The sequence below is a fragment of the Micromonospora sp. NPDC005305 genome (assembly GCF_040607315.1).
In the GTDB taxonomy this organism is placed as follows: Bacteria; Actinomycetota; Actinomycetes; order Mycobacteriales; family Micromonosporaceae; genus Micromonospora.
In genome coordinates this window covers 1-89,614 of sequence record NZ_JBEXGL010000023.1, presented here as the reverse complement: position 1 = coordinate 89,614, position 89,614 = coordinate 1, and the positions used below count along the sequence as shown (strand labels likewise).

The 89,614-nt window shown below is 73.1% G+C and carries 80 protein-coding genes and 2 pseudogenes; 39 read left to right on the top strand and 43 right to left on the bottom strand.

Going from position 1 to position 89,614, the window contains the following annotated elements; genetic code table 11:
* Window positions 1–48 precede the first annotated feature (48 nt).
* From ABZS80_RS28040 to ABZS80_RS28030, 3 genes are read right to left on the bottom strand one after another with little or no spacing between them, the layout of a single operon-like run.
* A complete protein-coding gene (locus ABZS80_RS28040) occupies window positions 49–606 on the bottom strand; it encodes a DUF1360 domain-containing protein (protein ID WP_355060454.1) in 558 nt (185 codons plus the stop codon).
* 13 nt (window positions 607–619) lie between these two features.
* On the bottom strand, window positions 620–943 hold the full coding sequence (locus ABZS80_RS28035) for an SRPBCC family protein (RefSeq protein ID WP_355060452.1): 324 nt from the start codon (window positions 941–943) through the stop codon (window positions 620–622).
* A complete protein-coding gene (locus ABZS80_RS28030) occupies window positions 943–1,242 on the bottom strand; it encodes a DUF6158 family protein (RefSeq protein ID WP_355060450.1) in 300 nt (99 codons plus the stop codon). Before ABZS80_RS28030 ends, ABZS80_RS28035 begins: the two co-directional genes overlap by 1 nt.
* Window positions 1,243–1,364: 122 nt before the next feature.
* On the opposite strand from ABZS80_RS28030, the gene ABZS80_RS28025 reads away from it, so the two are divergent.
* Together ABZS80_RS28025 and ABZS80_RS28020 are read left to right on the top strand one after the other, a co-directional pair.
* Window positions 1,365–1,787 carry a hypothetical protein gene (locus ABZS80_RS28025; RefSeq protein WP_355060448.1) on the top strand — a complete coding sequence of 141 codons (423 nt, stop codon included), beginning with the start codon at window positions 1,365–1,367 and terminating at the stop codon, window positions 1,785–1,787.
* A 25-nt stretch (window positions 1,788–1,812) separates the two neighbouring features.
* A complete protein-coding gene (locus ABZS80_RS28020; RefSeq protein WP_151461078.1) occupies window positions 1,813–2,142 on the top strand; it encodes a DUF3817 domain-containing protein in 330 nt (109 codons plus the stop codon).
* 9 nt (window positions 2,143–2,151) lie between these two features.
* Here the strand turns inward: ABZS80_RS28020 and ABZS80_RS28015 are convergent, their stop codons facing one another.
* Window positions 2,152–2,667: a DUF6232 family protein gene (locus tag ABZS80_RS28015; protein ID WP_355060446.1), complete on the bottom strand. Its 516-nt coding sequence runs from the start codon at window positions 2,665–2,667 to the stop codon at window positions 2,152–2,154.
* Window positions 2,668–3,160: 493 nt separating this feature from the next.
* Between ABZS80_RS28015 and ABZS80_RS28010 the strand changes: the two genes are divergently transcribed.
* The gene (locus ABZS80_RS28010) at window positions 3,161–4,129 is read left to right on the top strand and encodes an NlpC/P60 family protein (RefSeq protein ID WP_355060444.1); all 969 of its coding nucleotides are present in this window, start codon (window positions 3,161–3,163) and stop codon (window positions 4,127–4,129) included.
* Between the two features lie 69 nt (window positions 4,130–4,198).
* Here ABZS80_RS28010 and ABZS80_RS28005 read toward each other — a convergent pair whose 3' ends face one another.
* From ABZS80_RS28005 to ABZS80_RS27995, 3 genes are all read right to left on the bottom strand, one after another.
* Window positions 4,199–5,188, bottom strand: a complete 990-nt coding sequence (locus tag ABZS80_RS28005; RefSeq protein ID WP_355060464.1) for a sigma-70 family RNA polymerase sigma factor — start codon at window positions 5,186–5,188, stop codon at window positions 4,199–4,201.
* Between the two features lie 459 nt (window positions 5,189–5,647).
* Window positions 5,648–6,595 carry an N-acetylmuramic acid 6-phosphate etherase gene (gene murQ, locus ABZS80_RS28000; protein WP_355060442.1) on the bottom strand — a complete coding sequence of 316 codons (948 nt, stop codon included), beginning with the start codon at window positions 6,593–6,595 and terminating at the stop codon, window positions 5,648–5,650.
* A complete protein-coding gene (locus ABZS80_RS27995) occupies window positions 6,592–7,506 on the bottom strand; it encodes a MurR/RpiR family transcriptional regulator (RefSeq protein WP_355060440.1) in 915 nt (304 codons plus the stop codon). Before ABZS80_RS27995 ends, murQ begins: the two co-directional genes overlap by 4 nt.
* Before the next feature lie 300 nt (window positions 7,507–7,806).
* Between ABZS80_RS27995 and ABZS80_RS27990 the strand changes: the two genes are divergently transcribed.
* Window positions 7,807–8,493 carry an SDR family NAD(P)-dependent oxidoreductase gene (locus ABZS80_RS27990; RefSeq protein WP_355060438.1) on the top strand — a complete coding sequence of 229 codons (687 nt, stop codon included), beginning with the start codon at window positions 7,807–7,809 and terminating at the stop codon, window positions 8,491–8,493.
* Here ABZS80_RS27990 and ABZS80_RS27985 read toward each other — a convergent pair.
* Window positions 8,478–9,209 carry a dTMP kinase gene (locus ABZS80_RS27985; RefSeq protein ID WP_355060436.1) on the bottom strand — a complete coding sequence of 244 codons (732 nt, stop codon included), beginning with the start codon at window positions 9,207–9,209 and terminating at the stop codon, window positions 8,478–8,480. The genes ABZS80_RS27990 and ABZS80_RS27985 overlap by 16 nt on opposite strands.
* Window positions 9,210–9,361: 152 nt before the next feature.
* On the opposite strand from ABZS80_RS27985, the gene ABZS80_RS27980 reads away from it, so the two are divergent.
* From ABZS80_RS27980 to ABZS80_RS27960, 5 genes and pseudogenes are all read left to right on the top strand, one after another.
* On the top strand, window positions 9,362–9,943 hold the full coding sequence (locus ABZS80_RS27980; RefSeq protein ID WP_355060434.1) for a nucleotidyltransferase: 582 nt from the start codon (window positions 9,362–9,364) through the stop codon (window positions 9,941–9,943).
* 56 nt (window positions 9,944–9,999) lie between these two features.
* Window positions 10,000–10,209 (top strand): hypothetical protein, encoded by a 210-nt coding sequence (locus ABZS80_RS27975; RefSeq protein ID WP_225853614.1) that lies wholly within the window; start codon window positions 10,000–10,002, stop codon window positions 10,207–10,209.
* A gap of 10 nt (window positions 10,210–10,219) precedes the next feature.
* Window positions 10,220–10,997 (top strand): annotated as a pseudogene (locus tag ABZS80_RS27970) (metallophosphoesterase).
* The gene (locus ABZS80_RS27965; protein ID WP_189197857.1) at window positions 10,988–11,134 is read left to right on the top strand and encodes a GPGG-motif small membrane protein; all 147 of its coding nucleotides are present in this window, start codon (window positions 10,988–10,990) and stop codon (window positions 11,132–11,134) included. Before ABZS80_RS27970 ends, ABZS80_RS27965 begins: the two are co-directional and overlap by 10 nt.
* Window positions 11,135–11,280: 146 nt before the next feature.
* Window positions 11,281–11,775 (top strand): TspO/MBR family protein, encoded by a 495-nt coding sequence (locus ABZS80_RS27960; protein WP_355060431.1) that lies wholly within the window; start codon window positions 11,281–11,283, stop codon window positions 11,773–11,775.
* A gap of 36 nt (window positions 11,776–11,811) precedes the next feature.
* On the opposite strand, the gene ABZS80_RS27955 is transcribed toward ABZS80_RS27960, so the two are convergent.
* The gene (locus ABZS80_RS27955) at window positions 11,812–12,585 is read right to left on the bottom strand and encodes a peptidoglycan DD-metalloendopeptidase family protein (protein WP_355060429.1); all 774 of its coding nucleotides are present in this window, start codon (window positions 12,583–12,585) and stop codon (window positions 11,812–11,814) included.
* Between the two features lie 263 nt (window positions 12,586–12,848).
* On the opposite strand from ABZS80_RS27955, the gene ABZS80_RS27950 reads away from it, so the two are divergent.
* The 5 genes from ABZS80_RS27950 (at window position 12,849) to ABZS80_RS27930 (ending at window position 19,080) form a co-directional block, all read left to right on the top strand.
* Entirely contained in the window at window positions 12,849–14,189 is a 1,341-nt protein-coding gene (locus ABZS80_RS27950; protein ID WP_355060427.1) for an ABC transporter substrate-binding protein, read from the top strand.
* A 71-nt stretch (window positions 14,190–14,260) separates the two neighbouring features.
* A complete protein-coding gene (locus ABZS80_RS27945; protein WP_355060425.1) occupies window positions 14,261–15,307 on the top strand; it encodes a sugar ABC transporter permease in 1,047 nt (348 codons plus the stop codon).
* Window position 15,308: 1 nt separating this feature from the next.
* Window positions 15,309–16,268: a carbohydrate ABC transporter permease gene (locus ABZS80_RS27940; RefSeq protein WP_355060423.1), complete on the top strand. Its 960-nt coding sequence runs from the start codon at window positions 15,309–15,311 to the stop codon at window positions 16,266–16,268.
* A gap of 61 nt (window positions 16,269–16,329) precedes the next feature.
* Window positions 16,330–17,400 carry a LacI family DNA-binding transcriptional regulator gene (locus ABZS80_RS27935; protein ID WP_355060421.1) on the top strand — a complete coding sequence of 357 codons (1,071 nt, stop codon included), beginning with the start codon at window positions 16,330–16,332 and terminating at the stop codon, window positions 17,398–17,400.
* Between the two features lie 36 nt (window positions 17,401–17,436).
* Window positions 17,437–19,080, top strand: coding sequence for a glycoside hydrolase family 13 protein (locus ABZS80_RS27930; RefSeq protein ID WP_355060462.1), 1,644 nt, complete (start codon window positions 17,437–17,439; stop codon window positions 19,078–19,080).
* Window positions 19,081–19,117: 37 nt separating this feature from the next.
* On the opposite strand, the gene ABZS80_RS27925 is transcribed toward ABZS80_RS27930, so the two are convergent.
* From ABZS80_RS27925 to xylA, 3 genes are all read right to left on the bottom strand, one after another.
* Window positions 19,118–20,533: an MFS transporter gene (locus ABZS80_RS27925; RefSeq protein WP_355060419.1), complete on the bottom strand. Its 1,416-nt coding sequence runs from the start codon at window positions 20,531–20,533 to the stop codon at window positions 19,118–19,120.
* 97 nt (window positions 20,534–20,630) lie between these two features.
* Window positions 20,631–22,109, bottom strand: a complete 1,479-nt coding sequence (gene xylB / locus ABZS80_RS27920; RefSeq protein ID WP_355060417.1) for a xylulokinase — start codon at window positions 22,107–22,109, stop codon at window positions 20,631–20,633.
* Between the two features lie 11 nt (window positions 22,110–22,120).
* A complete protein-coding gene (xylA, locus tag ABZS80_RS27915; RefSeq protein WP_355060415.1) occupies window positions 22,121–23,308 on the bottom strand; it encodes a xylose isomerase in 1,188 nt (395 codons plus the stop codon).
* 52 nt (window positions 23,309–23,360) lie between these two features.
* Here xylA and ABZS80_RS27910 point away from each other — a divergent pair, with 52 nt between their 5' ends.
* Window positions 23,361–24,620, top strand: a complete 1,260-nt coding sequence (locus tag ABZS80_RS27910; RefSeq protein WP_355060413.1) for an ROK family protein — start codon at window positions 23,361–23,363, stop codon at window positions 24,618–24,620.
* A 143-nt stretch (window positions 24,621–24,763) separates the two neighbouring features.
* Window positions 24,764–25,489, top strand: coding sequence for a PP2C family protein-serine/threonine phosphatase (locus ABZS80_RS27905; protein WP_355060412.1), 726 nt, complete (start codon window positions 24,764–24,766; stop codon window positions 25,487–25,489).
* On the opposite strand, the gene ABZS80_RS27900 is transcribed toward ABZS80_RS27905, so the two are convergent.
* The gene (locus ABZS80_RS27900; protein ID WP_355060410.1) at window positions 25,454–25,975 is read right to left on the bottom strand and encodes a MarR family transcriptional regulator; all 522 of its coding nucleotides are present in this window, start codon (window positions 25,973–25,975) and stop codon (window positions 25,454–25,456) included. The two genes, ABZS80_RS27905 and ABZS80_RS27900, sit on opposite strands and share 36 nt — an antisense overlap.
* Window positions 25,976–26,070: 95 nt before the next feature.
* Between ABZS80_RS27900 and ABZS80_RS27895 the strand changes: the two genes are divergently transcribed.
* Window positions 26,071–27,201 (top strand): PP2C family protein-serine/threonine phosphatase, encoded by a 1,131-nt coding sequence (locus tag ABZS80_RS27895; RefSeq protein ID WP_355060408.1) that lies wholly within the window; start codon window positions 26,071–26,073, stop codon window positions 27,199–27,201.
* Between the two features lie 22 nt (window positions 27,202–27,223).
* On the opposite strand, the gene ABZS80_RS27890 is transcribed toward ABZS80_RS27895, so the two are convergent.
* The 7 genes from ABZS80_RS27890 to ABZS80_RS27860 form a co-directional block, all read right to left on the bottom strand.
* Window positions 27,224–28,708: a sugar transferase gene (locus ABZS80_RS27890; protein ID WP_355060406.1), complete on the bottom strand. Its 1,485-nt coding sequence runs from the start codon at window positions 28,706–28,708 to the stop codon at window positions 27,224–27,226.
* 214 nt (window positions 28,709–28,922) lie between these two features.
* Complete coding sequence (locus ABZS80_RS27885; RefSeq protein WP_355060404.1) at window positions 28,923–30,677, bottom strand: substrate-binding domain-containing protein; 1,755 nt, start codon at window positions 30,675–30,677, stop codon at window positions 28,923–28,925.
* Between the two features lie 177 nt (window positions 30,678–30,854).
* On the bottom strand, window positions 30,855–31,889 hold the full coding sequence (locus tag ABZS80_RS27880) for a lactonase family protein (RefSeq protein ID WP_355060402.1): 1,035 nt from the start codon (window positions 31,887–31,889) through the stop codon (window positions 30,855–30,857).
* Window positions 31,890–32,005: 116 nt separating this feature from the next.
* Window positions 32,006–32,608, bottom strand: coding sequence for an ATP/GTP-binding protein (locus ABZS80_RS27875; protein ID WP_107078959.1), 603 nt, complete (start codon window positions 32,606–32,608; stop codon window positions 32,006–32,008).
* Window positions 32,589–32,975, bottom strand: a complete 387-nt coding sequence (locus ABZS80_RS27870; protein WP_151461051.1) for a DUF742 domain-containing protein — start codon at window positions 32,973–32,975, stop codon at window positions 32,589–32,591. Before ABZS80_RS27870 ends, ABZS80_RS27875 begins: the two co-directional genes overlap by 20 nt.
* Window positions 32,965–33,381, bottom strand: coding sequence for a roadblock/LC7 domain-containing protein (locus tag ABZS80_RS27865; protein WP_151461050.1), 417 nt, complete (start codon window positions 33,379–33,381; stop codon window positions 32,965–32,967). Before ABZS80_RS27865 ends, ABZS80_RS27870 begins: the two co-directional genes overlap by 11 nt.
* Window positions 33,381–35,804 carry a nitrate- and nitrite sensing domain-containing protein gene (locus ABZS80_RS27860; protein WP_355060399.1) on the bottom strand — a complete coding sequence of 808 codons (2,424 nt, stop codon included), beginning with the start codon at window positions 35,802–35,804 and terminating at the stop codon, window positions 33,381–33,383. Before ABZS80_RS27860 ends, ABZS80_RS27865 begins: the two co-directional genes overlap by 1 nt.
* Before the next feature lie 459 nt (window positions 35,805–36,263).
* Between ABZS80_RS27860 and ABZS80_RS27855 the strand changes: the two genes are divergently transcribed.
* The 5 genes from ABZS80_RS27855 to ABZS80_RS27835 all read left to right on the top strand — a co-directional run bounded on the left by ABZS80_RS27855 (window position 36,264) and on the right by ABZS80_RS27835 (window position 40,432).
* The gene (locus ABZS80_RS27855) at window positions 36,264–36,857 is read left to right on the top strand and encodes a hypothetical protein (protein WP_151461048.1); all 594 of its coding nucleotides are present in this window, start codon (window positions 36,264–36,266) and stop codon (window positions 36,855–36,857) included.
* Between the two features lie 13 nt (window positions 36,858–36,870).
* Window positions 36,871–37,827, top strand: coding sequence for a hypothetical protein (locus ABZS80_RS27850; protein ID WP_355060397.1), 957 nt, complete (start codon window positions 36,871–36,873; stop codon window positions 37,825–37,827).
* A gap of 131 nt (window positions 37,828–37,958) precedes the next feature.
* Window positions 37,959–39,614: a sodium:solute symporter family protein gene (locus ABZS80_RS27845; RefSeq protein WP_355060395.1), complete on the top strand. Its 1,656-nt coding sequence runs from the start codon at window positions 37,959–37,961 to the stop codon at window positions 39,612–39,614.
* A gap of 16 nt (window positions 39,615–39,630) precedes the next feature.
* Entirely contained in the window at window positions 39,631–39,951 is a 321-nt protein-coding gene (locus ABZS80_RS27840) for a hypothetical protein (protein ID WP_355060393.1), read from the top strand.
* A 97-nt stretch (window positions 39,952–40,048) separates the two neighbouring features.
* Window positions 40,049–40,432 (top strand): hypothetical protein, encoded by a 384-nt coding sequence (locus ABZS80_RS27835; protein ID WP_355060391.1) that lies wholly within the window; start codon window positions 40,049–40,051, stop codon window positions 40,430–40,432.
* 100 nt (window positions 40,433–40,532) lie between these two features.
* On the opposite strand, the gene ABZS80_RS27830 is transcribed toward ABZS80_RS27835, so the two are convergent.
* Complete coding sequence (locus tag ABZS80_RS27830) at window positions 40,533–42,314, bottom strand: glycoside hydrolase family 6 protein (RefSeq protein WP_355060390.1); 1,782 nt, start codon at window positions 42,312–42,314, stop codon at window positions 40,533–40,535.
* Window positions 42,315–42,917: 603 nt separating this feature from the next.
* Here ABZS80_RS27830 and ABZS80_RS27825 point away from each other — a divergent pair.
* Both ABZS80_RS27825 and ABZS80_RS27820 read left to right on the top strand, forming a co-directional pair.
* Window positions 42,918–44,000, top strand: a complete 1,083-nt coding sequence (locus tag ABZS80_RS27825) for a hypothetical protein (protein WP_355060388.1) — start codon at window positions 42,918–42,920, stop codon at window positions 43,998–44,000.
* On the top strand, window positions 43,987–44,760 hold the full coding sequence (locus ABZS80_RS27820) for a class F sortase (RefSeq protein WP_355060386.1): 774 nt from the start codon (window positions 43,987–43,989) through the stop codon (window positions 44,758–44,760). Before ABZS80_RS27825 ends, ABZS80_RS27820 begins: the two co-directional genes overlap by 14 nt.
* 118 nt (window positions 44,761–44,878) lie before the next feature.
* Here ABZS80_RS27820 and ABZS80_RS27815 read toward each other — a convergent pair whose 3' ends face one another.
* Window positions 44,879–49,942: an NAD-glutamate dehydrogenase gene (locus tag ABZS80_RS27815; protein WP_355060384.1), complete on the bottom strand. Its 5,064-nt coding sequence runs from the start codon at window positions 49,940–49,942 to the stop codon at window positions 44,879–44,881.
* A 287-nt stretch (window positions 49,943–50,229) separates the two neighbouring features.
* Here ABZS80_RS27815 and ABZS80_RS27810 point away from each other — a divergent pair, with 287 nt between their 5' ends.
* On the top strand, window positions 50,230–52,197 hold the full coding sequence (locus ABZS80_RS27810; protein ID WP_355060382.1) for a penicillin-binding transpeptidase domain-containing protein: 1,968 nt from the start codon (window positions 50,230–50,232) through the stop codon (window positions 52,195–52,197).
* Between the two features lie 383 nt (window positions 52,198–52,580).
* Here the strand turns inward: ABZS80_RS27810 and ABZS80_RS27805 are convergent.
* The 8 genes and pseudogenes from ABZS80_RS27805 to ABZS80_RS27770 form a co-directional block, all read right to left on the bottom strand.
* Window positions 52,581–53,516 (bottom strand): annotated as a pseudogene (locus ABZS80_RS27805) (arginase family protein); the annotation flags it as partial.
* 66 nt (window positions 53,517–53,582) lie between these two features.
* Entirely contained in the window at window positions 53,583–54,503 is a 921-nt protein-coding gene (locus tag ABZS80_RS27800) for a tetratricopeptide repeat protein (protein WP_355060380.1), read from the bottom strand.
* A gap of 138 nt (window positions 54,504–54,641) precedes the next feature.
* Window positions 54,642–56,330: a methylmalonyl-CoA mutase family protein gene (locus ABZS80_RS27795; protein ID WP_355060378.1), complete on the bottom strand. Its 1,689-nt coding sequence runs from the start codon at window positions 56,328–56,330 to the stop codon at window positions 54,642–54,644.
* A gap of 95 nt (window positions 56,331–56,425) precedes the next feature.
* The gene (locus ABZS80_RS27790) at window positions 56,426–56,839 is read right to left on the bottom strand and encodes an Asp23/Gls24 family envelope stress response protein (protein ID WP_355060376.1); all 414 of its coding nucleotides are present in this window, start codon (window positions 56,837–56,839) and stop codon (window positions 56,426–56,428) included.
* 85 nt (window positions 56,840–56,924) lie between these two features.
* Complete coding sequence (gene meaB, locus ABZS80_RS27785) at window positions 56,925–57,929, bottom strand: methylmalonyl Co-A mutase-associated GTPase MeaB (RefSeq protein WP_355060374.1); 1,005 nt, start codon at window positions 57,927–57,929, stop codon at window positions 56,925–56,927.
* 2 nt (window positions 57,930–57,931) lie between these two features.
* Entirely contained in the window at window positions 57,932–59,125 is a 1,194-nt protein-coding gene (locus tag ABZS80_RS27780; protein WP_355060372.1) for an acetyl-CoA C-acetyltransferase, read from the bottom strand.
* A 143-nt stretch (window positions 59,126–59,268) separates the two neighbouring features.
* Entirely contained in the window at window positions 59,269–59,595 is a 327-nt protein-coding gene (locus ABZS80_RS27775; protein ID WP_355060370.1) for a hypothetical protein, read from the bottom strand.
* A 102-nt stretch (window positions 59,596–59,697) separates the two neighbouring features.
* On the bottom strand, window positions 59,698–60,030 hold the full coding sequence (locus ABZS80_RS27770; RefSeq protein WP_355060368.1) for a hypothetical protein: 333 nt from the start codon (window positions 60,028–60,030) through the stop codon (window positions 59,698–59,700).
* A gap of 315 nt (window positions 60,031–60,345) precedes the next feature.
* On the opposite strand from ABZS80_RS27770, the gene mce reads away from it, so the two are divergent.
* The 5 genes from mce (at window position 60,346) to ABZS80_RS27745 (ending at window position 67,545) form a co-directional block, all read left to right on the top strand.
* Window positions 60,346–60,822, top strand: coding sequence for a methylmalonyl-CoA epimerase (mce, locus tag ABZS80_RS27765; RefSeq protein WP_355060366.1), 477 nt, complete (start codon window positions 60,346–60,348; stop codon window positions 60,820–60,822).
* A gap of 290 nt (window positions 60,823–61,112) precedes the next feature.
* The gene (gene ccrA, locus ABZS80_RS27760) at window positions 61,113–62,468 is read left to right on the top strand and encodes a crotonyl-CoA carboxylase/reductase (RefSeq protein WP_355060460.1); all 1,356 of its coding nucleotides are present in this window, start codon (window positions 61,113–61,115) and stop codon (window positions 62,466–62,468) included.
* A gap of 243 nt (window positions 62,469–62,711) precedes the next feature.
* Window positions 62,712–63,968: a DivIVA domain-containing protein gene (locus ABZS80_RS27755; RefSeq protein ID WP_151460934.1), complete on the top strand. Its 1,257-nt coding sequence runs from the start codon at window positions 62,712–62,714 to the stop codon at window positions 63,966–63,968.
* A 172-nt stretch (window positions 63,969–64,140) separates the two neighbouring features.
* Entirely contained in the window at window positions 64,141–66,156 is a 2,016-nt protein-coding gene (locus ABZS80_RS27750) for a hypothetical protein (protein WP_355060364.1), read from the top strand.
* Window positions 66,157–66,459: 303 nt separating this feature from the next.
* Complete coding sequence (locus tag ABZS80_RS27745; RefSeq protein WP_355060458.1) at window positions 66,460–67,545, top strand: AI-2E family transporter; 1,086 nt, start codon at window positions 66,460–66,462, stop codon at window positions 67,543–67,545.
* A 3-nt stretch (window positions 67,546–67,548) separates the two neighbouring features.
* On the opposite strand, the gene ABZS80_RS27740 is transcribed toward ABZS80_RS27745, so the two are convergent.
* From ABZS80_RS27740 to ABZS80_RS27710, 7 genes are all read right to left on the bottom strand, one after another.
* Entirely contained in the window at window positions 67,549–68,358 is an 810-nt protein-coding gene (locus tag ABZS80_RS27740) for an alpha/beta hydrolase (RefSeq protein WP_355060362.1), read from the bottom strand.
* 66 nt (window positions 68,359–68,424) lie between these two features.
* Complete coding sequence (locus ABZS80_RS27735) at window positions 68,425–68,757, bottom strand: hypothetical protein (protein WP_151460937.1); 333 nt, start codon at window positions 68,755–68,757, stop codon at window positions 68,425–68,427.
* Between the two features lie 62 nt (window positions 68,758–68,819).
* The gene (locus ABZS80_RS27730) at window positions 68,820–69,869 is read right to left on the bottom strand and encodes a hypothetical protein (RefSeq protein WP_355060359.1); all 1,050 of its coding nucleotides are present in this window, start codon (window positions 69,867–69,869) and stop codon (window positions 68,820–68,822) included.
* Window positions 69,866–70,360, bottom strand: coding sequence for a SigE family RNA polymerase sigma factor (locus ABZS80_RS27725; protein ID WP_355060357.1), 495 nt, complete (start codon window positions 70,358–70,360; stop codon window positions 69,866–69,868). The genes ABZS80_RS27730 and ABZS80_RS27725 overlap by 4 nt, the downstream gene beginning before the upstream one ends.
* A 41-nt stretch (window positions 70,361–70,401) precedes the next feature.
* Window positions 70,402–72,192 (bottom strand): 3-hydroxybutyryl-CoA dehydrogenase, encoded by a 1,791-nt coding sequence (locus ABZS80_RS27720; protein WP_355060355.1) that lies wholly within the window; start codon window positions 72,190–72,192, stop codon window positions 70,402–70,404.
* Between the two features lie 123 nt (window positions 72,193–72,315).
* Entirely contained in the window at window positions 72,316–73,380 is a 1,065-nt protein-coding gene (locus tag ABZS80_RS27715) for an alpha/beta hydrolase (protein ID WP_355060353.1), read from the bottom strand.
* Window positions 73,381–73,466: 86 nt separating this feature from the next.
* Window positions 73,467–73,925 (bottom strand): FHA domain-containing protein, encoded by a 459-nt coding sequence (locus ABZS80_RS27710; protein WP_355060351.1) that lies wholly within the window; start codon window positions 73,923–73,925, stop codon window positions 73,467–73,469.
* 253 nt (window positions 73,926–74,178) lie between these two features.
* On the opposite strand from ABZS80_RS27710, the gene ABZS80_RS27705 reads away from it, so the two are divergent.
* On the top strand, window positions 74,179–75,681 hold the full coding sequence (locus ABZS80_RS27705; protein ID WP_355060350.1) for an aldehyde dehydrogenase family protein: 1,503 nt from the start codon (window positions 74,179–74,181) through the stop codon (window positions 75,679–75,681).
* 19 nt (window positions 75,682–75,700) lie between these two features.
* Here the strand turns inward: ABZS80_RS27705 and nucS are convergent, their stop codons facing one another.
* A complete protein-coding gene (gene nucS / locus ABZS80_RS27700; RefSeq protein ID WP_262284724.1) occupies window positions 75,701–76,360 on the bottom strand; it encodes an endonuclease NucS in 660 nt (219 codons plus the stop codon).
* 71 nt (window positions 76,361–76,431) lie between these two features.
* Here nucS and ABZS80_RS27695 point away from each other — a divergent pair, with 71 nt between their 5' ends.
* On the top strand, window positions 76,432–77,049 hold the full coding sequence (locus ABZS80_RS27695) for a DUF4126 domain-containing protein (protein WP_151460945.1): 618 nt from the start codon (window positions 76,432–76,434) through the stop codon (window positions 77,047–77,049).
* A gap of 120 nt (window positions 77,050–77,169) precedes the next feature.
* Here the strand turns inward: ABZS80_RS27695 and ABZS80_RS27690 are convergent, their stop codons facing one another.
* A complete protein-coding gene (locus tag ABZS80_RS27690; RefSeq protein WP_355060456.1) occupies window positions 77,170–77,715 on the bottom strand; it encodes a hypothetical protein in 546 nt (181 codons plus the stop codon).
* Between the two features lie 921 nt (window positions 77,716–78,636).
* Between ABZS80_RS27690 and ABZS80_RS27685 the strand changes: the two genes are divergently transcribed.
* Window positions 78,637–78,933, top strand: coding sequence for a DUF1540 domain-containing protein (locus tag ABZS80_RS27685; protein WP_151465152.1), 297 nt, complete (start codon window positions 78,637–78,639; stop codon window positions 78,931–78,933).
* Window positions 78,934–79,113: 180 nt separating this feature from the next.
* Here ABZS80_RS27685 and ABZS80_RS27680 read toward each other — a convergent pair whose 3' ends face one another.
* Entirely contained in the window at window positions 79,114–81,120 is a 2,007-nt protein-coding gene (locus ABZS80_RS27680; protein ID WP_355060347.1) for a protein meaA, read from the bottom strand.
* 151 nt (window positions 81,121–81,271) lie between these two features.
* On the opposite strand from ABZS80_RS27680, the gene ABZS80_RS27675 reads away from it, so the two are divergent.
* Window positions 81,272–82,117: an ABC transporter ATP-binding protein gene (locus tag ABZS80_RS27675; protein WP_355060345.1), complete on the top strand. Its 846-nt coding sequence runs from the start codon at window positions 81,272–81,274 to the stop codon at window positions 82,115–82,117.
* The gene (locus ABZS80_RS27670) at window positions 82,117–82,962 is read left to right on the top strand and encodes an ABC transporter permease (protein ID WP_355060343.1); all 846 of its coding nucleotides are present in this window, start codon (window positions 82,117–82,119) and stop codon (window positions 82,960–82,962) included. The genes ABZS80_RS27675 and ABZS80_RS27670 overlap by 1 nt, the downstream gene beginning before the upstream one ends.
* On the opposite strand, the gene ABZS80_RS27665 is transcribed toward ABZS80_RS27670, so the two are convergent.
* Entirely contained in the window at window positions 82,963–83,916 is a 954-nt protein-coding gene (locus tag ABZS80_RS27665; protein WP_355060341.1) for a helix-turn-helix domain-containing protein, read from the bottom strand. It lies immediately after the preceding gene.
* 58 nt (window positions 83,917–83,974) lie between these two features.
* On the opposite strand from ABZS80_RS27665, the gene ABZS80_RS27660 reads away from it, so the two are divergent.
* Both ABZS80_RS27660 and ABZS80_RS27655 read left to right on the top strand, forming a co-directional pair.
* Window positions 83,975–85,213, top strand: coding sequence for an MFS transporter (locus ABZS80_RS27660; RefSeq protein ID WP_355060339.1), 1,239 nt, complete (start codon window positions 83,975–83,977; stop codon window positions 85,211–85,213).
* Window positions 85,214–85,259: 46 nt separating this feature from the next.
* Window positions 85,260–86,072: an alpha/beta hydrolase-fold protein gene (locus ABZS80_RS27655; RefSeq protein ID WP_355060337.1), complete on the top strand. Its 813-nt coding sequence runs from the start codon at window positions 85,260–85,262 to the stop codon at window positions 86,070–86,072.
* 40 nt (window positions 86,073–86,112) lie between these two features.
* Here ABZS80_RS27655 and ABZS80_RS27650 read toward each other — a convergent pair whose 3' ends face one another.
* Window positions 86,113–86,961, bottom strand: coding sequence for a 3-hydroxyacyl-CoA dehydrogenase family protein (locus ABZS80_RS27650; protein WP_355060335.1), 849 nt, complete (start codon window positions 86,959–86,961; stop codon window positions 86,113–86,115).
* Between the two features lie 77 nt (window positions 86,962–87,038).
* Window positions 87,039–88,478: a UDP-N-acetylglucosamine 1-carboxyvinyltransferase gene (gene murA / locus ABZS80_RS27645; RefSeq protein WP_355060333.1), complete on the bottom strand. Its 1,440-nt coding sequence runs from the start codon at window positions 88,476–88,478 to the stop codon at window positions 87,039–87,041.
* Here murA and ABZS80_RS27640 point away from each other — a divergent pair.
* Window positions 88,477–89,049 carry a cob(I)yrinic acid a,c-diamide adenosyltransferase gene (locus tag ABZS80_RS27640; protein WP_151465161.1) on the top strand — a complete coding sequence of 191 codons (573 nt, stop codon included), beginning with the start codon at window positions 88,477–88,479 and terminating at the stop codon, window positions 89,047–89,049. The two genes, murA and ABZS80_RS27640, sit on opposite strands and share 2 nt — an antisense overlap.
* Window positions 89,025–89,444 (top strand): VOC family protein, encoded by a 420-nt coding sequence (locus tag ABZS80_RS27635; RefSeq protein WP_355060331.1) that lies wholly within the window; start codon window positions 89,025–89,027, stop codon window positions 89,442–89,444. Before ABZS80_RS27640 ends, ABZS80_RS27635 begins: the two co-directional genes overlap by 25 nt.
* Window positions 89,445–89,614 lie beyond the last annotated feature (170 nt).

The following is an 89,614-nucleotide window of genomic DNA, read 5'->3' as shown; positions in this document are numbered from 1 at the left end:
CCGCCGCGGGGCCCCCCCCCCCGCGCCGGCCCCTTCTCCGTCGTCCGGTCACTCCTCCCGGTGCCCGCCCTCGGCCGCCTGCTGGGCCATCGCGTATCCCATCTGGAGGAAGTCGGAGGCGGCCACCGCGGTCAGCGCGGTGGCGACGAGCCGGGTCAGCCGGGGCGCCAGCACCAGCCCACCGGTGAGCCCCGTGGCGACCCAGACCGCCAGGCAGAACGGGCAGCTCAGCAGCTCGCCGAGGGCGTGCCGGGTCGGGCTGCCCTGGTCGCGCACCTGTTCCATCACCTCGCCGCTGCCGATCGGGTGGTCGTACCGGGTGAACGGCGCGCGCAGCGGGCTGGTGATCGCGTCCTTGGAGAGCAGCCGGCTCAGCTTGTGGGTCGCGATCGAGAGGAGCACCACGTCCGCGGGCGCGGGCCGCTCCGGCACCGGGCGGCCGGTCGCCCGGACCAGGCCGACCAGCGACGCGGTGACGGCGCCGTAGGTGCCCATGGCCGCCAGGTAGCCGCCCAGCGGCCGGTACTCGTGCGGCGCGTACGCCTGGCGCAGCCGCGCCACCTTCTGCTTCAGGCCACTCCCGGTCACCCGGCCTCCTCTTCTCATCGTGGCGGCCGGATCAGCCGGCGTTCAGGTTGTCGGACACCTCGCGGGCGAGGTTGGACAGGATCTCGTCGGCCATGCCGTGGTCGGTGCCGGTCAGGTCGAGCCGGACCCGGGCGCCCCCGGCGTCGGCCGGCTCCACGTCGATGTCCGCCGACCAGCCGGCGGACTCGGAGGTCCAGCGGGCCCGCATGTCCTCGGCGTCGACCACCTCCACCTGGTGCGTGCCGGAGCGACGCAGCTCCTCCGGCAGCCAGGCCGACGACCGGTCCGGGTCGGTGGCGGTGTTGAACACCACCTCGGGCGGCGCGGACATGCCGCGCTCGGCGTGGTTGCTCATCAGGCGTCCCGGAGCCGGCTCGGGTCGACCTCCCGGCCCGGGTTCCGGGCCAGGTACTCGGTCTCCAGCTCGGCGGTGCGGCGCAGGTGGTTGGCGAGCGCCGAGTCGGTGGCGTGCCGGAGGGTGTCCAGGCGGGTCCGGTGCAGGCTCTGCATCTCCCGGATCAGGTCCTCGTCGGCGAGTTCGGCGGGGTCCACCCCGAGCAGCTCACCGTCGACCTCGTGGGTGCGGGCGTGGTCGCCGTCCCACTCGGTCACCCGCTGCTCCGGGCTGGCTTCACGGCGTACTGATTCGGTCATCGTCGCCCCCTCGTCTCGTTCGGGCTGGCGTCTAGACGGATGCCCAGCCGGGGTGTCACCAAACCCGACCCACCTACGACACCGCGTCGGAGACGGCCGGTGGGCCCGGTACCCTCGATGGCATGAAGCGGCTCTGGACACCGGCGTGGATCGCCCGCCACGTGGCCATGGTCGTGCTGGTGGTGGGCTTTCTCGGGCTGGGCTGGTGGCAGGTCACCCGGGCCGCCGGTGGCAACACGCTGAGCTTCGGTTACGCGATCGAGTGGCCGGTCTTCGCCGCCTTCGTGGTGTTCGTCTGGTGGCGTGAGCTGCGGCACACGCTGCGGGCGGAGCGCGAGGAGCGGAGCAGCACCCCGGCGCCGTCGGCGGCCGCCGACGCGGAGCCGGCCGCCGCCACCCCGGCGGTACGCCGGCCGGTGCGGGTCAGCCGGGTGCCGGTCGCACCCACCGGCGGGGCCGACGACGGCGAACTGGCCGCGTACAACCGCTACCTTGCATGGTTGAACGCCAACCCGGGCGCGAGGCCCGGCGACTATCCCGGCTGAGGCCGGTGCGAAAGGACGGACGACGGTGGGCGGAGCCCTTACCCGGTACCGCGTGATCGCCTGGATCGTGGGCGTGGCGCTGGTGGTGCTGGTCCTGATCGGCATGCCGCTGAAGTACGGCTTCGACAACCCGACCGTGGTGGCCGTGGTCGGCACCGCGCACGGCTGGCTCTACATGGTCTACCTGGCGCTCACGTTCGACCTGTCGCGCCGGGCCGACTGGCCGCTCAAGCGGATGCTGCTCGTGATGCTCGCGGGCACCGTGCCGTTCGTCTCGTTCTACGCCGAGCGCCGGGTGAGCCACTGGATGGCCGCCGAGCGGGCGACCCGGACCCCGGAGCCGGTGGCCGGCTGACCCGGCCGGTCAGCGGTCCGGCCGCCACGCCTCGGCCGCCGGCGGGGCCCAGCCGCCGTGGCGTGCTCCCTCCCGGGCCCGTTGCAGGGCCCGGGTGACCTGCCCGAACTGCCGCTCGTTGTCGCTGCTGAACAGCAGCACCTCGGTGCCGCGGAGCCGGCCCCACAGCTCGTACGACGGGGGGCGCCAGCGGTCCGCGATCAGCACGAGCAGCAGCGGCAGCAGCCCGACCGCGCCCAGCGTGAGGTACGCCGCCGCGGTGAGCCGTTGCAGCCCGCCGGTGAAGCCGAGCAGCACACCGACCCCGCCGATCAGGGCCGCGGAGACGGCGACCGCCCGGAGTGCGAGGCGGTCGTGCGGCCCGCGGGTCGTCCAGAGCTGGGTGATCTCGGCGACCGGCCAGCTGTTGCGGCCCACGGTGAAGCGCTCGCCGGTCACCACGATGCCCGGCCGGGCGTAGAGCAGGGTGGATGAGGCCGCGCCCGGCGACCGGGGCGGGCGGGTGGTGGAGCCATCGGTCTGCACGGCGGCCTCCCGGGGTTCGCGGTTGGGGCCTCCGCGCCGTCGGCGTTGCCGCGCGGCGGGATTCCCGAACTCCGCGCTTCATTGTGTTGCGGCCGCGCCACCGGACCGGGCGTTTTCCCTGGCCACGCGCCTGCCGCCGGACCCGGCGAGCGCCGGGAAACAGGAGCGATTTCCACCTTTGTCGTCATTTTGCGGCGCAGTGCCTGGCGACATCCGCCCAGAACGACGAATCGGGCCACTGGTGCGATCCGCCCACCCGACTCCGGCACCACAACGGCCCGCCCGCGAAACGGTCACCAAGGGTCACCAGCATCGGCGGCACTTCCTGACACTTTGCCAACTTTCGCCCCTGCTTCAACTCCCCGTCACTCCGGTCACGGGTTAGGTTGGGCAGGCCGGTCCGGTCGACCGCCATCCACCCGGATGGCCCCGGGCCGGTGTCGCCGGGGCGGAACGCCGCAACGGCGAGGAGTCGGAGAGGAGCCTTCCGCTCTTGTCGTCCTTACGGATCCTGCTGCGCTCGTTGGCGGTGGCGGGCCTCTCGGCCACGCTGCTCGCCCCGGCGACGGTGGCTCGCGCCGAGCCCACCCCCGCCGAGCTGACGAAGCAGATCGAGAAGTCCTCGACTGAGCTGGAGCGAATCGTCGAGTCGTACAACAAGCTCAACGAGGAGATCAAGGCCAACAAGGCCACCGCGGCCAGGTTGCAGGCCAGGATCGGCCCGTTGCAGGAGCAGGCCGAGCGGAGTCGCGCCGACGTCGGCGCCATCGCCGCCACGGCCTACAAGACCGGAGGCATGCGCACCATGCAGGCCCTGCTGGACCCGGGCGGCGCCGCGACGCTGCCGGACCGGCTGGGCACCCTGGATCAGTTGACCCGCCAGCGGCAGCAGACCATCACCGGCTTCACCGAGAGCCAGCGCCAGCTGATCGACCAGAAGACCCGGCTCGACGCCACGCTGGCCCGGGAGGCGGCGCAGGCCAAGCAGCTGGTCGCGGGCAAGAAGAAGATCGAGGGGGACCTGGCCGGCCTCTACGAGCTGCGCCGCAAGGCGTACGGCCGGGCCACCGAGGCGCCCGCGCGGTCCAGCTCCGCCGGCAGCGCCCCGGCCATCTCCGGTTCCGCCGGCGTGGCCGTGCGCTACGCCTACGGGGCGATCGGCAAGCCGTACGGCTACGGCGACGAGGGCCCCGGCAGCTACGACTGCTCGGGGCTGACCCTGGCGTCCTGGCGGGCGGCCGGCAAGTCCCTGCCGCACAACGCGGCGATGCAGTGGAACGCCACCTCGCGGATCAGCCGCGGCTCGCTGCAACCCGGCGACCTGGTGTTCTACTCCGGGCTCGGGCACGTGGCCCTGTACGTGGGCGGCGGCCAGATCATCGACGCGCCCAGCGCGGGGCGCAACGTCAACAAGCGCGACATGGACATCATGTCCATCGCCGGCTACGGCCGGGTGCGCTGACGCCGAACGGCGAACGGCCGGCGTCCCCCTATCGGACGCCGGCCGTTCGTCGATTCCATTACTACCAGCTCAGGCCGCCTGCAGCCCCTCCGCGCGGGCCAGCTCACGGAGCCGGCCGAGGGCCTGGATCTCCAGCTGGCGGATCCGCTCCCGGGAGAGCGAGAACCGCGAGGCGACCTCGGTCAGCGAGTGCTCGCGCCCGTCCTCCAGGCCGTAGCGGGCCCGCATGATGCCGGCCGAACGGTCGTCGAGGTGGTTGAGCAGACCCTCGATCCGCTGCCGCTCCAGGCCGGTGAGGACGATCTCCTCCGGCGACGGGGCGTCGCTGTCGGCGACCAGGTCGCCGAGGTTGGTGTCGCCGTCGTCGCCCACCGGGGTGTCCAGCGAGACGGTGTCCTGCGACCAGCGGCGCAGCTCGTTGACCCGCTCGACGGTGACGCCGAGCGACGCCGCGATCTGCTCCGGCTCCGGGTCGCCGCCCAGCTCACGGGTGAGCTGCCGGGCCACGTTGCGCATCCGGTTGACGTCCTCGACCAGGTGCACGGGCAGCCGTACGGTGCGCTCCTGCTGGGCGATCGCCCGGCTGATGGCCTGGCGGATCCACCAGGTCGCGTAGGTGGAGAACTTGTAGCCCCGCTCGTAGTCGAACTTCTCGACCGCCCGGACCAGGCCGGTGTTGCCCTCCTGGATCAGGTCCAGCATGGGCATGCCCGACCGCACGTAGCGGCGGGCGATCGAGACGACCAGTCGCAGGTTGGCGCGGATGAACAGGTCCTTCGCGCGCTCACCCTCGACGACCAGCCGCTCCAGGTCCTCCCGGTCGACGCCGGCGGGAACGCGGTCCTCACCGAGCAGGTGCTCGGCGTAGAGGCCGGCCTCGATCGCCTTGGAAAGATCGACCTCCTTGGCGGCGTCCAGCAGCGGCGTCCGGGAGATCTCGTGCAGGTAGACGCCGACCAGGTCCCGCTCCTCGGCGACCTCGTCGGTACGCATGCCGATGTTCTTGTCCACGATTGCCACGGTCCCCTCGCTCGCGCCGGTTGCCCGGTTCCTTGCCATCCCCACGTTCATCAGCCCTCCCCGTAACCTCCGCTGTGCCCGTAGGTGCTGACACCTACACAACAGATGAGACGCGTCGGGGATTCCATGTCGTGAGTCGAAACTGTCACGAATGCCTGAGTAGTAGCTGTGAGCCCGGTCCATGTTTGCTGTCAGGACCCCTGCTCGGGTGCCTCGCGTACGCCCCGGTCGGAGGCGTCGGAGCAGCGGAATCGTCGTCCGCTCAGGAAATCGCACCATTGCGAATTCCATGAACACAGCGACCCGCGTCACCGCGTGATTGCGATCCTGGTCACTGCGAGATACGCGCTCGCGGGCCGGTCGGTTCAGCCACCGGTGAGGATTACCCCACGGCTGGTTGAACAATCCGCAGCGGGAGATGCGTCCCCTCCCGCCACGTGACGCGCGTCGCACCCGTGGTGCGGAGGCGGCCGGGAGGGGACCCGGCCGGCGGAGGCGTCAGGAGGCGAGCAGGGCGAGCGCGCCACGCACCTGGTCGGCGGAGCGGGCCAGGGCGGCCCGGGCCGCGGAGACCTCGGCGCCGGAGACCAGCGAGACGAGGGCGGTCTTGAGGTCGCCGTCCGCCTCGTTGAGGGCGACGCGGCAGATCTCCTCGGCGCAGCCGGTGGCCTCCATGAGGATCGAGATCATCCGGCCACGCAGCTTCGCGTTGGTGGCCACCATGTCGATCATCAGGTTGGAGTAGACCCGGCCGAGGCGCACCATCACCGCCGTGGAGAAGGTGTTCAGCACCAGCTTCTGCGCGGTGCCCGCCTTCATCCGGGTCGACCCGGTGACCACCTCCGGTCCGGTGTCCACCCCGATGAAGACGTCGACCGACCCGGCGGCGTCGGCCTCCGGATTGGCGCAGAGCAGCACCGTCGCGGCCCCCTGCGCCCGGGATGCGGCGAGCGCCCCGAGGACGTACGGGGTGCGTCCGCTGGCGGCCAGCCCGACCACCAGGTCGCCGGGGCGTACGCACTCGGCGGCGTCGGCGGCGCCGCCGCGCTCGTCGTCCTCGGCGTCCTCGACGGCCCGCCACATGGCCTCGGGACCGCCGGCCAGGTGGGCGCAGAACCAGTGCCGCGGCGAGTTGAAGGTGGGTGCCAGCTCGGCGGCGTCGAGCACGCCGAGGCGGCCGGAGGTGCCGGCGCCGAAGTAGTGCACCCGGTTGCCGCCGCGCAGCGCGGCGGCGGCCAGGTCGACGGTCTCGGCGATCTCGTCGAGGACGGCGGCCACCGCGGCGGGCACCCGCCGGTCCGCCTCGTTGATGACGGTGAGCACGTCGCGGGTCGACATGAGGTCGAGGTCGAGGCTGTGCGGGTTGCGCCGCTCGGTGGGGGCGCCCACCCGGACCACGGGCCGCACGGCGGCCACCTCGTCCCGCTCCACCCGGCCCGCCGTCATGCCCGCCTCCGGCCGGCGCCCACCCGGCGGGACTGGACGGCTTCTGCGGTTGCCTCGAGGGCCTTCCTGGCCTTGGCGCGGTTCCGCGCGGCCACGCCGACGAAGAGGCAGTCGACGACGGTCAGCTGCGCCAGCCGGCTGGCCATCGCGCCGGAGCGGTAGGTGGTCTCGCGGGCCGCGGTGGTCAGCACGTGGTCGGCGACCTCGGTGATCGGCGAGCGGGGGAAGTTGGTCAGCGCGACCGTGGTGGCGCCCCGGGCGCGGGCCTGTTCGAGCACCTCGATGACGTCCGACGTGGTGCCGGTGTGCGAGATGCCGACCGCGACGTCGCCCCGGCCGAGCAGGGCGGCCGAGGTGAGCGCGGTGTGCACGTCCGGGAAGTAGAAGGCGGTGCGGCCGATGCGGTGCAGCTTCTGCTGGAAGTCCGAGGCGACGAAGCCGCTGGCGCCGGCGCCGTAGACGTCGATCCGGCCGGCCGCGACGATCGCCTCGACCACCTGCTCGCAGACGGCGGGGTCGAGCTGCTCGGCGGTTTCCTCGACGGCCCGCGCGTCGTTGAACGCGATGGTGGCGATGATCTGGGCCAGGTCGGCGCCGGGCGGGATGTCGCCGCCGACCACGCGGGCGTCCGGTGGCTCGATCCGGCGGGCGGCCTCGGCGGCGAGCCGGATGCGCAGCTGGGGGTAGCCGTCCATGCCGACCGACCGGCAGAACCGGATGACGGTGGCCTCCGATGTCTCGGCGGCGGTGGCGAGGTCCGTGATGGTGCGCCGGGCGGCGGCGGCCGGATCGGAGACGACCAGCCGGGCCACCCGCTGCTCGGCCGGGGACAGCGAGGGCAGCAGGCCGCTGATGTGGACGATCAGTCCACCGGGCTCGTGACTCGCAGAAATCTTCGGACTCTTCGCCACGGATGAAACTTACTTTCATGAGGCGTGACCGTCAACCATGACGGCGCGTATCCGGAAAAGTACCCCGTTCCGCGCCCGCTTCCCGTGCCAAGGGTCCCATTCCCGCAGCCCGGCCACCTCCCCCGCTCCGGTCGACTCCGCCGATCCGGCCGACCGTCGGCTCGGCCGTCGCGCTCGCCGGGTCGGCCGGACGGCCTCGCCGAGGTCACCGGTCGGACGGGCGCGCAGGTCAGCCGCATCGACCGGGCCGAATGCCCGCCCCGGTCACCGCCCCGCCGGCCGGGCGGCTAGCGTGGGCGCATGGCGGAGCGCACGGTGCTGGTGACCGGCGGCACGGGCGGGCTGGGCGGCGCGGTCACCGCCGCCTTCCTCACTGCCGGCTGGCGGGTGGTCGTCCCCGAACGGGAGGGCAGCGGGAACACCCCGGCGACCGGGCCCGTCCATGTCACGGCCGACCTGCTGGACCCCGACGGGGTCGCGCGGGCGGTGGCCGTCGCCGCCGCCGAGCCGACCGCGCCGCTGCGGGCCGTGGTCAACCTGGTCGGCGGGTACGCCAGCGGCGGACTCGTGCACGAGACGCCGATCGAGGAGTTCGACCGGATGCTGCGGGTCAACCTGCGACCCACGTACCTGGTCACCCAGGCCGCGCTGCCGCACCTGGTGGCGGCCGGCGGCGGCGCGGTGGTCTGCGTGTCGGCCCGGGCCGCGGTGGCGCCCTTCCCCGGCGCGGCCGGCTACGCCACCGCCAAGGCGGCCGTGCAGGCCTTCGCCAACGCCGTTGCCGTGGAGTACCGGCAGCGCGGGGTGCGCTGCAACACCGTGCTGCCCAGCGTCATCGACACCCCGGCCAACCGGGCCGCCCAGCCGGACGCCGACCACGGCCGCTGGGTCCCGCCGGCCCAGATCGCCGCGGTGATCCGCTTCCTGGCCTCCGACGAGTCGGCGCCGACAAGCGGGGCGAGCATCCCGGTCTACGGGCGGGCCTGAGCCGGCACCGGTTCGCCCCGCCCCGCCCCGCCCGACGGCGGGTCGGTGCCGTCCGGGCCCGGGCCGGCCGGGGGCGGCGGGTCCGCCGGGAGCCACTCGGTCAGGTGCGCGCGGATCCGGCGGGACACCTCCTCCGGGGTGCCGCTGCCGTCCACCACCACGAAGCTGCCGTACTCCGGCAGGGTCCGGTACGCCGTGGCCGCGGCGCTGAGCCACCGCATGCTCTCGTGGTCGGTGCCGCGCCGCTCGATCCGCCGGTACGCCTCGGCCGGGTCCAGGGTGAGCAGGAAGGTGACCCGGGGCGGCGGGAAGACCCGGTAGCCGGCCCGGGCCAGCCGCTCCCAGCGTTGCCCGCCGTGCGCCCGGATGCTGGCGTACTGGCAGGCGGACCAGCGGTCCATCACCGCCGTGCGGCCGGTCACCAGGCAGGTCAGCAGGGCGAGCGCGATGGCCAGCCAGCGGAGCACGGACTCCAGGGCGAGCAGCCCGTTGCGCCCGACGAGCCGCTGCGCGTCGGGCCGGCCGACCCGCTGGGCGAGCCGGCCGAGCCAGCGGCGGCCGCCGGCGTTGCGGTGGTAGGTGGCGGGATGGCCCGCCGCCGTGAGCGCCTCGGCGAGCCGGTGGGCCTGGGTGGTCTTGCCCGAGCCGTCGATGCCGATCAGGGCGACGGCGCGCAGTCGGGCCCCGCCGCGCCGCACCCGCAGTGACCTGACCACCCTGCCGAGGCTATCCGACCCGTGCTCACCTTCGGCGGTTTGTCCGCATTGTCACCGCCACGTCGGGGCGCGCCCTCAACAGGTGTGGCCGACCCGTTCGCCGGGTACGCAACTTCATTCCCACCGCCACCCACGACGACGGGAGACCCAGAATGGCCGAGCGCGGGGACGAGACCCTGGTGCACACGCTGAAGAAGGTCGCCGCCGTGCTCAAGCAGTCCGAGATCCCCTTTGCGCTCGGGGGGAGCTTCGCCGTGTACGCGCACGGCGGCCACTCCAGCGATCACGACGTGGACTTCCTGATCCGGCAGCAGGACGTGGACCAGGCCCTGGAGGCCCTGGTCGAGGCTGGCTTCACCGCCGAGCGCCCGCCCGAGGACTGGCTGGTCAAGGTGTACGACGAGGGCCGGATGGTGGACCTCATCCACCGGCCGATCGAGACTCCGGTGACCGAGGAGACCTTCGCCGACACCATCGTGCGGCCGGTCGACGCCATCCACATGCCGGTGCTCTCGGCCAGCCAGCTCATGGTGCACAAGCTGCTGAGCTTCTCCCAGCACTACTGCGACTTCGCCCGGGCCCTGCCGCTCGCCCGCTCGCTGCGCGAACAGATCGACTGGGAACGGGTACGGAAGGAGACGCAGCACTCGCCGTACGCCGAGGCGTTCCTGGTGCTGCTCGACCGGCTCGACGTGCTGCCCGGCGGCGCGTCCGGAGGAAGGGACACCCCGTGACCGGACACCACGGCGACGCGCCGCCCGACGAGTACGTCGAGGCGGAGATCCAGAGCATGCTGGCCGAGGACCCGGACGTCGCCGAGCAGGGCATCACCGTGGTGCGCCGCGAGCGCGGCCTGGTGCTCTACGGCGAGGTGGAGAGCCCGCACCGGCGGGAGGAGATCCTGCGCCGGGTGGCCGAGCGCTTCCCCGACCTGCCGGTCACCAGCGACATCGGCGTGATCCGCACGCAGGCGCCCACCCAGGTCGAGGAGCTGCCGTGAGGGAGGTTCCATGGTGATCCGCATCGCCGCCGTCGGCGACGTGCACCTGGACGAGGACGTGGTCGGCCGGTTCCGGCCGGCCCTGGAGGAGCTGCCCGACTGCGCCGACGTGCTGCTGCTCGCCGGGGACCTGACCCGGCACGGCACCGAGTCCGAGGCGCGCTGCGTGGCGCAGGAGTTCGGCGACCTCGGCGTGCCGGTCATCACGGTCCTCGGCAACCACGACCACCAGTGCGACGAGGTGCCGCAGGTGGTGAAGGTGCTGGAGGACGCCGGCATAACGGTCCTGGAGGGGACCGGCGTCGTGCTGGAGTGCGCCGGCGGCCGGCTGGGCGTGGCCGGGGCGAAGGGCTTCGGCGGCGGGTTCGCGGGGCGGTGCGCCAGCGACTTCGGCGAGCCGGAGATGAAGGCGTTCGTCCAGACGACCAAGGACAGCGCGGACTCCCTCGGCGCGGCGCTGCGCGGGCTCGACTGCGACGTGCTGGTCGCGCTCACCCACTACTCCCCCGTGCCGGACACCCTCGCCGGCGAGCCCCTGGAGATCTACCCGTTCCTCGGCTGCTACCAGCTCGGGCAGGCCATCGACTCGGCGCCCACCGCGCTGGCCCTGCACGGGCACGCCCACCACGGCACCGAGCGGGGCACGACCCCGGGCGGCGTACGCGTCCGCAACGTCGCGCACCCGGTGATCAAGCAGGCGTACAGCATCTTCCACCTCGGTGATCACCTGGACTGAGAAGCAGGTTTCCCGGATCCGACGAACGGGTATCCGGCCGACATGGAGCTGATTCTCTGGATTCTCGCAGTCGTACTGGTGGTCGCCGGCATCCTCGCGCTGTTCCGCCGGCAGATCCTGTGGGGCATCGTCCTCATCATCGTCGGCCTGCTGGTCGGCCCGGGTGGCGTCAGCATCTTCAACAATTAGCCGTTCGACCTCCCACCACCCTGTGACCCGCCGGGGTCGTCGGATTCGACAGCCCAGTCCTCCCAGACCGGGGCTCCGGATCCGGCGACCCCGGCGTCGCGTTGTGCGGGCCGGTTTGCCCACGGCGCGGCCGGGCACCCGGTGGGATGACCATTTCGGGAACCATCCGGCGGGTCGGGCGCGGCCGCAGGTGGTGGGCGCTGCTGGGTTTCGGCGCCGCGGTGACCGTCGCGGCGGCCGTCGGCGCGCTCGGCGTGCGCGACACGCAGCAGGAGTACGCCGATCTCGCGCAGCCGGCGTGGGCGCCGCCGCCCTGGCTCTTCGGCCCGGTCTGGACCGTCCTCTACGGGCTCATCGCGGTGGCCGGCTGGCTGGTCTGGCAGCGGGCCGGCTGGGGGCCGGCGCTCGGCGCCTGGGTCACCCAGCTGGTGTTGAACGCGCTCTGGACCCCGCTCTTCTTCGGCGCCGGCCGCTTCGGGCTGGCGTTCGCCGACATCGTGCTCATGTGGCTGGCCATCGGGGTCACCGTGCGGCTGTCCGGGCGGGTGTCCCGGCCCGCGGCGCTGCTCCTGCTCCCGTACGGGGCCTGGGTGACGTTCGCCGGCGCGCTCAACCTCGCCATCTGGCGGCTCAACGGGTGAGGGGCGCGGGGCGGTCGGCCCCGCGCCCACCTCGGGTCAGCAGCGCGGCACGCCGGGGATGTAGCCGTCGTAGCCGGTGTAGACGTACGCGTCGGAGATGAACCGGCCGGAGCCGATCCGGTCCCAGATCGAACTCGTCCCGTAGGTGCCGGTGACCGTGGTGCCGCTGGTCTGGCAGTAGATGGTCACGCCGGCGCCGTCGGCCACCGAGCCGACCGCGCTGTAGCCGGTGCCCGGGCCGGAGCGCACCGTCAGGGCGGCGCCCGCGGTGTTCACCGTGCCCGCCCCGGTGTTCGCGCCGGAGCAGCCGTTGTCGCTGGTGTAGGTCTTCGTGCCCCAGTAGAGGGCGAGGGCCCCGTTGAACCGGACCTGGATGTCGTTGCCGTTCAGCCGCTGCTCGTAGTGCAGGTGCGGGCCGGTCGAGCCACCGGTGCTGCCCACGTAGCCGATGACCCGGCCGTAGCCGACCGTCTGCCCGACCGAGACGTTGAAGCTGCTCAGGTGGGCGTAGTAGGTGGTGTACCCGTTGCCGTGGTCGATCCGCACGTACTTGCCGTAACTGGTGCCGCCGAGGTCGGTCACCCGGTCGACGGTGCCGGGCGCGCTGGCCACCACCGGGTCGCCCAGGTCGTCGGTGCGGTTGAAGTCGACGGCGTAGGCCGGGCTGTGGTCCGACCGCGTCTGGCCGGACCAGGACTGGTTACAGGGGAACGGAACCTTGAACGTCGGCGCGGCCATGGCCGGCGCGGCCGGGATCAGGGCCACGAGGACGGCGGCCACCGCCGCGAGGCTGAACCAGCGTTTGCGCATCCACTGCCTCCTATGTTGAAAGTTTTCGATCCGATAGGGACAGCGTGGCAGAAAGTTCCATCGATGGGAAGGGTCTCCCGTTCGGGGCGGTCAGCGCAGCGTGGGAGCGTGCCCACGGCCGGTGAGCGGGTTGCGGGATTGTTACCGGGCCGTGTCCGGCAGGGGGTGGACCGGACGGGATGCAAGCGCTTACATGTGGGGACGACCATCGGACCGGCGCGGGTTCGATTTCCCCCCACGCGCCGGCAAGGAAGGAGATCGGCATGGCGTTTGCCAGATCGCGCCAGGCTCTCGCGATCGCCGGCGTTCTGGGGCTGGCGCTCGGCGTCACCGCCTGCGGTACCGGCAATGACAAGAAGAGCAGCAAGGCGAGCTCGGCCGAGTGCGCCGCTTACGAGAAGTACCAGGGCCACGACGGCAAGAAGGTCACGATCTACTCGTCGATCCGGGACATCGAGGCCGACCGTCTGGACCAGTCCTGGAAGCAGTTCGAGGACTGCACCGGCATCGACATCGACCACGAGGGCTCGGGCGAGTTCGAGGCCCAGCTGGGCGTCCGGGTGGACGGCGGCAACGCCCCCGACCTTGCCTTCATCCCGCAGCCGGGTCTGCTCAAGCGGTTCGTCGACTCGGGCAAGATCAAGACGGTCGGCGCCGACACCAAGGCGCTGGCCGAGCAGAACTTCTCCCCCGACTGGCTGAAGTACAGCACCGTGGACGGCAAGCTCTACGGCGTGCCGCTCGGCTCCAACGTGAAGTCCTACGTGTGGTACTCGCCGAAGACCTTCAAGGAGAAGGGCTGGTCCGTCCCGACCACCTGGGACGATCTCATCGCGCTGAGCGACAAGATCGCGGCGAGCGGCACCAAGCCGTGGTGCGCGGGCATCGAGTCCGGTGACGCCACCGGCTGGCCGGCCACCGACTGGATCGAGGACGTGCTGCTGCGCACCCAGGGGGTGGAGGTCTACGACCAGTGGACCACCCACGGCATCCCGTTCAACGACCCGAAGGTCGCCGACGCGGTCAACAAGGCCGGCACCATCCTCAAGAACGAGAAGTACGTCAACGGCGGCTTCGGCGGCGTGAAGAGCATCGCCACCACCTCCTTCCAGGAGGCCGGCACGCCGATCACCACCGGCAAGTGCGCCATGCACCGCCAGGCGTCCTTCTACGCCAACCAGTGGCCGCAGGGCACCAAGGTGGCCGAGGACGGCGACGTCTTCGCGTTCTACTTCCCGGCCGTCGACCCGGCCAAGGGCAAGCCGGTGCTGGGTGCCGGCGAGTTCGTCTCGGCCTTCGCGGACCGTCCCGAGGTCCAGGCGGTGCAGACCTACCTGGCCTCCGGCGAGTACGTGAACAGCCGCGCCAAGATCGGCGACTGGCTGTCGGCGAACAAGAAGCTCGACATCAACAACGTCCCGAACCCGGTGGACAAGCTCTCCGTCCAGATCCTGCAGGACCCGAAGACCGAGTTCCGGTTCGACGGCTCGGACCTGATGCCGGCCGCGGTCGGCGCGGGCACCTTCTGGAAGGGCATGGTCGACTGGATCAACGGCAAGGACACCACCACGGTGCTGAACGGCATCGAGGGCAGCTGGAAGTGATCTGAGGCGGTGGCCCGGTCCGCGACGCGGGCCGGGCCACCGCCCGCAACCGAACCCTTGAGGGAGGGTCGATGGAGTTCGACTTCGCGGCGGAACAGCCGAAGTTCCTCATGCTGATGTACGGGCTGATCGCTTTCGTCGCGGTGGTGGGCGGTCTGCTCCTGCTCCTCGACGTGGTGCCGGCCTGGTTCGACCGCCGCCGGGAGGCGAGGCTGGTCGCGGCCGTGGCGAGCGGTACGCCCCTGCCCCGCCGGCGCAAGCCGCGGGAAGGCCTGTTCGCGCTCTTCTTCCTGTTGCCGACACTGCTGTTCCTCCTCGTCGGGCTGGTGGTGCCGGCGATCCGGACCACCCTCCTCTCGTTCATGGACAAGGACAGCAGCAACTGGGTGGGCCTGGCCAACTACACCTGGATGTTCTCCGAGGACTCCATCGTCCGGGTGCTGATCAACAGCCTGATCTGGGTGCTGCTGGTTCCGCTGGTGGCCACCGCGTTCGGCCTGATCTACGCCGTCCTCGTGGACAAGGCCCGGTTCGAGTCGGTGGCCAAGTCCCTGATCTTCCTGCCGATGGCGATCTCGTTCGTCGGCGCCGCCATCATCTGGAAGTTCGTCTACGCCTACCGGGGCGACGGCGACCAGATCGGCCTGCTCAACCAGATCGTCGTGAGCCTGGGCGGCGAACCCAAGCAGTGGCTGCTGGAGTCGCCGCTGAACACCCTGCTGCTCATCGTGATCATGATCTGGATCCAGGCCGGCTTCGCCATGGTGGTGCTCTCCGCCGCGATCAAGGCCATCCCGGCCGACATCGTCGAAGCGGCTCGCCTCGACGGCGTCTCCCCGTGGCAGATGTTCTGGCAGATCACCATGCCGGGCATCCGGCCGGCGGTGATCGTCGTGGTGGTGACGCTCTCGATCGCCACGCTGAAGGTCTTCGACATCGTCCGGACCGCCACCAACGGCAACTACGACACCAGCGTCATCGCGAACGAGATGTACAACCAGGCGTTCCGTTACGGCGAGCCCGGGCAGGGCTCCGCACTCGCGGTCTTCCTCTTCGTCCTGGTCATCCCGATCGTGATCTACCAGATCCGCAACCTGCGCCAGCAGCGGGAGGGCTGACATGACCACCGCCACCCCCACCGTCGGAGTCGGCGTCCAGGCCACCGGGACGCCCGGCCGGGCCGCCCGGGTCCGCAAGCGGCTGAACAGCCGCACCGCCACTGTGGTCTCGATCGTGCTCGCGCTGCTCTGGACGGTCCCGACCTTCGGCCTGTTCATCTCCTCGTTCCGGCCCGAGAACCAGATCAAGACCACCGGCTGGTGGACGTTCTTCAGCGACCCGCAGTTCACACTGGAGAACTACCGGGAGGTGTTGTTCAGCACCGGCTCGTCCGGGCAGCTCGCCAGCTACTTCATCAACTCGCTGGCGATCACCATCCCGTCGGTGCTCTTCCCGATCGCCTTCGCCTCACTGGCCGCGTACGCGCTGGCGTGGATCAACTTCAAGGGGCGGGACTGGGTCTACATCGCGATCTTCGCGATGCAGATCGTGCCGCTGCAGATGGCGCTCGTGCCGCTGCTGAAGTTCTTCTCCACCGGCGTGACCATCGCCGGGATCCAGGTGCTTCCCGCCTGGGACCTGGTCGACGAGCAGAAGTTCGCGCAGGTGTGGTTCGCGCACACCTGCTTCGCGCTCCCGTTCGCCGTCTACCTGCTGCACAACTTCATCTCGCAGCTGCCGTCCGAACTGATGGAGTCGGCCCGGGTCGACGGGGCCACCCACCCCAAGATCTTCCGGACCATCGTCCTGCCGCTGATCACCCCGGCGCTGGCCGCGATCGGCATCTTCCAGTTCCTCTGGGTCTGGAACGACCTGCTGGTCGCGCTGATCTTCGCCGGGGGCACCGACGAGACCGCCCCGCTGACCGTCCGGCTCGCCGAGCTGGCCGGCACCCGGGGCAACGAGTGGCAGCGGCTGACGGCCGGGGCGTTCGTGTCGATCGTCGTACCGCTGATCGTGTTCCTGTCCCTCCAGCGCTTCTTCGTGCGGGGTCTGCTCGCCGGCAGCGTCAAGGGCTGATCCGCTGCTCCGCCGCCGCCGGTCCCCGGCGGCGGCGGGCGCGGCTCGGAGCGGGGAACCAATGACGAAGATTGACGATGTCGCCCGCCTGGCCGGGGTGTCCACGGCCACCGTCTCCCGGGCGCTGCGCGGCCTGCCGACGGTCTCGGCCGCGACGCGGCGCCGGGTCCTCGCCGCCGCCGAGCAGCTCCAGTACGCGGTCTCGCCGAGCGCCTCCCGACTGGCCGGCGGGAAGACCGGCACGGTGGCGGTGGTGGTCCCCCGGATCACCCGCTGGTTCTTCGGCACGGTGGTCGAGGCCGTCGAGGACTACCTCCACCAGAACGGCTACGACCTGCTGCTCTACAACCTCGGCGGTCGGGAGCAGATCCGGCAGCGGGTGCTGCGCCCGGCCAGCCTGCACCAGCGGGTCGACGCGATCATCCTGGTCGCCACCCCGCTGCGCCCGGCCGACACGACCGCGCTGACCAAGCTGGCCCTGCCCGGCGTGACCATCAGCTCCGGCAGCGGGGTGCCCGGCTGGCCCTGCGTCCGGATCGACGACGTGGCCGCGGCGCGGACCGCCACCCGCCACCTGCTCGACCTCGGCCACACCCGGATCGCGCACATCTCCGGCGACCCGGACGACGAGCTGGCCTTCACCACCCACCTGGACCGGCGGCGCGGCTACCAGGAGGCGCTGCGGGCGGCCGGCCTCCGCCCCGACCCGAGCCTGGACGTCGAGTCCCAGTTCACCGTCGACGGCGGCACCCGGGCCACCGCCGAGCTGCTGGCCCGGGGCGAACCGCCGACCGCGATCTTCGCCGCGTGCGACGAGATGGCCATGGGCGCCATGACGGCGCTGCGCGACGCGGGGCTGCGGGTGCCCCAGGACGTCAGCGTGATCGGCATCGACGACCACGACCTGGCCGGGGTGCTCGGGCTGAGCACGATCGCCCAACCGGCCGCGGAGCAGGGGCTGCTGGCCGCCCGGATGCTGCTCGACCCGCTGGGTGGGCGCGCCGTCGACCCGTACGCCGGGCTGGTGCCCGCCCCGCGCGGCGCCCGAACCGACGACGGGTCGCCGGCCTCGGTGATCCTGCCCACTCGCCTGGTGGTGCGCGAATCGACCGCGCCGCCCCGGGCAAACTGAACAGATTCGCCCCGTACGCACGACAGGGAGAAGGCGCTGAACACCGACGCGACGCAGGAGACCCCGGCCACCGGCTGGTGGACCGAGGCCGTCATCTACCAGATCTACCCGCGCTCGTTCGCCGACGCGAACGGCGACGGGATCGGCGACCTTCCCGGCATCACGGCCCGCCTCGACCACCTCAGCGAGCTGGGCGTCGACGCGATCTGGCTGTCGCCGTTCTACCCGTCCCCGCAGGCGGACGCCGGCTATGACGTGGCCGACTACCGGGACGTCGACCCGCTCTTCGGCACCCTGGCGGACGCCGACAAGATGATCGCCGAGGCCAAGGCCCGCGGTCTGCGGGTGATCGTCGACCTGGTGCCGAACCACACCTCGTCGCAGCACCGCTGGTTCCGCGCCGCCGTCGCGGCGGCGCCCGGCAGCCCGGAACGGCAGCGCTACGTCTTCCGTGACGGCAGGGGCCCGCAGGGCGCCGAGCCGCCGAACGACTGGGAGAGCGTCTTCGGCGGGCCGGCCTGGACCCGGCTGCCGGACGGCCAGTGGTACCTGCACCTCTTCGACACCGGCCAGCCCGACCTCAACTGGGACAACCCCGAGGTGCGCGCCGAGTTCCTGGACGTCCTCCGGTTCTGGCTGGACCGGGGCGTCGACGGGTTCCGGGTGGACGTGGCGCACGGCCTCATCAAGCAGGCCGATCTGGCCGACTGGCAGGAGCCGCAGGAGATCCTCTCCGGCGCGGACGTGGACAAGCCGCGCCCGCCCATGTGGGACCAGGACGGCGTGCACGAGATCTACCGGGAGTGGCGCCGGCTGCTCGACTCCTATGACGGGGAGCGGATCCTCGTCGCCGAGGCGTGGGTGGAGCCGGCCGAGCGGCTGGCCCGCTACGTGCGGCCGGACGAGATGCACCAGGCGTTCAACTTCGAGTACCTGCTCGCCGCCTGGACCGCACCCGCCCAGTACGCGGTGATCACCCGCTCGCTGGAGGCCACCGACAGCGTCGGCGCCCCGACCACCTGGGTGCTGTCGAACCACGACGTGGTCCGGCACGCCTCCCGGCTCGGGCTCGCCGTCGGCGGCGGCCGCCCGAACGGCATCGGCATCGGCGACCCGCAGCCCGACGCCGCGCTCGGCCTGCGCCGGGCCCGGGCGGCCAGCCTGCTCATGCTCGCCCTGCCCGGCTCCGCCTACCTCTACCAGGGCGAGGAGCTGGGGCTGCCGGAGCACACCACGCTGCCCGACGAGGCCCGGCAGGACCCCACCTGGGAGCGCAGCGGGCACACCCAGCGCGGCCGGGACGGCTGCCGGGTGCCGATCCCGTGGGAGGCCGACTCCCCGTCGTACGGCTTCGGGCCGACCGACGCGAGCTGGCTCCCCCAGCCGTCGAGCTGGGCCGAGTACGCGCTCGACCGGCAGCGCGGGGTCGACGGTTCGACCTACGAGCTGTACCGGACGGCCCTGCGGCTGCGCCACGAGCACGGGCTGGCGCGGGGGCCGCTGCGGTGGCTCTCCTCCGGCGACGAGGTGCTGACCTTCACCAACGGCGGGCTCACCGTGCTCACCAACTTCGGTGCGGAGCCGGTGCCGCTGCCGGCCGGGGCCGAGGTGCTGGCGTCGAGCGCCCCGCTGGCGGACGAGACCGTCCCCACCGACGTCACGGTCTGGTACCGCCCCTGACAAGTGCAAGCAGGAGGCGTTAAGAAGGGGCCCTTCCTTACAGGCGGTCGGCGCGGGCGTGCAGGAGGTCGTGGACCGACTCGATGTCCCCCGGTGACGTGCGGGCGGCCAGCCAGTACATGAACCCGGTCGGGATGAAGAAGAGCTGGAACGCGGCCAGCCCGACGGCGTAGTTCAGCGGCGGCGGGAAGGCCGCCCGCAGCGCCCCGAAGGCCACCCCGACCAGCCCGTTGCCGGCCGCCCGGCCGACCCCGTTGACCAGGTTGCCGAGGCTGTAGACGGTGCCCCGGTGCTCGGGCGGGTTGACGTCGGCGATCAGCGCGAACCAGTTCGGCGAGTTGGCCGAGGTGAGCGCGAGGGCGAGCACGGCGGTGAGCAGGCTCAGCCCCACCGTGGGCTCGGTGAACACGCTGGACAGCACCGCCGCGATCACGGCGCCGGAGCTGCCGCCGTCCGGCACGTCGATCCGGATCGGCACGAAGAACAGGACCAGGTAGAACGGCACGGCCGCGAGGATGCCCAGCGCCGCGACCAGCGCCCGGCCGCTCGGCGTACGGCGTTGCAGCGCGTCGCCGGCCAGGCCGCCCACGATGGACAGCACCCCGCCGAGCTGGAACAGGGTGGCGAAGACGCTGCCCACCACCACGGCGGTGGCCGCCGAGTAGCCCTGCGCCTCGGCCCGCTGGCTGAACAGCACGGGCAGCCACACCAGCGAGCCGAACGCGGCCTGCGCGGTCAGCCCCTGGAGGACCAGCCAACGGTTGGTCCGCCGGGCCAGGATCCGGGGCAGGTCGGCGCGGCTGATCCGGTAGTCGTACTCGCCACCGGCGTCGAGCGCCGCGGCCAGCTCCGGCTCGCTCTGCCCGCGCCGGATGTCGTACGTGAACAGGTACGCCACGGTGGCGAGCAGGCCGACCACGGTGAGCACCAGGAACGGCCGCCGCCAGTCGGTGGCGCCCAGCAGGCCTCCGGTCAGCGTGCCGGCGAGCGTGCCGACGCCCTGGGAGAGCCCCCAGAAGCTCATCACGAGGCCCCGGCGGCGGGGCGAGATCAGGTCGGTGACCACGGAGAAGCCGACCGAGCCGACCGCGCCCAGCCCGATCGCCGCGACGAGCTGTGCGGCCAGGAACGTCGGGTAGTCCTGGGCGAGGGCGCTGCCCCCGGTGCCGGCGGCCCAGATCAGCGTGCCGACCATGAGCAGGGGCTTGCGGTCGGTCCGGTCGCCGACGTACGCCCAGGCCACCGCGGCGACCGCGCTGACCAGGAAGCTGACCGCGGTGACCAGGCCGAGCAGCCGCTGCGACACCCCGAGCGCGCCCGAGATCGGCCCGTACAGCGGCGGGACCAGGCCGATGGCCACGTTGTCCAGCGAGGCGAGCACCACGAACACCACCACGCTGTAGAACCGGTGCGCCGCGTTCCCCCGCCGGGAGACCCTTGTGCCGCTGCTCATGCCGGGCAGCAAACCAGGCAAAGATCACGGCGGGAACACGACCCGCCGGTCAACGGCATCGGCCGATCCGGACCGCCGGGGTCGGCGGGCGGCCGGCTCACCCAGGCGCCCGGTCCAGGATGCGGTCGCGGGCCTCCGCGTAGCGCTCACGGACGGCGGGAACCCCGGGCGCGCCGTGCCGCGAGCCGGAGTCGCCGTCCGCCGCGTACTCCTCGGTGTCGCCGGCCGACCAGGTGGGCGGCGCCGCGCCGCCCAGGGCGATCCAGGCGGCCTGTCGGGCGGCCCCGTCGGCGACGTACTCCCCGGGCGGGGGCACGACCACGGGGCGGCCGAAGACCTGCGGGGCGATCCGCCGCACGGCGGCGGAGCGGGCCCCGCCGCCGACCAGGATGATCCGGTCGGCGCGGGCACCCTGCGCGGTCAGCGCGTCGAGCCCGTCGGCGAGCGCGCAGAGCATGCCCTCGACGGCGGCCCGGGCCAGGTGCGCCGGGGTCGAGGTGCCCAGGGTGAGGCCGTGCAGCGCGCCGGTGGCGTGGGGCCGGTCCGGGGTCCGTTCCCCCTCCAGGTACGGCACCATGACCAGCCCGCCGGCGCCGGGCGGGGCGGTCAGGGCCAGTTCGCTCAGGGTGGCCAGGTCGACGCCGAGCAGCGTCGCGGCGGTGTCGAGCACGCGGGCGGCGTTGAGCGTGCAGACCAGCGGCAGGAACCGGCCGGTCGCGTCGGCGAAGCCGGCCACCGCGCCGCTCGGATCGGCGGCGGGAGTGTCGGCCACCGCGAAGACGGTGCCGGAGGTGCCGATCGAGACGACCACGTCGCCCGGGCCGGCTCCGACGCCGAGCGCGGCGGCGGCGTTGTCGCCGGTGCCCGGGCCCAGCAGGACCGGGCCGTCGGCGCTCGGCCCGGCGCCGAGCGCCGCCGGGTCGAGGTGGCCGGCCGCCTCGGCCGGGCCGAGCACGGCCGGCACCCGCAGTCTCCGGCCGAAGGCGCGTTCCAGCAGGTCGAGGCGGTATTCGCCGGTACGCGGCGACCAGTAGCCGGTGCCGCTGGCGTCGCCGCGGTCGGTGCGCAGCGCGGCCAGCCCGGGTGCGCCGGCCAGCCGCCAGGTGAGCCAGTCGTGCGGCAGGCAGACGGCGGCCACCCGGTCGGCGTTGGCCGGCTCGTGCCGCGCCAGCCAGCGCAGCTTGGTGGCCGTGAAGCTGGCCACCGGCACGGCGCCGGTCGCGTCGGCCCAGAACCGGCGGCCGGCCTCCCCGCCGCCGGCCTCCTCGATCAGCTCGCGGGCGGCGTCGGCGGAGCGGGTGTCGTTCCAGAGCAGCGCCGGGCGGACCACCTGCCCCGCGTCGTCCAGGCAGACCATGCCGTGCTGCTGGCCGCCGACCGCGACGGCGGCCACGCCGGCCAGCCCGCCGGCCTCGGCGACGGCCGCCCGCAGGGCGTCCCACCAGGCGTGCGGGTCGACCTCGGTGCCCTCCGGGTGCGGCGCGCGGCCCTGCCGGACCAGCGCGCCGGTCTCCGCGTCCCGGACCACCACCTTGCAGGACTGGGTCGACGAGTCGATCCCGGCGACGAGCGGCATGGCGACCCGCCTCAGCGCGCGCCGAGCACGTGCTCGACGGCGAGCTGGTTGAGCCGGACGAAGCCGTAGCCCTGCGCCCCGGCCGCCTGCGGGTCGAACTCCTCGAACGCGGCGCGGTCGGCGAGCAGGTCGGTGTAGCTCTCGCCCGGGCCCAGCGTCGGGGCGCCCAGTTCGGTCACCTTGCTGGCGGCCAGCGCCTCGGCCACCTCGGGGTCGGCCCGGAACGCCGCGGCCCGCTCCTTGAGCAGCAGGTAGGTGCTCATGTTCGCCGCCGCGGAGGCCCACACCCCGGTCATGTCCTCGGTCCGGGAGGGCTTGTAGTCGAAGTGCCGGGGCCCGTCGTACGCCGGGCCGCCGTTCGGGCCGCCGTGTTCGAGCAGGTCGACCAGGGCGAACGCGTTGAGCAGGTCGCCGTGGCCGAAGACCAGGTCCTGGTCGTACTTGATGCCGCGCTGGCCGTTGAGGTCGATGTGGAACAGCTTGCCCTGCCAGAGCGCCTGGGCGATGCCGTGGGCGAAGTTCAGCCCGGCCATCTGCTCGTGGCCGACCTCGGGGTTGAGGCCGACCAGGTCCGGGCGGGCCAGGGTGGAGATGAACGCGAGCGCGTGACCGACGGTGGGCAGCAGGATGTCGCCGCGCGGCTCGTTCGGCTTGGGCTCGATGGCGAAGCGCAGGTCGTAGCCCTGGTCGACGACGTACTGGCAGAGCAGATCGACCGCCTCGCGGTAGCGGTCCAGCGCGGCCTGGATGTCCTTGGCCACGTCGTACTCGGCGCCCTCTCGGCCGCCCCACATGACGAAGGTGCGGGCGCCCAGCTCGGCGGCCAGGTCGACGTTGCGCAGCACCTTGCGCAGCGCGTAGCGGCGGACCGAGCGGTCGTTGCTGGTGAAGCCGCCGTCCTTGAACACCGGGTGGGTGAAGAGGTTGGTGGTGACCATGGGCACCACCAGGCCGGTCTCGTCGAGGGCCTTGCGGAACCGGGCCAGGTGGGCGTCGCGGGTGGCAGCGTCCGCCCCGAAGGGGACGAGGTCGTCGTCGTGGAAGGTGATCCCGTACGCGCCCAGCTCGGCCAGCCGGTGGACGGCCTCGACGGCGTCCAGCTCGGGCCGGGTGGCGTCACCGAACGGGTCGCGGGCCGGCCAGCCCACCGTCCAGAGACCGAAGGAGAACTTGTCCGCGGGGGTGGGACGGGGCGCCATGGGGACCTCCGGGTGGTGGTGTCGTCCACAATTTGTTCAGTGGTTGAATTAAATGGCGGCGCTGTGGCAGTGTCAAGGGGTGACCAGCCCCAGCACCGCCGGCGCGGTCCGCCAGGGCAGCCTGCGCGAGCTCAACCTCGCGGTCGTGCTCCGGCGGATCGCCACCGCCGACCGACCGCCGTCCCGGGCCGGGATCGCCGCCGGGACCGGGCTGACCCGGGCCACCGTCTCCGCCGTCGTGGACGACCTGATCGCCGGCCGGCTGGTCGCCGAGGCGGAACCCGCGCCGCGCACCGGGGCCGGGCGGCCCGCCCGCGGGCTCGTGCTGGCCGGCGACGGCCCGGCCGGGCTCGGCCTGGAGGTGAACGTCGACTACCTGGCCGCCTGCGTGGTCGACCTGACCGGGGCGGTCCGGCATCACCTGGTGCGCCGCGCCGACCTGCGCCCGGTCTCCCCCGCCGACGCCCTGGACAGGCTCGCCGCACTGGCCGCCGAGGCCCGCGCCGCCGCCGTACGCGACGGGCTGACCCTGGCCGGCGCGGCGCTCGCCGTGCCGGGCCTGGTCGACGGCGGCGGCCTGGTCCGGCTCGCGCCCAACCTCGGCTGGCGTGACGTCGACGTGCCCGCCCTGCTGGCCGGGCGCCCGCTCGCCGAGCCGGTCGACGGCATCCCCCCGCTGGTGGTCGACAACGAGGCCAATCTGGCCGCCCTCGGCGAGCTGCACGCCGGCCCACCCGGCTCGACCAGCTTCCTGCACATCACCGGCGAGATCGGCATCGGCGCCGGGATCGTGCTGGACGGGAGGCTCTACCGGGGCGCGCGCGGCTGGAGCGGCGAGATCGGTCACATCCCGGTGCAGCCGCAGGGGCGGCCGTGCCGCTGCGGCGGCCAGGGGTGCCTGGAGCGCTACGCGGGCCAGGAAACCATCCTGGCCGCCGCCGGTCTGGCCGGCGCGGACCTGCCCGCGGACACCGCCGCCATCCGCCTGGCCGACCTGGCCGGGGCGGGCGACCCGGCAACCCTGACCGCCCTGGCGGACGCCGGGACCGCCCTCGGGGTGGCCGTGGCGGGCGTGGTGAACCTGCTGGACCTGGACACCGTGGTGCTCGGCGGCGGATACGCCCCCCTCGCCCCCTGGCTGCGCCCGCCGGTGGTCGCCGAGATCTCCCGGCGGGTGCTCACCGCCGCCTGGTCCCCGGTGACCGTGCGCCCGGCGGCGCTCGGGGCGCGCTCGGCGGCGGTCGGTGGCGCCGCCTCGGTGGTCCGCCGGGTGGTGGACCAGCCGGTCGCCTGGCTGGCCCGATCCGGCTGAGCGGGGCGCTCCGCCATGGGCTTCCGGCGCCCCCGCTCGGTACGCTTGCCGCCAGGCAACGGATTCGCGACCGAGGAGCGCACCGACAGCATGCGCACGGTTCGACAAGCCTCCTCCCCCCGGACCTGCCGTCGCTGCCCGGGATGACGCTGGCCGGCGGCTACCGGGCCGCCGGGGACACCCTGCGCATCGGGGGCGACTTCTACGACCTCCTCCCCACCCCCGGCGGCGGTCTCTTCGCCCTCGGCGACGTCTGCGGCAAGGGGGTCGGCGCGGCCGTGCTGACCGGGCGGGTACGCCAGTCGCTGCAGACCCTGCGGCTGGTCGAGCAGCGCCCGGGAGAGCTGATGGACCTGCTCAACCGCGCGCTGCTGGACGCACCCGACGCGGCCCGCCGGGCCCAGTTCACCACCCTCCTGCTGGGCGCCCTGACCCGCGAGCCGGACGGCGGGCTGCTGGTCCGGGTGGCCGGGGGCGGGCACCCGGCCCCGCTGGTGGTCCGCATCGACGGCCGGGTCGAGCCGGTCCGGGTGGGTGGGATGCCGGTCGGCGCGCTGACCGCGGCCCGCTTCGCCGAGGCGGAGGTACGCCTGGCCCCGGGCGACCTGCTGGTGGCGTACACCGACGGGGTGACCGAGGCCCGGGGCGGGCCCAGCCAGCTGGAGATGTTCGGCGACGCCCGGCTGCGGCGGGCGCTCGCGTCCGGAGCCGGGCTGCCCCCCGCCGCGCTGGTCGACCGGCTGCTCCAGCTCGTCGACGAGTGGCTCGACGGTCAGGTCCACGACGACATCGCCATGCTGGTCGTGGCGGCCGGTGGGGCCGGCCCGGCCCGGTCAGGCGGTGCGGGCCACCGGCGGCTCGCCGGGTGACTCCGGCTCGGCCTGCGGGTCGCCGCGCTCCCCCGACGGCTGGAGCACCGGCCAGCCCTCGGCGGTGGCCGCCTCCCCGCGCCGGGCCACCTCGTCGAACTCGCGCATCCCGCGCTCCAGCGCCGCCCGCCCCTCCGGGCTCATGCCCACCAGGATCCGGTCCAGCCGGTGGCGCCGGTCGGCGCGCAGCTCGGCGAGGAGCCGGGTGGCCGCCGGCGTGAGGTGCAGGGCGATCTCGCGCCGGTCGTACCGGCCGGGCTCCCGCTCCAGCATGCCGGCCGCCACCAGCCGGTCGCAGAGCCGGCTGGCCGAGGAGAGCAGCATGTCGGTCAGCGTGGCGAGCCGGCGGAGGTTGATCCCGTCGTACTGCTCGACGACCATGACCGCGCGTAACTGGGCGCCGGAGAGCCGGCTCGTGGTCCGCTCCCGAGCCGCCTCCCAGACAGCCAGCAGGGTGCCCGCCGCCTCGTCGAGGGCGGCGGCCATACTCGCATCAGGTCCCTGGGGACCGTGTTCTTCGGCCATGGTGGGCCCGAGACTACCCGCCTCACCAGGCCGACGACCTGTGCAAAGGAGCAAAGATGAGCGGACCGGAGGAACGGGCGCGGCGGAGCCTCACCGAGGCGCCGACCGACCAGCTCGTCGACCGGCTCGCCGCCGAGCTCGAACGGTCGTACGGGATCACCCGGACCGAGCTGTACCAGGTCGACTACCGGTTGGCCGCGCTGCTGCCGCTGGGCGGCGGTGAGTCGATCGTCACCCCCGGCCACCCGGCCTGGCGCTGCTTCGACCACCAGGAGCCGACCGTCTCGCAAGGCACCGGCTGGTTCCCCGTCGGGATGCGCGGCGAGCGGCGCGGCGTGCTCCGGATCTCGCCGGTGCCGGGTGGCCCGGCCGCCCTCGCCGAGCTGGACGCCGTCGCCACGGCGCTCGGGCACGAGCTGGCCGCCGTGGCGGCCACCACCGACATCTACCTGACCGCCCGGCGCAGCCGCCGGCTCACGCTGGCCGCCGAGATGCAGTGGGAGCTGCTGCCCGGTCGCAGCCGGATCCGGCCCTCCTTCAGCCTGGCGGGCCAGCTGGAGCCGGCGTACGCGGTGCGCGGCGACGGCTTCGACTGGTCCGACGACGGCCACCGGCTCTGGCTGTCGGTGATCAACGGCTCGGGTGAGGGGGTGGCCGCCTCGATGCTCACCTCGCTGGCCACCCACGCGCTGCGCAACGCCCGCCGCGCCCAGCTGGGGCTGGCCGACCAGGCCGCCCTGGCCGACCAGGCGATCTACGCGCTGCACCGCGGCGAGCAGCACCTCTCCGCGCTCCTGCTGGAACTGGACCTGGCCACCGGGACGCTGAACGTGGTCGACGCCGGCTCGCCCCGCCTGGTGCTGCTGCGCGACGGGGAGGTGACCGAGCACGTGCTGGACAAGCAGTTCCCGCTCGGCATGTTCGAGGGCACCGACTACCGGGAGCAGCGCTTCGAGCTGCGGCGCGGGGACCGGCTCTTCGTGGTCAGCGACGGGGTGATCGACGCCACCGCGGAGCGGATCCGCTACGGCGAGACCGCGCTGGACCGCTTCCTGCGGCGCACCGGGCCGATGGAGCCGCTGGACGCGGTCCGGTCGCTGATCGGGGACCTGCGCGCCTTCGTGGCCGGCGACCTGGTCGACGACGCGGTGGTGGTCTGCCTGGACTGGCTCGGCCCGCAGCCCTGACCCGCCCCGGCCGCCCGGCGGGTCAGTACGCGCCGCGGCTGTTGACCACCGCCCCGAAGGTCTTCCAGAGGATGGTCAGGTCGGCGGCGAGGGACCAGTTCTCCACGTAGTAGAGGTCGAGCCGGATGCCGTCCTCCCAGCTCAGGTCGGACCGGCCGCTGACCTGCCAGAGGCCGGTCATGCCGGGCTTGACCAGCAGCCGGCGGGCCACGTCGCCGTCGTACCGGGCCACCTCGGAGGGCAGCGGCGGGCGCGGACCGACCAGGCTCATCTGACCGAGCAGCACGTTGGCCAGCTGGGGCAGCTCGTCCAGGGACCACTTGCGCAGCAGCTTGCCGACGCGGGTCACCCGGGGGTCGTCGCGCATCTTGAACATCAGGCCGTCGGTCTCGTTGCGCGCGGCCAGCTCGGCGAGCAGGGCGTCGGCGTTGACGACCATGGTGCGGAACTTGAAGACGCCGAACTCCTTGCCGCCCTGACCGACCCGGGTCTGGCGGAACAGCACCGGGCCGCGGCTGTTCAGCTTGATGGCGAGCGCGATCACCGCGAGCAGGGGCGCCAGCAGCAGCAGGGCGATCAGCGAGATCGAGCGGTCGACCAGCCCCTTGACCAGCTTGCGGGCACCCCGGAACTCGGGCGCCTCCACGTGGATCAGCGGCAGGCCGGCCACCGGCCGGGTGTGGATGCGCGGACCGGCGACGTCGGTCAGCGCCGGGGCCACCACGAGGTCGACGCCGGTGCCCTCCAGTTGCCAGCCCAGCCGACGCAGCCGGGTCGCCGTCAGCTCGCCAGAGGCGGTGACCGCCACGGTGTCCGCGCCGATCGCGGTGGCCGCCTCGGGGATGCCCCGGAACGAGCCCACCACCGGGACGTCGCCGAGGCGCTGCGGCACCGGGGCGAGCAGCGCGTCCGGGATGCAGGCGCCGACCACCTGGTAGCCGGCGTACGGCTCGCGACGCAGGGTGTGCACCAGCTCCAGCACGTGCGCGGTGTCGCCGACCACCAGCACCTTGCGGGACCAGCCGGCGCCCCGGTCACGGGCGCGGTGCAGTCGCTTGCGGGCGGCGAACCGGGCCACCTCCAGGCCGAGCGTGCCGACCGCGAAGGAGATGGCCAGGAAGCCCCGGGAGACCCCGACGTCGGCGATGTAACCGGCGATGGCGATGCCGCCGGCCAGCCGCAGGCTCGCCGCGCTGACCCGCCGGTACTCGTCCGCGCCGTAGCCCAGCACCTGGTCGTCGTAGCAGCGCATCGCCTTGAGCGAGACCAGCCAGACCAGCAGCAGGGCGGGCGCGACCACCACGTAGGGGATCTCGGAGCCGCTCGGCTCCTCGTCGCCGAACCGGGCCACGTAGCCGATCAGGATGGCCACGGTCAGCACGGCGGTGTCCACCACCGCCAGCACCCGGATGTAGGCCCGCTCCGCGGCGCGCGTCGTCGGTCCGGGGCGGTCGCCACCGGGTCTCGACGACGTGCTGGCGGGGGTCAACAGCGTCGCCGAGGTCACCGGCCCTCCCCACTTCGCTCAGGACGACCCCGCGCCGCGCGGTCCCGGTGGGGATCCCGCGGTTCGGAGCACCCGGTCATCATGCCTCGACAATTATGGTTACCGATTGCTTCGGACACATTGCCGTCAGTTTTCTCCCGGCCTCTGGAGCCGGGAAGCGTTCCGCCGTACCGGATTTCGCCGGTACGGCGGAACGCGTTCGCTGAGTGTCGGGTCAGCGCGGCGCCGGCGGCCGCAGCGCGATCGCCTGCAGGAAGATCTCACCGATCTTGCTCGGGTCGGTGGTGACGAAGGCGCCGCCACCGGTCACGTCGGTGATCGACTTCAGCTCGGCGAGGCTGACCTCGTTGCCGATGCCGATGATGATCACCTGGACCGGCTGCTCCTCGTCGCGCAGCGACTTGAGCTGGCTCAGCAGCGCCTTCTGGCTGATGCCGTTGGCGTCGTCGTTCTTGCCGTCGGTGAACAGCACGATCGAGTTGACCTTGCCGGGCTCCCAGTCCTGCTGGACCTTCTTGTAGGCCGCCAGCATGGTGTCGTAGAGGCCGGTGTCGCCGTCCGAGGGTCGGATCCCGGCCAGGCGCTGCTGGAGCGGGCCCCGGTTGCTCGACAGCGGCTTGATCTCGAGCAGGTCCCGGTAGTCCTGCGAACCGTTCAGGTTGGTGGAGAAGGTCCACAGGCCGATCGACCAGGAGTCGTCGAAGAGCCCGAGGCCCTGGCTCGCGGCGGCGACGGTGACCTGCTCCCGGCTGGCACCGTTGGCGGTGGCCACCGCCTTCTTCATCGAACCGGAGACGTCGATGACACAGAGCATGCGGCCGGACTGGGTGGCCACCGACCAGGTGGTGGTCGCCTTCTGGATGGCGACCGGGTCCAGGTCGGCCGCGCCGCCCTGACCGGACGGCGGGACGGCGCTCGCGCCGCCGTTGGCCGGGCTCGGCGCGCCCTGGGGCGCCTTGAACCCGTCGCCCCAGTTGCCGTCCGGCGCCCGCAGCGCCTGCCCGGCCAGCCGGTTCTTGAAGCCCGACGTCCGCAGCACCTCGAAGAGCACCCGGGCGGCCGACGCCTTGGTCGGCTCGATGCCGGGCAGCACCGCGAACGGGTAGTCCAGCGGCATCGGCGCCGGCTCCAGATAGAGCGCGGCCAGCGGGATCGGCGGCTTGGAGTTGTTGTACGCGATCACGTCCTCTTCCGACAGCGCCGCCGCGCCGAGCGCATTGGCGATGGCCGTCGGGTCGGACGAGCGCGGGAAGCGGGCCAGGAGGTCCTGCCGCAACGAGGAACGGTTGGTGGCCAGCGCCCGCAGGGCACCGACCATCGCCTCCTGCGCCTTCGGCGAACCGGCGGCGCCGGTGGCGCTGGCGGCGGCGGTCAGCGAGAGCAGCCCGGACAGGCCGGCGGCGTCCTGGGTCGGCTCGACGATCCCGGCGCGCAACGGCTTGCTGCTGGTGACCTGGGCCAGCAGGTCGGTCCAGTGCAGCTTCTTGTCCGGCCAGCCGATCCGGGAGGCCACCGGCTCCGGCAGCGCGACCACCACCGGGCTGCGGGCGATCGAGGCCCCGTTGCCCGGCGCGAAGGCGGTGGCGCCGCCGCTCTTGAGCCGCAGCAGCCAGGTGGAGGAGTCCGGCACCCAGACGTCCGGCGTGGCCACGGTGCCGTTGGCCTGCCCGACCCCGGCCAGGGTGGCGCCGTGCTTGCTCGCCACCGCGGCGGCCACGTCGACCGGCTCGGCGGAGGCGACGTTCACGGCGATGCAGGTCTCGCCGACCGCCGCGCCGTCGGACACCCACTGCTCGGCCGCCCCGCGGACGGCGGGGGCGATCTCCGGGGCCACCGCGACGGACAGCTCGATCCGCCCCGAGCAGTTCGGGCCCGCCAACTGCTGATAGCCGAACCAGGAGCCGGCTACGACGACGACGAGCGCGGTCGCCGCGGCAACGGCACCTGCCCCACGGAGGTTCGAACGCATGCGATGGCGGCCAGACACGGTGACCATCTTGCGTATCTCGTGGGGTTAGTGCCATAACCGTTCGGACGAAAGTTACGCAGGAGAAACAGTTGATCGCCAAATCGCTACGTTGAGTGAGCGGTCAGTCATTCCAGGTGATCAAAGTCCACTGCGGACGGTGTTCCGGTGACCGCCCGGTCACGGACGGACACAGGTGGGACTCGGCACCGGCACCGGCTCCCCCACCGGCTCCGGCACCCCGGTGCCCGGGTCCACCCGGAAGATCCTGATCATGCCGGCCCGCTCGTCGGCCACGTAGAGGTGCTCACCGGCCAGGGCGAAGTGCCGCGGCCACTCGCCACCGGTGTCCACCTCGGCCACCAGCTCGGGCGCCTCCCCGGCCAGCGCGAACACCGCGACCGTGCCCACCCCCCGGTTGCCCACGTAGAGGAAGCGGCCGTCCGGCCCGACGGCGACCTCGGAGGGCTGCACGTGCCCGGCCCGGTCACTGGCGTCCACCCGGGCCCGCTGGTGCAGCCCGTCCGGGGTCACGTCGTACGCGGTGACGGTCCCGTCCAGCTCGCCGACCAGCCAGCAACGCCGCCCGTCCGGGTGCCGGGCCAGGTGCCGGGGCCCGGTGCCGGCCGGCGTCCGCAGCCGGGGGGCGCGGGGGACCAGCCGCCCCGAGGAGACGTCGAGGTCGTACCGGTAGACCGAGTCGGTGCCCAGGTCGACGGCGAGCAGCGGACCGCCGGCCGGGTCGGGCGAGACCATGTGACAGTGCGCCCGCCCCTGCCGTTCCGGGTCGGCGCCGTGCCCCTCGTGCCGGATCAGGTCGCTGCGCTCCCCCGGCGTCCCGTCGGCGTCGAGGGGGAACACCGCGACGCTCCCGCCGCCGTAGTTCGCCGCGAACAGGTGCCGGCCGTCCGGCGCCACCGCGAGATGGCAGGGCTCCGCCCCGCCCGTCGCCCGTACGCCCAGCGGGTCGAGGTCACCCCCCGGACCGGCCCGGAAGGCGCTGACCTGCCCCTCGGCCAGCTCGTTGACCGCGTAGAGCACCGGCAACGCCGGGTGCCGGACGAGGAACGACGGCGACGGCGTGACCGCCACCGTGCCGAGGGGGGTCAGCGCCCCCGTCGCCGGGTCGCGCCGGGCGGCCACGATGCCCTCGGCCTGCCCACCCGCCTCCGCCGTGTAGCCCCCGATGTGGACGATCGCGTCCTGCCCGGTCACCGCTCCCACCCTTCCGCCGTCTCACCGTCGATCCAACCAGAGGCTTCCCGGTGAGCCGGCCGGTTAGGCGTCATTCCCGGCACCGGCTTTCCGGCCCGCCGGCGGGCGGAACGGGGTCAGCCCACCGGCACCGGCTCGCCGCGCTGCCGCGCGACGTGCTCGACCAGCGAGATCAGCACCAGCTTGCCGGACTGCCGGTCCCGGGCGTCGCAGAGCACCAGCGGCACGTCCGGGTCCAGGTCCAGGGCGTCGCGGACCGCCTCCAGGCTGAACCGGCGGGACCCGTCGAAGCAGTTCACGCCCACCACGAACGGGATGCCCCGCTGCTCGAAGTAGTCGATCGAGGGGAAGCAGTCGGCCAGCCGCCGGGTGTCGGCGAGCACCACGGCGCCGAGCGCCCCGAACGCCAGCTCGTCCCAGAGGAACCAGAACCGGTCCTGGCCCGGGGTGCCGAACAGGTAGACCTGGAGATCGTCGTTGATGGTGATGCGGCCGAAATCCATGGCCACGGTGGTGGTCGATTTCTGCTCCACCCCGGAGACGTCGTCGGTGCCGATGCCGGCGCCGGTCAGCACCTCCTCGGTCTGCAACGGCCGGACCTCGCTCAGCGCGCTCACCAGCGTGGTCTTGCCCGCGCCGAAGCCACCGGCGATGAGGATCTTCAGAGCCAGCGGCACCCGCGGCGCGGCCGGCTCCCGGTCAAAGCGCACGGAGTCCACTGACCACCGCCTTGAGGATGTTGTCGTCGGGCAGGTGGGCGGCGGCCGGCCGGCGCACCGTGACCAGCCCCCGGGCGAGGAGGTCGCCGAGCAGCACCCGGACCACGCCGACGGCGAGATCCAGGTCGGCGGCGAGGTCGGCCACGGCCACCGGCCGGCGGGTCAGTTCGACGAGGCGCCGGTGCTCCGGCTGGAGGCCGGGCACGCCGGCCGGGTCGGCCCCGGGCGTGGTCAGCACGAACGCCACCAGGTCGAAGCCGTCGACCGGCGGGCGCACCCGGCCGCCGGTCACGGTGTACGGGCGGACCACGGGGCCGGCGGCGGCGTCCAGCCACTCGTGCCGGGGGCCCGGCGACTCAGCCCACATCGGTCGCCGCCGTGCGGGCCGGTGCGCTGAGGTTCTCGCCGACCCGGATGACCAGCATGGCCATCTCGTACGCCACCAGGCCGATGTCGGCGTCGGCGTCGCTCACCACCGCCAGGCAGGCGCCCTGCCCGGCGGCCGTGACGAACAGGTACGCCGACTCCATCTCCACCACCGTCTGCCGGACCGCGCCGCCACCCACGTGGCGCGTGGCCCCCTTGGCGAGGCTGGAGAAACCGGAGGCCAGGGCGCAGAGGTGTTCCGCGTCGGTGCGGTCCAGCTCGGCGGACGCGCCGAGCAGGAGACCGTCCGCCGACAGCACCACCGCCTGGCGGGCGCCCGGCACCCGCTCCACCAGGTCGTCGAGCAACCAGTCGAGATCGGCGTTCTGCCGCGTCGTGTGCACCACTAGGCGTCCCTCTCAGTCGCGGTTCGTTGGTCCGGAGCCGCCGCCGGTTCGGGCGGGGAGGGCTCGGCGGCCCGGGTGCGGGCCGCGTCGGTGGACGGAGCGCCGGCCCGGTCCGGGGCGGCGGTGGGATCGGCGGCCGGCCCGCCGGCCGCCGCGGTCGAGGTGGGCCCGCGGCGCGCGGCGCCGGGGTCGGCGGCGGCGCGGGAGCCGTCGCGGCGCCCCCGGGCGGTGCCCGCCTGGAGCGCGGACATGGCTCGCCGGGCCTCCTCGGGCGGCCGGTGCGCCGGGTTGTCCGCGACGACCGGCCGGGGGCGGGCCGCCGGCCCGCGCCGGCGGACCCGGCGCGGCAGGCCGTCGCCGTCCGCCGGCGTCTCGACGGCGGAGGGACGGCCGGCGGGCAGCGGCACGACCGCCGACTCGGGGCGGTCCCGGCCGGGCCGGGCGGCCCGCGTCCGGGGGACCGTGGCCAGCCGGGTCACCTTGGCCATCCGCCGGTCGTCCCGCCCGGGCCGGTCGGCGTCCGGGCCGGTCGGGCCGATCGCCGGCTCGGCGGTGACCAGGTCCGACGGGACGAACACGGCGGCCGTGATCCCGCCGGGCGCGGCCGGCCGCAGCTCGATCCGGACGCCGTGCCGGGCGGCCAGCCGGGCGACCACGAAGTGGCCGAGCCGGGCGCTGTCGGCCGGGTCGAACTCCGGGGCGTGGGACAGCTTGCGGTTGGCGTCGGCCAGGGCCGTCGGTGACATGCCGAGCCCCCGGTCGGTGACCTCCACGGTGTAGCCGCCGGGCACCGTGCGACCGCTGATGTCCACCCGGGTGCCGGGCGGGGAGAAGACGGTGGCGTTCTCGATCAGCTCGGCGAGCAGGTGGATCAGGTCGCCGACGGCACGGCCGAGCACCCCGGCCGGCTGGACCTCGCCCACGTCGACCCGGTCGTACGACTCGACCTCGGAGATCGCGCCGCGCACCACGTCGACAGCGGCGACCGGGTTGCGCCAGCCCCGGCCGGGGGCCGCGCCGGCCAGGATGACCAGGTCCTCGGCGTGCCGCCGGAGCCGGGTGGCCAGGTGGTCGACCTGGAACAGCCCGGCCAGTTCGTCCGGGTCCTCGGTGCGCCGCTCCAGCCGGTCCAGCAGCGCCAACTGCCGGTGCACCAGACCCTGACTGCGCCGGGCGATGTTCAGGAAGACCTCGTTGAGGCCGCGGCGCAGGGTGACCTCGTCGACGGCGGCCTGCACGGCCGTGCGGCGCACCTCGTTGAAGGCGCGCCCCACCTGGCCGATCTCGTCGCCGCCGTGGTCCAGCTCGGGCGCCTCGCGGGCGACGTCGACCTCCTCGCCGCGGCGCAGCCGGGCCACCACGTCGGGCAGGCGGTGCTCGGCCATCTCCAGCGCGGCGGTGCGTACCCCGGTGAGCCGGCGGTCCAGGGACCGCCCGACCCGCAGCGCCACCAGCACGCAGACCACGATGGCGACCAGGCCGAGCAGCCCGGCGGCGGCGAGCCGGACCAGGATCTGGACCGCCATCGGCACGGACCGCTCGGTGAGGGTGTCCGCGCCGCGCAGCTCGAAGTCCCGCAGGCCCTGCGCGACGGCGGCGTGGCTGGTCTCCCAGGCCCGGATGTCGAACCCGGCGGGCAGGTCGCGCGCGCGGACCAGGGTGTCCTGGAGGGCGCGCAGCCGGACGAACGCCTCCCCCTCGGTGAGCCGCTGGTAGCCGGTCCGTTCGGCGGCCGGCAGGTCGGCCACCGCGTTCTCGGCCAGGAAGCGCTGGTTCTCGATGGTGCGGACCAACTGCTCGTGCTCACCCTCGGCGTACCGGCCGGCGGTGACCGCGCCGGCCAGCAGGGCGTCGGCCTGGCCGAGCAGCTCCCGGGACCGGCCCAGCCCGGTGAGCGCCAGCGCCTGCCGGTTGAGCTGGGCGTCGGGGAGCGTGGCCATGGCGGCGAAGGTCTGGAAGGCGGAGCCGATCATCCCGCTGTAGAGCCCGACGGCGCCGGCCTGGTCCACCTTCCGGCCGTCGATGAAGCCCCGCCCGGCGGGCAGCGCGTCGAGCGCGGAGACCAGCTGGTCGAGCCGGGCGTCGAGCAGGTCGTCGGCGGCGTCGCGGAGCTTCTCCCCGTCGACGTGGCGACGCAGCTCGGCGATCGACCGGTCGGTGCGGGCGCGCTGCTCGGCCAGGGCCGGCAGGGCGGTGTCGCCGGCGAGCTGGACGACCGAGAGCCGGCGTTCCCGTTGCAGCTCGGCGACCACGCTCTCACCGGGCCGGCCCAGGTCATACAGGAGGGTACGCGCGGCGAGCAGGTCGAGGGCCGGCCCGAAGGTCAGCGTGGTGGCGAATATCCACAGTGCCAGCAGCCCGGTCACCGGACCGATGACCAGCGCGGTCAGCTTGGCGCGGATCGGCCAGTCTCGGGTGTTCATCCAACCTCGCCCGGGGGAAGGTGTCGCAGGGGTGGCGCCGGCACCGGCCGGAAGGGCCACGACGCCGGGCCCCGGCCCGGGCGCCTTGGGCAGAATACGTAATCCCAGCCGGATGCACTACCGGCCGTCTCGCCCCTCACTACGGTCCGGAATGTTCGCAGTGGACACCGTTGGACGGGAACGCACCGCCGGAAGGGACCGGCGGGAGGTTCGTCCAAAGGGGGCGTACGGAGAACCGGCTCGTTGGGCCAGGTCGCTCATCGCTCGCGCGGACGCCGGGCCCGCCGATCCATCACCCGAGCGCCGTCTCTGGAACGGGTCCACTCTTCGCCGCGGGAAACGGGTGTGTGCCCGGCCGTCCCGTGGGAGGCTGCGGGGGCACGATCGCGCAGGAAAGTACCGCCGATCGGGATTGGCGATCACGGACCGGAGGGAATACCAGCGGGCGAAGGAGGAGCCATGTCGCCCACGCAGGTAGTCGTCATAGTCATCGTCGTTCTGGTGCTCGCGGCGCTGGCCGCGGTCGCCGTGGTCGCCAGCCGCCGCCGGGCCCTCAGGCAGCGCTTCGGCCCCGAGTACGACCGGGCCGTCGCCGAGCAGGACAGCCGCGGCGCCGCCGAGCGGGAGCTGCGGGAGCGGGAACGCCGCCACGCCGAGCTGGAGCTGACCCCGCTCAGCGCGGAGTCCCGCGCCCGGTACGCCGCCGCCTGGGAGGAGCTCCAGGTGCGTTTCGTCGACTCCCCCGCCGAAACCGTCGGTGACGCCGACGAACTGGTCACCCGGCTGATCGCGGAGCGCGGGTACCCCACCGGGGACTTCACCGAACAGATCGCCCACCTCTCCGTCGAGCACGCCCGCACCCTGACCCACTACCGGGACGCCCACGACATCCGGCTGCGCAACGAACGCGGCGAGGCCGGCACCGAGGAACTCCGCCAGGCGCTCGTGCACTACCGGGCCCTCTTCGCCGACCTGCTCGGCGAGGACCCGGTGGGGCACCAGCCGCCGGCGCAGCGCCACCCCGACCACGAGCACGACGCCACGAGCCGCTGAGGAGGCCGCCGCCATGCGTCAGGAAGAGCAGCAGGCCACGCAGGACCACCCCGAGGCCGTCCGGTCCGCGCCGGTGCCGGTCCCGCCCCCGGGTGACCGGACCGCCGGGGACGGGCCCGAGGCCGATCGGGCCGCCCGGGCCGAGGTGCCCGAGGACGCGCTGGACGACCGGGGCACCTTCGACGACCCGGCGGTCGCCGGCGAGGGCGCCGACCGCCGGGACGCGGAACTCGACGAGACCCGGGCGTACGACGCCGGGGACCTTCGCGACGCGGAGGCCGCCGACGCCGACGACCGGCCGGTGTACCACGACCCGGCGCCGCTGCCGACCGCCTTCGGGGCGACCTCCGTGGGCGACGCGGTGGCCGCCTCGGCGATGGCCAGCGGCCGGCCCGAGGACGAGCGGGACCCGCGCAACGAGGACACCGCCGTGCCGGGCGACGGCGCTCCGGGCCGGACCGACGCGTTCGACGACGAGCGGGCCGACCCGAAGGCGGGCGACCGCCTGCACGACCCGGACCGCTGGGAGGCCGCCGACTCCGGCGTGACGCGCGACGACGCTCCGGCGGCCGGGGCCGGGTACGGCAGCGCCGAGCCGGCGATGGTCGATCCGGACACGAGCACCACCGCGGCCGGCGCGGGCGCGGCCGGCGCCGCCCTGGCCGGCGCGGCCCGGCCCACACCGGGCGCCGTGCCGGCGGACGCGGCCACCCTCTTCGCCGCGGAGACCGCCCAGGACTTCCGGGACCGCTGGCGGGACGTGCAGCTCCGCTTCGTGGACGACCCGCGGGCCGCCGTCGGTGAGGCGCAGTCGCTCGTCGAGGAGGCCATCGAGGCGCTCTCCGCCGCGCTGCGGGAGCAGAAGACCAAGCTGGGCAGCTGGCAGGAGTCCGGCTCGACCGACACCGAGCAGCTCAGGGTGGCCGTGCGCGGCTACCGGGACTTCCTGGACCGGGTCCTCGGCCGCTGACGACACGTCGCCTCGGAGCCCCGGCCGGTGGACGGCCGGGGCTTCGCCCTGTGTGCCAGACCGCACTCCGGGCATGAAATTTCGCAAACTGGGTACCTGCGGGCGCAGCGTCGCCACGGAGGGAGCACGGGATGGGTAGCGGTCTTCGGTTGGACATGAACGCCCTGGACTACCTGATCCTGGCGCTCTACTTCATCACGGTCCTCGGCATCGGTTTCGCCGCGCGTCGGGCCATCCGCACCAGTGTCGACTTCTTCCTCTCCGGACGGTCACTGCCCGCCTGGGTCACCGGCCTCGCCTTCGTCTCGGCGAACCTCGGCGCTCTGGAGATCATCGGCATGGCGGCCAACGGCGCCCAGTACGGCGCCATGACGGTCCACTACTACTGGATCGGCGCCGTGCCGGCGATGGTCTTCCTCGGCATCGTGATGATGCCCTTCTACTACGGTTCGAAGGTCCGCAGTGTCCCCGAATACCTGCGGCTGCGCTTCAACCGGCCGACCCACCTGCTGAACGCGATCAGCTTCGCGGTCGCCCAGGTGCTCATCGCCGGCGTGAACCTCTACGCGCTCGCGCTCATCATGCAGGCGCTGCTCGGCTGGCCGCTCTGGGTGGCGATCGTCGTCGGAGCGGCGATCGTGCTGGCCTACATCACCATCGGCGGCCTGTCCGGCGCGATCTACAACGAGGTGCTCCAGTTCTTCGTGATCATCGCCGGCCTCGTGCCGATCACCGTCATCGGCCTCGTGAAGGTCGGCGGCGTGAACGGCCTGATGGACGCGGTGCGTGACTCCAAGCTCGGCGAGGCCGGGCTGCACGCCTGGCAGAACACCGGCAGCACGGACAACCCGCTCGGCGCGCACTGGCTGGGCATCGTCTTCGGCCTCGGCTTCGTGCTCTCCTTCGGCTACTGGACCACCAACTTCGCGGAGGTGCAGCGCGCGCTGTCCGCCCGGAACATGAGCGCCGCCCGCCGGACCCCGATCATCGGCGCGTACCCGAAGCTGCTCATCCCGCTGGTCACCGTGATCCCCGGCCTGATCGCCCTGGTCACCGTCAAGGGACTCGGCGCCGAGGAGGGCGACCTGGTCTACAACAACGCGATCCCGCTGCTCATGCGCGACCTGCTGCCCAACGGGGTGCTCGGCATCGCGGTCACCGGCCTGGTGGCCTCGTTCATGGCCGGCATGGCCGCCAACGTCAGCGGCTTCAACACCGTGTTCACGTACGACATCTGGCAGGCGTACTTCAGGCGGGACCGCCCGGACGAGTACTACGTGAAGGTGGGCCGGATCGCCACCGTGGTGGCGGTGGTGGTCGGCATCGGCACGGCGTTCATCGCGGCCGGGTTCAGCAACATCATGAACTACATCCAGGCCCTGTTCTCGGTGTTCAACGCCCCGCTCTTCGGCACCTTCATCATCGGCATGTTCTGGCGGCGGATGAGCCCGCTCGCCGGCTTCTGGTCGCTGCTGGCGGGCACCGTGGTGGCGATCGGGACCTACCTGCTGCACCTGGGCCACGTCGTCCGCTTCAACTCCGACCTGGAGGAGAGCTTCTGGGGCGCGGGCCTCGCCTTCGTGACGGTCGCCGTCGTGGCGGCGATCCTCACCCCGCTGACCCGGCCGAAGCGGAACGACGAGCTGACCGGCCTGGTCTACGGCCTGAGCGACGCCACGCTGAAGGACGACTCGCTGGCCGGCGACGCCGCCTGGTACCGCTCGCCCGTACTGCTCGGCGTGATCGCCGTGGTCCTCGCCGCTCTCTTCTACATCCCGGTCTTCTGAGAAAGGGAGGCACGCCATGGCAGACAACCCCGAACGCCACCCCCGGGGCGAGGCCCACGACCCGCTGGTCGAGGAGACCGAGGCCGAGGAGGCCCGGTCGGCGGCGGCGCGGCTGTTCGACATCCGCCGGGTGATCGGCGGGCTGTTCGTCGCGTACGGGCTGATCGTGGGTCTGATGGGCCTCTTCGACTCGTCCGCCGAGATCGACAAGGCGCAGGGCGTCCGGATCAACCTCTGGGCCGGTCTGGTGATGCTCGTCTTCGGGCTGCTGATGCTGCTCTGGCACTGGCTGCGCCCCACCGAGCCGCCGGAGCCACGCGCCGCCGACGAGCACTGACCGCGGCCCCGGGACGCCCGTCCCGGGGCCGTCGGCATGGCCGGGCCCGCACGGGGTACGCCGTGGGGATCACGGAACGGGACAGGAGGGCAGCAGCATGACGGATCGTGACCGCGGTGGCGAGCGGCCGCTGGAGGAGACCCCCGAGGTGGCCGCCGCGGTGGACGACGACAGCACGGTGCCGCAGCTGCGCACCGATGGCACCGACCCCAACAATCCCGTCTTCACCGAGCCCGACGGCGCGGTGCCCGACACCGGTTCGCCCGACATCCTCGGCGACCCGTACGCGGCCGGGACCGGGGCGACCGGCACCGGCACCGGGGCGGGCGGCGACAACATCCGGACCGGCGCCGAGCAGCCGTGGGATCCCGAGGACCTGGTGACGGCCCGGGGCCAGGACCCCACCCCGGAGAACCTGGAACAGGCCCGCCGCGACCTGGCCGAGCTGGGCCGGGCGGCGATCGAGAGAACGGTCCCCTGAGCGCCCCGGGGGCCCCTGGTCGACGTGGGTCGACCAGGGGCCCGGGGAACCCGCGCGGCGGTGCCTCACTCCCGCCGCGGCGGGTGGGCCGGCCGCCGGATCAGGAGAGCGGCGGGTAGGCGTTCTGCATCAGCTGCTGGAACTGGGCCGGGAACCACGCACCGGAGATCGGCGCGTTCGGCAGGGCGCCGGACAGGTTGTTGCCGTTGCGGGCGTTACCGGTGTAGGTCGGGTCGCACATCCGGTCGAAGCCCTTGCCCTCGTCGTTCGGGATGGCCGTGCTGGAGCCGTCCGACTCACCCGGGGGCTTCACCCAGACGTACGCGTCGATGCCCGACTCCGGGTTGGCCCGCGGCCGCTCGCCGAGGCCCGCGCCGGCCTGGTTGCACCAGTTGCCGGTGTGGTAGCGCCGGTCGATCCGACCCCCGTCGACGTAGGCGTCGACGCTGGTCAGCGGGCCCGGGCCGGTGGGCCGGGCGGTGCCGCCCCAGCCGTTGCGGGACGTGTCGATCAGCATGCCGATACCGCTGTCGAAGCCGACCGAGACCAGCTTCTGCCGGAAGGCCTGGGCGAACGAGAGCTCGTCGACGTACTGGTTCCAGTCGATCCACTTGGACTGCCGCACGGTCTGGCCGTTCACCGAGTCGGTGACCTTGACGTACGGCTCCTTCAGCGCGGAGTAGTTGGCGGTGTTGACGATGAAGCCGTGCACGTTGTGGACGGTGCTGCCGGACGCGACGGCGGCGGCCTTGAGCTGGTCGGCGACCGGGCCGAAGTTGCTGTCCCAGCCGATCCACCCGTGGTGCGCCGCGTCGATGTAGTTGTAGACGTTGCCGATCGCGCCCAGCTTCGCCAGGGCGTAGCCGACACCGTTGACGTACGCGCCGTTGGCCTTGACCGTGTCGCACATCGCGGTGCCGCCCGCGTTGCCCGAGGTGTTGGTCACCAGGTTGGGCAGCGAGTCGATCTCGATGATGTTGACGATGCGCAGGTTCTTGTACTTCGCGTCGCCCTGGATCGCGGCGATCGGGTCGATGTACTCGGCCTTGTAGCGGGGCAGCTCGTCGGGGCCCAGCTCCCCGTTGGAGGCCAGCGCGGAGCAGTCCCGGCCGGGCAGGTTGTAGATGACGAACTGGATGTAGCCGGCGCCCTGGGCGAGAGCCGCGTCCAGGTGGTCACGGACCCCCATGGAACCGTTCGAGCTGCTGCCGTCGGTGCCCTCGATCGCGGCGATCCGGTCCAGCCAGACCGCCGTCGGGTTGTTCGACACCCGGCTGCCGCCGGACACCGACTCGGCCTTGGCCTTCCACTCGGGGTTCACGTACCCCTTCACCCCGGCGTACGGGTTGTCGACCTTCTGGCCCGGCGTGGTCGGCGTCGGGCTGGGGCTGGTCGGCGTGGGGCTGGGGCTCGTCGGCGTCGGGGTCGGGCTGGTCGGCGTCGGGCTGGTGGTGCCGCCGTTGCAGACCGTGCCGTTCAGCGTGAACTGGGTCGGCTTCGGGTTGCTGCCGCTCCAGGCGCCGTTGAAGCCGATGCTGGTGCTGGCGCCGGTGCCCAGCGAGCCGTTGTAGGACTCGTTCTGCGCGGTGACGTTCTGGCCGCTCTGCGACCACCTGGCCGACCAGCCCTGCTGCACCCGCTGGCCGCTGTTCGGGAAGGTGAAGCCGAGGTTCCAGGAACTGAGCGGGTCGCCGAGGTTCCTGATGGTCACCGAGGCGGTGAAGCCACCGGGCCAGTCGCTGGTGGTGTAGTCCACGCTGCACTGGGTCGCGGCCTGCGCCGCGGTGACCGGGAGGGTCACCAGTCCACCGGCGACCAGGACGCCCGCGCCGGTCAGCGCTAGCGCCCGGCTGCGGCCGGACAGCCTTCTCCACAGATTCATGCCACTGATCTCCTTGGGCGAGACCGGATCCGCGTACGGCCCGGTGGAAGGGCGCTCGGGCGTCCGCCAGGGGACGGATCGTCGGCGCCACGGGTGTATTCGGGGGGTGCCCGACCCGGACGGGCGTCATGGTGGTGATGCGACCGGCCCGCACGGGACCGGCCGAGGAGTCGGACGCCGTCCGGTGACCCGGCTGCCCTCGACGTCTGAACTCGCGGTGTGGCTCCCCGAACCGCGTGCAGCGATTCTTGCATGGGAGCGCTTCCATGGCAATGGTTCGATGCGCTCGGTCCCGGACGACCGGGACTGAAAACCCAGGCCGCGCCGAAAACGGCGCCGATAGCCGGAAGCCGGGCAGACCGGCCTAGTGCGCCACGCCACGGCACGGCCGACAGCAGTCGACGCGCGAGCGGCCGAGCGGACACACCCCTGCCCCAGCCGCCCGCGAGACCACTAAAAGCGGCGTAGCACCCGTACCGCTCCCATCGCCAACAAACTCTTAAACACGAATCTTTCCCCGGATAAGTCACGAAACGGTCTAACGTCGGTCGTAGCTCGACTGAAGGCGGGCTCAGGACAAAAAGGGATGGAGTGACGCAGGTCATGGCTAAGAAGATGCTCGGGAAGCTCGTTGCGGGTGCCGCTCTCGGCGGCGCGTCCCTGCTGCTGTTCTCGCCCGGGGCGGCGAACGCGGCCAGCGCGAACGCGGTCGCCAAGCCGCAGATCAGTCTTCCCGGTACCTGCTCTGGGGAGCACGAGAACTGGGACCACAAGAACTGGGACCGCAAGGACTGGGACCGCAGCTACGAGGACCGCAAGGACGAGGACCGCAAGGACCACGACCGCAAGGACGAGGACCGCAAGGACCACGACCGCAAGGACCAGGACGGCAAGCACGACGACGGCAAGCACGACGACGGCAAGCACGACGACGGCAAGCACGACGACGGCAAGCACGACGACGGCAAGCACGACGACGGCAAGGACCAGGACGGCAAGCACGACGACGGCAAGCACGACGACGGCAAGGACCAGGACGGCAAGGGCGAGGAGCACAACGACTGGCAGGGCAGCGACTCCTGGCAGCCGGGCGCTGACGGCCAGGGCGGCGGCCTGGTCGCCGACCAGCCGGGCGACGAGAAGGACCGCAAGGACGAGAACCGCAAGGACGAGAACCGCAAGGACGACGAGCGCAACGACCGGGACAACAAGGAGCACGACGCCAAGGACCAGGACCGGCGCGACGAGGACCAGAAGGACCACGACCGCAAGGACGAGGACCGCAAGGACGAGGACCGCAAGGACTGGGACAACCGCAGCTGGGACAGCAAGGACGAGGACCAGAAGGGCCACGACCGCAAGGACGAGGACCGCAAGGACGAGGACCGCAAGGACGAGGACCGCAAGGACGAGGACCGCAAGGACGAGGACCGCAAGGACGAGGACCGCAAGGACTGGGACAACCGCAGCTGGGACAGCAAGGACGACAACAAGAAGGACCACGACCGCAAGGACGAGGACCGCAAGGACTGCATGCCGCGTGGCCACGTCGACGGCGGTGACGGTGGCATGACCACCACCAGCCTGGACCGCAACATGGCCGCCAGCGGGGTGGGCGTCATCGGTGCCGCCGCCCTGGGCGGGATGATCCTGCTGCGCCGGCGCCGGGGCGATGACCTCGTCTGACCGGACGGCGACACGGGCCGGCGGCCGTCACGGGAAACCGTGGCGCGCCGCCGGCGCCGCTGTCGTCGTCCTGCTCGGCATGGTGGGCGCAGGCATGATCGGGGCATCGGTGCGGACCGTGCCGCCAGCCCGCCCGCCCCAGCCGCTCGCCCAGGCCGGGCCCGCCGACCCGTCGCCGTCGCCGTCGCCGTCGCCGACCGCCATCCCGGGCCCCACCGGCGGCATCGGCGCGGAAACCGCCGACCAGGCATCCGTCGACGACGACTCCGCGGTGACCCCGCACCCGGACCTCACTGCCGCCGGACTGCCCCGCTCGACCCCGACGATCATCTCGATCCCCCGGATCGGCGTGCACGCCGAGATCATGACCCTCGGCCTGAACCCGGACGGCACAGTCCAGGTGCCCCCGCTGGAGCAGGCCATGAAGGCGGGCTGGTACTCCCCAGGGCCCAGCCCCGGCGAGGCCGGCAACTCGGTGATCGTCGGCCACGTCGACTCGGCCAAGCTCGGGCCGGCCGTCTTCTTCAACCTCGGCGCACTCCGGAGGGGCGACACCATCTCGATCGCCCGGGAGGACGGCTCGGCCGCCACCTTCACGGTGACCGAGGTGAAGTCGTACCCGAAGGCGGCCTTCCCCACCGAACTGGTGTACGGCCCGTCCGACAAGCCCGGCCTGCGGGTGGTCACCTGCGGTGGGACGTTCGACGAGAGCAGCCGCAGCTACGTCGACAACGTCATCGCCTTCGCCAGCCTGGCGTGAAGCGGCGCGGCCCGGTGATCGGTCACCCGACCCGCTTGGTCGGGTGGGCGCCGCGAAACGGGCGCGGCCCGGTGGTCGGTCACCCGACCACCGGGCCGCGTCCGGCGTGCGTACCGCGTCAGGCCGCGGCCGAGGTCCGCACCAGGGTGCGGATCTGCCGCAGCAGCACCGACAGGGCGGACAGGTCGGCCCGGGACTCGTCGAACTCCCCCATCGCCCGGTGCGCCCGGTGGATCGAGGTGGCGTTCGCCTGCTCCCACTCCTGCACCCGCTCGACCGGCGGGAGGCTGTCCGGAGTGGAACCGAGGACCTCCGCGGTGAGCGCGGCCAACGCGGCGTACAGGTCGTAGCGCAGCGCCATCCGGGCCAGGGTCTGCCAGCGGTCCTCCCGCGGCAGCAGGGAGATCTTCGACAGCAGGGAGTCCACCCGGAACCGGTCGGAGAGGACGAAGTAGACCGAGGCCACCTCGCTCACGTCCCGGCCGGTCGACTGCGCGGTCTCCACCACGTCGAGCAGGCCGAAGCTGTACATCAGCCGGGTCGCCTGCTCGGCCAGGTCGCGAGGCAGCCCCCGGCCGGTCAGCGAGTCGATGTGGGCGGCGATCGCCTCCCGCTCGGTGCCGTAGAAGAGGTTCTCCAGCCCCGGCAGGAGCCGGGCCACCCCGTCGCGCAGGCGGGCGATCTCCCCCGGCACGTCGATCGGCGAGCGCCGGTTGGTGACCAGCCAGCGCACCGCGCGGTCGAGCAGCCGCCGGGTGTCCAGGTAGACGCTGGTCTGCAGGTCGGGTGAGACCTTGTTGTCCAGCGCCTCGACGGCGTCCCACAGCTCGCGCAGCCCGAACACCTCACGGACCACCACGTACGCCCGCAGCACGTCCGCCGCCGACGCGGCCGTCTCCTCGACCACCCGGAAGACGAACGTGATGCCGCCCCGGTTGATCGCCTCGTTGACCAGGACCGTGGTGACGATGTCCCGGCGCAGCCGGTGCTGGCCCATCCGGTCGGCGAACCGCTCCCGCAGCGGGGTCGGGAAGTAGTTGACCAGGACGTCGGTCGTCCACTCCTCGTCCGCCAGCCCCTCGGCGACGATCTCCCGCTCCAGCACGATCTTCACGTACGCGAGCAGCACCGCGAACTCCGGCGCGGTCAGCCCGGTCTCGCCGCGTACCGCCAGTTCCTCGTCCGGCGGCAACGCCTCCAGCGCCCGGTCCAGCGCGCCCGACCGCTCCATGTCGCTGATCATGCGGCGGTGCACCGGGAGCAGCGAGGCGGCCTGGGCCTGGGCGTTGTTCAGCGCCCGCGCCTGGTCGTAGTTGTCCCGCAGCACCAGCTCGGCGACCTCGTCGGTCATCTGCGCCAGCAGCTCGTCGCGTTCCGGCACGTCCAGCGCGCCGTCGGCGACCGCCGTGTTGAGCAGGATCTTGATGTTCACCTCGTGGTCGGAGCAGTCCACCCCGGCCGCGTTGTCGATGAAGTCGGTGTAGATCCGGCCGCCGGCCGAGGCGTACTCGATCCGGCCGTGCTGGGTGAAGCCCAGGTTGCCGCCCTCGCCGACCACCCGGCAGCGCAGGCCCTTGCCGTCCACCCGGATGGCGTCGGTGGACTTGTCCCCGACCTCGGCGTTGGTCTGCGTCGACGCCTTCACGTAGGTGCCGATGCCGCCGTTCCAGAACAGGTCCACCGGCGCGGTGAGGATCGCCTTCATCAGCTCCTGCGGGCTGAGCTGGGTGACGTCGTCATCGAGGCCGAGCACCGCGCGCACCTGCGGCGAGACCGGCACCGACTTGGCGGTCCGCGGGTACACCCCGCCGCCGGCCGAGATCAGCTCGGCGTTGTAGTCCTCCCAGGACGACCGGGGCAGGTCGAACAGCCGCTTCCGCTCGTCCCACGAGGTGGCCGCGTCCGGGTCCGGGTCCAGGAAGATGTGCCGGTGGTCGAAGGCGGCCACCAGCCGGATGTGCTTCGAGAGCAGCATCCCGTTGCCGAACACGTCGCCGGACATGTCACCGACGCCGACCACCGTGAAGTCCTGCGTCTGGGTGTCGTGCCCCAGCTCCCGGAAGTGCCGCTTCACCGACTCCCAGGCGCCCCGGGCCGTGATGCCCATCTTCTTGTGGTCGTAGCCGGCCGAACCGCCGGAGGCGAACGCGTCGCCCAGCCAGAAGTTGTGCGCGGCGGAGATCTCGTTGGCGATGTCCGAGAACGTCGCCGTGCCCTTGTCCGCCGCCACCACCAGGTACGGGTCGTCGGCGTCGTGCCGGACCACGTCCTCCGGCGGCACGATCTCGCCGCTGGAGATGTTGTCGGTGACGTCGAGCAGCGCGCCGACGAACTCCTTGTAGCAGGCCACCGCCTCGTCCCGGTCGCCCGGCTTCTGCTTGAGCACGAAGCCGCCCTTGGCGCCCACCGGCACGATCACGGCGTTCTTCACCATCTGTGCCTTGACCAGGCCGAGCACCTCGGTGCGGAAGTCCTCGCGCCGGTCGGACCAGCGCAGGCCGCCCCGGGCCACCGGCCCGAACCGCAGGTGCACGCCCTCGAACCGGGGCGAGTAGACGAAGATCTCGAACTTGGGTCGCGGCGCCGGCAGCTCCGGAATCGCCTGCGGGTCCAGCTTGAACGCGACGTACGACTTGGGCCGCCCGCCCACCGGCCGCTGGTAGAAGCTGGTGCGCAGGGTGGCCTGGATCAACGTCAGGTAGGAGCGCAGGATGCGGTCCTGGTCGAGGCTGGCCACGTCGTCCAGCGCCTCGCCGATCGCGGTGACCAGCTCGCCGCTGCGCTGCCGGCGCTCGTCCAGCGGGGACGCGCCCGGCCGGAACCGGGTCTCGAAGAGGTCCACGAGCAGCGAGGCGATCGTCGGGTACGCGATGAAGGTCTGCTCCATGTACTCCTGCGAGAACACGGTGCCGGCCTGCCGCAGGTACTTCGCGTACGCCCGCAGCACCACCACCTGTCGCCAGGTGAGACCGGCCCGGAGCACCAGCTCGTTGAAGCCGTCCACCTCGGCCTCGCCCCGCCAGGCGGCGGCGAAGGCGTTCTCCACGTGCGGGCGGACCTCGGCCAGCTCCTGGTGCGCCTCGGGCAGTTCCAGCCCGAAGTCGTAGAGCCAGATCCGGCCGTCGACGCGCTCCACCTCGTACGGGTGCTCGTCGACCACCTTGACGCCGAGCGAGTGCAGCACCGGCAGCACGGCGGAGAGCATCATCGGCTCGCCGTACCGGTAGACCTTGAACCGCACGTCCATGCTCTCGTCGACCTGGACGGCCCGCCCGGCGCCGTTGGTGCGCGGGGCGAGCTGCTTGCGGAACAGGTGCATCTCCAGCTGGCCCGGCTCCTCCAGCAGCTCCAGCTTGGCCAGGTCCTTCATGGCCTCGTACGGCGTGTGGCCGTCCTTGTAGCCCTCCGGGAAGGCGTCGGCGTACCGGGCGAACAGGTGCTTGGCCTGCTCGTCGCCGAGCTTGCGCTCCAGCACCAGCCGGTAGTCGTCGTCCCACAGCCGGGTCGCGTCGGCCAGCTCCTCGGCGAGCAGGTCGGCGTCGATCTCGCCCGGCGGGCTGTTCGGGTCGGTCCGGACGATGAAGTGCACCCGGGCCAGCATCGACTCGGTCACCCGGGTCGTGTAGTCGACGCCGACGCCGTTCAGCTCGCGCAGCAGGATGTCCTGCATGCGCAGCCGGTTCTGGGTGGTGAACCGGTCCCGGGGCAGGTAGATCAGGCAGGAGATGAACCGCCCGTACGCGTCCCGGCGCAGGAACACCCGCAGCTGCCGGCGGCCGGCCATGCGGAGCACACCGATCACCGCGTGGTAGAGGTCGTCGGTCTTGATCTGGAACAGCTCGTCGCGGGGGTAGGTCTCCAGGATCTGCAGCAGGTCCTTGCCGGAGTGGCTGCGCAGGCTCAGGCCCGAGCGGTCCAGCACCTCGGCGACCTTCCGCCGGACCACCGGCAGCTCCTGCACGCTGGTCCGGTAGGCCGCCGTGGAGAACAGGCCCAGGAAGCGCCGCTCCCCGACCACCTCGCCGGCCTCGTTGAAGATCTTGAAGCCGATGTAGTCGAGGTAGGCCGAGCGGTGCACGGTGGCCCGCGAGTTGGCCTTCGTGATGATGAGCAGGCGCTTCTCCAGCACCTTCTCGTGCGCCTCGGGCGTCATCGAGTTCAGCGACCGGGCCTCCGGCGAGTCGGACCGCAGGATGCCCAGCCCGGTGCCGAGGACGGCTTCCAGGGCCTGGCCGCCGTCCGCGCCGTCGGTGTCGACCAGCCGGTACTCCCGGTAGCCGAGGAAGGTGAAGTGGTCGTGCGCCAGCCAGCGCAGCAGCTCCACCGAGTCGGTGATGTCCTTCTCCGGCACCGGCGGGCGGTTGTCCGAGGTGCGCGCCGAGGCCAGTTCGTCGGCGAGGGCCAGGGCACGCTGCCGCATCTTCGGCCAGTCCTCGACGGCCTCCCGCACGTCGGTGAGCACCCGCTGCAGCTCCCGGCGCAGCTTCTCCCGCTCCGCCGCGTCGCGGACCGGGTCGATCTCGATCCGCATCCAGCTCTCGACCAGGTCGCCGGCGATCGCGTCGTCCGGCTCCACGTCCGCCGAGACCTCGGTCAACCGGCCCAGCGGCTCGCGGCGGACCACCACCAGCGGGTGCACCAGCAGGTGCACGTCGAGGTGGTGCGAGTTCAGCAGCGCGGTCACCGAGTCGACCAGGAACGGCATGTCGTCGGTGACGATCTCGATCACCGTGTGGTGCTGCTCGGCGTCCGGCTCGTGGATGCGCAGCTTCAGCTCGCCCGGCACGCGCTGCTGGGCGAGGTCCCGGTGGGCCCGCGCCGCGTCGAGCATCTCCTCGGCGGTGAAGCCGATCAGCTCCTCGTCCGGCGCGAACCGCCAGAACCGGCCCACCAGGGTGGCCGCGTCGTGGTCGTCACCGGCCAGCGCGACCGCCTGGGCGACCAGGCGCTCCGCGTTGGGGACCGGCTCGTCCAGCTCGTCCTCGGTCTCGTCGCCCAGCGCCTGCGCGGGCAGGCCCAGGTCGTAGAGGGTGTCGATGCTGGAACCGGTCATCCCGGTCACTCCTGTGTCGAGACGGCCGAAACCGTCCCCGTCGGTCGCCGAATCGAAGCTGTCATCGTCCCGGCTGGTGTCAGCCTGCCGGAGGTCGGGTCCCGGTTTGATCGCCGGACGCCGGTCCATCGGTGCCACTCCCCTCGACCCACCGCGTTGTGGGTCACTCTGCCGCCCAGCCTAGGCCTGCCGCTGTGCCCCTTCGTCGGCGGACCACTGGCCGGACGTCCGGATCGGGACTCTGTCCTTTCACCCGTTGCGGGTCCGTGGTCGGCCGGTCGTGGAGTACCCGGACTGGCGATGTTCATCACACTGCCACACGGCACTCTTTGCCTGCGCAAGGGCCGTGCCGGGGCGGTGGCGAGCCGCGCGTCGTACTAGCGTGCAGAGCAGTTTCGTACCGGAGGGACCGCTTCATGCTCCTGTCGTACCCCGTCCACCGCCGTCTCTCCCCTCCCCGTCGGGCCCTCGTGGCGCTGGCCGCCACCGTGCTGGCGGCGGGCGCGCTGACCGCGTGCTCGGGCGAGGACGGGCCGGAGCGGAGCGTCGACGCCTTCCTGAAGGGCTGGCGCTCCGGCGACCTCCAGGCGGTCGGCTTCATCGACCCGACCGGCGCCAAGGTGCCGGCGGCCGAGGTGACCAAGGAGCTCCGGTCGCTCGCCGGCGAGCTGGCCGGCAGCCCGCCGAAGCTGGAGCGCACCGGCGACGTGAAGGTCGAGGCGGACATCGCCACCGCGCGGGTCCGGCTCACCTGGCCGCTGCCCGGTGCCACCACCTGGACCTACGAGAACCCGGTACGCCTCCGGCACGGCTCCGACGACCAGTGGCAGGTCATCTGGGAGCCGAGCGTCGTGCACGAGAAGCTGGAGTCCGGCGACCGGTTCGCGCTGCGCCGGGAGGCCGCGCCCCGGGCCGGCGTGCTGGACGGCGCCGGAGCCCCGCTCGTCGCGCCCCGCCCGGTGGTCCGGGTGCAGGTGAACCCCGCCGAGGTCAAGGACGCCAAGGCCCTGGTCCGGCAGCTCGACGCCGCGTTCAAGGCGGTCCGGCCCGCGCTCACCCCGCCGGTCGACCTGTCCGACCTGCCGAAACGCCTGAGCGAGGCGGAGCGGGGGTCGCTCGTCGAGGTGGTGACCCTGCGCGACGAGGCCTACCGGCAGATCAAGCCCCGGATCTACGACCTGCCCGGCACCCAGTTCCAGTCCGACAAGCTCTTCCTGGCGCCGACGCGGGAGTTCGCCCGGGCCCTGCTCGGCTCGGTCGACCCGGCCCAGGCCGACGACCTCAAGGCCCACCCCGACAAGTACGTCCGCGGTGACCTGGTCGGCCACGGCGGCCTCCAGGGCCGCTACGACGACCGGCTGCGCGGCACCCCCGGGGTCACCGTGATCACCGAACGCCCCGCCCCGGACGGCACCACCGCACCCAGCGGGGTCGAGGCGTACCGCAGCGAGCCCAGGGCCGGCCAGCCGCTGAAGACCACCCTCGACGTGGCCACCCAGAACGCCGCCGACGCGGCGCTGCGCGGGCAGGCCCGGCGTTCCGCCCTGGTGGCCGTCCGGATCAGCGACGGCGCCGTGCTGGCCGCCGCCAACGGCCCCGGGGCGGCCGGCGAGAACCTCGCCTTCACCGCCCAGGTGCCACCCGGCTCGACCTTCAAGATGGTCAGCGCCCTGGGCCTGCTCGACCGGGGCGCGGTCACCCCGGAGGCGACCGTGCGCTGCCCGAAGACGTTCGAGGTCGACGGGCGGTCCTTCAAGAACTCGGACAACTTCGAGCTGGGCGACGTCCCGTTCACCACCGACTTCGCCAAGTCCTGCAACACGGCCTTCACCTTCCTGGCCCCGAAGCTCGGTCCGGACGGGCTGGCGCAGGCGGGCCGCACGCTCGGCCTGGAGGCGCCCTGGGACCTGGGCACCGACGTCTTCACCGGCAAGGTCTCCGTCAACGGCTCGGCCACCGAACAGGCCGCCGCCGCGATCGGCCAGGGCACCACCGTGGTCAGCCCGCTCGCCCTGGCCGGCGCCACCGCCGGCGTGGCCCGCGGCCACTGGGAGCAGCCCAAGCTGCTGCTCGACCCGGCCCCGGCGAAGGCCGCCCCGGCCGGCGCGGCGCTCAAGCCGGAGTCGGTGACGGCGCTGAAGACGATGATGCGCGCGGTGGTCACCGGCGGCACGGCCGGCGCCCTGGCGGACGTTCCCGGCGAGCCGGTGTACGGCAAGACCGGCACCGCCGAGTACGACAACAACCCGGCGCACACCCACGCCTGGTTCGTCGGCTGGCAGGGCGACGTCGCGTTCGCGGTCTTCGTCGAGCAGGGCGGGTCGAGCACCACCAGCGCGGTCCCGATCGCCGAGCGCTTCCTGCGCGGCCTCGCGGCCCGCTGAGGCGAGCCGGGCGCCGATCAGACGATGTCCGCGCCCGGCCGGGTCGGATCCGGCGCGGTCCCCTCCGCGTCCTCCGGCTCGGCCACCCGGCGCAGCAGGCCGGGCCCGGCCGACGCCAGCGGCCCGACCGGTTCGGGGCCGTCCGGGCCGTCCGCGTCCGACGCCCGCCGCAGCAGCCCCGGGCCGGACGGGCCGGGAGACGGCTCGGCCGGGCGGTCGCCGTCGGTGTCGGGGGGTTCGTCCCCGGCCCGCGTGGGGGCCGGGCCGATCGGCTCCACGGCCACCGCGGGCGCGGGAACGGCCGCCGGGCCGGGCAGCACGTCGCGCGCCGGTGGCCGGCCGTTGCCGGGGCGGGGCGCCGGGGCGACCGGGCCGGCCGGCAGCAGCCGGGGCGGTGTCGCGCCGGGTGCCGCGACCGGCGCGAGCCCGGCCACCACGGTGTTGACGATCTCGGCGGCGTACGACCCGTCGGGGTCGTAGTCCGGGTCGAAGACGGTCAGCTCGACGCCGAGGCAGTGCGGGGTGTCCACCAGGCCGGCGAGCAGGATCTCCAGCTCGGCGAACGCGATCCCGCCCGGGTCCGGCGCGTCGACCGCGGGCATCACGGCCGGGTCGAGCACGTCCACGTCGATGTGCACCCAGTAGCCGGCGCAGTCGGCCAACTGCTCGTGCGCCCACTGGGCGGTGCGGGCCGCGCCCTCGGCGCGCAGCGCCGGCACCGGCCGGGTGGTGATGCCGGCGGCCTGGAGGTCGAGCCGGTACTCGTCCTGGGCGCGGATGCCGAGGACCACCACGTCGATGTCCCGGAAGTAGGGACGCCGCCCCTCGATGGCGGCCAGGTCGGCCTGACCCCGGCCGGTGACCAGGGCCAGGTCCTCCCCCGCCGCCGCGCCCACGTAGGAGGCGTTGCCGGGGTGCCGGAAGTCGGAGTGGCCGTCGACGAAGACCAGCCCGATCCGCCCGCCGACCGCCTCGCCGAGCCGGTGCATGGCCAGCGCCGAGCCGAGCAGGACCGAGCAGTCCCCGCCGAGCACCAGCGGGAACTCACCCCGGTCGATGATCGCGCCGATCCGGTCGGCGAGCGCCACCGAGTAGCCGGAGATCTCCGGTGCGTGGCAGACCCCGTCGCCGGGGCGCCAGTCACCGGGGTCGTACCGGGGCGGGGTGAGGCAGCCGGCGTCGCGGGCCCGCAGCCGGGCGAGCAGGCCGTGGTCGCGCAGCGCGCCGGGCGCCTTGACGCAGCCCGGGACTGAGGTGGACGTGGGTGGGCGCAGGCCGAGGTTCGTCGGCGCGTCGAGGACGGCGATCCGGCGCATCATGGGCTCCCGTCCTCGGTGGTCGGGCGGGCCGGCCGGTACGCCGGCCCGCGCTGGCGTGCGGTGAACTCAGAACAGGGCGCTGGCCAGGGCGCGTCGGGCGGCCGCCACGGCGGGGTCGTCCGGCCCGGCGATCGTGAACAGCGACACCAGGTGCTGGCGGACCTTCTCCCGGTCGTCGCCGGCGGTCCGGCGGACCAGGCCGATGAGCCGGGCGTACGCCTGCTCGGCCAGCCCGCTGAGCACCTCGATGTCGGCGGCCAGGAGCTGGGCCTCGATGTCGTCGGGCGCCTGCTCGGCGGCGGCGAGCGCGGCGCGTGGGTCGGCGCCGGCCACCCGGCGGGCCACCCCGACCTGGGCCAGGCCGGCCTCGGCCGCGCTGTCCGCCGGGCTCTCGGCCAGGATCTTCCGGTACGCCGCCTCGGCGGCCTTCAGGTCGCCGGACATCAGGGCGTCGTCGGCCTCGGTGAGCCGCGGGTCCTCCGGCTCGGCGACGGTGACGCCACCGGCCTTGAGGATGGCCTGGATCCACTGGCGGAGCTGGGCCTCCGGCACCACGCCGGAGAAGGCGTCGATCGGCTGCCCGCCGACCACCGCGTAGACCATCGGGATGCCCTGGACCCGGAACATCTGGGCGAGCCGCGGGTTGGCGTCGACGTCGACCCGGGCGAGCACCCAGGCGCCCTCGCCCTCGGCGGCCAGCCGCTCCAGCACCGGCGAGAGCTGCTTGCAGGGCTCGCACCACTCGGCCCAGAAGTCCACGACCACCGGGGTCGTCAGCGACCGCTCCAACACCTCGGACTGGAAGGTCGCCTCGGTCACGTCGATGACGTCCACGCCGCCACCCGGCGGGGGGCCGCCGGGCACGCCGGCCGGCGGGCCGGCCTGGCTCGGGGCGGTGGGACGGGAGGGTTCCGGGGTGCCGCGCAACGCGCTGAGGTCGACCGCGCCGCGGGTGAAGATCGACGAGGTGATCCGTGGGTCGCTCATGGTTATCTAGTCTCGCACGTGCCCCGCGGAACTCGGATCAACCGCCACGGCGGCAGTTGCGACTCTCACGCCTGGTCGGGATGCACTGAGGGGGCCCCTTCCCGACGCCTCGCGTCAGGAAGGGGCCCCTCGGTGCGCTCAGAAGCGGGCGGGCTCGCGGTAGACGCCCCACTCGCCCCGCAGCGCGTCGCAGATCTCGCCCAGGGTGGCCTCGGCCCGGACCGCGTCCAGCATGGCCGGGATCATGTTCTCCCCGGTCCGGCTGACCTCGACCATCCGCTGCACGGCGGCCTTGACGGCCGCGTCGTCGCGGCCCGCCTTGCGCTCGGCGAGCACCCGGCGCTGCTCCAACTCGACCTCGTGCGAGATGCGCAGGATCTCCAGGTCCTTGGCGACGGTGCCGGTGTGGCAGTTGACGCCGACGATCCGCTTGTCGCCCTTCTCCAGCGCCTGCTGGTAGACGAAGGCCGACTCGGCGATGTGGCCGGTGAACCAGCCGTCCTCGATGCCGCGCAGGATGCCCGAGGTCATCGGGCCGATCTTGTGCGGACCCTCGCCGCCGAGCTGCCGGATCCGGGCGAAGATCTCCTCGGCCTCGGCCTCGATCTTGTCGGTCAGCGCCTCGACGTACCAGGAGCCGCCGAGCGGGTCGGCGACGTTGACGACACCGGTCTCCTCCATGAGCACCTGCTGGGTGCGCAGGGCGATCTCGGCGGACTCGTCGGTGGGCAGGGCCAGGGTCTCGTCCAGGGCGTTGGTGTGCAGCGAGTTGGTGCCGCCGAGCACGGCCGCCAGGGCCTCCACGGCGGTCCGCACCACGTTGTTGACCGGCTGCTGGGCGGTCAGCGACACCCCGGCGGTCTGGGTGTGGAACCGCAGCCACTGGGCCTTCTCGCTGGTGGCGCCGTAGACGTCGCGCAGCCAGCGGGCCCAGATCCGGCGGGCGGCCCGGAACTTGGCGATCTCCTCGAAGAAGTCCACGTGGGAGTCGAAGAAGAAGCTCAGGCCCGGGGCGAAGACGTTGACGTCCAGCCCGCGCGAGAGCCCCAGCTCGACGTAGCCGAACCCGTCGGCCAGCGTGTACGCCAACTCCTGGGCGGCGGTCGAGCCGGCCTCGCGGATGTGGTAGCCGGAGACCGACAGCGGCTTGTACCGCGGGATCTCCCGGGCGCAGTACTCCATGAGGTCGCCGATGAGGCGCAGGTGCGGCTCCGGGTCGAAGAGCCACTCCTTCTGCGCGATGTACTCCTTGAAGATGTCCGTCTGGAGCGTGCCGTCCAGCGTGGACAGATCGGCGCCCTGCCGCTCGGCGGCGACCAGGTACATGCAGAACACCGGGACGGCCGGGCCGGAGATGGTCATCGAGGTGGTCACGCCGGCCAGGTCGATGCCGTCGAAGAGCACCTCCATGTCGGCGGCCGTGTCGATCGCCACGCCGCAGTGGCCGACCTCGCCGAGCGACTGCGGGTCGTCGGAGTCGCGCCCCATGAGGGTCGGCATGTCGAAGGCGACGGAGAGCCCGCCGCCGCCGGCTCCGAGGATCATCTTGTAGCGCTCGTTGGTCTGCTGGGCGTTGCCGAACCCGGCGAACTGCCGGATGGTCCAGGTGCGCCCGCGGTAGCCGGTCGGGTAGAGCCCCCGGGTGTACGGGAACTCGCCCGGCCAGCCGATCCGCTCGAAGCCCGGGTAGGGCACCCCCTCCGGCGGCCCGTAGACCGGGTCGACGGCCATCCCGGACAGGGTGGTGAAGTCCGCGTCGCGCTTGCGGGCGGCGTCGTAGCGGGCCTGCCAGCGGGCCCGACCGGCGGCGATCTCGTCGGCGTCCATTCGCGGAGCTCCTCCTCGAGTCCTGGGATGCAGACCGAGTGTAGAACGACAGCCTGAACGATCGCTAAGCTTGCGCCTACCGATCGGTAACCTGATCAGGCCGAGGGGACCAGCGGCCCGCCCAGCGCCACGTCGTCGACCCGGATGTTGATCTCGTCGACCCGCAGCCCGTACGCCTCGACCGCCGAGGTCACGGCGGCGCGGACCCCGTCGGTCACCTCGGGCACCGGCCGGCCGCCGTCGATGACGATCACCAGGTTGACCACCGCCGCGCCCTCGGTGACGTGCGCCGAGCAGCCGCGCCGGGCGTCGCCCACCTGGTCCAGACCGACCCGGTCCAGCACGGCGTTGAAGAAGCGGGCCACGTCGCCGCCCAGCTCGGCCACCCCGGGCACCGACTTCGCGGCGGCCACCGCGATCTTCTCCACCACCTCGTCGGAGACGTGCGTCGCACCGCCCGCCATCGCGCTCGGGGTCACCGACAGCTCCTGGGTCGCCTCGTCAGCCATGCTCTCCCACCACAGACGCGCACCGCCCCACGGGTCCGTGAGGCGGTGCGAGCGTACTAGGCGCGGTTGCTCCGCAGTGGACCCGTCAGGCGCCCAACTGCGCCAGCAGCTCGCCAGCCGCCGCGTACGGGTCGACCGCGCCGTCGGCCACCCTGGCCGCGAGCGTCGGCAGCTGCGTACCGTCGCGCAGCGAGCCGATCCGGTCCCGCAGGGTGCCGAGCGCGATCGCCTCGATCTCGGCGGCGGCCCGCGCCTCCCGGCGGCGGCGCAGCTCCCCGTGGCGCTCCAGCCAGTCGCGGTGCTTGTCGATCGCGGCGGCGATGTCGTCGATGCCCTCGCCGCGGGCGGCGATGGAGCGCACCACCTGGGGCCGCCACTCGCCCGGCCCGCGCTCGCCCAGCGCGATCATGCCCTGGATGTCGCGCACCGTGGCGTCGGCGCCGTCCCGGTCGGCCTTGTTGACCACGAAGACGTCGGCGATCTCCAGGATGCCGGCCTTCACGGCCTGGATGGCGTCGCCCATGCCCGGTGCGAGCAGCACCAGCGTGGTGTCGGCCAGCGAGGCCACCTCCACCTCGGCCTGGCCGACGCCGACGGTCTCCACCAGCACCACGTCGCAGCCGGCGCCCTCCAGCACCCGCACCGCCTGCGGCGTGGCCGCGGAGAGCCCGCCGAGGTGGCCCCGGCTGGACATCGAGCGGATGTAGACGCCGGGGTCGGTGGCGTGGTCCTGCATCCGGACCCGGTCACCGAGGATCGCGCCGCCGGTGAACGGGCTCGACGGGTCGATGGCCAGCACGCCCACCCGGTGGCCGCGCGCCCGCAGCGCCCGGACCAGCTCGTTGGTCGTGGTGGACTTGCCCACCCCCGGCGAGCCGGTCAGGCCGACCACCTGGGCGTGCCCGGAGTAGGGCGCGAGGGCCGCCGCGACCTGCGGCAGCACCTCGTCGCCGGACTCGACCAGGGTGATCAGCCGGGCCACCGCGCGGGGGTCACCCGCGCGGGCCCGCTCGACCAGCAGGGGTACGTCCCGGCTGCGGCGCACCGAGCCGGCGGCCGCCGCCGGGACGTTCTGGACACTGTTGTTCACAGTCAGCTCTCGGCACCGTTCGGGACGTGGATGATCAGCGCGTCGCCCTGGCCACCGCCGCCGCAGAGCGCGGCCGCGCCGGTGCCGCCGCCGCGCCGCTTCAGCTCCAGCGCCAGGGTCAGCACCAGCCGGGCGCCGGACATGCCGATGGGGTGGCCGAGCGCGATCGCGCCGCCGTTGACGTTCACCTTGTCGGTGCTGATCCCGAGGTCCCGCGCGGACTGGATGCCGACCTGGGCGAACGCCTCGTTGATCTCGATGAGGTCGAGGTCGGAGACGCTGAGCCCGCCCTTCTTCAGCGCGTGCTGGATGGCGTTCGACGGCTGCGAGTGCAGGGAGTTGTCCGGGCCGGCCACGTTGCCGTGCGCGCCGATCTCGGCCAGCCAGGTGAGCCCCAGCTCCTTGGCCTTGGCCTTGCTCATGACGACCACCGCGGCGGCGCCGTCGGAGATGGGCGAGGAGCTGCCGGCCGTGATGGTGCCGTCTCTCGCGAAGGCCGGGCGGAGCTTGCCGAGCGACTCGGCGGTGGTGTCCGGGCGGATGCCCTCGTCCTCGCTGACCACCAGCGGGTCGCCCTTGCGCTGCGGGATGATCACCGGGGTGATCTCCTCGGCGAAGTGGCCGTTCTTCTGGGCGGCGGCGGCGCGCTGGTGGCTGGCCGCGGCGAACGCGTCCTGCTCCTCGCGGGTGATGCCGTGCTTCGCCCCGAGCCGCTCGGTGGACTCGCCCATCGAGCAGCAGTCCCAGGCGTCGGTGAGACCGTCCAGGGCCATGTGGTCCTTGATCGTCACGTCGCCGTACTTGTAGCCGGAGCGCTGGCCCAGCAGCAGGTGCGGGGCTGTGGTCATCGACTCCATGCCGCCGGCCACCACGATGTCGAACTCGCCGGCCCGGATGAGCTGGTCGGCCAGGGCGATGGCGTCCAGGCCGGAGAGGCAGACCTTGTTGATGGTCAGCGCCGGGGTGGACATCGGGATGCCCGCCTCGACGGCGGCCTGGCGGGCCGGGATCTGGCCCGCGCCGGCCTGGAGCACCTGCCCCATGATCACGTACTGGACCTGGTCCGGCGCCACGCCGGAGCGCTCCAGCGCTGCCTTGATCGCGATGCCACCGAGCTTCGTCGCCGGGAGGTCCTTGAGGTTGCCCAGCAGGCGCCCCATCGGGGTCCGCGCGCCGCTGACGATCACCGAAGCCATGCCTGCCTCCGAGGGGGTGCCGACCTGTACGCCTTAACGATTGTTAGGACGCACCATATCTGCCCGGGGACGGCGACAGCACGGTGACCCCGAGCACGTCCGCAATGTGATCCAGTCACGGCGGTCGATAGCTGTTCGGACGTTCAGCCCTGGCGCGGGCGGCGCCGGCGCGGCGGCACCGGGCCCCTGGGCAGCGACGCCAGGGACGGGCGCACCCCTCGGGCGGCCACCTCGATCCGCGGCGTCCGGTCCGGCGGGAGGTGCTCCCGTTCCGCGACCACCACCACGTCGACCTTCCCGTCGATCATCATCTGCCTGACCTCGTCCCACGGTGCCGTGGTGATGATCCCGAGGAGGCCGTAGCGGCAGCGCCTCGCGTGGTCCAGGCAGGCCATGAGGTGGGGTTCGATCGGGTCGACGTGGGACGGGATCCAGATCGCGGCAACGGGACGTGACAGTGAACTCACCATCCGTACTCTTCACCGTGTGCAAGTTGCAGATCAACCGCGCGCCGTCCGGGTTCGCATATGCCGAACGATCGATGAGCTGGGGCTACTCCGGCTCACCACGGGTCAGCCGTCGGGCCTTCCACCCTGGTGCGCGCCGAGGTGGTCGTCGAGGCGGCTCTCCACGTCCTTGAGACGGCGCTCCGCATCGTTGACCGCGTCCCGCAGCGTCCCGCGTCCGTTCGGGTGCAGCTCCGTCTCGATCCGCCGCAACCGCTCCGGCACCCCCGGGATGGCGTCGTGGCCCGGTCGGGCCGGCACCCCGTACCAGTCCTGCCGGAACTCCTCGTTCTGCCGGGCCAGGCGGCGCAACGGCCGGCTCACCGTCACGGCCAGGGTCAGCGCGCTGAGGATCGCGCCCAACACGACGCCCGCTGCCGCCCACTGCTCCAGCGTCATGCCGACCACTCCCGAGTCCGCTCGAGGCCCCCGAGCCCGGGCCGCGAGCGCTGGCCGGGGGGCGACCATTGCTGATGTGCGTGCCTGTTCGAATCCTGCTCGCGACCTGGTCATCGGGGCATCGCCCGTCCAGCAGGACGATCGGAGCGCGGCCGGCCGCCGGCTCGGGTGTACGGCGGATGTCGGCCCGGTGACCTCGTTCGGGGTAGCCCGTTCGGCTGAGGCTCGGGGCGGAGACGTTCGGGCGGGGTCCGATCCGGCGGCGTGAGATTGCCGACCTGTACGCCTTAACGATTGTTCGGCCACACTGGCGCCATGGCTGAGAACTCCCCCGTCGAGCCCGCCGCCGACCATGTCACCGACATCGGCCTGCGCCGCATCGACCACGTCGGGATCGCCGTGGCCGACCTGGGCGCCGCGATCGACTTCTACGGGCGCACCTTCGGGATGCGCTGCGTGCACACGGAGACCAACGAGGAACAGGGCGTACGCGAGGCGATGCTCGCGGTCGGGCCGACCACCGAGGGCGGCTGCCTCCAGCTGCTCGCCCCGCTGTCGCCGTCCTCGACGATCGCCAAGTTCCTGGACCGCAACGGGCCGGGCGTGCAGCAGGTCGCGTACACGGTGACCGACATCGACGCGGCCTGCGCGGCGCTGCGCGAGCGCGGCGTGCGGCTGCTCTACGAGAAGCCGAAGCGGGGCACCGCCGACTCGCGGATCAACTTCGTGCACCCGAAGGACGCCGGGGGCGTCCTGGTCGAGCTGGTCGAGCCGGCGGCGACCGGGCACTGAGCCACGCCGAGGGGCTCCGGCCGAGGTGGCCGGAGCCCCTTCCTCCTACCTGGGACACAGCGCGGCACTGCGCGGTTTCACGTTCCCACGGACACCTCCACGCATCGGCGGATGCAGTTTTTCACAGAGGACTTCCCGCCCTAGCTACCGTTCAGTAACGTCCGGGGCCACAGGAGTGCGACCGGTGCCGGATGTGTCGATTGCCGACATGGCGGTCCCGTCGCACCGGCGCCGACGATGGCAGCACCCCTGCCCGCCCGGTGCGGGTGCGCAACGAACGGGAGGTCACCGTGCAGGACATCCTCGAAGCGATCATGGCGGCGGAGGGCTCCGCGCAGCCGGAGAGGGAACTCGCCGGCATCGCCGGCCTGCCGGTACCGGAGACCTACCGGGGCGTGGTGGTCCGCGCCGAGGACACCCGGATGTTCGACGGCATGGCCACCCGGGACAAGGACCCGCGCAAGGCGCTGCACGTCCAGGAGGTGCCCACCCCCGAGCTGGGCCCCGGCGAGGCGCTCGTCGCCGTGATGGCCAGCGCCATCAACTACAACACCGTGTGGACCAGCATCTTCGAGCCGCTGCCCACCTTCAAGTTCCTCCAGCGCTACGGCCGGCTCTCCGAGCTGACCCGCCGGCACGACCTGCCGTACCACGTGGTCGGGTCGGACGCGGCCGGCGTGGTGCTGCGGACCGGGCCGGGCGTGACCCGGTGGAAGGCGGGCGACGAGGTGGTCGCGCACTGCCTCTCCGTGGAGCTGGAGGACGCCGCCGGCCACGACGACACCATGCTCGACCCGCAGCAGCGGATCTGGGGCTTCGAGACCAACTTCGGCGGCCTGGCCGAGCTGGCCGTGGTCAAGGCCAACCAGCTCATGCCGAAGCCCCGCCACCTGAGCTGGGAGGAGGCGGCCAGCCCGGGGCTGGTCAACTCCACGGCGTACCGGCAGCTGGTCTCCCACCACGGGGCGAACATGAAGCAGGGCGACGTGGTGCTGATCTGGGGCGCCTCCGGCGGCCTGGGCGGCTACGCCACCCAGATGGCGCTGGGCGGCGGGGCCATCCCGGTCTGCGTGGTCTCCTCCCCGGAGAAGGCCGAGCTGTGCCGGAAGATGGGCGCCGAGCTGGTCATCGACCGCACCGCCGAGGGCTTCCGGTTCTGGAAGGACGAGGAGACCCAGGACCAGGACGAGTGGCGCCGCTTCGGGGAGCGCATCCGCGAGCTGACCGGTGGCGAGGACCCGGACATCGTCTTCGAGCACCCGGGCCGGGAGACCTTCGGCGCCAGCGTCTACGTGGCCAAGAAGGGCGGCACCATCGTCACCTGCGCCTCCACGAGCGGCTACCTGCACCAGTACGACAACCGCTACCTGTGGATGCACCTGAAGCGGATCGTCGGCAGCCACTTCGCCAACTACCACGAGGCGTGGCAGGCCAACCGGCTCGTGGCGCTCGGCAAGGTGCACCCGACGGTGTCCCGGACCTACCCGCTGGAGCAGACCGGCCAGGCCGCGTACGAGGTGCACCGCAACGCGCACCAGGGCAAGGTCGGCGTGCGCTGCCTGGCGCCCACCGACGGTCTCGGCGTGCGGGACACCGAGCTGCGCGCCCGGCACGAAACCGCGATCAACCGGTTCCGCGGGCACTGACCGACGGCATTGCCTTTCCGGTAGGCCGCAACACCATTCGATTGCCGCACGACAAAGGGCCGCGGGCACCCACCCGCGGCCCTTTTCGCGTCCTTGCCGAGGGGTCGCCCGACCCGCCCGGGACCTGCCAAGATCGCCAGTTGGCCCGGTCCCGGCACGCGGCGAAGTTGACCATGTAAACAGGACACGAAAGCTGCGGACCGCTCTTGCGAAGCACCCTGGGGCGTCTGCGAGTATGTCCCAATGCCCCAGCAGCAGTCCTCCCCTCTTGCGTTCTTCGATAACGCGAACTCACAGCCCGATTTCACCGTTGGCCTGCGTGGTTACAACACCAACCAGGTCGACGACTTCATCGGCCGGCTGACCGCCGCCCTGAGCCAGTCCGAGCAGGCCCGCGCCGAGGCCGAGCAGCGGATGAACGACGCGCAGCGGCGGCTGCGCCAGGCCGAGCAGCGCCAGGGCGCGCTCGAGCAGAAGCTCACCGAGACCAACAAGCAGCTCGAGGAGAACAGCCGGCCGACCCTCTCCGGCCTGGGCACCCGCGTCGAGCAGATCCTCCGGCTGGCCGAGGAGCAGGCCAACGACCACCGCAACGAGGCCAAGCGCGAGTCGGAGGGCATCCTCTCCGCCGCCCGCCTCGAGGCCCGGGAGATCACCGACAAGGCCCGCGCCGAGGCGGCCGCCATGAAGGCCACCGCCGAGCGCGAGGCCGGCAGCGTCCGCACCGCCGCCGAGCGCGAGGCCGCCGAGGTCCGCGTGCAGGCCCGCCGCGAGGCCGACACCCTGCGCGCCGACGCCGACCGGGAGACCAAGCAGCTGCGCACGGTCACCGCCCACGAGGTGGCCGAGCTGAAGTCCACGGTCGAGCGCGAGGTCGCCACCCTGCGCGCCACCGCCGAGCGGGAGATCACCCAGCAGCGCGCGAAGGCCGCCCGCGAGGCCGAGGAGAAGCGGGCCGAGGCCACCAAGCTGCTCACCGACGCGCGGGACAAGCGCGACAAGGACCTCCAGGCCCTGGAGCTCCAGCTCGCCGAGCGGCGCGAGAAGGCCGAGCGCGAGGAGTCCCAGCGGCACGCCGCCCAGGTCGCGCAGACCCAGAAGCTGGTCAGCGAGGCCGAGCAGCGCGCCCATGCCGCCCAGGAGCGGGCCAAGGAGATCGAGCAGCGGGCCGAGGCCCGCCGGGTCGAGTCCGAGCGCACCGCCACCGACACCGTCGAGAAGGCCAAGGCGCTGGCCGACAAGACCGTGTCCGAGGCCAGGGCCGAGGCGCAGCGACTGCTCAGCGAGGCCCGCACCGAGGCCGAGCTGACCACCCAGGCGGCCCGCCGCGAGGTCGAGGACCTCACCCGGCAGAAGGACGCGGTCACCTCGCAGCTCGGGCAGATGCTCTCCGGTCTGGCCGGCATCGTGCCGGGCGTGCCGGCGGCGGGCGCCAACAAGCCGGAGGCCCCGAAGGCCGACGGCGCCGACAAGAAGGTCACGGCCGAGTCGGCCAGCTGACCCCACCACCCGCAGACGGGGCATGAGCCGCGGCGCGGGGTGACACCGGGTGACCGGTGCCGCCCCGCGCCGTCATGCTTTCCCGGCCGTTTCGCCAGTTCAGTGGGATGCACCTCCCAACAGGGGCGTCCGTATCGCCCCAGCAGGGCCGGATGCGTGTGAGGATGGGGGCATGTCGCACGGCGAGGAACTGTTCGCCCTCGGCGGGGACGTGACCACGGAGCCCAGCTTCGAGTCCGCTCTGCGGGGGTACGACAAACGACAGGTCGACCGTTACGTCGCTCGTGCGGAGCACGAGATCTCCGCGCTGACGACCGAGCGGGAACAGGCGTACACCCAGATCCACAAGCTGGCCGGCCAGGTCGAGGTGCTGCAACGCGACCTCGCCCAGGTGCGCAAGCAGGTGGGTGTGGTGGACCGGGCCTCGTTCCGGCATCTCGGTCCCCGGGTCGAGCAGATCCTCACCATGGCCGAGGAACAGGCCGACGACATCCTGGCCGCCGCCAACGAGGAGATCGAGGCGCGGCGGGCGGCCGCCGAGCACATCATCGAGGAGGCCCGGGAGCAGGCGGCCCAGGCCCTCAAGGACTTCGAGATCGCCCTGGCGGCCCGCCGGGCCGAAGAGGAGCGGCACACCGCCGCCCGCAAGGCCGAGGCGGAGTCCACCCTCTCCGCGGCCCGGGCCGAGGCCAAGTCCACCCTCTCCGCGGCCCGGGCCGAGGCCGAGAAGCTTCGGAAGGACGCCCAGGACTCGCTGGCCAGGGCGCAGCAGGAGGCCACCCAGCTCCGGGACACCGCCAAGGAGATCCACACCCGCGCCCAGCAGGAGTCCACCCGGCTGCGCGAGGCCGCCAAGGAGGCGCTGGCCAAGGCCCAGCAGGAGGCCACCCAGCTCCGCGAGGCGGCCAAGGAGGTGCACGCCAAGGCCCAGCAGGAGGCCAAGCGGCTCACCGACTCCGCCGCCGAGGCCGGCCGGGCCACCCACGCCAAGGCGCTCACCGAGGCCAAGAAGATCGTCGACGACGCGGAGGAGGCGGCGAAGGTCACCCGCGGCCGGGCCCGCACCGAGGCCAACCGGCTCACCACCGAGGCCGCCGAGGCCGGCAAGCGCAACCGCGCCGAGGTCGAGGCCTACGTGCAGCGGATGCGGAGCGAGACCGAGGCGTACGTCCAGCAGGCCCGTGCCCAGACCCAGCAGGAGCTGGGCGCCTGGCGGGCCGGCGTGGAGAAGGAGGTCAAGGCGCGGCAGGAGACGGCGGCCAAGGAGCTGGCCCAGCGCCGCGCCACCGCCGAGCAGGAGTTCGCCAAGCGCCGCGACGAGCTGGACAAGCAGCACACCAGGCGGCAGGACGAGCTGGAGAAGGCCTACACGGCCCGGCGCGCGGAGATCGAGCAGGGCGCGGCGGAGCTCCGGCAGGCCGCCGAGCAGGACGCGCTCACCATGCGCCAGCGGGCCGAGGAGGAGGCCACCGAGCTGCTGCGCCGGGCCGAGGCGGACGCCGCCGACAAGCGCCGCAAGGCCGACGAGCACGTGGCCGCCTCGCGGCGGCAGTTCGAGGAGTACGCGGCCACCACCCAGCAGCACCTGGCCACCACCCAGCAGCACCTCGCCGCCACCCAGCAGGAGGTGGCCGCCGGCCGGCAGCAGCTCGCCCAGGTGATGCTGGAGATCGCCAACGCGCAGCAGGAACTGGCCGACCTGCGCACGGAGACCTGGAAGTCCCGCCAGGAGTCCGACGACCTCCAGCGCCGGCTCGCCGAGCTGCGCACGGAGGCCGGGCCGGCCGGCCTGGCCGCCACTCCCGTCGACCCGGGCGAGCTGGCCACGGCGGCGGGCGGCCGCGAGGCGAACGGCACGCCGGCGGGCGACCGGGCGCCGGTGCCCGCCACCGCCAAGGGCACCGCGACGGTCTCCCCCAACGGCGGCGCCCCCGCCGAGGCCGGCGAGCCGGCGGCGGACGCCGCGAAGTCCCGCCCGGTCGCCGAACCCGTGACCACCGTGGACGGTTCCGGCGCCAGCGCCGGCGTGGACGGCGAGCCCACCGTGGCCGCCGTGCCGGGCGAGGGCGGCCGGGGCGCCACCCCCACGAAGATCACCAGCACCGGCGAGAACGGCAAGCGCCCGACCAAGCCGACCACCGACGAGCGCAGCGCCAAGCCGAGCACCGTCACCGTCGACAAGGACTGACCCTCCCGGTCGGCGCCACCGCACGGCGTGATCGAGCAGGGGGATGGCCGGGGCGGACGCCGACCGCTAACGTGCGGGGCACGGGCTGCACCGCCGAGCACTCGTCCGGTGCACACGGTCCGCCGCAGGGCGCTCCGCCGGGCCGGAGCGGGAGCCGGGGAGGCACGGGTGTCGCAGGACGGATCCGCCGGCCCGGACGACGACCCGCGCCCCGACCCGGATCCGCCCGGCGCGAGCGCCACACCCCGCCGCCCCGGCACCCGGGAACCGGCCGCCGCACCAGCCCCGGCGGGCACGCCGTCACTGGCCGAGGTCGCGGCCGAGACCGAGTTCGAGCCGAGCGGGCGCTTCGGTGTGCCGGGCCGGCCGCTGCGGCGCAGCAGCTTCCTGATCGGCTTCACCGGGGCGCTCGGCGTGCTGCTGGCGTACACGGTGTTCCTGGGCGTCCGGAACTCGACCGGCATCCTGGTCCTGGTGGTGATCGCGCTCTTCCTCGCCGTCGGCCTGCACCCGGCCGTGGTGCGGTTGCGCCGGTGGGGGCTGCCGCAGGGGCTGGCCGTGGCGGTGGTGACGCTGACCGTCGTGCTGCTGATCATCGGCGGGCTGCTGGCGCTGGTGCCACCGGTGGTGACCCAGTCCGGGCAGTTCATCGACCACCTTCCCGGCTACGTCGACGAGCTGCGCCGCAACCCCACCGTCAACGACTTCGTCGAGCGCTACGACGTGATGCAGCGCGTCCAGTCGGCGGCGAACGCGGACACCATCGGCCGGGCCCTCGGCGGCGTGCTGGGCGGGGCGCAGCTCATCTTCGGCACCATCTTCCGGGCGCTGACCGTGCTGGTGCTGACGATCTACTTCCTGGCCTACTTCAACAAGCTGCGCGACCTCGGGTACGCGCTGGTGCCCCGGACCCGCCGGGAGCGGGTCCGCCTCATCGGCGACGAGATCCTGGCCCGGGTCGGCGCGTACATGGTGGGCGCCCTGGCCATCGCGGTGCTGGCCGGGGCGAGCACCTTCGTGTTCGCGCTGGTGGTCGGGCTGCCGTACCCCTTCGCCCTGGCCGTGGTGGTCGCGGTGACCGACCTGATCCCGCAGATCGGGGCCACCCTGGGCGCCGTGGTGGTGACCCTGGTCGGGCTCGCCACCGACCTGCCGGTCGGCATCGCCTGCCTGGTCTTCTTCCTCATCTACCAGCAGGTCGAGAACTACCTGATCTACCCGAAGATCATGCGCCGGGCGGTCTCGGTGAACGAGGTGGCCGCGCTGCTGGCCGCCCTGCTCGGGGTGTCGCTGCTGGGCGTGGTCGGCGCCCTGATCGCCATCCCCACGGTCGCCGCGCTCCAGCTCATCCTGCGCGAGGTGGTGCTGCCCCGGCAGGAGTCCCGCTGACCGTCAGCCGGCGCGGCGCTGTTCCGGGCCGGGCACCGGGGTGTCGGCGAAGGCGGCCACCGTCCGGTCGGCGTACGCGCTGGCGTCGCCGGTCTCCATGGGGCCGTCCCAGGTGGTCGGCAGCGGGACCGGCACGGACGGGTTGACCCGGCTGACGATCTCGTTGAGCACGGTCTCCGCGTCGCCGACCCAGAGGTGCTTCGCGCCGGGCACCCCGACCACCTCGGCCTGCGGCACCGCGGCGAAGCGCTGCCGGGCCTCCTCGGGGCGCAGGTAGTCGTCGAACTCGGGAACCAGGGCGGTGAGCGGCCGGCCCGACTCGGCCCAGACGGTCAGGTCGGCGGGCGCGGAGTAACGCAGCGGCGGCGAGAGCAGGATGGCACCGGCCACGGCCGGGTCGCAGCCGTACTTCAGCGCCAGGTCGGTGCCGAACGACCAGCCGACCAGCCAGATGTTCGGCAGCTCGTGGAACTCGGCGTACTCGATGGCGGCGGCCACGTCGAAGCGCTCGCCGACCGCGCCGTCGAAGGTCCCCCCGCTGGTGCCGCGGACGCTGCTGGTGCCCCGGGTGTTGAAGCGGAGCACGGCAAGGTCGGCCAGCGCGGGCAGCCGCCAGGCCGCCTTGCGGAACACGTGGCTGTCCATCATCCCGCCGTGGGTGGGCAGCGGGTGCAGGCAGACCAGGGTGCCGACCGGCTCCCGCTCCAGCGGCCGGGCCAGCTCGCCGACCAGCGTCAGCCCGTCGGCGGTGTGCAGCTCGATGTCCTCCCGGCGGCCGGGCAGGATCGACGACGCACGGATCGGTGTGCTCACCGCTCCAGTCTCCCGCGCCGCCGTCCGCGCCGCCCGCCGGGGCGGAAACAGGGTGATCCAGATCGCTCAGCCGTGCCGGGGGGCGCCCCGGCCGCGCTGGAGGTTCGGTCCGCGCCGGTCCCGGGCCCGCCAGCAGCCGCTGTGCCAGTGCCGGCGGTCGGTCAGGTCACCCCGGTCGTCGGCCGGCCAGGCCACCACGTGCGCCACACCGGGACGGATCTCCTGGTCACAGCCGGGGCACCGGTACGTCTTCACCGACGCCCCGCCGGTGATCCCGCGCACCTGCCAGTCGCCGTCGCGCCACTGCTGGACGGTCGGCACGCCCTGGCGGGCCCGCTCGGAGTCCAGGTGGGCGGTCTCGTCCCGGCGGGGACGGTTGCGACGGGGGCTCACGGTCACCAAGCGTACGGTCCGCCGGCCGGACCGACCCGGGTCGGGCGGGTCCGGCCGGCGAGGCCCGGTCAGGGCCAGGTCTCAAGGCGGGTCGGGTCCTCCGCCAGCCGCGCCCCGGCCAGCAGCGTGCCCGCGTCCGCCTCGGTGAAGCCCTCGCCCGACGCATCGAAGGTGGCCCTCAGCTCCACCTTGGGGACGCCGACCAGGTCGATGGTCCAGCCGTTCGGCGGCACGTACGCCGGCCGGCCGCCGAACGTCCGGTTGGACTTGGCGTTCGTACCGGCCTGCACCGCGTACCGGTACCAGACCGCCATGTGCTGCTCCCGGTCCCCCCGCACGCCGAGCTGCGCGGTGACCAGTCCCGGGTACGAGGAGAGGTCGACCCGGCAGGAGTCGACCGTGGCGTCGGCCGGCAGCGCGTCGAGCCGCACCGGCGCGGCGCACCGGCGAGCCTCGTCCCAGCGGAGCGCCTCGAGGCCGCGGGTGAGCGCGAGCGGGTCCCCACCCGTGATGCTCGCCCGGACGAAGAGGCCCGCCGCAGGGCGGAACCAGGTCAGGTACCCGCTCAGACCGCCGCCCAAGGCCACCCGCTGGATTCCGCCGTCGAAGGCGGGCCTCGGCAGGTCGACCGGGAACCCCTCGATCCCCGCGCCACCGAGGGCCGCCTCGGAGCGGGCCACCTCCACCGTGATCCGCCGCCCGGCCGGGGTCTCGACCCGGATCGACTCGACCTGGTTGTTGCTGACTCCCCAGCCCAGGTACCGGGCCTGCGCCGGGTCGACGCCGAAGTGCAGCACCCGCGGGTCGGTGCCGACCCGGGCCGGGTCGGCGGCCGCCCCGGGCACCCCGTCGGCCCGGGGTGGCACCGGCGGGGCCGCGGTCGCGGGGGTCGCCGCCGTCCAGGGCAGCCGGCCGGTCAGGCCGCTGACGTCGGTGCCGGTCACGCCGGCGAAACCGGCGACGCCGACCAGCGCGAGCGCGGTGCCGGCGGCGACCCGGCGGCGCAGTTGGCGGCGGCGGCCCCGGGCGCGGGACTCCCGGAGCAGGCGGTGGGTGTCGGTCTCCCCCTCGGCGTGCTCCCGCAGCACCGAGGTGATCCGCTGGTCGAGGTCGGTCACGGCCGGCTCCCCTTGGTCGTCGGGACGCCGCAGCGCTCCCGGAGCTGGGCGAGCGCCCGCATCGCGTGGGTGCGGACGGTGACCGGCGAGCAGTCGAGGATCTGGGCGATCGTGGCGTCGTCCAGGTCCTCGTAGTAGCGCAGCACCAGCACGGCGCGTTGGCGGTCCGGGAGGGCGCGGATCAGCCGCCACATCTCGTCCCGGTCGGCCGCCTCACCGCCGAGGTCACCGCGCTCGGGCCGCTCGGCGAAGGTGTCGACGGCCAGCTCCCGGCTGGACCGCCGGCGCCACCACGAGCTGTTCGCGTTGACCAGCATCCGCCGCACGTACACGTCGGGCCGGTCGGCCCGGGCGATCTTCCGCCAGTGCACGTACGCGCGGGCCAGCACGTCCTGGGTCAGGTCCTCGGCGCGGTGCGCGTCCCCGGTCAGCAGCCGGGCCAGGCGCAACAGAGCCGGGCCGCGGCTGCCGACGTACTCCTCGAAGGTCACGCCCTGAAGACGCCGTCAGCGGCCCCCGGCGTTGACCCGGATCAGCGCTTGGTGTGGTCGCGGAACCCGCGGCCGCTCTTGCGGCCCAGGTAGCCGGCGGTGACCAGGTGCTCCAGCAGCGGCGCGGGGGCGAAGCCCGGCTCGCGCAGCTCCAGGTAGAGCTCCCGCTGGATGGCCAGCGAGACGTCCAGGCCGACCACGTCCAGCAGCTCGAACGGGCCCATCGGGTAGCCGCAGCCGAGCTTCATGGCGTAGTCGATGTCGTCGGCGGTCGAGTAGCTGGCCTCCAGCATCTTCACCGCGTCGTTCAGGTACGGGAAGAGCAGCGCGTTGACGATGAAGCCGGACCGGTCGCCGCAGACCACGCCGGTCTTGCCCAGCCCCGCGCAGACCGCCCGGGCCGTGGCGGCGGTCTCCGCCGAGGTGCGGATGGTCTGCACGATCTCCACCAGCGGCATGATCGGCGCCGGGTTGAAGAAGTGCAGGCCGATCACGTCGGCCGGCCGCTGGGTGGCCATCGCCACGTCGATCACCGGCAGCGACGAGGTGGTGGTGGCCAGCACGACGCCCGGCTTGCAGATCTCGTCGAGGCTGGCGAAGAGGGCCTTCTTGACGCTCAACTCCTCGACCACCGCCTCGACCACCAGGTCGACGTCGGCCAGGTGGTCGAGGGTGGCCGACCAGGTGATTCGGCCCAGCGCGGCGTCCCGGTCGTCCTCGCTCAGCTTGCCCCGCACCACACCCTTGTTCAGCGAGGTCTTGACGGCCTCGCAGACCTTGGCGGACTTCTCCGCGCCCCGGGTCACCGAGATGATCTCGTAGCCGGCCTTGGCGAAGACCTCGATGATGCCGGTGGCCATGGTCCCCGAGCCGACCACGCCGACCTTGGCGATCGCCCGGGCGCCGTCGGCGAGCGCGGCGCCCGTGCTCACCGGGGTGTGCTCGTCGGGTACGACCACCGGGGAGCCCGGCTGCTCGTAGGTGTAGAAGCCGCGGCCGGACTTCCGGCCGAGCAGGCCGGCGGTGACCATCTGCTTGATCAGGGGCACCGGGGCGTGCCGGCGGTCGCGGCCGCCGCGCCGGTACATGGTGTCCAGGATCTCGTAGGCGGTGTCGAGGCCGATCAGGTCCATCAGCGCGAGCGGGCCCATGGGCAGGCCGCAGCCGAGCTTCATGGCGGCGTCGATGTCCTCGCGGGTGGCGTACCGGGACTCGAACATGCCGACCGCGTGGTTCAGGTAGCCGAACAGCAGCGCGTTGGCGATGAAACCGGCCCGGTCGTTGATGGTGACGTCGACCTTGCCGAGCCGTGCGCAGAGCGCCTCCACGTCGGCCACCACGTCGGCGGAGGTGACCACGGTGCGGACCACCTCGACCAGCTTCATCACCGGCGCCGGGTTGAAGAAGTGGATGCCGATGACCTGGTTCGGCCGGGTGGTGGCGACCGAGATCTCGGTGACGCTCAGGGAGGAGGTGTTGGTGGCCAGGATCGCCTCGGGCTTGCAGACCCGGTCCAGCTCGGCGAAGATCCGCTGCTTCAGGTCCAGGTGCTCGGGCACCGCCTCGATCACCAGGTCCACCGAGTGCAGGGCGTCCAGCCCGACCTGCCAGTCGATCCGGGCCAGCAGCGCGTCCCGGTCGGCCTCGGCGAGCTTGCCCTTGGCGACGGCGCGGTCGGTGGAGCCGGTGAGGGTGGCTCGGCCGCGCTCCACGGCGGTGGCGGAGATCTCGACGGCCACCACGTCGATGCCGTTGCGGGCGAACACCTCGACGATGCCGGCACCCATGGTGCCCAGACCCACCACACCCACACTGGTGAACTCGCGCGCCACGACCGGCCTCCCTGGTTGACTCCGCCGTCGCCGACATGAACGGCGGCTAAGGTTATGCGCCGGAGTCTGCCACGTGACGCTGCGTTGTCGAGACGCCGTGGGATATTTCACGCACCGCGTCGGTCAGACCCCGGAGGGCACCTCCGTGAGCGCCAGCAGCTCGGCCACGAACTCGGCCGGCCGCTCCAGGTGCGGGCTGTGGCCGCAGCCGGGCAACACCACCTCCCGGTACGTCCCGCCGGCCGCCGCGTACCGGTCGAGCACCGCCCGGGTCTGCCCGACCATCGGCTGCGGCGGGCAGTCCGCCGCGCCCGGCCAGCCCGGCACCATCCCGAGCGACCCCAGGTACGCCAGGTCGAACAGCGAGGTGTCCGAGACGATCACGTCGGCGTCGCCGCGTACCCAGGTCACCGGCCGCTTGGCCGCGACGGCGACCAGCTCGTCGGCGAGCCGGAAGTGGGCGGGCGCCAGCGCGTTGAGCACGCCCCGCTCCCCCGCCGCCATGCCCGGCCAGTGCGCCGAGGCCACCGCCGTGCCGGGGTAGTTGTCCTCGCCGGTGGCGGTGGTCAGCATGCTCTCCAGCAGCAGTTCCTCGTCCCCACCCAGCGACGCCGGGTCGGCCACGTACGCCGAGCGCAGCACGTTGCGCGGGCTGGTCGGGCCGTCGGCGTCCCGGTCGCGCGCCGCCAACCGCGCCACGAAGTCGGCGTTCGCGGTGCCCGCGCCGGTCCCGGCGAAGTCGGGCGTGGTGGGGGTGCCGTCGAGGTCCCGGGTCCCACCGAAGCCGTACGGGGAGACCGGCGCCTCCAGCAGCAGCCCGGCCACCCGGTCGGGGTGGTCGACCAGCAGCCGCATCGCCACCCCACCGCCGAGCGAGTGCCCCACCACCACGGGCCGGGCGCCGGGGGCGAACAGGCCGGGGGCGTCGAGCAGGGCGGCCACGTCGTCGGCGAAGTCGCCGAGGCCCCGGGTGGCGTCGACCGGGGCGGTGTCGGTGTCGCCGTAGCCGCGCAGGTCGGGGGCCACCACCCGGAGCGTCTCCGGCAGCCGGGGCAGCAGTGGCTCCCAGAAGGCGGCGGACGACACGTTGCCGTGCACCAGCAGCACCGGCACGCCGTCCGGCGGGCCGGCCACCCGGACCGCCTGGACGATGCCGTTGGCCCGGACGGTGTGTCGCTCGTTCCCCATCCGCGCATGCTGGCACGGCCGCCCGCGACCGGTCCATGTGGGCCGGCCCCATTCGGGACCGCCGGCCGGTGTGGCCGAACTCAGGGTCAGCGGTGCGCCTCGACCGCCAGCGGCAGCGTGCCGCGCGACTCGACCGGCGTGCGCGGCGAGGGCGGGACCGGCAACGGCAGGGTGGGCCGCTGGTCGCGGCGCGGCTGCCCGAAGCTCATGCCGACCGGGTCGGTGCGGGCCACGCCCGGGTCGAAGAAGCGCAGGTCGGTGCGGCCCAGCCGGATCACGTCGCCGTCGGTGAGCGCCACGCTGCCGACGATCCGCTGGTCGTTGAGCCAGGTGCCGTTGGTCGAGCCGAGATCGGTGAGCACCACCCCGTCGACGGTGGCCTGCACCGTGGCGTGCCGCCGGCTCAGATGCGGGTCGGCGAGCACGATGTTGGCGTTCGGCGCCCGGCCGACCAGCTGTGGATCCCGGCCGACCCGGAAGCTCAGCCCGCGCATCGTCCCACCCGACACCGTCAACAGCGGCATCAGTTCCGGATGCTCCTCCATGGACAGTCGACCTCCACCCCACCGTCGCTCCGCGGCGTCAGCCTGCCACCTCACCGTAATCGGTCCCACCACCGCGCGGTCACCCCCGGGACCCCGGCCGGCCATCTCCTGTTCGCCGTTTCGGCGGGCGCCGCCGGTTCAACCGGCGGCACGTCCGTCGATCCCGCCGACCCCGCGACACCGCCGACCTGGGCAGAGGGTACGGCTCCCGCGGGGCCTACCGGTGAGTAACGCTCGGGTCTAGACTCCGGCCATGACGGCTGTGCGTGTCCCGGGGATCCCGCTCATCGAGGACGGCCGACTCGTGTCGACCAGTCCGGCGACCGGCGCGGAGGCCGGCCGGCTTCCCGTCGCGACCGAGGCGGACGTGCGGGCCGCGGTGGAGCGGGCCCGCACCGCCGCCGACTGGTGGGCCGGGCTCGGCTTCGCCGGCCGGCGCGACCGGCTGCTGCGCTGGCGCGGCGTGCTCGCCCGCCGGATGGAGGAACTGGCCGACCTGGTGCACATCGAGGGCGGCAAACCGGTCGGCGACGCCGTGGTGGAGATCCTCACCGCGCTGGAGCACATCGACTGGGCCGCCCGCAACGCCCGCCGGGTGCTCGGGCCGCGCCGGGTCCGCTCCCGGCTGATCCTCGCCGAGTTCACGGCCCACCTCGAATACCAGCCGTACGGGGTGGTCGGCGTGATCGGCCCGTGGAACTACCCGGTCTTCACCCCGATCGGCTCCGCCGCCTACGCCCTCGCCGCCGGCAACGCCGTGGTGTTCAAGCCGAGCGAGTACACCCCGGCCGTCGGGCAGTGGCTCGTCGACCGGTTCGCCGAGGTGGTGCCCGAGCAGCCGGTCCTCCAGGCCGTGCACGGGCTCGGCGACGTCGGCGCGGCCCTGTGCCGCTCGGGAGTGGCGAAGCTGGCCTTCACCGGCTCGACCGCCACCGCGAAGAAGGTGATGGCCGCCTGCGCCGAGACGCTCACCCCGGTGCTGCTGGAGGCCGGCGGCAAGGACGCCATGATCGTGGACTCCGACGCCGACCTGGACGCCGCCGCCGAGGCGTGCGTCTGGGGCGCGCTGACCAACGCCGGGCAGACCTGCATCGGCATCGAGCGCGTCTACGCGGTCGACCAGGTCTTCGACGCCTTCGTCGACAAGGTGGTGACGAAGGCCGGCCGGCTCACCGTCGGCCCCGACGGCGCCGACATCGGGCCGATCACCATGCCGTCCCAGGTCGACGTCATCCGGCGGCACATCGACGACGCCGTGGCGGCCGGCGGCCGGCCGGTGCTCGGCGGCCCCGAGGCGGTCCAGCCGCCGTACGTGCACCCGACCGTGCTCGTGGACGTGCCGGAGGACTCGGCCGCGGTGCGCGAGGAGACCTTCGGGCCGACGCTGACCGTCAACCGGGTCCGCGACGTGGACGAGGCCGTCGAACGGGCCAACGCCCTGTCGTACGGCCTCGGGGGTTCCGTCTTCGGCCGCAAGCGGGCCGTGGCGGTCGCCCGGCGGCTGCGCTCCGGCATGGCCGCGGTCAACTCGACGCTGACCTTCGCCGGCATGTCCACCCTGCCGTTCGGCGGTGTCGGCGACTCCGGCTTCGGTCGCATCCACGGCGAGGACGGGCTGCGCGAGTTCGGCCGCGCCAAGTCGATCACCCGCCGCCGCGCCCGCTCGCTGCTGCCGTCGATGACCTTCGAACGCACCCCCGCCGACGTCGCCCGCCTGGTCAAGGCCGCCAAGCTGATGTACGGCCGGGGCCGCTGACCACCCCGGCCCGGCCGGCTCAGAACAGGGTCAGCTCGTCGCGTTCGATGCCGCGCAGCTTGTCGTAGTCGACCACCACGCACCGGATGCCCCGGTCGGTGGCGAGCACCCGCGCCTGCGGCTTGATCTCCTGCGCGGCGAACACCCCGGCGACCGGGGCGAGCAGCGGGTCACGGTTCATCAGTTCGAGGTAGCGGGTGAGCTGCTCCACGCCGTCGATCTCGCCGCGCCGCTTCACCTCGACCGCGACCGCGCGCTGGTTGGCGTCCCGGCAGAGCAGGTCGACCGGGCCGATCGCGGTCATGTACTCCCGCCGCACCAGCGTGAACCCCTCGCCGAGGGTCTCCGGGTTGGCCGCCAGCAGCTCCTGCAGGTGCGCCTCGACGCCGTCCTTGCGCAGGCCCGGGTCGACACCCAGCTCGTACGAGGTGTCCTGGAAGATCTCCTCCAGGGTGATGCGCAGCTCCTCGCCGGCCTTGTTGACCACCCGCCACACACCGGGAGCCTCCTCCAGCCGGCACGGCGGGCTCATCCAGTTCAACGGCTTGTAGGCCCGGTCGTCGGCGTGGATCGACACCGACCCGTCCGCCTTCACCATGAGCAACCGGGTGGCCGGCGGCAGATGTGCCGACAGTCGTCCGACGTAGTCCACCGAGCACTTCGCAATCACCAACCGCACCCGACGAGGGTAGCGGAGCACCCGGCAGTCGCCGACGAGCGCCACTGGCGCACCGGTGCGATATTGAGATCGTGCTCGAAGTCCTCACCGGTTCCGGGCTCGCCGCCTCGGCGGGCCTGAACGCCTACATCCCCCTCCTGCTGATGGGTCTGCTCGCCCGCTACACCGACCTCATGGACCTGCCGAGCGGCTGGCAGTGGCTGGGCAACGGCTGGGTCCTGCTGATCCTCGCCGTGCTGCTCGCCGTCGAGGTGGTGGCCGACAAGGTGCCGGTGGTCGACCACGTCAACGACGTGGTGCAGACCGTGGTCCGGCCCACCGCCGGGGGCCTGGCCTTCGGCGCCGGCTCCAGCTCGGAGACGGTGACGGTCAGCGACCCGGACACCTTCTTCTCCACACACCAGTGGGTGCCGGTGGTGGTCGGCGTGCTCCTCGCGCTCGGCGTGCACCTGCTCAAGTCGGCAGCCCGCCCGGTCATCAACGCGACCACCGCGGGCTTCGGCGCCCCGGTGGCCAGCACCGCCGAGGACGCGACCAGCGCCATCATGTCGGTGGTGGCCATCCTGCTGCCGGTGCTCGTGCTGGTGTTCCTGCTCGGGTTCGTGGCGTTCCTCTTCTGGTTCCTGCGGCGGCGTCGAGAGCGCCGTCGCGAACGTCAGGCGGCTCGGGCTGCCGGGTTCCGGGTCTGAGTTCCGCTTCCTTCGTGGTCGCGGTGGGGGCTGGGGGCGAGGGTGACCGCCGTCCTTCACTTCGGATACGCCGCTGGCCGGCACCCCGGTTGTCGGGGTGCCGGCCAGCGGTTGTGTGGGTCAGCTGTTCCAGTGCTGGGCGACGATGTCGGTGGCCTGCTGCTCCCACTGGGCGTAGGCGTCCGGGTAGGCCGAGACCTGCACGGTCTGCGCGGCCTCGGTCAGCGGCATGCTCTCCCAGCCGTCGACCTGCTTCAGGCCCTTGAGGAAGGCGAGGGTGGAGTACTCGGGGTTGGTGATCTGCTCCGGGCTGCCCCAACCGCTGGTCGGGCGCTGCTGGAACAGGCCCAGCGAGTCGTGGTCATTGGCGTCGCCGAGGTGGCCGAGGTTCTCCAGCTTCGACTCCTGCAGGCTCGTGGCGATGGAGATGACCGCGGCCCGCTCGGGCAGGCCGGCCTTCTTCGTCGCCGCGATGATCGCCTTGGCGTTCGCGGTCTGCTCGTCGTTCAGCTCAATCTTCGACTGGGCGCCCTGCACACTCACCGCCACCGGCTTGCTGTCCACCGGGTGGGCGTCGGCGTGGGCGGCGATCGGACCGGCGAAGACACCACCGGTGAAAGCCAGACCAGCAATACCCAGCACACTCTTACGCAGCATCGTGTTCATCACGGATGGCTCCATTCGGGGGTTGGCGCACACGACCGACGGGGGTCGGCGGTGTATCGGTGTGCGCGAGCACCGTCAGGCGCTCAAAGGGAAAGTCTTGGGGGGATCATCCGGCGCGCGGGGCGAAGCCACTTCGCAGCGCCGGGACCATGTACAACGACCGGCCGGCCACCGTCATTCCCGGCCGGGCAGTCCCGCCTCGGCGGGCGGTCGCTGTGGGCCGGGCACCCCGGGAGGCGGGGCGTGGTCCTCGGCCGTTCACCCGGATACAACGACACCGGCCCGCCGGCCATTCCACCGCCGGGATGCCGCCGGTCACCCCCGCAACCGGACACCGCACCCACCTCGGCACCGTCGGTGGAACGCTATGGATGTATCCGGACCCGGGAGACACACATAGCGTTCCACTCACCACCCGCGCAGGGCACGAACCGGACACCCACCCCACACCGAGCCTGCCTGCGTGGGCGGCGGCGCGGCGGCCCGCCCCAACCGTCTCCGCGCCGGCGCCTGTCGAGCTGATGTCGAGAACGACTCAACGGCCAGACGCGGGCCAGGCAGCGCCCGCCCAACCACCGGCCCCATCCAGCAACGCCCCCACCCAGCAACCGCCCCACCAGCCCCGGCCCCACCGAGCCACCCGGCCCACTCAGCCACCCGGCCCACTCAGCCACCCGCCCCACTCAGCCAACGGTCCACCGGCTCGGCCCCCCTTTGCTCTGCAGCCACGGACGCAACACCTCCCCACCGGCGGGCGCTGCGTAAAGGGCTGCAGAGCAAAGGCGGTGGTGGAGCACCTGCCTCCGCTGGGGGGCACGACGGCCGCGGGGCACCCGACCGCATGACCCGGGCCGAGATCGAGGGTGAGGACTGGGACGAACGCCTACGTTCGGGACAGACGTCCAGAGGAGGGCCGGAGAGATGACCGCGTCGATGGAGATGCCCCGGGTCCAGGAGTGCGCCGTCAGGTCCTGCGCCTACAACCACACGAACGACTGCCACGCGTTCGCCATCACGATCGGCAGCAGCGACCACGCGCACTGCCACACCTTCATCGAGCTGCCGGTGCGCGGCGGCGTCGAGCAGCTGATTGCCCAGGTCGGCGCCTGCCAGCGCGCGGACTGCCGGCACAACTCCGACCTGGAGTGTCACGCCCCCGCGATCACCGTCGGCCCCGAGATGGACATGGCCGACTGCCAGACCTACGCGAGCCGCTGACCGGAGCCGCTTCAGACTTCGGGCCGGGCGCAGACCTCGGCCCACCGCAGACCTCGGCCCACCGGGCAGACCTCGGGCCGCCGGGCAGACCTCGGGCCGCCGGGCAGACCTCGGGTCGCCGGGCAGACCTCGGGTCGCCGCAAACCTCGGCCGGCCGCTGACTCCAGGCCGGGCGCCGCCTCAGGACAGGCCGTTGGACTCGCGGATCACGGTGACCAGATCGTCGATGATGCCGGTCAGCGCGAAGTCCTTCGGGGTGAACACGCGGGCCACCCCGGCGGCCCGGAGCGCGTCCGCGTCGCCCGCCGGGATGATGCCGCCGACCACCACGGGCAGGTCGGCCCGCCCGGCGGCGCGCAGGCCGTCCAGCACGGCCGGCACGGCGGCCAGGTGCGACCCGGACAGCACCGAGAGGCCGACGAGGTCGACGTCCTCCTCCACGGCGGCCGCCACGATCTGCCCGGCGGTCAGCCGGATGCCCTGGTAGACCACCTCGAAGCCGGCGTCGCGGGCGCGTACCGCGATCTGCTCGGCGCCGTTGGAGTGCCCGTCCAGGCCGGGCTTGCCGACGAGCAGCCGCAGCCGGCCGCTGCCCAGTTCGCGCGCGGTGGCGGCGACCCGCTCCCGGACCGCGCCCAGGCCGGCGTCGCCGCCGGCGCCGGCCGCCCCGGACAGGCCGGTGGGGGCCCGGTACTCGCCGAAGACCCGGCGCAGCGCGCCGGCCCACTCGCCGGTGGTCACGCCGGCTCGCACGCACTCCAGGGTCGCCGGCATCAGGTTCGTGGTGGTCGCGGCGTCCGCGCGCAGCCGGGCGAGTGCCGCGTCCACGGCGGCCGTGTCCCGGCCGGCCCGCCATTCGCGTACGGCGGTGGTGGCGGCCGCCTCGACGGCGGGGTCGACCTGCTCGATGGCCTCGGCGCCGGCCGCGGTCAGCGGCGACGGCTCGGTCTCGGTGAAGCGGTTGACGCCGACCACCACGTCGGTGCCGGCCTCCATCCGCCGACGCCGGTCGGCCAGCGAGGCGACCAGGGCGCTCTTCAGGTAGCCGGTCTCCACGGCGGTCACCACGCCGCCCATCTCCAGCACCTTCTCCAGCTCGACCCGGGCCCCCGCGACGAGGTCGTCGACCAGCGCGGTCATCACCTGCGAGCCCTCGAACAGGTCCGGATATTCCAGCAGGTCCGACTCGTACGCCAGCACCTGCTGCATGCGCAGCGACCACTGCTGGTCCCAGGGCCGGGGCAGGCCGAGCGCCTCGTTCCAGGCGGGCAGTTGCACGGCGCGGGCGCGGGCGTCGCGGGAGAGGGTGACGCCGAGCATCTCCAGCACGATGCGCTGGATGTTGTTCTCCGGCTGCGCCTCGGTGAGGCCCAGCGAGTTGACCTGGACGCCGTAGCGGAAGCGGCGCTGCTTCGGGTTCTCGACGCCGTACCGGTGGCGGGTGATCTCGTCCCAGAGCGCGCCGAACGCGCGCATCTTGGCGATCTCCTCGACGAAGCGCACGCCGGCGTTGACGAAGAAGGAGATCCGCTGGACGACGTCGCCCATCCGCTCGGCGGGCACCTGGCCGGAGTCGCGCACCGCGTCGAGCACGGCGACGGCGGTGGCCAGGGCGAAGCCGACCTCCTGCACCGTCGTCGCGCCGGCCTCCTGGAGGTGGTACGAGCAGATGTTGACCGGGTTCCACTTCGGCATCTCGCGCAGCGTGTACGCGATGACGTCCGCGGTGAGCCGGAGTGAGGCCGCCGGCGGGAAGATGTGCGTCCCCCGGGACAGGTACTCCTTGATGATGTCGTTCTGGGTGGTGCCGGCGCAGCGGGCCAGCTCGGCACCCTGCTCGGCGGCGACCGTGCCGTAGAGGCCGAGCAGCCACATGGCCGGCGCGTTGATGGTCATCGAGGTGTTCATCTCGCCGAGCGGGATGCCCTCGAAGAGGGCCCGCATGTCGCCGAGGTGCGCCACGGGCACGCCCACCCGGCCCACCTCGCCGGCGGCCAGCTCGTGGTCCGGGTCGTAGCCCGTCTGGGTGGGCAGGTCGAAGGCGACCGACAGCCCGGTCTGCCCCTTCGCCAGGTTTCGGCGGAAGAGCGCGTTGGTGGCCGCGGCGGAGGAGTGCCCGGCGTAGGTGCGCATCACCCAGGGCCGGTCGCGCTCCGGCAGCCGCCCCGAAGGAGCCTTCTCGTCCATGGCCGGAGTTTAAGTTACCGTTCAGTAAAACGGGCTGTGGAAAACCACACAGGTCCATGGAGCGGACCGACGGGCACGAGCGGCGCGGCATGGGCGACACCACCACACCCCGGGCCGCCGCCCGGCCGGCCGGAGTCGCACACTGGACGTCATGGATGACGAGCTCGCGATCTCCGTACGGGGGCTGCGCAAGGCGTACGGCGACAACCTCGCGGTGGCGGGGGTGGACCTCGACGTCCACCGCGGCGAGGTGTTCGCCCTGCTCGGCCCGAACGGCGCGGGCAAGACCACCACGGTGGAGATCCTGGAGGGCTACCGGCGGCGCGACGCCGGCGAGGTGCGGGTGCTGGGCGCCGACCCGGCCCACCCGGACTCGGGCTGGCGCTCCCGCGTCGGCATCGTGCTCCAGGGCACCGGCGAGTTCGACGAGCTGACCGTCGCCGAGGTGGTCCGGCACTTCGCCGGCTTCTACCCCGAGGCAGACGACCCCGAGAAGGTGATCGAGCGGGTCGGGCTGGGCGCCAAGGCCCGGGCGCGCACGCACACCCTCTCCGGTGGGCAGAAGCGCCGGCTCGACGTGGCGCTGGGCATCGTCGGCCGCCCCGAGCTGCTCTTCCTCGACGAACCCACCACCGGCTTCGACCCGGAGGCCCGGCGCGAGTTCTGGGACCTGATCCGGGACCTCTCCGCCGCCGGCACCACCATCGTGCTCACCACCCACTACCTGGACGAGGCCGAGGCCCTCGCCGACCGGGTCGGTGTGATCGCCGCCGGCCGGGTGGTCGAGGTGGCCCCGCCGAACCGGCTGGGCAACCGCCAGGAGGCGCTGGCGACGGTGTCCTGGCGTACCCCCGAGGGGACGCCGGAGACGGCGGAGACCGCGACGCCGACGGCGCTGGTGGCGGAGCTGGCCGCGCGCTTCGGCGGCGAGGTCCCCGGCCTCACGGTGACCCGGCCGACCCTCGAAGACGTCTACCTGCGGATGATCGGACACTGATGACCACCACGACGAAGCCGGCCGCCCCGGTCGCCGCCGCCCGAGGCCGCCGGCCGGGCGGGGGCGCGCTCGCCCTGCGGCAGGGCCGGCTGGAGATCACCCAGTTCCTGCGCTCCCGGGAGTCCGTCGTCTTCACGATGGGCTTCCCGGTCATCATGATCCTGATCTTCGCGGCGATCTTCAACGACGAGATCGCGCCCGGCGTCAGCTACACGCAGTACTTCATCACCGGCATGATCGCGACCGGCCTCATGACGGTCAGCTTCCAGAACCTCGGCATCTGGATCCCCATCGAGCGGGACCGTGGCGTGCTGAAGCGCTACCGGGGCACCCCGATGCCGAAGTGGGTGTGGTTCGCCGGCAAGGTGCTCATGGTGGTGGCCATCGGCATCGCGGAGACCGCGCTGCTGCTCGCCGTGTCGGTGGCGCTGTTCGACCTGACGCTGCCCGACACCGCCGCCCGCTGGCTCACCTTCGGGTGGGTCGCCGTCCTCGGCGTCACCGCCTGCACCCTGTGCGGCATCGCCATCTCCTCGCTGGCGCGCACCGCCCGCAGCGGCTCGGCCGTGGTCACCCCGGTGGCCCTGGTCCTCCAGTTCATCTCCGGGGTGTTCTTCGTCTTCACCAGCCTGCCGAGCTGGATGCAGCAGGTCGCCGCGCTCTTCCCGCTCAAGTGGATGTGCCAGGGGCTGCGGTCGGTCTTCCTGCCGGACAGCTTCGGGGCGCAGGAACCGGGCGGCTCGTTCGAGCTGGGCCGCGTCGCCCTGGTCCTCGGCCTCTGGTGCGTGCTCGGCCTGGTGCTCTGCCTGACCACCTTCCGCTGGACCACCAAGCGCGACGGCTGATCACCCGCCGGCGACGAGCGCGGCGCCGAGCGGCGTACGCCAGTAGAGCACCTCGCGGCCGGACCGCCGCTTGCCGACCGCGCCCGCGTCGAGCAGCACCCGCAGGTGATCGCTCACCGTGCCGAGGGACAGCCCGGTCACCACCACGAGCTGCGAGGTGCTCAGCGGCGCGTCGAGCCGGGCCAGGATGTCGGCCCGGTTCGCGCCGACCAGCCGGGCGAGACCGTCGGGTGCCGGTGAGGTGGGGTCGACCAGGATCCCGCGCGCCGGATACACCATCCCGAACCGGGTCGGCATGTCCCACAGCACCCAGCCGCGGCGGCAGTGGGCCGGCAGGAAGACCAGTTGCTCGGCCGCGTGCAGCGACACCGGCGGCTCCGCGTAGTCGTTGACCTGGAGGCGGCCGTCACCCAGCCACCGCACGTTGCGGTTGATGTCGGCCAGCGCCCCGGCCCAGCCGTGAGTGCTCAGGGCGGCGGTGCGGGCCACGATGTCCGCCCGCAGCCGGCGTTCCCGCTCCGGCCACTCCGGTGCGACGGTGTGCGTCCAGATCCACTGGAGGAGTTCCACCACCTGCCCGGTGAGCCCGTCCGCCAGCAGCTCGGTCGCGAGCGGTCCCGGGCGGGTGGCACGCAGGTCGGCGCGGATCCGCTCGTCGGACAACCTCTCGACGGCCGCCAGCTCCGCCGGGAACGTCGGGTCCGCTGAGGCGGGCGCGATGGTGAGGAAGTCCGCGATCCACCGGAGGTTGAACGACGCCGACACCAGCGCCCGGGCCACCGGCCGGGCGGCCAGCATCCCCCGGAAGGCGTCGACGTGCGGTCGTCGCCACGCCTGCTCCCACGGGACATGCGGGAAAAGGAGCGCCTTCAGCGCCCCGACCGTGTCGGCCATCGGCGAGACCGTGAACCGGCTCCGCGCGACCAGGTCGGGTGGCACCTGCCAGACGCCCACGTTTCGCCTCCAGACGTAACTCTATGGGATCCGCCGGGCGCCTACGGACCATGCCCGGGTGAGAACCTACGCAGAACTGTTCGCGGTCCGGGAGTTCCGCAACCTGTTCCTGGCCAACTGCGCCGGGATCGCGGCGCACACGACGTCGGCCCTGGCCCTCGGCGCGTTGACCTACGCGGCGACCGGCTCGGCCCTGCTCACCGCGCTGAGCATGTTCGGCGCGCCGCTGGCAGGGGTCCTCGGCAGTCTGACGTTGCTGTCCGCCGCGGACAGCGTGCCGCCCCGTCGGGCGCTGACCCTCGCCGCCCTGCTGGCCACCGCCGGAGCGGCGCTGCAGGCCGTGCCCGGACTGCCGCTGTGGGCCCGCTTCGCGGTCATCTTCGTCAACGCGTACGTCGGCTCGGTCGCCGGTGGCGCCCGCTGGGCACTGCTCACCGACATCGTGCCCGTCGACGCCTACGTGCTGGCCCGGGCCACGATGAACACCAGCGTCGGCGTCATGCAGATCGCCGGGTTCGGGCTGGCCGGCGTCCTGCTCGTTTGGCTGAGCCCGTACCAGGTGTTCCTGCTCGCCCTGGTCCTGCGGGCGGTGTCCGCGGCGGTGGGCTGGCTCGGGCTCGCCGAGCGTCCCGCCCGGGCCACCGGGCGGGTGACGGTCGCGCGCACCCACCTCGTCAACCGGACCCTCTGGGCCGACCCCGGTCGCCGGTCGCTTCTCCTCAACCTCTGGGTGCCCGGCGGCCTGATCGTCGGCTGCGAGGCGCTGTTCGTCCCGTACGCGGGCGACCGCGCCGGCTTCCTGCTCGCCGCCGCCGCCCTCGGCATGCTGGTCGGGGACGTGGTGGTGGGGCGCTTCCTGACGCCGGCCCGCCGCGAGCGGTGCATCCACCCGCTGCGGCTGCTGCTCGCCGTCCCGTACCTGGCCATCCTGCTGTCGCCTCCGCTGCCGGTGGCCATGGCCGTCGCGCTTGTCGCGTCGGTCGGCTACGCCGCCACACTGCCGTTGCAGGAGCGGCTGATCGCCCACTCACCGCCCGAGGCCCGTGGCCAGGTGCTCGGCCTCCACGGCAACGGCATGCTGGCCGCGCAGGCGGTGTGCGCCGCGCTCGCGGGGGCGGCCGCCGACCTCGTCGCGCCGTCCCGTGCCGTCGCGCTGGTGGCCGCGGCGGCGTTGGCCGCCACCGTCGCCCTCACCCCCGGCCTGCGCCGGACCGCACCCGGCCCCGCCCGCCTGCCCCGCCCGAGCGCTGGCGACTCCGGCGAGCCGACCAGGTCGGGGCCGGCCACGGCCCGGTGAACGACGGCCGCCCCGGCGGTCACCCGCGGGTGGCACACTCGCCGGCATGGCGCACATCCTGACCCGGCGCACGCTGTTGACCGCCGCTGCCGGCGTGGCCGGCGTCGCGGTGGTCGGCGGGCTCACCGCCCGGCAGCTCGCCGAGCCCCGGCCCGGGCCGGGGCCCGCCGTGCCGGACGTGCCGGCCGGGGACGAGCGGCTGATCCGGATCGCCTCCGGGGCCCGCGCCCGCGAGGTGGACTTCTGGACGGCCGTGCCCGAGGGGTACGGCGACGGCCGCGGCCTCCCCGTCTGCCTGGTGCTGCACAGCGCCTCCGCCACACCCCGGGACTACGGCCGGTTCGGGCTGGCCCGGTTCCTCACCGAGGCGGTACGCCGCGGCGCCCCGCCCTTCGCGCTGGCCGGGGCCACCGGCGGCCGGCTCTCCTGGCGCCGCTCCGGCGCCGACGACCCACAACGGATGGTCCGCGAGGAGCTGCCCACCTGGTGCGCCCGGCGCGGCTTCGACAGCAGCCGGCTCGCCGTCTGGGGCTGGTCGATGGGTGGGTTCGGGGCATTGCTGCTCGCCGAGGCGTACCCGGAATGGCTGCGCGCGGTGGCGGCCTTCTCCCCCGCCGTGCGCCCGGGCGACGCGGTCTTCACCGGTGCGGACCGGCTGCGCGGCACCCCGGTCGGCCTCTGGTGCGGCCGGCAGGACAACTTCCTCAAGGACGTCCGCGCCCTGGCCCGGGCGCTGCCCGAACCCCCGGTACGCGCCGCCTGGGCCGACGGCCGGCACAACTTCGCCTACTGGGGCACCGTCATCCCCGACGCGTTCGCCCTGCTCGGCGCGGCCCTCACCCCGCCCCGGAAAGCGTGACGCCCCCGACCGGGGTGGCCGGGGGCGTCAGGCGCAGGGATCAGTAGCTGTAGAAGCCCTGGCCGGTCTTGCGGCCCAGGTCACCCGCGGTGGCCATGCACTGCAGCAGCTCCGGCGGGAAGAACTTCTCGTCGGCGGTGTCGGTGTAGATGTTCTTGCTGGCGTTGAGCAGCACGTCCACGCCGGTCAGGTCGACCGTGGCCAGCGGGCCCATGGCGTGGCCGAAGCCCAGCTTGCACGCCGTGTCGAGATCCTCGGCGGAGATCACGCCGGACTCGACCAGCTTGACCGCCTCCATGGCGAGGGCGCAGATCAGCCGGGTGGTGACGAAGCCGGCGATGTCCCGGTTGACCACCACGACCGTCTTGCCGATCTCCTCGGCGAACGTCTTGGCCGTGGCGAGGGCCGTGTCGCTGGTCTTGTAGCCACGGACCAGCTCGCAGAGCTTCATCATGGGCACCGGCGAGAAGAAGTGGGTGCCGACGACCGACTCCGGGCGCTCGGTGGCGGTGGCGATCTGGGTCACCGGGATGGCCGAGGTGTTGGTGGCCAGCACCGCGTCGGACTTGCAGATCTTGTCCAGCGCGCGGAACACCTCGTGCTTGATCTCGACCTTCTCGAACACCGCCTCGACGACGATGTCCGCGTCGGCCGCCGCCTCCAGCTCGGTGGTCGGCGTGATCCGCGCCAGGGTCGCCTCGACCTCGGACGCCTCGATCTTCCCCTTCTCGGCGAACTTCTGAAGCGACTTCCGGATGCCGTCGACGCCCCGCCGGGTGGCCGCGTCGTCCAGGTCGCGCAGCGTCACCTGCCAGCCCGCCTGCGCCGCCACCTGGGCGATGCCCGAGCCCATCAACCCGGCACCGACGACCGCGAGTCGACCCGCCATCTGCTTCTCCCTCGCTGCGAATGAGTGTCTCCGAGCACCCTAATCCGCGAGGCTGAACGACTGCTAAGGCGGCCCTCTCAGATGGCGAGGTCGGGCTCCTCGGGGGCGGTGCCGCGCTCCACCTCGACGCCGAGGGCCCGCAGGTCCGCCACGAAGTCCGGGTAGCCGCGGTCGACGTGGTGCACGTGCGAGACCTCAGTGACCCCGTCGGCGCACAGCCCGGCGATGATCAGGCCGGCCCCGGCCCGGATGTCGGTGGCGCGTACCGGGGCGCCGGAGAGCCGCTCGTGGCCGCACACCAGGGCGTGGTGGCCGTCGGTCTTGATGTCCGCGCCGAGCCGCATCATCTCGTTGGCGAACATGAACCGGCCGTCGAAGATGTTCTCGGTGATCAGGGACCCTCCGTCGCTGATCGCGGCCAGCCCGATCGCCATCGGCAGCAGGTCGGTGGCGAAGCCCGGAAAGGGCAGGGTGACCACGTCGACGGCCTTCGGCCGGTCGTCCATGCGTACCCGGAAGGCCCCGCCCCGGGTCTCCACCAGGCCGCCGGCCGAGACCAGCTTGTCCAGCGCGACCTCCAGGTAGCCCGGGTCGACGCCGGTCACGGTCACGTCGCCGCGGGTCATGGCAGCCGCGAACGCCCACGTCCCGGCGACGATCCGGTCCCCCACCGTGGCATGCCGCACCGGGCGCAGCTCGGGCACCCCGACGATGTGCAGGGTCGACGTGCCGGCCCCCTCGATCCGGGCGCCCATCCGGTTCAACATGGTGCAGATGTCGACGATCTCCGGCTCCCGCGCCGCGTTGTCGATCGTCGTGGTGCCCCGGGCCAGCACGGCCGCCATCACCAGGTTCTCGGTGGCGCCGACGCTCGGGAAGTCCAGCAGGATGTCCGCGCCGTGCAGCCCGTCCGGGGCCTCGGCGATGACGAAGCCGTGCTCGCCGGAGATCTCCGCCCCCATCCGGGACAGCCCGGCGATGTGCATGTCCAGGCCGCGCGAGCCGATGGCGTCCCCGCCCGGGTGGGCCACCCGCACGTACCCCCGGCGGGCCAGCAGCGGGCCGAGCACGCAGATCGACGCGCGCAGCCGGCGGACCAGGTCGTAGTCGGCCTCCGCGCCCGGCTGTTCCGGCACGTCGATCACCACCGACCGGGACCGTTCCACCCCGCCGCGCGCCACCATGGGGTCGACCGGGTCGTCGGCGGCGAAGCGTACGGCGCAGCCGAGCCGGCGCAGCACCTCGCCCATGATGGCGATGTCGGTGATCCGGGGAACGTTGGTGATCACGCTGCGCCCCGGGGCGAGCAGCGCCGCCGCCATCAGCTTCAACGCGGAGTTCTTCGCCCCGACCACGTGCACGGTGCCGGCCAGCCGGGCCTCACCGGGCACCCGGATGACGTCGACGTCGTTGACCGCCGGGTCGCCGGCGTCGCCCGGCCCCACCCCGGCCGGCCAGGCCGTGCGGGCCGGCCGCGCCGGGATCGTCAGGTCCGGGATCCGTAGGCTGTGCGTCATGGCCGTCCACCTCACGCGCATCTACACCAAGGCCGGCGACGCCGGCATGACCAGGCTGAACAACAACGAGCAGGTGCCGAAGACCGATCCGCGGATCGCCGCGTACGCGGACGTGGACGAGTGCAACGCCGCGATCGGCGTCGCGCTCGCCCTCGGGCAGCTCCCCGACGAGCTGCGGGCGGTGCTGCAGTCGATCCAGAACGACATGTTCGACGTCGGCGCGGATCTGGCGACGCCGGTGGAGCCGGACCCGAAGTACCCGCCGCTGCGGGTCACCGAGGAGTACGTGGAGCGCCTTGAGGGCTGGTGCGACGAGTACAACGCGCGCCTGAGCAAGCTCGACTCCTTCATCCTCCCCGGCGGCACCGCTGGCGCGGCACTGCTGCACGTGGCACGGACGACCGCCCGGCGCGCCGAGCGTGCGGGGTGGGCGCTGGTCGCGCACGATCCGGACCGGACCAGCACGCTCCCGGCAAAGTATCTCAACCGGCTCTCCGATCTGCTCTTTATCCTGTCAAGAACGGCAAATCCGGACGGGGATGTGGTATGGGTGCCGGGCGGCAAGCGCTGACCGTCGGGGCGCTGCACCACGTGGAGGTGTGGGTACCCGATCTCGCCGCAGGCAGGCGTAGTTGGGGCTGGCTCCTCGGCGAGCTGGGCTGGACGCCGTACCAGGACTGGCCGGCCGGCCGGTCCTGGCGGCTCGGCCCGACCTACCTGGTCCTGGAGGAGTCACCGGCGCTCACCGGGCGCACGCACGACCGGTGCGCGCCGGGCCTCAACCACCTGGCCTTCCACGCCGGCCCGGCGGCCGCCGTGGACCGGCTGGTCGCCGCCGCGCCGGGACACGGCTGGGAGCTGCTCTTCCCGGACCGCCACCCCCACGCCGGCGGCCCGCAGACCTACGCCGCCTACCTGTCCGACACCCAGGGGTACGAGGTCGAGCTGGTCGCCGACGCGGGCTGAATACGCCGCTGGCCGGCACCCCGTGTTCGGGGTGCCGGCCAGCGGTTGTTTCTGTCAGCTGTTCCAGTGCTGGTGGACGATGTCGGTGGCCTGCTGCTCCCACTGGGCGTAGGCGTCCGGGTAGGCCGAGACCTGCACGGTCTGCGCGGCGTCGGTCAGCGGCATCTTCT

What these genes read in the sequence shown, in the direction of transcription:
- ABZS80_RS28040 (WP_355060454.1), bottom strand. Translation starts at nt 606, where the DNA reads ATGAGAAGAGGAGGCCGGGTGACCGGGAGTGGCCTGAAGCAGAAGGTG.
- ABZS80_RS28035 (WP_355060452.1), bottom strand. Translation starts at nt 943, where the DNA reads ATGAGCAACCACGCCGAGCGCGGCATGTCCGCGCCGCCCGAGGTGGTG.
- ABZS80_RS28030 (WP_355060450.1), bottom strand. Translation starts at nt 1,242, where the DNA reads ATGACCGAATCAGTACGCCGTGAAGCCAGCCCGGAGCAGCGGGTGACC.
- ABZS80_RS28025 (WP_355060448.1), top strand. Translation starts at nt 1,365, where the DNA reads ATGAAGCGGCTCTGGACACCGGCGTGGATCGCCCGCCACGTGGCCATG.
- ABZS80_RS28005 (WP_355060464.1), bottom strand. Translation starts at nt 5,188, where the DNA reads ATGGCAAGGAACCGGGCAACCGGCGCGAGCGAGGGGACCGTGGCAATC.
- murQ (WP_355060442.1), bottom strand. Translation starts at nt 6,595, where the DNA reads ATGACGGCGGGCCGGGTGGAGCGGGACGAGGTGGCCGCCGTGCGGCCC.
- ABZS80_RS27990 (WP_355060438.1), top strand. Translation starts at nt 7,807, where the DNA reads ATGGCGGAGCGCACGGTGCTGGTGACCGGCGGCACGGGCGGGCTGGGC.
- ABZS80_RS27980 (WP_355060434.1), top strand. Translation starts at nt 9,362, where the DNA reads ATGGCCGAGCGCGGGGACGAGACCCTGGTGCACACGCTGAAGAAGGTC.
- ABZS80_RS27975 (WP_225853614.1), top strand. Translation starts at nt 10,000, where the DNA reads ATGCTGGCCGAGGACCCGGACGTCGCCGAGCAGGGCATCACCGTGGTG.
- ABZS80_RS27965 (WP_189197857.1), top strand. Translation starts at nt 10,988, where the DNA reads ATGGAGCTGATTCTCTGGATTCTCGCAGTCGTACTGGTGGTCGCCGGC.
- ABZS80_RS27960 (WP_355060431.1), top strand. Translation starts at nt 11,281, where the DNA reads ATGACCATTTCGGGAACCATCCGGCGGGTCGGGCGCGGCCGCAGGTGG.
- ABZS80_RS27955 (WP_355060429.1), bottom strand. Translation starts at nt 12,585, where the DNA reads ATGCGCAAACGCTGGTTCAGCCTCGCGGCGGTGGCCGCCGTCCTCGTG.
- ABZS80_RS27950 (WP_355060427.1), top strand. Translation starts at nt 12,849, where the DNA reads ATGGCGTTTGCCAGATCGCGCCAGGCTCTCGCGATCGCCGGCGTTCTG.
- ABZS80_RS27945 (WP_355060425.1), top strand. Translation starts at nt 14,261, where the DNA reads ATGGAGTTCGACTTCGCGGCGGAACAGCCGAAGTTCCTCATGCTGATG.
- ABZS80_RS27940 (WP_355060423.1), top strand. Translation starts at nt 15,309, where the DNA reads ATGACCACCGCCACCCCCACCGTCGGAGTCGGCGTCCAGGCCACCGGG.
- ABZS80_RS27935 (WP_355060421.1), top strand. Translation starts at nt 16,330, where the DNA reads ATGACGAAGATTGACGATGTCGCCCGCCTGGCCGGGGTGTCCACGGCC.
- ABZS80_RS27925 (WP_355060419.1), bottom strand. Translation starts at nt 20,533, where the DNA reads ATGAGCAGCGGCACAAGGGTCTCCCGGCGGGGGAACGCGGCGCACCGG.
- xylB (WP_355060417.1), bottom strand. Translation starts at nt 22,109, where the DNA reads ATGCCGCTCGTCGCCGGGATCGACTCGTCGACCCAGTCCTGCAAGGTG.
- xylA (WP_355060415.1), bottom strand. Translation starts at nt 23,308, where the DNA reads ATGGCGCCCCGTCCCACCCCCGCGGACAAGTTCTCCTTCGGTCTCTGG.
- ABZS80_RS27910 (WP_355060413.1), top strand. Translation starts at nt 23,361, where the DNA reads ATGGCGGCGCTGTGGCAGTGTCAAGGGGTGACCAGCCCCAGCACCGCC.
- ABZS80_RS27905 (WP_355060412.1), top strand. Translation starts at nt 24,764, where the DNA reads ATGACGCTGGCCGGCGGCTACCGGGCCGCCGGGGACACCCTGCGCATC.
- ABZS80_RS27900 (WP_355060410.1), bottom strand. Translation starts at nt 25,975, where the DNA reads ATGGCCGCCGCCCTCGACGAGGCGGCGGGCACCCTGCTGGCTGTCTGG.
- ABZS80_RS27895 (WP_355060408.1), top strand. Translation starts at nt 26,071, where the DNA reads ATGAGCGGACCGGAGGAACGGGCGCGGCGGAGCCTCACCGAGGCGCCG.
- ABZS80_RS27885 (WP_355060404.1), bottom strand. Translation starts at nt 30,677, where the DNA reads ATGCGTTCGAACCTCCGTGGGGCAGGTGCCGTTGCCGCGGCGACCGCG.
- ABZS80_RS27870 (WP_151461051.1), bottom strand. Translation starts at nt 32,975, where the DNA reads ATGTGGGCTGAGTCGCCGGGCCCCCGGCACGAGTGGCTGGACGCCGCC.
- ABZS80_RS27860 (WP_355060399.1), bottom strand. Translation starts at nt 35,804, where the DNA reads ATGAACACCCGAGACTGGCCGATCCGCGCCAAGCTGACCGCGCTGGTC.
- ABZS80_RS27855 (WP_151461048.1), top strand. Translation starts at nt 36,264, where the DNA reads ATGTCGCCCACGCAGGTAGTCGTCATAGTCATCGTCGTTCTGGTGCTC.
- ABZS80_RS27850 (WP_355060397.1), top strand. Translation starts at nt 36,871, where the DNA reads ATGCGTCAGGAAGAGCAGCAGGCCACGCAGGACCACCCCGAGGCCGTC.
- ABZS80_RS27845 (WP_355060395.1), top strand. Translation starts at nt 37,959, where the DNA reads ATGGGTAGCGGTCTTCGGTTGGACATGAACGCCCTGGACTACCTGATC.
- ABZS80_RS27840 (WP_355060393.1), top strand. Translation starts at nt 39,631, where the DNA reads ATGGCAGACAACCCCGAACGCCACCCCCGGGGCGAGGCCCACGACCCG.
- ABZS80_RS27835 (WP_355060391.1), top strand. Translation starts at nt 40,049, where the DNA reads ATGACGGATCGTGACCGCGGTGGCGAGCGGCCGCTGGAGGAGACCCCC.
- ABZS80_RS27830 (WP_355060390.1), bottom strand. Translation starts at nt 42,314, where the DNA reads ATGAATCTGTGGAGAAGGCTGTCCGGCCGCAGCCGGGCGCTAGCGCTG.
- ABZS80_RS27825 (WP_355060388.1), top strand. Translation starts at nt 42,918, where the DNA reads ATGGCTAAGAAGATGCTCGGGAAGCTCGTTGCGGGTGCCGCTCTCGGC.
- ABZS80_RS27820 (WP_355060386.1), top strand. Translation starts at nt 43,987, where the DNA reads ATGACCTCGTCTGACCGGACGGCGACACGGGCCGGCGGCCGTCACGGG.
- ABZS80_RS27815 (WP_355060384.1), bottom strand. Translation starts at nt 49,942, where the DNA reads ATGGACCGGCGTCCGGCGATCAAACCGGGACCCGACCTCCGGCAGGCT.
- ABZS80_RS27810 (WP_355060382.1), top strand. Translation starts at nt 50,230, where the DNA reads ATGCTCCTGTCGTACCCCGTCCACCGCCGTCTCTCCCCTCCCCGTCGG.
- ABZS80_RS27800 (WP_355060380.1), bottom strand. Translation starts at nt 54,503, where the DNA reads ATGAGCGACCCACGGATCACCTCGTCGATCTTCACCCGCGGCGCGGTC.
- ABZS80_RS27795 (WP_355060378.1), bottom strand. Translation starts at nt 56,330, where the DNA reads ATGGACGCCGACGAGATCGCCGCCGGTCGGGCCCGCTGGCAGGCCCGC.
- ABZS80_RS27790 (WP_355060376.1), bottom strand. Translation starts at nt 56,839, where the DNA reads ATGGCTGACGAGGCGACCCAGGAGCTGTCGGTGACCCCGAGCGCGATG.
- ABZS80_RS27780 (WP_355060372.1), bottom strand. Translation starts at nt 59,125, where the DNA reads ATGGCTTCGGTGATCGTCAGCGGCGCGCGGACCCCGATGGGGCGCCTG.
- ABZS80_RS27775 (WP_355060370.1), bottom strand. Translation starts at nt 59,595, where the DNA reads ATGGTGAGTTCACTGTCACGTCCCGTTGCCGCGATCTGGATCCCGTCC.
- ABZS80_RS27770 (WP_355060368.1), bottom strand. Translation starts at nt 60,030, where the DNA reads ATGACGCTGGAGCAGTGGGCGGCAGCGGGCGTCGTGTTGGGCGCGATC.
- mce (WP_355060366.1), top strand. Translation starts at nt 60,346, where the DNA reads ATGGCTGAGAACTCCCCCGTCGAGCCCGCCGCCGACCATGTCACCGAC.
- ABZS80_RS27755 (WP_151460934.1), top strand. Translation starts at nt 62,712, where the DNA reads ATGCCCCAGCAGCAGTCCTCCCCTCTTGCGTTCTTCGATAACGCGAAC.
- ABZS80_RS27750 (WP_355060364.1), top strand. Translation starts at nt 64,141, where the DNA reads ATGTCGCACGGCGAGGAACTGTTCGCCCTCGGCGGGGACGTGACCACG.
- ABZS80_RS27715 (WP_355060353.1), bottom strand. Translation starts at nt 73,380, where the DNA reads ATGGGGAACGAGCGACACACCGTCCGGGCCAACGGCATCGTCCAGGCG.
- ABZS80_RS27710 (WP_355060351.1), bottom strand. Translation starts at nt 73,925, where the DNA reads ATGGAGGAGCATCCGGAACTGATGCCGCTGTTGACGGTGTCGGGTGGG.
- ABZS80_RS27705 (WP_355060350.1), top strand. Translation starts at nt 74,179, where the DNA reads ATGACGGCTGTGCGTGTCCCGGGGATCCCGCTCATCGAGGACGGCCGA.
- ABZS80_RS27690 (WP_355060456.1), bottom strand. Translation starts at nt 77,715, where the DNA reads ATGAACACGATGCTGCGTAAGAGTGTGCTGGGTATTGCTGGTCTGGCT.
- ABZS80_RS27685 (WP_151465152.1), top strand. Translation starts at nt 78,637, where the DNA reads ATGACCGCGTCGATGGAGATGCCCCGGGTCCAGGAGTGCGCCGTCAGG.
- ABZS80_RS27680 (WP_355060347.1), bottom strand. Translation starts at nt 81,120, where the DNA reads ATGGACGAGAAGGCTCCTTCGGGGCGGCTGCCGGAGCGCGACCGGCCC.
- ABZS80_RS27675 (WP_355060345.1), top strand. Translation starts at nt 81,272, where the DNA reads ATGGATGACGAGCTCGCGATCTCCGTACGGGGGCTGCGCAAGGCGTAC.
- ABZS80_RS27670 (WP_355060343.1), top strand. Translation starts at nt 82,117, where the DNA reads ATGACCACCACGACGAAGCCGGCCGCCCCGGTCGCCGCCGCCCGAGGC.
- ABZS80_RS27655 (WP_355060337.1), top strand. Translation starts at nt 85,260, where the DNA reads ATGGCGCACATCCTGACCCGGCGCACGCTGTTGACCGCCGCTGCCGGC.
- ABZS80_RS27650 (WP_355060335.1), bottom strand. Translation starts at nt 86,961, where the DNA reads ATGGCGGGTCGACTCGCGGTCGTCGGTGCCGGGTTGATGGGCTCGGGC.
- ABZS80_RS27640 (WP_151465161.1), top strand. Translation starts at nt 88,477, where the DNA reads ATGGCCGTCCACCTCACGCGCATCTACACCAAGGCCGGCGACGCCGGC.
- murA (WP_355060333.1), bottom strand. Translation starts at nt 88,478, where the DNA reads ATGACGCACAGCCTACGGATCCCGGACCTGACGATCCCGGCGCGGCCG.
- ABZS80_RS27635 (WP_355060331.1), top strand. Translation starts at nt 89,025, where the DNA reads ATGGGTGCCGGGCGGCAAGCGCTGACCGTCGGGGCGCTGCACCACGTG.